97 protein-coding genes and 3 pseudogenes (1 of these 100 running past the window's edge) are annotated in these 115,343 nt (G+C 39.2%); 44 read left to right on the plus strand and 56 right to left on the minus strand.

Features of this window, described 5'->3' with window-relative positions:
- Nucleotides 1-344 precede the first annotated feature (344 nt).
- The gene (locus tag ACFIMC_RS06610; RefSeq protein WP_375680741.1) at nucleotides 345-923 is read right to left on the minus strand and encodes a biopolymer transporter ExbD; all 579 of its coding nucleotides are present in this window, start codon (nucleotides 921-923) and stop codon (nucleotides 345-347) included.
- Complete coding sequence (locus tag ACFIMC_RS06615) at nucleotides 920-1,822, minus strand: MotA/TolQ/ExbB proton channel family protein (protein WP_375631982.1); 903 nt, start codon at nucleotides 1,820-1,822, stop codon at nucleotides 920-922. Before ACFIMC_RS06615 ends, ACFIMC_RS06610 begins: the two co-directional genes overlap by 4 nt.
- Before the next feature lie 1,007 nt (nucleotides 1,823-2,829).
- On the opposite strand from ACFIMC_RS06615, the gene ACFIMC_RS06620 reads away from it, so the two are divergent.
- Complete coding sequence (locus ACFIMC_RS06620) at nucleotides 2,830-3,168, plus strand: YqjD family protein (protein WP_375628058.1); 339 nt, start codon at nucleotides 2,830-2,832, stop codon at nucleotides 3,166-3,168.
- A gap of 3 nt (nucleotides 3,169-3,171) precedes the next feature.
- On the plus strand, nucleotides 3,172-3,615 hold the full coding sequence (locus ACFIMC_RS06625; RefSeq protein ID WP_375617902.1) for a hypothetical protein: 444 nt from the start codon (nucleotides 3,172-3,174) through the stop codon (nucleotides 3,613-3,615).
- Nucleotides 3,616-4,191: 576 nt separating this feature from the next.
- On the opposite strand, the gene ACFIMC_RS06630 is transcribed toward ACFIMC_RS06625, so the two are convergent.
- Nucleotides 4,192-4,935, minus strand: coding sequence for a nuclease (locus ACFIMC_RS06630; protein WP_375680742.1), 744 nt, complete (start codon nucleotides 4,933-4,935; stop codon nucleotides 4,192-4,194).
- Between the two features lie 158 nt (nucleotides 4,936-5,093).
- Here ACFIMC_RS06630 and ACFIMC_RS06635 point away from each other — a divergent pair, with 158 nt between their 5' ends.
- The 17 genes from ACFIMC_RS06635 to virB11 all read left to right on the plus strand — a co-directional run bounded on the left by ACFIMC_RS06635 (nucleotide 5,094) and on the right by virB11 (nucleotide 16,419).
- Nucleotides 5,094-5,441: a TrbC/VirB2 family protein gene (locus ACFIMC_RS06635; protein ID WP_375633398.1), complete on the plus strand. Its 348-nt coding sequence runs from the start codon at nucleotides 5,094-5,096 to the stop codon at nucleotides 5,439-5,441.
- Between the two features lie 22 nt (nucleotides 5,442-5,463).
- Complete coding sequence (locus ACFIMC_RS06640) at nucleotides 5,464-5,787, plus strand: type IV secretion system protein VirB3 (protein ID WP_375628050.1); 324 nt, start codon at nucleotides 5,464-5,466, stop codon at nucleotides 5,785-5,787.
- The gene (locus ACFIMC_RS06645; protein WP_375680743.1) at nucleotides 5,787-8,147 is read left to right on the plus strand and encodes a VirB4 family type IV secretion/conjugal transfer ATPase; all 2,361 of its coding nucleotides are present in this window, start codon (nucleotides 5,787-5,789) and stop codon (nucleotides 8,145-8,147) included. The genes ACFIMC_RS06640 and ACFIMC_RS06645 overlap by 1 nt, the downstream gene beginning before the upstream one ends.
- Nucleotides 8,144-8,914: a type IV secretion system protein gene (locus ACFIMC_RS06650; RefSeq protein WP_375680744.1), complete on the plus strand. Its 771-nt coding sequence runs from the start codon at nucleotides 8,144-8,146 to the stop codon at nucleotides 8,912-8,914. Before ACFIMC_RS06645 ends, ACFIMC_RS06650 begins: the two co-directional genes overlap by 4 nt.
- A gap of 24 nt (nucleotides 8,915-8,938) precedes the next feature.
- Nucleotides 8,939-9,214: an EexN family lipoprotein gene (locus ACFIMC_RS06655; protein ID WP_375680745.1), complete on the plus strand. Its 276-nt coding sequence runs from the start codon at nucleotides 8,939-8,941 to the stop codon at nucleotides 9,212-9,214.
- A complete protein-coding gene (locus ACFIMC_RS06660; protein ID WP_375672737.1) occupies nucleotides 9,214-9,588 on the plus strand; it encodes an EexN family lipoprotein in 375 nt (124 codons plus the stop codon). Before ACFIMC_RS06655 ends, ACFIMC_RS06660 begins: the two co-directional genes overlap by 1 nt.
- Before the next feature lie 26 nt (nucleotides 9,589-9,614).
- Complete coding sequence (locus tag ACFIMC_RS06665) at nucleotides 9,615-9,818, plus strand: hypothetical protein (protein WP_375672739.1); 204 nt, start codon at nucleotides 9,615-9,617, stop codon at nucleotides 9,816-9,818.
- Nucleotides 9,819-9,882: 64 nt separating this feature from the next.
- On the plus strand, nucleotides 9,883-10,158 hold the full coding sequence (locus tag ACFIMC_RS06670; protein WP_375680746.1) for an EexN family lipoprotein: 276 nt from the start codon (nucleotides 9,883-9,885) through the stop codon (nucleotides 10,156-10,158).
- A gap of 137 nt (nucleotides 10,159-10,295) precedes the next feature.
- The gene (locus tag ACFIMC_RS06675; protein ID WP_375680747.1) at nucleotides 10,296-10,715 is read left to right on the plus strand and encodes an EexN family lipoprotein; all 420 of its coding nucleotides are present in this window, start codon (nucleotides 10,296-10,298) and stop codon (nucleotides 10,713-10,715) included.
- 26 nt (nucleotides 10,716-10,741) lie between these two features.
- Entirely contained in the window at nucleotides 10,742-10,945 is a 204-nt protein-coding gene (locus ACFIMC_RS06680; RefSeq protein WP_375680748.1) for a hypothetical protein, read from the plus strand.
- Between the two features lie 64 nt (nucleotides 10,946-11,009).
- A complete protein-coding gene (locus ACFIMC_RS06685; protein ID WP_375645889.1) occupies nucleotides 11,010-11,390 on the plus strand; it encodes an EexN family lipoprotein in 381 nt (126 codons plus the stop codon).
- Between the two features lie 46 nt (nucleotides 11,391-11,436).
- Nucleotides 11,437-12,333: a type IV secretion system protein gene (locus ACFIMC_RS06690; RefSeq protein WP_375680749.1), complete on the plus strand. Its 897-nt coding sequence runs from the start codon at nucleotides 11,437-11,439 to the stop codon at nucleotides 12,331-12,333.
- Between the two features lie 6 nt (nucleotides 12,334-12,339).
- Nucleotides 12,340-12,627, plus strand: a complete 288-nt coding sequence (locus tag ACFIMC_RS06695) for a type IV secretion protein VblB7 (protein ID WP_375632018.1) — start codon at nucleotides 12,340-12,342, stop codon at nucleotides 12,625-12,627.
- On the plus strand, nucleotides 12,624-13,295 hold the full coding sequence (locus ACFIMC_RS06700; RefSeq protein WP_375613221.1) for a virB8 family protein: 672 nt from the start codon (nucleotides 12,624-12,626) through the stop codon (nucleotides 13,293-13,295). The genes ACFIMC_RS06695 and ACFIMC_RS06700 overlap by 4 nt, the downstream gene beginning before the upstream one ends.
- A 2-nt stretch (nucleotides 13,296-13,297) precedes the next feature.
- Complete coding sequence (gene virB9, locus ACFIMC_RS06705; RefSeq protein WP_375633409.1) at nucleotides 13,298-14,149, plus strand: P-type conjugative transfer protein VirB9; 852 nt, start codon at nucleotides 13,298-13,300, stop codon at nucleotides 14,147-14,149.
- 27 nt (nucleotides 14,150-14,176) lie between these two features.
- Complete coding sequence (gene virB10, locus ACFIMC_RS06710) at nucleotides 14,177-15,349, plus strand: type IV secretion system protein VirB10 (RefSeq protein WP_375662494.1); 1,173 nt, start codon at nucleotides 14,177-14,179, stop codon at nucleotides 15,347-15,349.
- 17 nt (nucleotides 15,350-15,366) lie between these two features.
- Nucleotides 15,367-16,419, plus strand: a complete 1,053-nt coding sequence (gene virB11, locus ACFIMC_RS06715; protein ID WP_375633411.1) for a P-type DNA transfer ATPase VirB11 — start codon at nucleotides 15,367-15,369, stop codon at nucleotides 16,417-16,419.
- 340 nt (nucleotides 16,420-16,759) lie between these two features.
- On the opposite strand, the gene vbhT is transcribed toward virB11, so the two are convergent.
- From vbhT to ACFIMC_RS06765, 10 genes are all read right to left on the minus strand, one after another.
- The gene (vbhT, locus tag ACFIMC_RS06720; protein ID WP_375680750.1) at nucleotides 16,760-18,277 is read right to left on the minus strand and encodes a type II toxin-antitoxin system protein adenylyltransferase VbhT; all 1,518 of its coding nucleotides are present in this window, start codon (nucleotides 18,275-18,277) and stop codon (nucleotides 16,760-16,762) included.
- Nucleotides 18,264-18,452: an antitoxin VbhA family protein gene (locus tag ACFIMC_RS06725; RefSeq protein ID WP_375640347.1), complete on the minus strand. Its 189-nt coding sequence runs from the start codon at nucleotides 18,450-18,452 to the stop codon at nucleotides 18,264-18,266. Before ACFIMC_RS06725 ends, vbhT begins: the two co-directional genes overlap by 14 nt.
- Before the next feature lie 169 nt (nucleotides 18,453-18,621).
- A complete protein-coding gene (locus ACFIMC_RS06730; protein WP_375634432.1) occupies nucleotides 18,622-18,894 on the minus strand; it encodes a HigA family addiction module antitoxin in 273 nt (90 codons plus the stop codon).
- Nucleotides 18,866-19,027 (minus strand): type II toxin-antitoxin system RelE/ParE family toxin, encoded by a 162-nt coding sequence (locus tag ACFIMC_RS06735; RefSeq protein WP_375633487.1) that lies wholly within the window; start codon nucleotides 19,025-19,027, stop codon nucleotides 18,866-18,868. Before ACFIMC_RS06735 ends, ACFIMC_RS06730 begins: the two co-directional genes overlap by 29 nt.
- A 782-nt stretch (nucleotides 19,028-19,809) precedes the next feature.
- Entirely contained in the window at nucleotides 19,810-21,183 is a 1,374-nt protein-coding gene (glmM, locus tag ACFIMC_RS06740) for a phosphoglucosamine mutase (RefSeq protein WP_375633414.1), read from the minus strand.
- Between the two features lie 552 nt (nucleotides 21,184-21,735).
- The gene (gene ftsH / locus ACFIMC_RS06745; RefSeq protein ID WP_375637006.1) at nucleotides 21,736-23,898 is read right to left on the minus strand and encodes an ATP-dependent zinc metalloprotease FtsH; all 2,163 of its coding nucleotides are present in this window, start codon (nucleotides 23,896-23,898) and stop codon (nucleotides 21,736-21,738) included.
- A 114-nt stretch (nucleotides 23,899-24,012) separates the two neighbouring features.
- On the minus strand, nucleotides 24,013-25,500 hold the full coding sequence (gene tilS / locus ACFIMC_RS06750; RefSeq protein ID WP_375637005.1) for a tRNA lysidine(34) synthetase TilS: 1,488 nt from the start codon (nucleotides 25,498-25,500) through the stop codon (nucleotides 24,013-24,015).
- Between the two features lie 18 nt (nucleotides 25,501-25,518).
- On the minus strand, nucleotides 25,519-27,249 hold the full coding sequence (locus ACFIMC_RS06755) for a tol-pal system protein (protein ID WP_375685718.1): 1,731 nt from the start codon (nucleotides 27,247-27,249) through the stop codon (nucleotides 25,519-25,521).
- 52 nt (nucleotides 27,250-27,301) lie between these two features.
- The gene (gene pal, locus ACFIMC_RS06760) at nucleotides 27,302-27,823 is read right to left on the minus strand and encodes a peptidoglycan-associated lipoprotein Pal (RefSeq protein ID WP_375611765.1); all 522 of its coding nucleotides are present in this window, start codon (nucleotides 27,821-27,823) and stop codon (nucleotides 27,302-27,304) included.
- A 202-nt stretch (nucleotides 27,824-28,025) separates the two neighbouring features.
- On the minus strand, nucleotides 28,026-28,721 hold the full coding sequence (locus ACFIMC_RS06765) for a DUF1013 domain-containing protein (RefSeq protein ID WP_375611764.1): 696 nt from the start codon (nucleotides 28,719-28,721) through the stop codon (nucleotides 28,026-28,028).
- 368 nt (nucleotides 28,722-29,089) lie between these two features.
- Between ACFIMC_RS06765 and ACFIMC_RS06770 the strand changes: the two genes are divergently transcribed.
- Nucleotides 29,090-29,836, plus strand: a complete 747-nt coding sequence (locus ACFIMC_RS06770; RefSeq protein ID WP_254492472.1) for a YebC/PmpR family DNA-binding transcriptional regulator — start codon at nucleotides 29,090-29,092, stop codon at nucleotides 29,834-29,836.
- Nucleotides 29,837-30,925: 1,089 nt separating this feature from the next.
- Here ACFIMC_RS06770 and tolB read toward each other — a convergent pair.
- The 11 genes and pseudogenes from tolB to ACFIMC_RS06825 form a co-directional block, all read right to left on the minus strand.
- Nucleotides 30,926-32,251, minus strand: coding sequence for a Tol-Pal system beta propeller repeat protein TolB (gene tolB, locus ACFIMC_RS06775; protein ID WP_375680752.1), 1,326 nt, complete (start codon nucleotides 32,249-32,251; stop codon nucleotides 30,926-30,928).
- Between the two features lie 38 nt (nucleotides 32,252-32,289).
- Nucleotides 32,290-33,573, minus strand: coding sequence for a cell envelope integrity protein TolA (locus ACFIMC_RS06780; RefSeq protein ID WP_375671772.1), 1,284 nt, complete (start codon nucleotides 33,571-33,573; stop codon nucleotides 32,290-32,292).
- Between the two features lie 107 nt (nucleotides 33,574-33,680).
- On the minus strand, nucleotides 33,681-34,133 hold the full coding sequence (tolR, locus tag ACFIMC_RS06785) for a protein TolR (RefSeq protein WP_375627998.1): 453 nt from the start codon (nucleotides 34,131-34,133) through the stop codon (nucleotides 33,681-33,683).
- Nucleotides 34,134-34,148: 15 nt separating this feature from the next.
- On the minus strand, nucleotides 34,149-34,862 hold the full coding sequence (tolQ, locus tag ACFIMC_RS06790; RefSeq protein WP_375680753.1) for a protein TolQ: 714 nt from the start codon (nucleotides 34,860-34,862) through the stop codon (nucleotides 34,149-34,151).
- Nucleotides 34,863-36,588: 1,726 nt separating this feature from the next.
- Complete coding sequence (ybgC, locus tag ACFIMC_RS06795) at nucleotides 36,589-37,029, minus strand: tol-pal system-associated acyl-CoA thioesterase (RefSeq protein ID WP_375611759.1); 441 nt, start codon at nucleotides 37,027-37,029, stop codon at nucleotides 36,589-36,591.
- 211 nt (nucleotides 37,030-37,240) lie between these two features.
- Nucleotides 37,241-38,335, minus strand: a complete 1,095-nt coding sequence (gene ruvB / locus ACFIMC_RS06800) for a Holliday junction branch migration DNA helicase RuvB (protein WP_375613207.1) — start codon at nucleotides 38,333-38,335, stop codon at nucleotides 37,241-37,243.
- Nucleotides 38,336-38,348: 13 nt separating this feature from the next.
- Nucleotides 38,349-38,963, minus strand: a complete 615-nt coding sequence (gene ruvA, locus ACFIMC_RS06805; protein WP_375611757.1) for a Holliday junction branch migration protein RuvA — start codon at nucleotides 38,961-38,963, stop codon at nucleotides 38,349-38,351.
- A gap of 13 nt (nucleotides 38,964-38,976) precedes the next feature.
- A complete protein-coding gene (ruvC, locus tag ACFIMC_RS06810; protein ID WP_375613206.1) occupies nucleotides 38,977-39,492 on the minus strand; it encodes a crossover junction endodeoxyribonuclease RuvC in 516 nt (171 codons plus the stop codon).
- 1,317 nt (nucleotides 39,493-40,809) lie between these two features.
- Nucleotides 40,810-41,056: pseudogene (locus ACFIMC_RS06815) on the minus strand (DUF1465 domain-containing protein); the annotation flags it as partial.
- A gap of 19 nt (nucleotides 41,057-41,075) precedes the next feature.
- Nucleotides 41,076-41,594: a DUF1465 family protein gene (locus ACFIMC_RS06820; RefSeq protein ID WP_375671771.1), complete on the minus strand. Its 519-nt coding sequence runs from the start codon at nucleotides 41,592-41,594 to the stop codon at nucleotides 41,076-41,078.
- A gap of 180 nt (nucleotides 41,595-41,774) precedes the next feature.
- Complete coding sequence (locus ACFIMC_RS06825) at nucleotides 41,775-42,917, minus strand: OpgC family protein (protein ID WP_375680754.1); 1,143 nt, start codon at nucleotides 42,915-42,917, stop codon at nucleotides 41,775-41,777.
- A gap of 365 nt (nucleotides 42,918-43,282) precedes the next feature.
- Here ACFIMC_RS06825 and ACFIMC_RS06830 point away from each other — a divergent pair, with 365 nt between their 5' ends.
- The 10 genes from ACFIMC_RS06830 (at nucleotide 43,283) to ACFIMC_RS06875 (ending at nucleotide 51,897) form a co-directional block, all read left to right on the plus strand.
- On the plus strand, nucleotides 43,283-43,945 hold the full coding sequence (locus ACFIMC_RS06830) for a thiamine phosphate synthase (RefSeq protein ID WP_375680755.1): 663 nt from the start codon (nucleotides 43,283-43,285) through the stop codon (nucleotides 43,943-43,945).
- Between the two features lie 311 nt (nucleotides 43,946-44,256).
- Nucleotides 44,257-44,994: a TIR domain-containing protein gene (locus ACFIMC_RS06835; RefSeq protein WP_375634421.1), complete on the plus strand. Its 738-nt coding sequence runs from the start codon at nucleotides 44,257-44,259 to the stop codon at nucleotides 44,992-44,994.
- Between the two features lie 571 nt (nucleotides 44,995-45,565).
- Entirely contained in the window at nucleotides 45,566-45,931 is a 366-nt protein-coding gene (locus tag ACFIMC_RS06840; RefSeq protein ID WP_375643258.1) for a helix-turn-helix domain-containing protein, read from the plus strand.
- Nucleotides 45,932-46,295: 364 nt separating this feature from the next.
- Nucleotides 46,296-47,339, plus strand: coding sequence for a tetratricopeptide repeat protein (locus ACFIMC_RS06845; RefSeq protein WP_375671766.1), 1,044 nt, complete (start codon nucleotides 46,296-46,298; stop codon nucleotides 47,337-47,339).
- Nucleotides 47,340-47,945: 606 nt separating this feature from the next.
- Nucleotides 47,946-48,314 (plus strand): helix-turn-helix domain-containing protein, encoded by a 369-nt coding sequence (locus ACFIMC_RS06850; RefSeq protein WP_273790479.1) that lies wholly within the window; start codon nucleotides 47,946-47,948, stop codon nucleotides 48,312-48,314.
- Between the two features lie 632 nt (nucleotides 48,315-48,946).
- Nucleotides 48,947-49,345, plus strand: coding sequence for a hypothetical protein (locus tag ACFIMC_RS06855; RefSeq protein ID WP_375649877.1), 399 nt, complete (start codon nucleotides 48,947-48,949; stop codon nucleotides 49,343-49,345).
- A 223-nt stretch (nucleotides 49,346-49,568) separates the two neighbouring features.
- Nucleotides 49,569-49,736: a hypothetical protein gene (locus ACFIMC_RS06860; RefSeq protein WP_375685719.1), complete on the plus strand. Its 168-nt coding sequence runs from the start codon at nucleotides 49,569-49,571 to the stop codon at nucleotides 49,734-49,736.
- Nucleotides 49,685-50,047, plus strand: a complete 363-nt coding sequence (locus ACFIMC_RS06865) for a helix-turn-helix domain-containing protein (protein WP_375680766.1) — start codon at nucleotides 49,685-49,687, stop codon at nucleotides 50,045-50,047. The genes ACFIMC_RS06860 and ACFIMC_RS06865 overlap by 52 nt, the downstream gene beginning before the upstream one ends.
- 471 nt (nucleotides 50,048-50,518) lie before the next feature.
- Nucleotides 50,519-51,094, plus strand: a complete 576-nt coding sequence (efp, locus tag ACFIMC_RS06870) for an elongation factor P (protein ID WP_015856958.1) — start codon at nucleotides 50,519-50,521, stop codon at nucleotides 51,092-51,094.
- 11 nt (nucleotides 51,095-51,105) lie between these two features.
- Complete coding sequence (locus ACFIMC_RS06875) at nucleotides 51,106-51,897, plus strand: inositol monophosphatase family protein (protein WP_375636486.1); 792 nt, start codon at nucleotides 51,106-51,108, stop codon at nucleotides 51,895-51,897.
- 762 nt (nucleotides 51,898-52,659) lie between these two features.
- Here the strand turns inward: ACFIMC_RS06875 and ACFIMC_RS06880 are convergent.
- The 5 genes and pseudogenes from ACFIMC_RS06880 to rpmE all read right to left on the minus strand — a co-directional run bounded on the left by ACFIMC_RS06880 (nucleotide 52,660) and on the right by rpmE (nucleotide 55,941).
- A complete protein-coding gene (locus tag ACFIMC_RS06880) occupies nucleotides 52,660-53,100 on the minus strand; it encodes a hypothetical protein (RefSeq protein WP_375676701.1) in 441 nt (146 codons plus the stop codon).
- Complete coding sequence (locus ACFIMC_RS06885; protein WP_375633437.1) at nucleotides 53,061-53,822, minus strand: hypothetical protein; 762 nt, start codon at nucleotides 53,820-53,822, stop codon at nucleotides 53,061-53,063. Before ACFIMC_RS06885 ends, ACFIMC_RS06880 begins: the two co-directional genes overlap by 40 nt.
- A 948-nt stretch (nucleotides 53,823-54,770) precedes the next feature.
- A pseudogene (locus tag ACFIMC_RS06890) lies at nucleotides 54,771-55,017 on the minus strand (ABC transporter); the annotation flags it as partial.
- Between the two features lie 193 nt (nucleotides 55,018-55,210).
- A complete protein-coding gene (locus tag ACFIMC_RS06895; RefSeq protein WP_375636488.1) occupies nucleotides 55,211-55,432 on the minus strand; it encodes a hypothetical protein in 222 nt (73 codons plus the stop codon).
- A gap of 287 nt (nucleotides 55,433-55,719) precedes the next feature.
- Nucleotides 55,720-55,941 carry a 50S ribosomal protein L31 gene (rpmE, locus tag ACFIMC_RS06900; protein ID WP_005774581.1) on the minus strand — a complete coding sequence of 74 codons (222 nt, stop codon included), beginning with the start codon at nucleotides 55,939-55,941 and terminating at the stop codon, nucleotides 55,720-55,722.
- Between the two features lie 187 nt (nucleotides 55,942-56,128).
- Here rpmE and ACFIMC_RS06905 point away from each other — a divergent pair, with 187 nt between their 5' ends.
- Complete coding sequence (locus ACFIMC_RS06905; protein WP_375671765.1) at nucleotides 56,129-57,919, plus strand: ABC transporter transmembrane domain-containing protein; 1,791 nt, start codon at nucleotides 56,129-56,131, stop codon at nucleotides 57,917-57,919.
- Nucleotides 57,920-59,902: 1,983 nt separating this feature from the next.
- Here ACFIMC_RS06905 and ACFIMC_RS06910 read toward each other — a convergent pair.
- From ACFIMC_RS06910 to tkt, 5 genes are all read right to left on the minus strand, one after another.
- Entirely contained in the window at nucleotides 59,903-60,337 is a 435-nt protein-coding gene (locus ACFIMC_RS06910) for a hypothetical protein (RefSeq protein ID WP_375633441.1), read from the minus strand.
- A gap of 659 nt (nucleotides 60,338-60,996) precedes the next feature.
- The gene (locus tag ACFIMC_RS06915) at nucleotides 60,997-62,028 is read right to left on the minus strand and encodes a class I fructose-bisphosphate aldolase (protein ID WP_375633442.1); all 1,032 of its coding nucleotides are present in this window, start codon (nucleotides 62,026-62,028) and stop codon (nucleotides 60,997-60,999) included.
- 108 nt (nucleotides 62,029-62,136) lie between these two features.
- On the minus strand, nucleotides 62,137-63,330 hold the full coding sequence (locus ACFIMC_RS06920; protein WP_375633490.1) for a phosphoglycerate kinase: 1,194 nt from the start codon (nucleotides 63,328-63,330) through the stop codon (nucleotides 62,137-62,139).
- Between the two features lie 512 nt (nucleotides 63,331-63,842).
- The gene (gene gap, locus ACFIMC_RS06925; protein WP_375633443.1) at nucleotides 63,843-64,850 is read right to left on the minus strand and encodes a type I glyceraldehyde-3-phosphate dehydrogenase; all 1,008 of its coding nucleotides are present in this window, start codon (nucleotides 64,848-64,850) and stop codon (nucleotides 63,843-63,845) included.
- 180 nt (nucleotides 64,851-65,030) lie between these two features.
- Nucleotides 65,031-67,037, minus strand: coding sequence for a transketolase (gene tkt / locus ACFIMC_RS06930; RefSeq protein ID WP_375680756.1), 2,007 nt, complete (start codon nucleotides 67,035-67,037; stop codon nucleotides 65,031-65,033).
- A 334-nt stretch (nucleotides 67,038-67,371) separates the two neighbouring features.
- Between tkt and ACFIMC_RS06935 the strand changes: the two genes are divergently transcribed.
- Nucleotides 67,372-67,647: a DUF4164 domain-containing protein gene (locus ACFIMC_RS06935; RefSeq protein ID WP_005774573.1), complete on the plus strand. Its 276-nt coding sequence runs from the start codon at nucleotides 67,372-67,374 to the stop codon at nucleotides 67,645-67,647.
- A 12-nt stretch (nucleotides 67,648-67,659) separates the two neighbouring features.
- On the plus strand, nucleotides 67,660-68,049 hold the full coding sequence (locus ACFIMC_RS06940) for a cell division protein ZapA (RefSeq protein WP_375613188.1): 390 nt from the start codon (nucleotides 67,660-67,662) through the stop codon (nucleotides 68,047-68,049).
- Nucleotides 68,050-69,525: 1,476 nt separating this feature from the next.
- Here ACFIMC_RS06940 and pyk read toward each other — a convergent pair.
- On the minus strand, nucleotides 69,526-70,962 hold the full coding sequence (gene pyk, locus ACFIMC_RS06945) for a pyruvate kinase (RefSeq protein WP_375680757.1): 1,437 nt from the start codon (nucleotides 70,960-70,962) through the stop codon (nucleotides 69,526-69,528).
- Nucleotides 70,959-71,447, minus strand: coding sequence for a DUF1036 domain-containing protein (locus ACFIMC_RS06950; protein ID WP_375633446.1), 489 nt, complete (start codon nucleotides 71,445-71,447; stop codon nucleotides 70,959-70,961). Before ACFIMC_RS06950 ends, pyk begins: the two co-directional genes overlap by 4 nt.
- A gap of 262 nt (nucleotides 71,448-71,709) precedes the next feature.
- Between ACFIMC_RS06950 and ACFIMC_RS06955 the strand changes: the two genes are divergently transcribed.
- A complete protein-coding gene (locus ACFIMC_RS06955; protein ID WP_005774567.1) occupies nucleotides 71,710-71,970 on the plus strand; it encodes a DUF2312 domain-containing protein in 261 nt (86 codons plus the stop codon).
- A 560-nt stretch (nucleotides 71,971-72,530) separates the two neighbouring features.
- Here the strand turns inward: ACFIMC_RS06955 and rimJ are convergent.
- The 4 genes from rimJ to ACFIMC_RS06975 all read right to left on the minus strand — a co-directional run bounded on the left by rimJ (nucleotide 72,531) and on the right by ACFIMC_RS06975 (nucleotide 76,644).
- Nucleotides 72,531-73,097 carry a ribosomal protein S5-alanine N-acetyltransferase gene (rimJ, locus tag ACFIMC_RS06960; protein ID WP_375633447.1) on the minus strand — a complete coding sequence of 189 codons (567 nt, stop codon included), beginning with the start codon at nucleotides 73,095-73,097 and terminating at the stop codon, nucleotides 72,531-72,533.
- A 557-nt stretch (nucleotides 73,098-73,654) separates the two neighbouring features.
- Nucleotides 73,655-75,517: an ABC-F family ATP-binding cassette domain-containing protein gene (locus ACFIMC_RS06965; protein ID WP_375680767.1), complete on the minus strand. Its 1,863-nt coding sequence runs from the start codon at nucleotides 75,515-75,517 to the stop codon at nucleotides 73,655-73,657.
- On the minus strand, nucleotides 75,517-75,903 hold the full coding sequence (locus ACFIMC_RS06970) for a hypothetical protein (RefSeq protein WP_375633448.1): 387 nt from the start codon (nucleotides 75,901-75,903) through the stop codon (nucleotides 75,517-75,519). The genes ACFIMC_RS06965 and ACFIMC_RS06970 overlap by 1 nt, the downstream gene beginning before the upstream one ends.
- 105 nt (nucleotides 75,904-76,008) lie before the next feature.
- Nucleotides 76,009-76,644 (minus strand): thiamine diphosphokinase, encoded by a 636-nt coding sequence (locus tag ACFIMC_RS06975; RefSeq protein WP_375617849.1) that lies wholly within the window; start codon nucleotides 76,642-76,644, stop codon nucleotides 76,009-76,011.
- 147 nt (nucleotides 76,645-76,791) lie between these two features.
- Here ACFIMC_RS06975 and ACFIMC_RS06980 point away from each other — a divergent pair, with 147 nt between their 5' ends.
- Complete coding sequence (locus tag ACFIMC_RS06980; RefSeq protein WP_375634408.1) at nucleotides 76,792-78,369, plus strand: M48 family metalloprotease; 1,578 nt, start codon at nucleotides 76,792-76,794, stop codon at nucleotides 78,367-78,369.
- Between the two features lie 305 nt (nucleotides 78,370-78,674).
- Here the strand turns inward: ACFIMC_RS06980 and ACFIMC_RS06985 are convergent, their stop codons facing one another.
- Nucleotides 78,675-79,586 carry an RNA polymerase factor sigma-32 gene (locus ACFIMC_RS06985; protein ID WP_375668284.1) on the minus strand — a complete coding sequence of 304 codons (912 nt, stop codon included), beginning with the start codon at nucleotides 79,584-79,586 and terminating at the stop codon, nucleotides 78,675-78,677.
- 576 nt (nucleotides 79,587-80,162) lie between these two features.
- Here ACFIMC_RS06985 and ACFIMC_RS06990 point away from each other — a divergent pair.
- The 3 genes from ACFIMC_RS06990 to ACFIMC_RS07000 all read left to right on the plus strand — a co-directional run bounded on the left by ACFIMC_RS06990 (nucleotide 80,163) and on the right by ACFIMC_RS07000 (nucleotide 82,994).
- Nucleotides 80,163-81,743, plus strand: a complete 1,581-nt coding sequence (locus tag ACFIMC_RS06990; protein WP_375671760.1) for a hypothetical protein — start codon at nucleotides 80,163-80,165, stop codon at nucleotides 81,741-81,743.
- A gap of 21 nt (nucleotides 81,744-81,764) precedes the next feature.
- A complete protein-coding gene (fdxA, locus tag ACFIMC_RS06995) occupies nucleotides 81,765-82,106 on the plus strand; it encodes a ferredoxin FdxA (protein WP_015856977.1) in 342 nt (113 codons plus the stop codon).
- Between the two features lie 303 nt (nucleotides 82,107-82,409).
- Nucleotides 82,410-82,994 (plus strand): CarD family transcriptional regulator, encoded by a 585-nt coding sequence (locus ACFIMC_RS07000; protein ID WP_273790499.1) that lies wholly within the window; start codon nucleotides 82,410-82,412, stop codon nucleotides 82,992-82,994.
- A gap of 899 nt (nucleotides 82,995-83,893) precedes the next feature.
- Here the strand turns inward: ACFIMC_RS07000 and ACFIMC_RS07005 are convergent.
- Together ACFIMC_RS07005 and rpmF are read right to left on the minus strand one after the other, a co-directional pair.
- Nucleotides 83,894-84,642: pseudogene (locus ACFIMC_RS07005) on the minus strand (tyrosine-type recombinase/integrase); the annotation flags it as partial.
- Between the two features lie 1,613 nt (nucleotides 84,643-86,255).
- On the minus strand, nucleotides 86,256-86,435 hold the full coding sequence (gene rpmF, locus ACFIMC_RS07010) for a 50S ribosomal protein L32 (protein ID WP_005774555.1): 180 nt from the start codon (nucleotides 86,433-86,435) through the stop codon (nucleotides 86,256-86,258).
- Nucleotides 86,436-86,859: 424 nt separating this feature from the next.
- Here rpmF and ACFIMC_RS07015 point away from each other — a divergent pair, with 424 nt between their 5' ends.
- Nucleotides 86,860-87,762 (plus strand): polyprenyl synthetase family protein, encoded by a 903-nt coding sequence (locus ACFIMC_RS07015; RefSeq protein WP_375671758.1) that lies wholly within the window; start codon nucleotides 86,860-86,862, stop codon nucleotides 87,760-87,762.
- A 1,726-nt stretch (nucleotides 87,763-89,488) separates the two neighbouring features.
- On the opposite strand, the gene ACFIMC_RS07020 is transcribed toward ACFIMC_RS07015, so the two are convergent.
- From ACFIMC_RS07020 to ispG, 3 genes are all read right to left on the minus strand, one after another.
- Nucleotides 89,489-90,088 (minus strand): hypothetical protein, encoded by a 600-nt coding sequence (locus tag ACFIMC_RS07020; protein WP_375680758.1) that lies wholly within the window; start codon nucleotides 90,086-90,088, stop codon nucleotides 89,489-89,491.
- Between the two features lie 799 nt (nucleotides 90,089-90,887).
- Nucleotides 90,888-92,039, minus strand: a complete 1,152-nt coding sequence (locus ACFIMC_RS07025; RefSeq protein WP_375680759.1) for an MFS transporter — start codon at nucleotides 92,037-92,039, stop codon at nucleotides 90,888-90,890.
- 502 nt (nucleotides 92,040-92,541) lie between these two features.
- Nucleotides 92,542-93,783 carry a flavodoxin-dependent (E)-4-hydroxy-3-methylbut-2-enyl-diphosphate synthase gene (ispG, locus tag ACFIMC_RS07030; protein ID WP_375633454.1) on the minus strand — a complete coding sequence of 414 codons (1,242 nt, stop codon included), beginning with the start codon at nucleotides 93,781-93,783 and terminating at the stop codon, nucleotides 92,542-92,544.
- An 851-nt stretch (nucleotides 93,784-94,634) separates the two neighbouring features.
- On the opposite strand from ispG, the gene ACFIMC_RS07035 reads away from it, so the two are divergent.
- On the plus strand, nucleotides 94,635-94,919 hold the full coding sequence (locus tag ACFIMC_RS07035; RefSeq protein WP_375636504.1) for a hypothetical protein: 285 nt from the start codon (nucleotides 94,635-94,637) through the stop codon (nucleotides 94,917-94,919).
- 472 nt (nucleotides 94,920-95,391) lie between these two features.
- Here ACFIMC_RS07035 and ACFIMC_RS07040 read toward each other — a convergent pair whose 3' ends face one another.
- From ACFIMC_RS07040 to ACFIMC_RS07075, 8 genes are all read right to left on the minus strand, one after another.
- A complete protein-coding gene (locus ACFIMC_RS07040; RefSeq protein ID WP_375636506.1) occupies nucleotides 95,392-96,399 on the minus strand; it encodes an HlyD family secretion protein in 1,008 nt (335 codons plus the stop codon).
- 29 nt (nucleotides 96,400-96,428) lie between these two features.
- Complete coding sequence (locus ACFIMC_RS07045; RefSeq protein ID WP_375636507.1) at nucleotides 96,429-98,057, minus strand: MFS transporter; 1,629 nt, start codon at nucleotides 98,055-98,057, stop codon at nucleotides 96,429-96,431.
- Between the two features lie 23 nt (nucleotides 98,058-98,080).
- Nucleotides 98,081-98,497: an ATP synthase F1 subunit epsilon gene (gene atpC / locus ACFIMC_RS07050; protein ID WP_375634404.1), complete on the minus strand. Its 417-nt coding sequence runs from the start codon at nucleotides 98,495-98,497 to the stop codon at nucleotides 98,081-98,083.
- 108 nt (nucleotides 98,498-98,605) lie between these two features.
- Nucleotides 98,606-100,231, minus strand: a complete 1,626-nt coding sequence (atpD, locus tag ACFIMC_RS07055) for a F0F1 ATP synthase subunit beta (RefSeq protein ID WP_375633457.1) — start codon at nucleotides 100,229-100,231, stop codon at nucleotides 98,606-98,608.
- A 19-nt stretch (nucleotides 100,232-100,250) separates the two neighbouring features.
- Nucleotides 100,251-101,162, minus strand: coding sequence for a F0F1 ATP synthase subunit gamma (locus tag ACFIMC_RS07060; protein WP_375628700.1), 912 nt, complete (start codon nucleotides 101,160-101,162; stop codon nucleotides 100,251-100,253).
- A 20-nt stretch (nucleotides 101,163-101,182) separates the two neighbouring features.
- Nucleotides 101,183-102,718 (minus strand): F0F1 ATP synthase subunit alpha, encoded by a 1,536-nt coding sequence (gene atpA, locus ACFIMC_RS07065; protein WP_273790513.1) that lies wholly within the window; start codon nucleotides 102,716-102,718, stop codon nucleotides 101,183-101,185.
- Entirely contained in the window at nucleotides 102,718-103,299 is a 582-nt protein-coding gene (atpH, locus tag ACFIMC_RS07070) for an ATP synthase F1 subunit delta (RefSeq protein ID WP_375671756.1), read from the minus strand. The genes atpA and atpH overlap by 1 nt, the downstream gene beginning before the upstream one ends.
- Before the next feature lie 1,028 nt (nucleotides 103,300-104,327).
- Entirely contained in the window at nucleotides 104,328-106,523 is a 2,196-nt protein-coding gene (locus ACFIMC_RS07075) for a primosomal protein N' (RefSeq protein ID WP_375680760.1), read from the minus strand.
- Between the two features lie 1,150 nt (nucleotides 106,524-107,673).
- Here ACFIMC_RS07075 and fsa point away from each other — a divergent pair.
- Nucleotides 107,674-108,327: a fructose-6-phosphate aldolase gene (fsa, locus tag ACFIMC_RS07080; RefSeq protein ID WP_375613172.1), complete on the plus strand. Its 654-nt coding sequence runs from the start codon at nucleotides 107,674-107,676 to the stop codon at nucleotides 108,325-108,327.
- On the opposite strand, the gene lptE is transcribed toward fsa, so the two are convergent.
- Nucleotides 108,324-108,932 (minus strand): LPS assembly lipoprotein LptE, encoded by a 609-nt coding sequence (gene lptE, locus ACFIMC_RS07085; protein ID WP_375671754.1) that lies wholly within the window; start codon nucleotides 108,930-108,932, stop codon nucleotides 108,324-108,326. The genes fsa and lptE overlap by 4 nt on opposite strands.
- Nucleotides 108,919-111,561, minus strand: coding sequence for a leucine--tRNA ligase (leuS, locus tag ACFIMC_RS07090; RefSeq protein ID WP_375680761.1), 2,643 nt, complete (start codon nucleotides 111,559-111,561; stop codon nucleotides 108,919-108,921). Before leuS ends, lptE begins: the two co-directional genes overlap by 14 nt.
- A 166-nt stretch (nucleotides 111,562-111,727) precedes the next feature.
- Here leuS and ACFIMC_RS07095 point away from each other — a divergent pair, with 166 nt between their 5' ends.
- The 3 genes from ACFIMC_RS07095 to acs form a co-directional block, all read left to right on the plus strand.
- Nucleotides 111,728-112,417: a YggS family pyridoxal phosphate-dependent enzyme gene (locus ACFIMC_RS07095; RefSeq protein WP_375680762.1), complete on the plus strand. Its 690-nt coding sequence runs from the start codon at nucleotides 111,728-111,730 to the stop codon at nucleotides 112,415-112,417.
- 1,119 nt (nucleotides 112,418-113,536) lie between these two features.
- Nucleotides 113,537-113,824: a hypothetical protein gene (locus ACFIMC_RS07100; protein WP_375671751.1), complete on the plus strand. Its 288-nt coding sequence runs from the start codon at nucleotides 113,537-113,539 to the stop codon at nucleotides 113,822-113,824.
- A 605-nt stretch (nucleotides 113,825-114,429) separates the two neighbouring features.
- Nucleotides 114,430-115,343, plus strand: the beginning of a protein-coding gene (gene acs, locus ACFIMC_RS07105; protein ID WP_375680763.1) for an acetate--CoA ligase. It continues 1,030 nt past the right edge of the window; only the first 914 of its 1,944 coding nucleotides appear in the window; it begins with the start codon at nucleotides 114,430-114,432; the stop codon falls past the right edge of the window.

Below are 115,343 nucleotides of genomic sequence, written 5' to 3' on the forward strand. Positions count from 1 at the left end.
AAAAAAACTCAATAGAATCAAGATTCACCTATTCCCCCATATTAGACATAACTATTTTATTTTACTTGCTTTTTATATACCCTTTACGAACAGCGTCGCAAAAAAGGCTTTAAGATGTATTAAGACACACAACAATCGCCCTTGGCTATTTTTCTTGATCGCACCTCTTGCGGCAAGATGAGTAGAGCTTAATCCTAAAAAAAACGATTCAATATATGAACCCCCTGCATAATATCAAACCCATGCGTATTTGGTTTAATAAATCCACGGAACCCTCATCAATTTCACTCTACGACTTTGAGTAATATGCTTTGCTTCCTGCAACAAAGGCTGTTTTTTTATCACTAATCAGAGACATCGGCTGGAATATTAGCGTTTCCCGCAGGGCTCGTTGTTACGGCATCCACACGCCCCACAACGTTACCACCCGCTCCATCGACAGCAGCATCCGCTACCCCTGTTGTTTTATTATTGATCTCACCTCTTGAGACAAGATTGGTAGAGTTTTGCAATCCTACAAGACCGATTTTATTATATCCAGCCATGCGTATTTGATTTAATAAATCGATGACAGTACCATAATCAATTTCGCTATCCGCTTTGATTAAAATTTTTGCCTCTAAATTTTGCGTAGTTTCCCTCAACAAAGCTTCTCTCAAAGCTGCTTGTTCTACAAGATGATCACCAATGTAAAGAGAACGATCTTTTTGCAACGTAACATAAAGAGGTTCATCAGACTGAACCACTGAAGGTGCTTGAGTTATAGAAGGAAGCTGAACGGAAATGGCAGATGTTGCCAAAGGCGCAGCAACCATAAAAACAATAAGCAACACCAATACAACATCAATAAAAGGGGTCACATTGATTTCGCTTTGCAACCCACTCTCGTCTATATCCCAATCATTATTAAGGCTTGCTTTCATTTTTTATGACTTTTCTGTTGTCTTTGTCTATCAAGTTCACGGCTCAAGAGCCTTTCAAGAGCAGCAGCGATATCACCTAAATCACTGCGATAACCACTCAAAGCACGCATAAGGCTATTATACATAACAACGGCGGGAATAGCCACAAAAAGCCCAACAGCCGTTGCGAATAAGGCTTCAGCAATTCCAGGCGCCACCACATCAAGTCGCGTTGTTTGAGACTGAGCAATCCCAATAAAAGAATTCATAATTCCCCAAACAGTTGCAAAAAGACCAACAAAAGGAGCAATTGCGCCAATAGTTGCAAGAACAGCACTTCCACATGCAACACGGCGTGTAGCAGCCAGCAAGCAGCGTGACAAAAGTGAATGAACCCTTTCTTTTAAACCTTCATGAACATCACGAACCCTAGCATCGCGAACATCGCGGGAAACATCTTCATATTGATTGCTCTCCTCATAAAAGAGAATATCTTCAATCGTTTGTGCCCTTTCCCCTTCACTGTTTTTTTCACCAGAGCTTTCGTTTATCCCTTCAGGAGCAGAAAAATGAACCTGTTGTGCAGAAAGATACACTTCTTTAAGGACTTCTTTGAGAAAAAACACACCAGCCCCTTTGCTTTCTTTCAAACTAGCTGCCAAACGCGTAAGAGTCTGAGCATTTAGAACCAATTGAAGTTCATGACGTACTCTTCGTTTTACCAAAGTGATCTCAACAATTTTCACAAAAGCAATTGTCCAAGACACAAGTGAAGCAAGTAACAAAATAATGATAACGGCTTTTACCACCCAATCAGCAGCCATAAACATAGAAAGAGGAGAAAAATCATGCACTGTCAATACAGAAGACATATTATCTAAAGGGACTGTTTTATCTAAAGGGACTGTTTCAGATTCCATTTTTATCTCACATTCTTGTGCTCTTATCTTTATTTATGAGCTGGATCGTCACCCCGCATAGCATCACTGTTCCACAATGCCACGACCCTTTTAACGTCACTTGTGTATTCCTCTTAAGAAAGAAAACTTGATAAATCAAGTATAGTTTTATTTCACAAGCTCTCTCTTAATTCTAAAGAAATTACTCAAGAAATTTTTCTCTAACAATTCAACAAGTTTATCTTACCCAATCAATTTATTGCATAAATTAGGCAAAATGATAAACTTACAAGAAGTATCGCATATAATATTTTAATTTATAAGAATAATTTATCATCGTTCCTGTTAAATAAATCTCTCATATCGCAAAGCTTCTCTCATTTCAGCGGCTCTTTTAAATCCAACAAAATATTTGCTTACATGAAACAAGCAGCAAAAATATCATAAAACTCTTAAAGAAAAGGACATGCACATCTCTAACAACCCCTACACTAAAGTACCTCTCCTATCCTAAAATAAAAATATACCTTACGTTTTTAAAAAAGAACGATCGCAATATCTTAAACTGACCAAAAGTATCATGGGGAGCGCATGTTGCCCCCAAATACATAGAGAGCAAAGAGCCGCAATATTCTTTTCTTTTTCTTTGCTTCAAAAGCATAAAAATGACATTATTTCTGCCGCAAAATCGCAACAACGATGTTTTTTACCTGTCACAAGCCTAAAAAATAAACCTCAACACGCTTTTTAAAAAACTTTTATAAAAAAACTGCGCCACGAGAAACTGAAGAATGGTGCTAAATTACTGCAAAAGCATAAGACAATTCTCAACAGATGCGACCCTTTACAGACAAAGCATATCATATAGGAAATATTTATTTTATCAAAAACAGTTTTAAATTCAACAAAATGAAAGGAACCAAAAAAAGCTTTTGGCGTTACTCAAGCAGTGAAAATTTTCACTCCAATGCAAATGATCACTATGAACACACCAATACAAATATAATGAATCAAGAGGGAAAAATACCATGGCCCATAATAAAACAACACAGCACGATAAATCAGCCGTAGAAAAAGACCAACAAAAAGACCTACAAGGACAATTAGAAAAGTTACGCACTGAAATTTCAGGGATTACCTCAACCCTAACAGATCTTGGTGCAAACAAATTCAACGCCGCCAAAGACAAAGCAGAAAAACTATATCACTCAGCGAAAGAAAGTGGTGAAGACATGATGTCTCAAGCAAAAGATAAAATCAGTGATCTTGAACAAACCATGAATCAATGCGTTCGCAAAAATCCTGGCAAAAGCGTTTTGTTTGCCGCAGGGGTTGGTTTTATTCTTTCTCAATTACTACGTCGTTAAGCAATGCATAAGTTTATCGCTCCTCTTTTAAACCATCTTGTCGGTGGAGGGCTTAAAAGCACAGTCAAGCAAGTACGCCTTCAAGCAATTTTCTATGGGTTTATTGGCATTTCATTCTTCATGTCTTTGCTTTTTTTATGTACCATCGGTTTTATTGCGTTATGTTCTGTTATGAAGCCTCTTGCCGCCGCTAGTATCATGTTTTTAATTTGTCTTTCTCTTGCGGGATTAGGTCTTATTATCAGTCGCATTCTCAAAACTTATCAACGCTATGACCAACAAAAAAAGACAGAAGAACAACGCCATAAACTCATGACAGATGCGACCGTTTCCAGCCTTGCAGCTCTCAGTCAACATCTCCCTTTTGCCAAATTGAGTGTTCCCATACTCGGACTTGCAACTTATTTTCTGTGGAAAAAAGATAAAAAAGACCGCTTTTCAGAGTAAAATATGTAAAACTGTCATTCTAAATCCCCCCCCCTCAATGTGCTTTCTTTTATAACAAAAGAAAGCACATTTTTTCCTCATAGCCTCTTTAGCTTCTTCAAAAGCCTGAAAAAATCCCCTTCATTTTGGATAAAAATTCCATAGAACCGCTTCCCTTTCAGATGTCCCCATGTTTCATGAACATAGCAACATGAGGCAAAGCTTGCATTAAAAGTTCTGGTTTGATTTGAAGCAATTGGTTGTTTTTTGAAGGCAAGGTATTTTCAGTTTTACCTTTTCTCTATTTTTTCATAAGCCTTTTTTCATGACCAAAGGTCACATCAGTAGTTTGCATGTGTTCATATTTTCTGAACACTCATGTTTGTTACAATGACTATTTTGTTTAGGGGAAAAAACGCGCTCTCCCATAGCGCTGTAGTGAGCAACCTATATGCGTAAGCGAGCTTTAAACACAACAAATTTCCATAACGAACATTGTCCACCAAGGAGTGCGTGGATTATAATTAACTTTTTTCTGATAAGATTTGCAGTAAAATATTGTCTTGATTTTTAAATAGCGCTTAAGAGGACGCTTTATCAATAATGGTCAATGGGATTATAGCTCCCATGATCTCTTCGCCAATCTTCTGGTTGTTGAAATTGGCTCGACCATAAACCGTTTTGTGCTTTTTGAGCAGCAGATTGTAGAGTTTTATAGTCTGCTGGGGATGGAAAATGATGCTGATCTTTTGTCAACACCATCAACCCTTCTGCCAGCCCCAAACGTGCCAGATCAACCCCATCTACAAAACATTGTGCATAATGAACCTGTTGAATGACACGTGCTTGCCGACAAGTAACATTTTTATCGATTGTTTTTGAGACAAGCCAAGCAGTAACAAAAGCACCACATGGCCACTTAACTCCGTTGCGTGAGGCAAATTGTCGTGTTTCACAGCTTTCCACACCATATAAGCGGATATCACGGATAATCTTTTTTCTCCATCCATCATCCACGAGCGTGATCATTTTAAAGGTCACACCACTTGTGACCTGTATAGCACCGGAATAGACCGGCACATTTTCTTCATAAAATTGTGATGCGATTGGTTCTGGATGCAATACCACATTTTGTTGGCTTGCGTCTTGTTGGTTTGCATAATCTATCAATTGTGACTTCGGATTTTGAACGGGGTTTTCTATTGTCTTTTCTGATCCTTTTAAAAAAGAATTTTGAGTAAGTTGTTCATTATTTTTAATTAAATAAAAGTATCCTAAAATAATAATAAAAATTAAGACAATATATTTAGGCGCTGCTCGAAGATATTTTAAAAGTATCATTTTGAATATTACTATATTTTTTGTTTATTAAATAATAAAAGATTAAATATTATTAATTTATCGATAGAAAAATTTATTTTTTTCATTTATATGATTCCTAAATAATATTTTGAATATTAATTTTTCTATCAACTTAAACATAAAGCGGGGAATTTTTCATGAAAAACATGAATAATTTGTTCAGTTGTGAACATACCTTACAAAAAACTATTCTATCCAACACCCAAAAGAAATGGTTAACAACAGCATTGATGCTGTTTATTGCCTTCATCGCACTGAGTGAGCCAGCATTTGCCGCAGGTGACTTTGGTAAAGTTGACGATGCGCTTAAAAAAATAATTGAAGCTTTAACAGGAAACATTGCAAAATCGATTGCGACGATTGCGGTTGCTGGTATTGGGCTTGCATGGATTGCTGGTTATGTTGAAATGCGTAAAGCTTTTTTTGTTTGTGTTGGCATCGGCATTGTTATGGGTGCATCGCAAATCGTATCAATGCTTTCCTAATTAAACTTTGCCTTTCAAAGCCATGAAAGAGCACGACAAGCTAACAGAAGATACGTTATTTCTTGCTTGCACGCGCCCTGCAATGATTGCGGGCGTGACGGTGGAAGCTATGGGATTAAATGGGATAGGAACGATGATATTGTTCATTATGGCAGGCAATATTTTTTTTCTAACCTTTGGTGTGATGCTGCATTTCATATTCAAGGAAATCCTAAAGCATGACCATAACAAATTTCGTATTCTTCTGACATGGCAAAAAACAAGTATTTTTGCCAGAAATTCGAGTCTATGGGGTGGGGGAAGTATTTCTCCATTACGATTAATTCGTAATTATGAGGAATTATAATGAATAGAACAGAGCGCAAACGTGAAAAGCAGCCAGAGGCGATTATCCCTTACGTGCGCCATGTCAACAAACACATCATTGCGCTGGATTCACGCGCTCTCATGAGCGTTATTAAACTTGAAGGCATTAACTTTGAGACAGCGGATATTATTGATCTGAATGTGCTTCACGAACAACTCAATAATCTTTTTAAAAACATAGCGGATGAACGGATAGCGCTTTATAGCCATATTATCAGAAAGCGTGAAACGATTTATCCGGATGGGACTTTCAGATCGGCATTTGCCAAGCAATTAGATGATAAATATCGCGAGCGGATGGTTTCACAGGAGCTTTATCGCAATGATCTTTATCTTTCGATTTTGTGGAATCCACACGTTGATCAAACGGATAAATTAGTGGAATTTTTCAAACGTTTAGGCAAAGCCAAGCAAGAAAAGACAGAAGTTGATGCAGAGTCCATTCGCAAGCTTGAAGATATTACCACAGATCTTATTCAAAATTTAGAGCGTTATGGTGCAAAAAGACTGAGCCTTTATGAACATGAAGGTAATATTTATTCGCAGCAAAGTGAGTTTATCCACCAATTGGTGGGAGGTCGTCGTGAACGGATCCCTCTCACATGGGGGACGATAGCTTCGACTGTTTACTCAGACCGTCTCATTTTTGGGAAAGAGATCATAGAAATACGCACCGAGGCGGCACAGCGGTTTGCGGGCATGTTTGGTTGGAAAGAATATCCAGCAAAAACCAGGGTAGGCATGGCGGATGGTTTGCTCACCCTTCCCTTTGAATTTATTTTCACCCAATCTTTTATTTTCAAGAGCAAAAATGCTGCCAAACAGATTATGGGGCGCAAACAGAATCAAATGGTCAATGCAGGAGATCGAGCAGGTTCACAAATTATGGAACTGGATGATGCGCTTGATGATCTTGAATCCAATCGTTTTGTTTTAGGGGAGCATCATTTATCATTGGCAGTTTTTGCTGATACGCCGCAAGAGTTAGCGGATAATCTTGCCAAAGCGCGTTCTCGTCTTACAGATGGTGGGGCTGTGATTGCGCGGGAAGATTTAGGGTTAGCAGCAGCTTGGTGGGCACAATTGCCTGGCAATTATGCTTATCGCACCCGCTCTGGTGCAATAACAAGCCGCAATTATGCAGCGCTTTCTCCATTTCATTCTTTTCCGGTTGGAAAAATAGATGGCAATGTGTGGGGACCAGCGGTAGCCTTGATGAAAACCTCTGCTGGTTCACCGTTTTATTTTAACTTTCACTTTGGAGATTTAGGCAATACGTTTGTTTGTGGTCCCTCTGGTTCTGGGAAAACGGTTATTGTCAATTTTCTTTTAGCGCAACTTCAAAAGCATGATCCCAATATGGTCTTTTTTGACAAAGATCGGGGTGCAGAACTTTTTGTCAGAGCGGGTGGCGGCACTTATATGCCCTTGAAGAATGGTAGACCGACAGGCATAGCACCGCTAAAAGGCTTAGACTATAACAATCCAGCAGATAGAGTTTTTTTACGCCAATGGATTATAAAGCTTGTTTCGTCTGAAGATCAAAAGATCAGTGAATCAGAAAGACAAGACATTACGGCGGCTGTTGACCAGCTTGCCTTGTTGCCAAAAGAACAACGGACGATCTCTGCCTTACAAATGTTTTTTGACACCACGCACAGGGAGGGGATAGCGGGTCGTTTAGAAAGATGGTGTAAAGGCAATGCCTTAGGGTGGGTTTTTGACAATCCTGATGACGACATTGGCATTGATGCAAAATTTATTGGTTATGACATGACGGATTTTTTAGACAATAATGAAATTCGTCCCCCATTAATGATGTATCTTTTTCATAGGATTTTGTCTCTGATTGATGGGCGTCGTATTATCATTGTCATTGATGAGTTTTGGAAAGCCTTAGAGGATGATTCCTTTAAAGCCTTTGCGCAAGACAGGCTGAAAACTATCCGTAAACAAAATGGTTTGATGTTGTTTGCAACGCAATCTCCCAAAGATGCGATCAATTCGACCATTGCCCACACCATTATAGAGCAATGCCCCACACAGATTTATTTTCCCAATCAAAAGGGCAATCATGGGGATTATGTAGAAGGTTTTAAATTATCGGACAGAGAATTTAACCTGATACAATCAGAATTAAGCCGTGAGTCACGGCGTTTTCTCATCAAACAAGGACAAAGTTCAGTTGTAGCAGAACTGAATTTACGCGGCTTTGATGATGAAATAGCCATTTTAAGTGGCACCACCAAGAATATTGAACTCCTAGAGACCATTATGGATGAAGTTGGACAATCTCCAGAAAAATGGCTTCCTATTTTTCAAGAAAGGTCAAAACAATGAAAAAACTTTTATTGGCAACAGCCGTCTATGCAGCTTCATTTGGCTTTCAAACAAATGCATTCGCTATCATGGTATATGATCCCGCGGCTGTAGGACAAATAATGAAACAAGTCCAGCAAGGCACACAACAACTTAACAAATTGCAAGAACAAATTCAACAAGGTGCACAACAGCTTGACCAATTAAAGAGCCAACTCGATCAAGCGAAACAATTATATAACTCCCTAAATGTCAAGCCTGACATTTCGGGATTGAAAGACATGTTTAACAAGCAAGGGAGCAGTGGCGCCCTTCCTTCAGATTTTAACCACTTTCAACAATCGATGGGCAGTGGTGGCGGTGGCGGCGGCGGTGGCGGCAGCAAAAACACGCAAAAATGGCAAGAAGAACTTAAATACAAAGAGCCCTCAGGGGGTGCTGGATCAAAAGAGGCAGCAGATGCTTTTTACGCACAAGAAGTGAAAAAAGCCGAACAGGACACGGTAGGACAGGCAGCCAAAGGCCAAGACGTCTACGAAGAAGCCAGTGAAACACAAAAAACTATTAACAAGCTCCTTGACGAACTTGGAAGTACTAAAGATGCGGGTAAAATTCAAGGCATTCAAGCACAATTATCAGCAATACAAGCAAAACTCCAAACACAAGTTCTCCAAATGCAAGCCGCTGCGATGATTCAACAAGCAGAATACAAAGCTGCCGAACAACGAGCTTACGAAGAATTTGCAGCGCGATATGCAGATTATGCCAAAAAACTCGGTGGTCAATAAACGGGAGAAAAGAGGGGCTTGAATATGAACAAGATCATCATAACAACATTGCTACTTTGCACAGCGCTTCTCGCTGCTGGTTGCGAAAAAACCCATAGCGTCGCAGAATTTAAAAAAGATAAAAAATTGATGGAAGAGTGGAATGCTAAATGTGGATTCGCAGGAACTGCAAAAAATTGTGAAAACCTAAGATTAGCACAACTTGAACTTCAAAAGGAATATTACCATAACCTTGCAAATGAACTTCTTGAAGATAATCAAGAACAAAAAGAGTCCGAAAAACAACAGGACAATAAATAATGAATAAAGTTCTCATAACAACATTACTACTTGGCACTGGAATTATCGCTGCTGGATGTGAAAAAACCTATAGCGTCGCTGAATTTAAAAAAGATAAAAATTTACGCTTAGAGTGGGATGCTAAATGTGGATTTGCAGGAACTTCAAAGAATTGTGAAAACATGCGGTTAGCATTCTTAGAACTTGATAAGGAACGTCAGGCACAAGCAGCAGAAAGAGAGCGTCAAGCGGAAGAGAACAATCGCAAAAGAGATGAAAAAGATATGGCTGAAATGAGAGCCAGAATTAAAAAAATGAGAGAAGAGAATCAAAAATTCCTTGCTGAACAAAAAGCAAAAGAGAGCGCGGAAGAAGAACAACAGAATAACCATTAATACACGATGAAGAGCGGAGCATCTAAATGGCAATAGTAACCAAAGGCATATTTACTAAAATAGACAATATGTTAACGGAATCCCTTACAAAAACAATGGATAGCACCATTACACATCGCTATTGCGCTTTAGCTGCTCAACTTAAAGAGCTTTATGCACTTTATAATATATTTATAGCAAGATTATGTCGCTGCTCTAGATTTATCATCACTGGTTATAAAAACCGATAACACAAGCAGAATTTAAAGATTGTGCTCAAACATCAAAAACTGAAAGAAAGAAGGGGAAATATCTATGAATAAAGTTCTCATAACAACATTGCTACTTTGCACAGGGCTCATCACCGCTGGATGTGAAAAAACCTACAGCGTCGCAGAATTTAAAAAAGATGAAAAATTACGCCAAGAATGGGCAGCTAGATGTGACGGAGCAGGAGATTCGATAAACTGCCAAAACGTACGAATAGTACTACATGAAAATATGCGAAAAGACTTTCGTGAGTTTTATAATAGTCTTTACGGAAATAAAAATAAGCAAAAAACAAAAGAACAAGACAAAGGCAATAACTAAATCAGTAAAAACATTTATGGCAACATTATGTCTGTGTCCTAGATTTATCATCACTGGTTATAAAAAACCAGAACATAGCATAATTTAAAAATTGTGCTCAAACCTTGTAAAACTGAAAGGAAAAAGGGGAAATATTGATGAATAAAGTTCTCATAACAACATTGCTACTTGGCACTGGAATTATCGCTGCTGGCTGTGAAAAAACCTATAGCGTAGCAGAATTTAAAAAAGATAAAAAATTGATGGAAGAGTGGAATGCTAAATGTGGATTCGCAGGAACTGCAAAAAATTGTGAAAACTTAAGATTAGCACAACTTGAACTTGAAAAGGAATATGAAGCAAAAGCTGAAGAAAGAGCGCGTGAACGCGAAGAAGAAAACCGTAAAGCGATGGAAAGATTTGACGCCGCAATGGAAGCTGAGCATCAAGCAAGGCAAGCAGAAATAAAAAAACTAAAAGCTGAAATGGAAAAAAGAAAAGCTGAAGAAAAAGCAAAAGAACAAGCCGAAAGAGAAGCAAAAGAGCGCGCGGCAGAAGAACAACAAAATAACCATTAAAACATAATGAAGAGCGGAGCATCTAAATGGCAGTAGAAAGCAAAGGCATATTTTCTTATATCGACAATATGTCGATGGATCCCCTTACAAAGACAATGGATAGCACCACTACACATCACTATTGCGCTTTAGCTGCTCAACTTAAAGAGCTTCGTACACTCTATAATATATTTATGGCAACATTATGTCTGTGCCCTAAATTTATCATCACTGGTTATAAAAACCGATAACACAAGCATAATTTAAAGATTATGCTCAAACCTCAAAAACTGAAAGAAAGAAGGGGAAATATCTATGAATAAAGTTCTCATAACAACATTGCTACTTTGCACAGGGCTCATCACCGCTGGATGTGAAAAAACCTATAGCGTTGCAGAATTTAAAAAAAATCCAAAATTATTTGATGAATGGGTCACGAGATGTGGAGGGATAGGAACTTCAAAAAATTGTGAAAACCTAAGAGTAGCAGGCGCTGAACTTGAGAAAGAACGTCGGGCAGAGATTGATGAACATAATCGCAAAATAGATGAAGAATTTAAAGCTAAAATGAAGGCTAAACTTGAAAAAATTGAAGCTGACACTAATAGATTGCGAGCCGAACGAGAAGCAAAAGAGCGCGCTAAAGCTGAACAAAAAGCGAAAGAACAGGCTGAACAGAACCAACATAATAATTGAATCAGAAATGATCATATTTGCAAAAATTAGATAGAATGGACGTGCAATGGCATTCGAAAAAATAGCTTTCTTTATCACAGCAGAAGATATGTTAATTAAACCTATTGTAAAGATAATGCATAACTCCGTTGAACATCTCTCATCGGCTTTAGGTACTCCACTTAAGCTGTCTTGTACAATTTACATTATATTTATTGGGTACAATATCATCTCAGGGCGTTCTTCCATGCCACTGTGGGAATTTATAACGACAGCTTTCAAACTTGGCATCATTGTTTCACTCACTACAAAGGCTGCTCTTTATAATGAGTGGATCGGGGATTTATTTTTCAATAGTCTGCCTAATGCCATTGCACATGCCACACAAGGTACAATACACTCAGATAAAAATATATGGGATGATCTGTTAAACAAAGCTGTTTCACATATTTTTGATGCAACAAAATCTTCATCATGGCTTGCATTGGGTGCGTATCTTATTTCATGGTTTTATGCTTCGCTCTGTTACACAATTGCTGCTGTTTTTTGCCTAATTGGTTTTATCGTCACAATGTTTGCTAAGCTGGGTTTATTTCTCGTCTTATCAGTGGGACCGCTCTTCATAAGCCTCTATATGTTTTCATCAACAAGAAGGTTTACAGAAGCATGGTTAGGACAAGTTGCAAACTTCATCATACTTCAGATATTAGTCATCTTGCTTGGTAGTATGTATATCGATCTTGCAATGAGCGTCTTTACAAAAGACATTAAAGATCTCATGTTTGCCTATGGAGAATTCTTCGTGGTTGGCATTGGTGGTATTTTTCTTTTCTTCAACTTACCTAGCATGGCTTCCGCTTTAGCCTCTGGGGGTGCATCCCTTACAGGCTCAGGCGGAGCTAAAACGATAACGAACGGTGCAAAAAAAATAGGATCACTAATAGCATCATTAGCAAAGGTCTAAGTTCAAATGCGGGAATTTAAAAAAATTGGGATTATCTTACCATTTCTCTTTCTCAGTGGCTGTGTGTCTTCACCAAACACACTGAAGTCACTCCCAAAATGTGATGGATATTCTAAACGTCCACTCAACAGATCAATGTGGAATTGGGAAGGGAAAAAACCCACGCCCACGCCCATTATCATCAGTAACAACACCCCTTCACCCCTAAAAGAAGGCAAGCTGGAAATGCTTCTGGCACAAAAATTAACGGATGAAGAAATCAAATCTTACAAAAATTGCGGGCAAAAAGCATGAAAGAAAAAGATATAGAACAATATATTGCTGAAGCACGCTCGTTTGATCAAGATCGCATGCTCGCCTCACGCCGCACCACCCGCGTCTCGCTTGCCATTGCCGGCATCGCGGTTGCTGTTGCAATACTGTCTTCTCTCGCGGTCATCACCCTCACACCCCTTAAAACCGTGGAACCTTTTGTCATCCGCGTCGACAATTCAACCGGCATCACTGAAGTTGTGGAAGCCTTAAAAGAAGGTCCCACCAATGTCGACGAAGCAATCACACGCTACTTTGCTGCAAAATATGTCCGCTCCCGTGAAGGCTTCACCACAGAAGAAACACAACACAACTTCCAAACCGTCTCCCTCCTCTCTTCTTCTGAAGAACAGGAAAGATTTGCCAGCTGGTATGGAGCAAGAAATCCCCAAAGTCCTCAAATTCTCTATAAACACGCCGCTGTTACAATAACAATAAAATCAATCTCCTTTATCAATGACGATGTTGCCCAAGTGCGTTACTACAGAACCATTCATGACAACGACAACAACAAAGAATTCATCACCCACTGGGTTGCAACACTTACCTTTGAATACATCAATGCCCCTATCTCTGTCCAAAACCGTTTGATAAATCCTCTAGGGTTTATTGTTAGTGAATATAGAACCGATCCGGAAGTGGTCAACTGATCATGACAAAAAAAATTCTTTTTCTCATTCTTAACATCGCTATTACCCTTTCTTTAACGCCTAGCCATGCCAGTATTTTTCCCACTCGTGCGCCAAGCGATAGCCGCATTCGCTTTATCAACTATGATGCCTATAATGTCACAAAAATTATTGGCTCCATACGCTCATCGGTACAAATAGAATTTTCTCCCAATGAAGAAATTGCCCATGTAGCGATTGGCAACAGCGTTGCATGGGAAGTCGCCCCTGCTGGCAATATTCTTTTCCTAAAAGCGCGGGAAGTCCAACCCATTACCAATCTCCAAGTCGTCACCACAAAGCTTGATGGCTCAAAGCGCTCCTATCAATTTGAACTCATGGTCAAAGATGGAGAAATTTCATCTGGACAAGAAACATATTTCCTTGTGAAATTTCGCTACCCACAAGAAGAAGCAGAACAAAGAAGACTCGCAGCCCTTATGCGACAAGAAAAACAACAAGCCCAGCGCATTGATAATGTCTTCAACGCTTCTGAAACCTACGGACCACGCAATTGGGCTTACACCGCTCAAGGCTCTATCACTCTTGAACCCTCATCTGTTTATGACAATGGCAAAACAACAACATTTACATTTCCCGACAACCAAGAAATCCCTGCCATTTACATTGTCAGCAATGACGGTACAGAAGCGCTGGTTCCCAAAACCACAAGAGGCAACATGGTGATTGTCCATGCCATTAGCGCACGCTTCACCCTAAGACAGGGAAAAAACGTCCTATGCGTCTTTAACGAAGCCTATCAACCAAAAGGCACAAATCCAAATACCGGAACAACCTCACCATCTGTTGAACGTAAAATTGCATCAGATCTTTAAATAAGCGGGAATTGAAGGGGACAACACATGAGTGATAAACCAATCATCGAAGATCGAGGATCTATTGGGGATGGCAAAAACAATAGCGCCAAAACCGCTGGCAAAAAAATAGTTGTCGCAATCGCCTGTATAGGAATCTGCGGCTATGTGCTCTGGAATATCTTATCCACCCCCACAGAACAAAAAGACACCGCAAAAGCTCATAAAAAACAAGCACAAAACTTTCACAATTCCCTCGCCCCTTTAGAGATCGCGCCCTCTGACCCGCGTGCAAACATAGCACCAATAACCTTACCACCCCCACAACCACTCGCACAAGAACCCAAAAAAGATGACCCACTACTTGATGCCGCAAGACGCGCCCCTGTTTTAGCTTTTGCCAAAGGTTCTAAATCTCAATTAAAAGACATCGTCAACACGACTCTCAACCCCCTTGAAAAATTCCATGCCCTCGAAAATCTCGCGAATGCGCAAAATTCTCCTGCCCTTCAAGACACACAAAATTTTGCAACCCTATTAAAGCCTACCAAAACAGAAGAAACAAAAGCAAAACTCATCGGCAATAGAAACTTTATCATCGCCATGGGAACCTCTATTCCCTGTATCTTAGAAACCGCATTAAACAGTGAGCAACCAGGCTTTGCAAGCTGCATCATCAACCGTGATATCCTCTCTGACAATGGGCGCGTTGTTTTGCTTGATAAAGGAACCCAAGTGATTGGCGAATACCGCGGAGGGATAAAACAAGGTCAATCTCGCCTCTTTGTGCTCTGGACAAGAGCAAAAACCCCAACCGGTGTCATCATCGACCTTGCCTCACCCGCAACCGACAGTTTAGGCAGAGCCGGTTTTGATGGCAACATCAACACCCATTGGTGGGAACGCTTTGGCTCTTCCCTTTTACTCACCGTTATTGATGGTGCCACAACAGTTTTAACAAATAAAATAGTAGGCAATTCCAATAAAGAAGGTTCAAACAACTCTGGAGGTGGCGGTTTTGAAGGCGCAAACAACACTGGAAAAGAGTCCGCCAGTATTGCTCTTGAAAATCAAATCAACATCCCTCCTACCTTAGAAAAATTTCAAGGCGAACTCGTCAACATTTTCGTAGCAAAAGATCTCGATTTTTCCTCTGTCTATAAACTAGTCGTAAAGAGCAAAAGAAACCGCTCTACTCCCAGCTATTCCTTTTTTCATTAAGCCAATAAAGTCACATTATGCCATCAGCAAAAAATGCAGAACGCGCCTCCATCGTTTTAACAAAATTAAAGATCTTAGATGACTTCCTCAATAATGACAATTTATTTGAAATTGTTATCAATCGCCCTGGCGAAGTAATCGTTGAGGGTCCCAATGGTTGGCAAACCCACATCTTAAAAGAACTAACCTACAGCGAACTAGAAGGGATTGCAAAAGTTGTTGCTGCCTACACAACACAAAAAATCAGTGTAGAAAACCCCGTTCTCTCCGCAACACTGCCAAACAACGAACGCATACAAATTGTTATGCCTCCAGCAGTTGCTGCCAATACCATTAGCATGACCATTCGTAAACCTTCATCACGCACTTTTTCTCTTGAAAGTTTACATGAAAACAATCTGTTTTCTGTCGCCCAAAACACCAGTTTCACACCTACGCAACAAATGACAGAACGGTTATCCGAACTCTCTGATACAGACAAAGAGCTAACAGATCTCTTTATCGCCAAAGATTTTTGCACCTTTTTAGAAAGAGCCGTTATTACACAACAAAATATCTTAATATCGGGCAAAACCGGTTCCGGGAAAACAACCCTCTCCAAAGCTTTGATTGCAAAAATCCCTGACTATGAACGAATTCTCACCATTGAAGACACGCCAGAACTTGTCGTTCCGCACGCCAACAAAGTGCAGCTCTTTTATTCAAAAGATAACCAAGGCTTAGCAAAAGCAGGCGCAAAAGAACTGCTTGAATCTGGCTTACGCATGCGCCCCGACAGAATCCTTCTACAAGAGCTGCGTGATGGTACAGCCTTTTACTACATCCGTAATGTCAATTCTGGTCACCCCGGCTCCATTACCACCGTCCACGCCTCAACAGCACTTGCAGCCTTTGAGCAAATGACCCTTTTAGTCAAAGAAAGTGACGGTGGTGGTAATTTAGCACGCGATGATATCCGCGGCTTATTAATCTCGATGATAGATGTCATCATCCAATGCAAACGCCTCGAAGGAAAATTTCGTGTAACAGAAATCTATTACGACCCTTTCAAACGCCGTGATGCTTTTTAAAAACTGTCGAAATCACTTAAATAAATCATTCATATCTTTCGCGAAATATACATCTTATCCTTTTGCACTCTTTTCAAAAGTTTTAAGCGTTTCCGCATTAGAAATAGACATATCAAACGGCAATCCTCTTTCATCAACAACTTTTGTCAAAGCAATCCGGATAAATCAGACACCGTAAGTCCTAAACTTGCTAATATTTCACCAGCTTCTTTTTTAATGTCCTATCTATGCGGGCTCGTACAACGTCTTTTGTCACACTCATATTAAACCTCTTTTGATTACCTCTCTTTTACCATATGGCTTAATAGGGCTTATACAGCATAAGGTTTTATTCTTGCCCTTACCGTATCATATCTATTGATCTTGCACGCGCTATTGCGTTGATTTTCTCCTGTTGTCTCTGTTGCAAAAACTTAACTGCCATTTGAAACTCTTTTATGTGTTCTTTATTATAAGACTGTTCTTTGGGGATTGCTTTTGATAAATCAAAACCATATTTATGAATGCCATCCTGTCCAAAACGTTTATCTAAAGCACTTTGTAGCTTTAAAAACTCTTGATTAACCTGCTCTGGTATCTTTGAATAACTATCACGACCAGCTTCAACATTTTTCATAAAAGTCACTGCTTCTTGTGAAAGCGAAGGTACTTCAACTTTCAATCGCTCACGCTCCCGTACAACCCTATTTACATGTGTCTCATAAGAATTCTTATAAAAGGCTTGAAGCTTTTTAATAGAAGAAAGTGCACGAGGAACATGAGAAAGCGCTTCTTTTCGTTCTTTTCCTGTAGATTTGAGTTTATCGATTAAACGATCTGACCCACGCAGTTCACCCGCTCTATCAGGTTCCCTTTCCAAAATATCAGGCAATTTATCGCCTTTACCTGCTAAAATCGTCTGCTCAATCTTGAGTGCGGCAGCTTGCGGATCTTTATAAATAGATGCTAAATGACTGTTTAACTCCTTAAACATATTAACATAAGATTTTTCATTCCTAAGAGCGCTAAGCGCTTTCTGTTCTAAATTAGAATTATCTATATAAGCCGCAAGGTATGGCTCTCGTTCTGTTGCTTTTGCAACAACATTCAAATCATTTTGTAATTGTTCAAGTTCTTCTTTTTGACGTTTAGCAAAACTTGTCTTTTCTCTATCCCAAGGAGTTTCAATCTTCTCTTTTTGTTGTTCCAAGCACTCTTTATTAAGATCAACGCCAAAAGCAATATTTTTGCCAATACCTTGAGAAACATCATCCCTTTTATTTTCTGTAAACTTGGTAAGGTTCTTATAGATGAGTGCAGACAGATATTCTGAATTACCAAAATGTGCTTCAATTGACGCACGTGTCATTTCTTGTCGCTCAATACCCTTCCAGTTGATATGATAACCAGCTTCACGAGCCAGTTGCACCATAAATTCACGCTGAGTACGCCCATTCCCCTCTCGAAACGGATGCAACGCATTCAACTCGCCCATGTAATATCCAGCCCTTTGGCTAAAGTCATAAGCGCCAAGACCACGCAGATACTGTTCTTTTGCAAGCTTTTGTGTAATCTTCGGTGCATAACTTTCAATCTGATTATAACTAGCAAATATACTATTACCTTTGGCAATATCCACTAAACGAATTTGTCCCGCCCATTCATATATGTCGCCAAACAGTCTTCTATGGATCTCTTTCATGTAATCCAGATCAAACTTACCACCAATAGGAGTATGTACAAATTCGAAAGATTTTACATAAGTAATAGTAGATTCTACACGCTGCAGTGTGGCTTTGTCTTTAATACCAAGCCGATTATACATCACACCAGTTTCAGGATCAGTATAAGAATCGCCGCTCCCCTTATACTTCTCCACGTCTTACACGCTCCATATAATCTTTGATGATATCACTTGTTTCGAGCTCTCCAATAATAACACGTTCCATTTGCTCAACGACTTTTGGATCTGGCTCTAATCCCTCTAAACGTTGGCTTGCCAATGCATTTTCAGCATAAATGCGACGCAGCTTAATTTCCTCTTCACTCAACATATAAAACCCTCATTTGCTTACATTTATTATAGCCAAACAGACTATAGAAACAAGATTTTATTCCTTGTCTTACCCGCAATTACATCTTTTGACCTTGTACGCTCATACGCATGATTTAGCTCTTGTATACGTCTCTGTTGCAAAAACTTAACTGCCATTTGAAGCTCTTTTATGCAATCTTGATCATGAGACTGTTGTTAAGGAATTTTTTTGATAGATCATAATTTGTTTGCATAACAAGCCAAGCACGTGCTGTGCTTACACCAAACATTTCAAGCCTAATAGCAAGATTAGCACTCATAGCGGCTTTTTCATTTAAAACTCTAGAAAGTGCTACACGAGATATACCAAGCCACTCTGCTGCTTCATTAAAGGATAAACCAAGCTCTTTGATCACATCTTCACGCAATAATTCACCGGGATGTGAAGGATTCTTCATCATTGTTTAGATCTCCTTTTTGATGATAATCTAGATAATCAACCATTTCGACATCTATGCTATCAAAGCGAAATATTACGCGACAATTTCCATTTACAGTAATTGACCAATAATCCTTGAAATCACCCTTTAGCAGATGTAATCAAAAGGATGGATAACTCAAAATCTTTTGGCGATACATCTACTTCAAGAGCACTTAGAATACGCTTTAATTTTTGAGCATGGGCGGTTCTAATCCCTTCAGTCGTACCAGTATTATAGAAGGCTTCAATCCTTTTATGTTTAAATCTTAAAATGATAAATGAATATAGAGTGTACCTCTCCAAGATACAAAAAATGTTCATTATTTTTACATCACATAGCTTTTTTTACTTTATAAACATTAGAACTATCGTGAAAAAAATTGATCATTCCCATCTCTTTCTCATTATTCTACTAATTATTGGAAAAGTATAAGTTCATAATTAGGAGGAGCTAAACGTAATAGGAGCGTATCATATCTCCAATTGGCAGCGGCACTTAGAAACATCAAGATGATATAACCACAATGACCATTGCTGTTTGATGTTCATAGGGCGCTGCACCCGCTGGATATCCAGTAAAAAGAATGAATAATACTAATAAACTCTCCCCCCTACAAACTCTGTTAAACTAATAACCGGTTTACGAATAAGTAAAAGAAAAAGGAAAATCAAAAAAAGGCATATTTTTCATATCTTACGAAATATAGAGAAATCTATACGCATTGTATTTATTAGAATTGGACTTTTCCCTTTTTTATTTAATTTGTTCGTAGATAGAGTATCCATTACCGTTATTACATCACTGAGTTAATAATCATACCTTTTGTAATTGCCAAAATCCCACATTATAATAATATCTTTATCAAAAGATGATCTGATAATTTTCTCAAAAAATTCAAGATTCCTCAAGTGCAGTACCCATGCGTACATCATGATGAATAATAACATCCATCAACTCTGTCACAACAGTGTCCAATACTTCTCGTGCATCGCCTTCAGCCATAAGGCGGATAACCGGTTCCGTTCCAGAAGCGCGGATCACCAGCCGTGCCTCTTTTCCCAACCGCTTCTCTGCTTGATTAATAGCCGTTTTGACGGGATTTTTTTTCAGGACATTTTTATTTTTAATCGTTACATTTTTTAAAATTTGCGGTACAGGTTCAAACCGTTTACACAATTGGCTCATAGGACTTTGGCTTTCCTTCATACAGGCTAAAACCTGCAATGCAGCCACCAAGCCATCACCCGTTGTACCAAAATCACTAAGCACAATATGCCCAGAAGACTCACCACCAACATTATATCCCTTTTGGCGCATGGCATCGACAACATAACGATCTCCAACTTTTGTCCTTACAAGGTGCAATCCTTTGCTATTCAAGAAACGCTCTAGTCCAAGATTTGACATAATCGTTGTGACAACACCATTGCACCGTAATCGTCCCATTTTATGCCAATTTTCAGCAATTACAGCAATCAACTGATCTCCATCAACCGTTTGTGCTTTTTCATCAACAATGAGAACACGATCTCCATCTCCATCAAGAGCAATCCCCACATCAGCACGCACTTCATGCACTTTTCGTTTTAAAGAGCTTAAATCGGTTGATCCACATTTTTGATTAATATTGGTCCCATTGGGCTCATCATGAATAGCAAAAACCTCAGCCCCCAATTCCCATAAAGCACGGGGAGCCGCTTTATAAGCAGCCCCATTGGCACAATCCACAACAATACGCACAGTATCTAAGCGAACATCACGCGGCAAAGTTCGTTTGGCATATTCAATATAACGATAAATATCTCCCTCAACCCGTTTTGCATAACCAATTTCGGCAGAACTTGCTAAAGACTTTGAAAGATCTGTATCGATCAATTGTTCAATTTTCGCTTCCATATCATCTGAAAGTTTAAAACCATCAGGACCAAAAAGTTTAATTCCATTATCATAGAACGGATTATGAGAAGCAGAAATCATCACCCCAAGATCTGCGCGCAAAGAGCGGCAAAGCATTGCAACAGCAGGTGTTGGCACTGGACCCAATAAAAAAGCTTCCATCCCCGCAGCAGTCAACCCTGAAACCAAAGCATTTTCCAACATATAGCCAGATAATCGTGTATCCTTGCCAATCACCACACGATGAGATTGATGTTGTGAGCGAAATAAAACCCCTACCGCCATCCCCACCTTCATGGCAAAATCGGGTGTCATAGGAAATGAATTGGCTTTCCCCCGAATTCCATCTGTACCAAAATATTTTTGCACCATGCCTCTTTCCTTTAATATATAATTCTTCCCTTGGCTTTTCCTTAAAACCCTAACAAGCCCCCTTGGTACAATAGTCCTCCTCTCCCCGTATAAAATCAGATCATTGATCTTAAACCTTCATGCATTTAGAACAATCAAGCCCCCTATTCACCATCTACACATCTAAACCACTCTCAAGCAATTATGTTTACACCCTTACACATAAAAGCAATATTATCTCCTCAAAATGCTCTATACATCCCTTTAACACAACCAACGGATAATCTCACACACTTGCTAAATCCGTAAAGAAACCCAGCACCAAACCTCATACCCTACCAAATCAGCAAGGAAATCTATCGCCTAACCTTACAACCCCTACCACATTAGAAAAGCAACAGTCCACCTCGCCTTGTAGCCTGCTAAAACTGTTATCATACAACAGCTTTGCTTAATTTTTTGCTTCCATATTTTGCAAATATTACAAGAAAGGCGCAAACAAAACTTGCGCCTTTCTCAAAGAATTTAGAAGTTTTCCTAAAACATCGTCACTCAAGCGATATTAAACAGTTCTTATTTTTCTTTATCATGTCCCGCAGTATTGGACTTCTTTTCAGCATTACTTTTAGAGCGGTTGACTGATTTTGTGGTACCTTTTGTGCTTTGCGCTTTTTTCTCAGTCTCATCCGATTGCACTTCTTTAGACTGAGCCTCCTTAGGCTCAACATTACCGGATTTTGCTGTTTTTTTCCCAACAGCTACCTCTGCTTTACCTGCCTTGCCTTTATCGGTCTCTTCTTTATGAGGCACTGTTTTAGGGGCTGCTTCAGCATCTTTTTCATCTACCACTGTTATCTCTGCTCTGACCGTTCCAGTTTTTGGAACAGAAGACCCCCGTGGCGCAGCACCCTCATCTTTCTGTGTGCGTGAAGGAAGCTTTCCTGCAATAACTTCGTTAATTTCAGCTCCCGTTAAAGTCTCATATTCCAACAAACCTTGTGCCAAAGCAAACCATTCTTTTCTTTTTGTTTTCAAAATGTTTGTCGCATTTTTATAGGCATCATCAATAAGCTTACGCACTTCCATATCAATCATGCGCGCTGTTTCTTCAGAAACATTTTGTGTTCGCGCAACAGAATGACCCAAAAAGACTTCATCTTGGTTATCGCCATAAGCTACATTTCCAAGCAGATCAGAAAATCCCCACCGTGTGATCATCGCGCGTGCTAATTTCGTCGCTTGCTCAATATCAGAAGAAGCACCGGAGGTGATATTTTCCTTTCCAAACTTTAATTCTTCAGCCACACGTCCACCCATCATAATGGCCAGACGAGAAATCATCCAGCGATAACTCATAGAATAGCGATCGCCTTCAGGCAATTGCATCACCATTCCCAATGCTCTTCCCCTTGGAACGATTGTTGCTTTGTGGACAGGATCAGCAACCGGCACATTAAGAGCCACAATAGCATGTCCTGCTTCATGATAAGCAGTAAGTTCTTTTTCCTCTTGTGTCATAGCGGTTGAACGACGTTCAGCCCCCATCATCACCTTATCTTTGGCATCTTCGAATTCTTGCATCGTGACAACTCTTTTATTACGGCTTGCAGCCATAAGAGCAGCTTCATTGACCAGATTCATCAGGTCCGCACCAGAAAATCCTGGTGTTCCCCTTGCCAAAATTTTCAAATCAACGTTGGGGGCTAAAGGCACATTGCGCACATGCACTTTCAAGATTTGTTCACGCCCAGAAACATCAGGATTTGGCACAACAACTTGTCGGTCAAAACGCCCTGGTCTTAACAAAGCGGGATCAAGCACATCGGGACGGTTTGTTGCGGCAATAAGAATAATACTTTCATTGGGCTCAAACCCATCCATTTCGACAAGCAACTGGTTTAAGGTCTGTTCACGTTCATCGTTTCCACCGCCAAGACCAGCCCCCCGATGGCGCCCAACAGCATCGATTTCATCAATAAAGATAATACAAGGTGCATTTTTTTTAGCCTGTTCGAACATATCGCGCACACGGCTTGCCCCAACACCAACAAACATTTCAACAAAATCAGACCCTGAAATGGTAAAGAATGGCACATTGGCTTCACCGGCCACAGAGCGTGCTAGCAAAGTTTTACCGGTTCCTGGAGGACCAACAAGCAAAACACCGCGTGGGATACGCCCCCCTAAGCGTTGAAATTTTTGTGGTTCGCGTAAAAATTCAACAATTTCTTGAAGATCTTGCTTTGCTTCTTCAACGCCAGCAACATCTTTAAAGGTAATACGCCCTTGCGCTTCATTAAGCAATCTTGCTTTCGATTTCCCAAATCCCATTGCACCACGTGACCCATTTTGCATTTGCCGCATAAAAAAGACCCACGCCCCCACGATAATAATAACAGGCAATAAGGAAAAGAGGAGATTGAGGAAAATGCTATTTCCAGAGCTTTCAGGAATAGCTTTAACATTAACGTTTTTGCTTTCCAATTTTTGTATCAAACCTGGATCGCGAGGAGCATAGGTTGAAATAGCTCTATGTTCAATGGTTTTTCCTGTTAATTTTTGACCTTGAATGGTCACAGATTTCAACTCATTATTCTCAACTTTTTGCAAAAATTCAGAATAGGAGACTTCTCCACCACCAGAACGTTGGCTATCTCCATTAAAGAGAGAAAACGACACAATCAAAATCAAGGCAATAACTCCCCAAATAAGGAGAGAGCGGTAATTGGAATTCATATTCAGCCCACTTAATCAAATATAGATTTCAAACAGTTCCCCTTAACATATAACCTTGTCAGCCCCTTGCCAAGGGATGAGAAGCTGTTTATTTTCTTTTAAAGTAATTTTCCTTTATCTTTTCACCTCAATATTAAAAAAAGGTTCCACAACATTCACCAAGGCAGCATCTTCTCGTGAGGAAAGCCAATCGAAAGGTGCCATAATCCGCTTGACGATAACATGTTTATGAACAACTGCTTGAGAAATCAACTCTGGAATATCATACCCTTTATGATTTGAAATCATCAGCAGCGATTGTAAAGAGGGAAAATGAGGCTTTTCAAGCTCAAAATCGCTATTTTTTAATAAAAATTTCAGCTGTTCTAAATTTGCGGCTCCAACCTTTATAGCCTCATATCCATGATTTGTGATATGATAGCGCCTATCCCATATAAAAGTTTTATCTGGCTCAACGATAGCCTCTTTCATATTTCGCCCTTCACGCCACAAAGAAATTCCCTGCTTGTTATATTCAATAACAGAGCCCGCATAAGTAAAACGCTTCTTTTCTGGAGAATCGAGACAGAGTTTTTGAACAAGCATGCTTAATTTCTGATTGGGGAGTAAATAAAATCCCCCTCCCATCAGCACAGCAAAGAGCCCCACCACGAAAGGAAAACTGGAATGTTTCTGTAAAAATAGCGCAGGCTTTGCTATGAAACAACGCCCATGTTGGACAGTAATATCCAGCGCTAAGATCAAATCAGCAATATTTTTTGCTTGTTGACGACGCTGCAATGCGGCTTCATTTATTTTTTGAGCAATATAAGCCAATTTTTGTGGAGAAAGAGATTGACGCACGCGCACACGTTCAAAATTGCGATCTTCATTGGTTGGATCATCAATCCATGTTTGTCCTTGTAAGCGTAAATAATTCCGTAATGTTTGGCGTTTTACACCAAGGAGTGGCCGAATCAAACGCACTTTTCTATGCAACAACGCCTCACGCGGAATACAAGATAAACCACGTTCATAGAGGGGACCATAGTTTTTTTCGGAAATATTTTTTCTTGTTTTTCTGGTATGATCCTCATCACGCATAGCAACAGCTTCACCGCGCAAAATACCAGCAAAACCGCCCGCAGAAACTCCATCACGCATGGCAACAGCTTCACTATATAAAGCACCTCTATTCTTTTGGAGACGTTGATACCGCATTTGATAAGTTTCAACCTGATCATTGAGTGTATGCCCCGTCATAATAAGTGATGCGCCTTGTTTTTGTGCTTCTTTAACCAAGAGATCATAGCGTGCAACACGCGCGCTGGAAGCAATATGCGTCTTTGGCTTTTCGCCTTCCCATCGCACAGTGATATGTTGAATATCATGGACACGACAAATTTTCGCAACAGTTTCTGCCTCACGCATCGATTCTTTACGCAATTGATGATCAACCGTGACAACAATCATTTCTGGAGGAAATGCGAGAGTTTCCAAATGCTCTTTGACCAAAAACATCAAAGCCAAAGAATCACTTCCCCCTGAGACGGCAAGAATCAACTTCTGACATTGAATAAAATCCGATGTTTTAAAGAGATTTCTTGCCAGTCTAACGCACACCAAAAACGACCTCGCTGTTTATTTTGCAGGTTTACAAAAAACAGATGCTAATGTTTGTTGACGTTTTGATTTTTTCACAAAATGAGCACAATCGTCTTTATTTGGCTCAAGAGCGATCATACTTCTTGCTAATTTCAGCAAAATCTCGGAGGTATAGAGCTTCTTTTTATCTGCATACCATGCGGTAAGATAAACTTGTGCTGCTTCATGATAGCGTTTTTGCCCCAACAAAGATTCGGCCAACCAAAATAAAGCATCATCACTCAAAGAATCTTTTTTGTAACGATTTTGAAAAGCGCAAAAGCTTTTTTCAGCATCAACATAGTTGGCAGAACGAATAAAATCATACCCTTCCTTATACAAAGCTTTAGAAGAAGAAAGATTGTCACTCTGATGTGCTTCAATTGGAGCACCTACTTCATACGCTTTGTTAAAAGGTTGACTGTTTTCATGGTCATGGCTCTCCACCTTAGCTTCCACAGCAGCAACCTTTGTCTGATCACCTGTACTATGGTCCTGCTCCATCTCTTCTTTTACAGTCTGAGATTTTTCATCTACAGCAGACTTTTCAAAAGAACAAGAATAAACAGAAGAGGCTTCTGTATCAAAAAGCTCGTGAAACTGCTTGTTAACATTTTTTAGACTGTTATGCTCAAGCACCATTCGTATCTTATGCAAAAGCTTATCTAAATCATAATCTTTAAATAAAGCCTGTTGATTCTCTAAAATAATCCCTTGGTGCTCCGCAACACTAGTAGCTTTTTCCACCGCGCTAGATGCTGCTTTATCAGCTGCTTCAGGTGCTTTCTTCACAGCATCGACAGCCTTATTAACAGCGTCAGTGGCTTTTTCCGCTGCATCAGATGCTGCTTTATCGGCTGCTTCAGGTGCTTCCTTCACAGCATCGACAGCCTTATTAACAGCGTCAGTGGCTTTTTCCGCTGCATCAGATGCTGCTTTATCAGCTGCTTCAGGTGCTTCTTTCACAGCATCAACAGCCTTATTAACAGCGTCAGTGGCTTTTTCCACCGCGCTAGATGCTGCTTTATCAGCTGCTTCAGGTGCTTTCTTCACAGCATCGACAGCCTTATTAACAGCGTCTGTGGCTTTTTCCACCGCGCTAGATGCTGCTTTATCGGCTGCTTCAGGTGCTTTCTTCACGTCATCAGCTGCCTTATTAACAGCGTCAGTGGCTTTTTCCGCTACATCAGATGCTGCTTTATCGGCTGCTTCAGGTGCTTTCTTCACAGCATCGACAGCCTTATTAACAGCGTCAGTGGCTTTTTCCGCTGCATCAGATGCTGCTTTATCGGCTGCATCAGGTACTTTCTTCACGTCATCAGTTGCCTTATTAACAGCGTCAGTGGCTTTTTCCGCTGCATCAGATGCTGCTTTATCGGCTGCTTCAGGTGCTTTCTTCACAGCATCGACAGCCTTATTAACCGCGTCAGTGGCTTTTTCCGCTGCATCAGATGCTGCTTTATCGGCTGCTTCAGGTGCTTTCTTCACAGCATCGACAGCCTTATTAACAGCGTCAGTGGCTTTTTCCACCGCGCTAGATGCTGCTTTATCGGCTGCTTCAGGTGCTTTCTTCACGTCATCAGTTGCCTTATCAACTGCATCAACTTTATCCGTATCATGTGCAGGATATTCGGAAGCCTTTCGTGCCGCACTTTGAACAAGTGAAGTAGAACAAGCTATGAAAACCCCCATATAAAAGAGTGTTTTCCAATTGATTTTACGATACATTCTTTTTTCCCCTTAAGAGCTTATTGAATAGTTGAAACAAACAATCTTCTTTTTAATGATTATTCATGTCACTCAACGTTGTCACAGCACGTCGATTTTGATTCCAACAGGAAATATCATCACATACTGCTACAGGTCTTTCTTTTCCGTAAGAAATTGTTTGAATCCGTTGTGCGGACACACCAAGAGACACCAAATAGTTTCGCACAGCAACAGCACGGCGCTGTCCAAGTGCCAAGTTATATTCACGTGTTCCCCTCTCATCAGCATGACCTTCGATCATAATAGAATAATAAGGATAATGAAGCAACCATTCTGCTTGGCGCGTTAAAATACGTTCAGCATCAGCATCAAGTGAAGAAGAATCGAGACCAAAAAACACGCGATCACCCACATTAACCGTAAATTCTTGTCCTGAGCCTGGTGACACCTGATTCAAACCAGCATCATTCATATAAGCGCCATTCATACCGTTAAGTGCACCAACATTTTTTTTGCCACACCCACCCAGGCATAGTGAGAAAAGAAAGAGGATAGCTAAGGAATGAGAGATGGTTTTTTTGGTAGAGCGCATAGTCCGTTTCTCCTTGAATTTCGTAAAGAAGGGTCAATTCTTAAAAATATTTTTAAGAATAACCGTTAATTCCTAATGAAGAAGAAATTTTTTCTGTTTTTTCGTCCTCATTTTTACTTTTAAGTCTCTGCCAATTTTTCTTCTCTTCAGCCATTCCTCTAACATTTCCATAAGAAATGTTTCCCTTATGCGTCATGGCTTTTTATGCATCATCTTGATCTTGACGATTTTTTTGCAGCGCGTTCAGCTTTGCAAAAACTTTATCAGCGTCAAAAGTCTTATGCAGATTTTCTTCACTCTCATTTTCCTCTAGAGCAGCGTTTTCCGTCACAGAAGCGGGAAGCAACGACCTATCTTCTTCTGCTGCAACAGGACGATTTTTCGCCGCACGCTGGAGCTCAAAATCTAAATCGATTTGCGAACACAAACCAAGTCCTACAGGATCAAGAGGAACCAAATTTGCACTATTCCAATGGGTTCTAAGGCGGATTTGTTCAATTGTCGCTTTTGTTGTCCCAATCAACCGTGCAATTTGCGCATCTTTCAACTCGGGATGGTTCGTAACCAACCATAGGATACCATTGGGACGATCTTGGCGTCGAGAAAGAGGGATATAGCGTGCCCCTTTACGTTTTTTTTCAGGAATATGCACCCTAGATTGAGAAATTTTCAATCGTGCGTTTTGATCAGCCTCCACCCGTGCAATTTCACTGCGCGTCAATTGCCCAGAACTAATCGGATCTAAACCTTTAATACCATAAGCCGCATCACCATCGGCAATAGCTTTTACTTCCAAGACATGCAATTTACAAAATTCTGCAATCTGATCAAAAGAAAGAGCTGTATTATCAACCAACCAAACAGCTGTTGCTTTGGGCATCAAAAGTTGCGTTGCCATTTTTATAAATCCTCTTCTGCGCCTCTTCTATGAGGCAGGTTACCGCCCACTCAAGAGCACTGGAACTTTTTTATATGTTTAGGTCTCTCCAACCACTCCTAAAACAAAGCGCGGCATGGAATAAACCATTTTGCTATGAGATTACATTCTGTTATAGCGTTATTTTTGCTCAACGACAAGAGATCTCTCTTGTAATGATCCTCAACTAAGGTGTCTTTACCTTTAAGATGAATTTTCTTATAAAGGGTTTATTCGATTATTTCACCTCATGCTGTGGCACATTTATTCTGGTGGGATGCATGCTTTATCGCCTTAAATTCTAAGGAGTATCCAACTGGCAAAAAAGCCCTCAAATAGGAAGGAAAACTATGGCAGGCCATTCACAATTTAAAAATATTATGCACCGTAAAGGGCGTCAAGATGCAATGCGCTCGAAAATATTTTCTAAGCTTGCGCGCGAAATTACCGTAGCAGCAAAACAAGGTGCTCCTGATCCAGCCATGAATCCACGTTTAAGGCTGGCTGTTCAAAATGCCAAAGCACAATCGATGCCGAAAGATAATATTGAACGCGCGATTAAAAAAGCGTCAGGCGCCGATGTCGAAAATTATGATGAAGTACGCTATGAGGGCTATGGACCAGGTGGCGTTGCCGTCATTGTTGAAGCTTTAACTGATAACCGCAACCGCACCGCTTCAAATGTGCGCGCCGCCTTCACAAAATCAGGAGGAGCCTTAGGGGAAACAGGATCGGTCAGTTTCATGTTTAATCGGATTGGTGAAATAATCTATAAGCCAGAAGCAGGAACAGCCGATAACATCATGGATGCAGCAATTGAAGCCGGTGCCGAAGATGTGCAATCAGAAGAAACCGGACATCATATTACCTGCGCATTTGAAGATATTGGTGAAGTTTCCAAAACACTTGAAGCAAAACTTGGTGAAGCAGAATCGATTAAAACGATTTGGAAAGCCACCACCCTTGCACCAATAGATGAAGAAAAAGCTTTGTCCGTTTTACGACTAATTTCAACATTAGAAGAAGATGATGATGTGCAAAATGTTTATGCAAATTTTGATGTCAGTGATGAGATTTTGGCAAAATTGTCTGTATAATTCCCATCATTTGCATAAGCCTTCTCTTCATGCATGAGGGCTTCAAAAGCATCTGTCACCTCTCCTCTTTATCCGCATATATAAAAGCCCCGCGTCAATAGCGGGGAAAAGCTGTCAGTGCAACAAGAAAACCGCAATTAATTTCAGAAAACATAATCCCAAAAAGAAAGCATACAAAACTCTGTAGCCTCACGCCTTTCTTACATGCCCCAAAGATTATCCCTATATCCCCTCTCTCATTTGATCTTTTTGTTCTTTAAGATGAACCTCCTCTCTCCGCTCTCAAGTGATGAAAATGATCTAGCCTCTAAACAATTAGGGGTTTCCTAACGTATTCCTATGACGAATCACCCATGGAATTCGCTTGAAACTTAAGGCTCAACACACATGCACTCCCCTAAATATTCGCCATGCACTTAAAAAACACTTAAATATAGCAAGAGGTTTGTCCTATTTATACGCCCTATATCACCACACTTCAAAGGACAGTGTTTTTACAACATCACAGAATAAAAATAAGCAAATGGAAAGCCAGAGCTGATTGTTTAGCAAAGTATTGTACAAAAAGCCGGTACATCTCTCTAATCCGTTGCGGATAAATTTTTGACTTTATGGCATTAACTTTATGGCATCGTATATTTCTAAAATAACGTCATTTATCTTAAAAATCTGTCCTTTTGCTCTTACCAATCAATCAAGATTCAGATCTAAAACAACCGCGTACTTGAATAAAACACATCAAAGAGCAACAGCCCCCCCTGACAAGACCAAACTCTTCACAAACAAAATTGAAGAAGAAGTTTAAAAAAATATATATAGCGACACTTTGAATAAAAAGTTGAAATCTAAAGACCTCAGAATTTTCGACTCTATTTTTTCAAGGTCTTGTTTTGAATTTTTTTAAGCATTTTCCCCCAAGGAAATTCCATTATCGATCAACAACCGTAGATGATAGATGAAATCTACATAACTCCCCATACCCACTATAATCAATTCCTTCTTTTAAATAATTAAAGACAATTGAGATTGTTTAAACTTGAGACTGTGTAGACTATATTCCTTCTATATTCTGTTTTTAAGCATTTTGTTTTACTGTACATTGAGCAAAGGCGACCATGCTGGATCTGAAGCATCATTGGGGGTAGGGAGTTGTCGTTCATTGCGACCCGTAATATCAATCGTATAAATTTTTGGTCCCATACCGGGATTTTTGCGAAAGAACATCAGTACACGACCATTGGGGGCCCACGTTGGTCCTTCATTGTGAAACCCCGTGGTTAAAATTCGTTCTCCTTGTCCATCAGGGCGCATAACACCGATAGAAAATTGTCCGCTTAATTGTTTTGTAAAGGCGATATAGTCACCCCGTGGAGACCAAATAGGTGTTAAATAACTCCCATCGTTTGAAGAAATACGCTGAATATCACTCCCATCCGCATTCATTTTATAGATTTGCGGCTTTCCACTACGATCTGAAGAAAAGACAATTTGTTTTCCATCCGGTGAATAAGAAGCAGAAGTATCAATAGCAGAAGTTGTTGTAAGTCGCGTCATCGTACGGGTTCGTAAATCCATAGTGTAAAGATTGGCACTCCCATCATTTTGTAACAAACTCATAATAACTTTTTGTCCATCAGAAGAAAAACGCGGAGCAATTGTCATGTTATTAAACGTTCCGATCAACTCTCTTTGCCCCATTTCAATTTGTTGGAGATAAACATGAGGTACTTGATTGTCCTCGTAAGCCATATAGGTCAATTCTTGTCTTTTTGGGGAAAACCGCGGTGTAAGCACCAATTCACTTCCATCAGACATATAAATCAAATTTGCTCCATCTTGATCCATCATTGCTAAACGTTTAATGCGTGCATTTTGAGGCCCTGTTTCATCGATAAAAACAATTCGTGTATCAAAATAACCACTTTCTCCTGTCATCTCACTATAGATCTCATCTGCGATCATATGTGCCACACGCCGCCAACGTTCTGTCGCGGTATAAAAACGCCGTCCTTTCAATTGTCTTTGTCCAAACACATCCCATAAACGAAAATCGACCCTCAAACGTCCATCGATTTCTCTCATGACTTGCCCAGTAACTAAACCTTGCGCTTTTATTTTCTGCCAAGAAGCAAAATGTGGTTGTTTATTAGGATTAGAAATGTTTTCCAAAAAATTTGCTTTATCAAGCGGTAAAAAAAGCCCCGACCGTTCAAGGTCAGCTGTCACCACAGCAGATATTTTCAACCCAATCGAATCATTGGAAATAAAGTCTGTAATTGCAATGGGAATGGGATTAAAATCAGCGCTCGAAATAGTTCCTTTCAATTGCGCATAACCCGATGAAATACTTGAAAGCCACACCCCACAAGTGACAATAAACCAAGCAAAAACTTTATGTCTCGTTATAGTCATCATGGAATGTGTCCTTTCGTTAAGCGCTTTTTTCTCGTTTATCATCTTATTTCTTGGAGGGGATCAACATTAAAGTCAAAACCTTGCCCCCATAGATCATATTGATCACGTGGGAGATCTGCATAAGGTTGGCATGAAAAGACAGCAGCATACACCTGCCTTATCATAATAGCTTGTTGACTCTCAAGGCCGCTTATGGGATCAATGATAGGATCGCCCACAACCATCCCTTCACGGTCTAAATAAAATCGCAACCGCACGACCGGACGATTTTTTAAATCGCCGCCAAGCGCCACAAGTTTAAGCTTCTGTTGAATACATCCCCCCGCAATATTGACCAATGTTTGTGCCATTTTTGTGGTATCATTAATATTTTTTCTTGCACCCAAAGCTTCTGGTGTATGAGAACGTTTTGCTCCCCCTCCTTGTGACCGCGCACGATTGAGCAAATTATTTTCCTCCAGAGCTAAAATATCTTCAATGGTCTGTTTCTCTTGGTTTTTCTTGTTAAGCTTTGGCGTCTTTTGATTCAATGCAGCCTCATTCTTCTTTGGAAATTCTCCGTCAAACTTTGGTTTAAACTGTGGAAGAAGAGATTTTTCTGGAAGTACAATTTTGGGCGCTTGATGAACAATCTGCTCTGCTGATACTTTTGGGACCGTTGGAGCCAATTCTTTTGGCGATATCATTTCTTCATTTTTGTGCGCAGGCTTGAGCGCAACCTTAGAGGCATCCTCCGGTGCCTCCAAAGGCGTCTCAGGTGCAGCCTTGGGCGCATCCTCCGGTGCCTCCAAAGGCATCTCAGGTGCAACCTTGGGCGCATCCTCTGGTGCCTCCAAAGGCATCTCAGGTGCAACCTTAGGTGCATCCTCCAGTGCCTCCAAAGGCATCTCAGGCGCAACCTTGGGTGCATCCTCTGTTTTTGCTTCTAATAATTCTGGTTTTGTAAGTTCTGGTGCAGATGTTTCTGATGTGTTCTCGCTTGATGGTGGCGATGCTGTTTCAACGGGACGCGGCTTTTCCTTTGGTTGAAATGGTGCAAGACTATCTATTTGTCCCTCTCCAATATGGCGTGCATCTTCTTTCTCTTGTGGCTGCATAGTTGGTTTGACGGCAGGGATTGCACGGATAGGAGCCTTCACGGCTCCTTGTTGAGAGGAAAACTCGTCCACCAAAGGAGCAAGAGTGATGGGAATTGCTTCCAACGGTTGTGGTAAAGAGACAGAGTTTGTAAACTGAACGGCTCCCCAACTGAGAAAAATGACATGGACCACAAGGGATAAAGCCAAGCCTCGTTTCATACTATGATAAGAGTCTTTGTTCATTCTTTATGCCTTACTTATGCCTTACATTTTTTCATTTTTAATCACTCTATGCTCTTTTAAAAACATCTTAAAAACAACCGGTTATGCACAATTTTATTACTTATTATTTATTGTGCTAAACTTGCTAACGCAACTTGAGAAAACCCCGCTTTTTGAATATCCGCCAGCAGTTTTAATACTTGCTGATATTCAACAGTTTTAGCAACCCGCACAAAAACTCGTTGATCTTTTTGTGTAGCATCTGCTTCCAGAAGAGTTTTAAGGTGTGCAATCAGGGCCTGTGACGTTTCATAATAATCTTGATTAATGGCAAAGCGCCCTTGCGCGTCAAGTGAAACCGTAAGAGGTGTTTTTTGAGCTCGTACGGGACCCGCTTGACTACGAGGCAAATCTAGAGGAACACCGTTCACTAAAAGGGGGGCAGAGACCATAAAAATAATCAACAAGACCAGCATGACATCCACAAAAGGAGTAACATTGATTTCACTCATCAGTTGGCTTCGTGAATGATGCCGCCTACGTGTATTTTTGCGAGAAGAAGAAGCAACAGAAACGCCCATGGGATAAGATCCTTTTTATAAAGAGGAAGGTGCTGTGCGTGTTTCATCAATACGCCGCGATACAATTGTTGAAAATTCATCGGCAAAATTTTCTATTTGTGCAATGATGCGCGCACTTTCATGGGTCAACTTGTTATAAGCAATAACAGCTGGAATTGCTGCAAACAAACCAATCGCGGTTGCCAAAAGCGCTTCTGCAATCCCTGGCGCGACAATGGCAAGTGATGTATTTTGAGAAACTGAAATAGAAAGAAAAGACTCCATAATACCAATAACTGTTCCAAAAAGTCCGATAAAAGGTCCCGCAGATCCCAGTGTCGCAAGAAAACTTAATTTTGATTCTATTTTTTCACTTTCACGTCCCAGCGTCAAATCCATAGCCTTATCAATTCTGCTCTGCAAACTTTTCGATGTATGGGTCCCTTTTTCAAGAGATTTTTTCCATTCAACCATTGCTGCTATAAAAACTGCGGATATACTATTGGTACGTTGACTTTTGCATGATGCATAAAGATCTTCTAGCGCTTTGCCAGACCAAAATGTGCGTTCAAACTGCTTTATTTCACGCCGTATTCTCCGATACGTAAAAATTTTATCAAAAATAATTGCCCAACTCCAGATAGAAGCGAGCAGCAACCCAATCATAACACCTTTCACGATCCAACTCGCTTGCATAAACAAATGCAACATTCCAATTGTTTCTGGATTCGTTAGTTCTACATGCGGCATAATTTTTGTCCCTCTAAATGAAAGATGCATTTTTTTTAATTTTATAAAACAGATTATTTTATAGTTTCTAAATTTAAGTAAAGACTCTAGTTTCACATAAATCCATGCGCTAAAACAAGACTTGTTTCTTAAATTTCCTTAAAAAGTGATGACGAGAGACATCCCTCAATGCACGCCCCCCTCATTTCACAACAGCATTTATGAAAAATATAACGATAAGGACTTATCCATAAATACTATAAAAATAAAAGATATAAAAATGCATAATATTAAATCTATTATGCACCACCATCTTTACGTTTATAAAAAGAACGCTAAATCATCATACGCGTTTCTAGCTTAAAATGCTGCAATAAGTCTTAGCACTTGAAAAGATTCGTAAGAGGTATTTTATTCCTTTCTTAAGTGTTTTTGTATCCACTCACCAACTCCGCTTGTGACATGTAAGAAAATGTTTTTGATTAATTCGCGGCAATAGAGCTTGAAAAGAAAAAGTTTTACAAGTTTCAGAATTATCTGAAAGTGACAACGCAATGAATTATCATTGTAAATAAATATGTTATCATCATAAAAGATGACGCTTTGCCTCAGGCTATTATTTCTCTCATTTTCCATCGAATTGAATACGGGGTACACCATCGGGCACAAAAAACGACAATAAACCACCATAAAATGCCTCACAACAATGTGCCTCACCCATACACCCCTATTATAAGTCCTATATAATCTAGTGTAAGTCTCATGTAATCTCATTGTGTTGTGAATTTACCCCTTTCAATCCCTATCATCTCTCTGGCATCATGGTGTAACGTACAAGCTTCTGTGATATGAAAAAAGCCTTTTCACATCTTTACTTTATGAAAACCGGCTTCTTCGCTCTCTTTGCTCACTTGCGATATTTGATCATTATTGCATTGAGAATGATCCATAAGGAACATTTTTACAATTTTTTCAATAATTTATATTGCTCTCTTATGATGTGTAAGCAAATGATTTTAATTGTTTCAACATGAACAGATTTGAAATGAAAGTATTTTATTCTATTCCTCTATTAGGGTTTGTGCCCGTAAGAAGTGATAATATATCTTTTTAAGTCAATATATTATATAGAATAATATGCTTTTGAAACTTTAAATGCAAGAATGCATTTCTGCTTTGTATACATTGATCTCTCACTCATTCACTACGTTTAGAAGCGCACATAAATCGCGCATTATAGCACATAAAGTCATGTATGATGGATAGAAATGGATGAGAGACGCGCTCTTGTGAGACCAAATGATAATCCAGTAAAAAAACAAATCAAATTGCTTAAAAACACCCTTTAGGTGTTTTGAGACAATTTTCGACCTAATAGCTTATTATCACTTTATTGCAATATGTTGCTGGGTATATACATTTTTATTTCTTTTTATATTTTGTACTTTTCGCTGCTTTCTGATGCCAACAAACCTTTCTTCAAAAGAAAGAAAAATATCTTGAGCTTATAGCAGAAAATGGATGATATGACATTGATTTCGAATCATAACATGGATAGGGCGTGTTTAATTTTGTGGGATATCATCTTCAATTTATTGTAGTTATTGTAGCAGAGGTGCTTTCTTTTGCTGTATCGTGTAACCTTGTTAGAAAACATCTAGGCTATGATAAATGTATAGTCTTAGATTATAGATTACTTTATATCTGCTGATCTCTCCTGAAGCGGCTGTTTCAATGAATAACACTTTTAACCAAGCATTTTTGCAAAAAGTTCTTTGGGTAAACGTCGCGGTTTTGCCTCCTCATTAATCAGAGCAATTTCAACTTTGGCTGTTACCAACGTGGTCATCTCATGCAAAATAGATTGCTCCATAAAAAAGCGGGCCCCTTGGATATGAGTAACACGTGTTTTAACGACTAAAAGATGATCAATTTTAGCGGGTCTTGAAAAATTAATTTCCATATGACGAACAACAAAAAACAGTTTTTCCCCCTCACCCCCTGCTGCTAACATCTTATTATTAAAACCGGTATCGCGTAAAAACTCTGAACGTCCTCGTTCAAAAAACTCAAGATAACGCGCATGATAAACTACACCGGAAAAATCTGTATCCGCAACATAAACGCGGACCTGAAAATTATGAAAAGCGTTTGTATGATTGCTCTTAAAAGGTGTTATTTCTGTCATCGACTTCATATCCCATAAAATCATCTAATATAGCAAATTATCTATCAATCAAAAGATTGAACACATTTTTGTGTTGAAGTTGTGAAAAGCAAAAAATCTTTAATAATGCCAAACCTTTTTAGCCAGAATATGCTAAAAGAAGGCACGTCTCTTGTATTTTATGACCTTGCTATAAAATATTCACATAGTTTCTTTTAATAAAGAGAATGTCTTAATCATCTTCCCCATCCCATAAGGATGTCTGAAGTGATGAATTGTCTTGAGCATCAGAAAGTTGAGAACGCCTTTGTATAGACGTTGTAGAGGCTGGAGCAGAAAGCCCTAAATGGCTCCAAGCCTTTTCAGTTAGAATGCGTCCACGAGCGGTTCTTTGAATAAAACCTTGTTGGAGCAAATACGGTTCAACAATATCTTCAATGGCATCGCGTGGTTCTGATAAAGCAGCAGCAATCGTTTCAATCCCCACCGGTCCCCCTAAAAAAGTTTCCGCAATCAGGAGCAAGTAGCGGCGGTCAAGCGGATCAAGCCCAAGATGATCAACCTCAAGGCGTGAAAGGGCTTCATCGGCGATTTTTTGGTCAATTTGTTTTGCCTGTTTAACCAGAGCAAAATCACAAACGCGCCGTAAAAGCCGTCCGGCAATACGAGGCGTCCCGCGTGCTCGGCGTGCAATTTCATGAGCACCATCATCACTGATCTTAACGGCAAAAAGCCGTGCATTACGCTGCACAATATATTCCAATTCTTCTATCGTATAAAAATTGAGACGAATTGGGATGCCAAAACGGTCTCGTAGAGGTGTGGTTAAAAGCCCCAAACGTGTGGTTGCTGCCACCAAAGTAAATTTAGCCAGATCAATTTTCACCGAGCGTGCGGCCGGCCCCTCCCCAATGATCAAATCAAGTTGATAATCTTCCATGGCTGGATAAAGAATTTCCTCAATCGCCGGATTTAAGCGATGAATTTCATCAATAAACAAGACATCACGTTCTTCAAGATTGGTCAAGAGAGCGGCTAAATCTCCTGCTTTAGCGATGACCGGCCCTGAAGTAGAGCGAAAATTAACGCCTAATTCTTTTGCCATAATCTGTGAAAGCGTTGTTTTTCCCAACCCCGGTGGCCCTACAAACAAAACGTGATCCAGCGCTTCTTGCCGCGTTTTTGCTGCTTCAATAAATATTTTTAAATTAGCCCGCGCCGCTTCTTGACCAATAAAGTCATCGAGAACTTGTGGCCTCAAGGAACGATCTGGATCGTTAGGAAGGGGGGCGGAACCCAGAAGGCGTTTATCTTCATCTTTATGCATTGTTACCTTGATTTTAAGTAGGAGAAGAAAGCAATTTGAGACTATGGCGGATCAGCAGGGCAGAAGAAACAGTTTCCCCCTCAAGAGCATTCATCGCAAGAGCAAGAGCACGAGATGCATGCTCCCGTTCAAACCCTAGCTTCATCAACGCGGAAAGCGCATCATGCGCAGGTTGATTGGTCATCTCACGCTGAGAAACCGAAACAGTCTTGACAGCTTGTTCAAAGGGGAGTGTTTTACTTTTCAGTTCACCCACAATTCTTTCACTGACTTTTTTACCAACGCCTGGCGCTCGACTAATCATCGCAACATCGTTTAAAGCAATAGCCTGTGCAAGTTCATCTGGCGATAAAGTACCCAAGATTGCCAAAGCAACCTTTGCCCCTACTCCAGGAACATTTTGTAGAAGACAAAACCACTCCTGTTCAGCTCTTGTAGCAAAACCAAAAAGGCGGATTGCGTCTTCCCGAACATGCGTTTCAATAAAAAGGCTTAACGCCTCCCCAACAGAGGGTAAAGAAGGACGCAGCCGATTTGACACAAAAACAACATACCCCACACCGTGAACATCAAGAAGGATATGATCATCAAAGATATGTTCAAGAGTGCCCTTTAATTTGCCAATCATGCTTCCACCCCACTCATATCGCCATCCTTGCCTGATAAGATCGGTCAATACTGTTACGGTGCATACTATGACAAAGAGCAAGAGCAAGAGCATCAGCCGCATCACTGCTATCAAATTCAGCCCGTGGGAGGAGAACTTTGACCATCATATGGATTTGTTCTTTAGCCCCATGTCCAACCCCAATAACTGATTTTTTCACTTTGTTGGGCGCATATTCAAAAACAGGAAGATTTGCTTGCGCAGGAACCAGCAGTGCAATTGCACGCGCTTGCCCAAGTTTTAAAGTTGCTGTAGCATCTTTGTTGACAAACACATGTTCTACAGCAGCTTCATGGGGCATAAATTGATGCACAACCTCTGAAAGACCTTTGTGGATCTGACATAGTCTGGAAGCCAGCTCACACTGTACATCAGAAGAAACCGTCCCTGCTGCAATAAACTGAAGACGATTACCCGCAACATCGATAACGCCCCACCCTGTACGCCGTAATCCGGGATCAATGCCTATAATACGAATCGTCTCTGCCATAAACTACAGTCTATACACTTTTCCCCCCTGTGAATAAAGACAAGACCACAAAGAAACCAGCAACCCAAGACAAAACCAGTAAAAAGATAATCATATCCCCCAAATTTATACAATTATAACACACAACGAACAGCATCTTTATGGAACACACTTCATGAAGCATAACTGAAATCAATCAAAACCATTCACACATCACAAGCAAGCACCCTCTAAAGCATAAAAATTCCCTTTCTGTATCATTTCCAATGCCATAATGGTTAAACATCGCAAACGAGCAAATAGATCAGTGCTGGATTGCACATTCATAAGTATAAAGAGGCTATGCAATGGATAGTATACACTTTACGGAAACTTTTTACATTATAGCATGACGCTATCATTATAAATCAACGCATTGATTTATAATGATAATTAATTATTTTGTATGTTGCATAAGAATCCCGAATATCCTAAGATTTTCTCATTACAAATCTGTTTATCTTGAAGCAATCAAAACCATTCTCTTACATATGAAACGTGGGATTGCCGTATAGAGTGAAACTGTACAAGAAAGGACTAAAAATGCCTCTAATGAATTGACTCAAGTGCCAAAGGCTGTTGCAACATTGGGGACTGGCAAAGATGATGATAGTGCCGGCTTTCTCCTTTGCAAACGTAAAGATGAGGAGAGCTCAACGGATATGAATAAGAACTGAGAAGTGTTTTTGAATATACCCATCACACCACAATGACATTACGTAAAGAGGAACATTGCATAGAGAGGGACATTGCATGGGGGCACAAGGAACCCATGGGACATTCATTATATGGCACTTTGATTTTGGATATTTTATTTTACGCGAGGGAAATAACTTCCATTCAAAACAAAAGAAGCCCCAAAACTGCAACAATGTGTATTATCCTCATTAACACACACTTTACAGCAACTTTATAGGCATAAATTATAGAGCATAAATAAATTAATGTACAAGCCCCTGCTCTATCTAGCGTCTAATCATTATCAGAGCCAAAACAAAATCACACGATAGATCAACAGAAAGTGTTCTAGCTGCAATCAACCAAAGTCGATTTCCCACAAAGACCAACCATACCCTATTCCATGCCATAATTCAAAATCAATACCTATCCCTCTCTCAGCTATAAACTCAAGATATTTCCTACGCTCAAATAGAAATTAGGCAGAAAAAAGCACTCTAGATTGGTTTTAGTTGTGAAATTTTGGTTGTAAAAAATGGATATACTGCTCTAAATATCGCAAGAAAGAAGCAAGGCGCTATTCTTCTCAGAACGCCCAAAAGCTGTTTTCAGTAATTCGATTTATTTTCCCACTGGATTATCATCGTTCAAAATATAGCCGCCGCTTATTGACCAAAGCGCTTAAACTACAGCAGCATCTCTAAATGAAACAAAATGCACGCTTCTAAACGTAATGAATGAGAACAAATTGACGGAAAATTTCTGGCAATTCATGCCAATGAGGGGGTTCAAGTTCCAATGTCGGTGTATGAAGTGACACTTTTACAATTGCTTTTTTTATTTGTTCTGATGATATTTCCCCTTCGCGCAAAACAAGGGGAGTACCTCTAAGAACGCCCAAAGGCTGTTTTGAGCAATTCGATTTGTTTTCCTACAGGGTTATCATCTTCTAAGGCACAAGAGGCTGCAGTTTCCCACCCAGCACGCATATACTGTATCCGCGCTTCTAAACGCAATGAATGAGAAACAAATTGGCGAAAAATTTCTGGCAATTCATGCCAATGAGGGGTTTCAAGTTCCAATGTCGGTGTATGAAGTGACACTTTTACAATTTCTTTTTTTATTTGTTCTGATGACATTTCCCCTTCACGCTCTGCGCGAAGAAGAAGGAGTTGAGAAGCAATTTGCATAAGTCGTGTACTTAAATACATAGCCTCTTTCGCATAGACTGCAGAAACCTCTGCCGAAAGAGAGCGTGCCACTAATTTCCCTTCTGAGTCAATATACGCTGCGGTTTCTTCAATCAGCGCCATTGTTTCTTCATAGAGACGATTAAAAGCATTTTCAAAAGCATTATGCTCAATCATGATAATAGGTTCATCATATGGACGTTTATGTACACTCACGCTTTTATACTCCAAGTATCAGCACAAAATCATACCCCTTAACGAATAGAGTATTAAAAAGTTTCTTTTGTTGCTGTATAGAACGCTTTTTTTTAAAACTGCTACCTCTTTTAATTTTTTTGCGCAACGCACTTTTTATACTAAGGTTAACGTGCCCAACAAACACTACAGGAATATTTTTTATAAACGGATCATTTTCCTTGAAAACGACCACTGCCAAGATTGCCGTTTTTCACAATAATAAGCGACTCCAAATTGCAAAGCAATACCCGTTATTATTAAGAGGGTATCGGAAAAAAACGTTTCTGTCATCACTGTTTTTATAATTTGTCCAAACATCGCAAAAATGGTTCCCGTTACAAAGACCGGTAAACTATGTTTTCCTAAAATTGCTAAAGGATGTTTCTGAGAGACATAAAACCATTTATTGATGCGCGGCAAAGAAAGAATGAGAAAGGCTAATGCAAGAACATGGAGTAAACGTGGCAAGCTTAAAAAGGTTTTATTAAAGTTCAACAATGGGGAAGACCAGCCAAGCCACCCCAAAATGCCCCACCAATTTAAGCGAACCCATAACAGCGCCAACAAGAGATACGCTGCCGCACAAACAATCCAAAAAGACTGAAAAGCGATTGTTTTTCCTTGTTTAAGCGCTAAAGTACTGGTCAATCCTATGACAAATAAGAATTGCCAAGACAAAGGATTTAAAAACCACTTTCCCTTTAAAGGATAAGAAGGAGGAGCAATTTTATAAAATCCGCAGATAAGATACAGTGTAAAGGAGCCCAAAAGCAGCCATTTTGTCTGCTTACAACTCAAATAAAGGATAAAAGGCGCAAAAAACATCAAAACGATATAAAGAGGAAGAATATTATTATATCCCAATTGATGCCCAAAGCTTAAGGTACTCAAAAATGCGATACCAGGCTCTTTAAAAAAGAGTCCCACATTGTTCATCGATAAAAGTTTTTCTGTTCGCCATAATAAAAAGCCAGCAAAAAAAAGACTTAACGTGACAAAAGTCGTAAAAAGATATGCCCCATAGAGCTGCAGAGCTCTGTACCAAAGTTTTCGGATAATAAAAGCAAAGGATTTTTGCTGTAACCGTCCATGAAAGCTTAACCCAAGAGCAATCCCTGAAAGCAAAACAAACACTTCTGCACAATCAGAAAAACCGAAATTTCTATGAGTAAAAGACTCATAGATCGTTCTGGGAATATGGTTGATGAAAATCGTCAATAAGGCCAAAGAACGAAAAACGTCAATGCGTGTATCACGATGAGAAGGTTGAGTATTATGCTCAAGAATACCTTGGTACTTCATCAGTGGACTCCCACACGTTGCACCCCCCTTGAAGTCCCATAAAAATGGTGCTTACCCTTATTGCCAACAAGCATGAACAGGATGAAATTTTAATTTTTAAGAGTCAAGTTTCATTTTAAGCGTTTATTTTTTTAAAAGCAAAAGTTTTTTAAAGGCAAAAGAACGAAAAGCGTCCATACGTGTATCACAACAAAAAGGCGACATATTATGCTTAAAAACACTCTCATTTCTCATAAACAGGCTTCCACACACCCACAAATCCTTTAAATTACGTGAAAATGGTGGTCACTTTCATCGCAAATAAGCATAATAGAATGAAACTTTAATTTTTAAGCGTTATTTTTTCTAAGAAACAGGGATTTGACATGACACAACAAAAAAATAAACCAATTGATCCACCTCTTTTCCCTCAGTTGATTTTAACACTTGATGTTCGGCGCAACACCCCACACACATTTTTGCAGCAAATTTTGCAAACAAAGTCTTTTGCATGCGTCATCCTCTATGATTCTGAAAGGTTGAAAGATGATGGCTCTTTTTTACAACAACAAGCGCAAACTTACGCAGAAGATATTCAACATCATGACGCAGCCCTTCTCATCGCTGATGACAGCCGCATTGCTGGGCGCATAAAGGCTGATGGATTACACATAGAAGATGATCTTAACGCTCTTGAAAGCTTCAAAAATCAGCAAAAGGAACAAAAAATCATAGGCTTTGGCAATCTACGCAATCGCCATAGTGCTATGCTTGCAGCGGAAACAGGTGTTGATTACCTGTTCTTTGGAAAACTCGGTGCTGATAAAAAACCCCAAGCGCACCCCCGCAATCTCCAGTTAGCAACATGGTGGGCAGAAATTATGCAAACCCCCGCCATTATCCAAGCAGGAAGCGATTTTTCAACCTTTGATGAAGTCTTAAAGACTGGATGTGAATTCATTGCTGTAGAAGAAGTGATTTTTGGGAACAACAACCCCTTAATACTGCTTAAAACAATGCAAGAAAAATGTGAAAACACCCCCTTGTAATATAGGAGGAGAATTTATAAATAAAGCGTTAACTTTCGTGTTTCTTATATAGAGAACATAATGGAATATATAAATAGGAGAAAAATTCGTTTCGTTCATTCACAATTCAATCAGATCGCTTCATCACGCAGTAAAATTTCCCATCATTTAGTCAAGTTTTCCCACGTTTCAATCAATTGAATGGAAGGTGACCGTCTCTTTTTGTGCATTGTATAAGAAAATGAAATCATAAAGCTATTTAAATTCAAATAGTTATAAAAATAAATCAACATTTTATATTAATAACCAGCGATATTGAAAGAATATAAACAGTGAAATATAGCGGCACCTTCGAAGACCTTAAAGATATAGTTAAAACAGCTGGATATAAAATCATAGAAACTAAGTTTCTATCACTTAATTCTTCTAAAGGATATCAGATCAAAACCTCCGAAGGAGGCGTTATTAATTGGTATGAAAGCACAGGAACAATCAACGTTCAAGGCAAAGAAAACATAAAACAAAAGTTAATAGAAGATTTAGCAAAGCATATAGAAGAAACATCAACGATTCCTTCCTCAAAAACTGCCTCCAATCCTTCAAATAAAAAAATTTTTATCGTTCATGGTCATGATTGTTATGCCTTAACGGAGCTTGAAAATGTTCTTCTCAAGCTTGGTCTCAAACCATACATCTTACAAAATACGAGTGGCAATGGTTTACCCATCATTCAAACTTTGAAAAAAGAAATTTGTGACAGTTCTATAAGTTTTGGTATTGTACTCCTCACGCATGATGACATGGGTTATGCTATATCTCAAGGTGCAGAAAAAATTCAACCCCGTGCACGACAAAACGTTATTTTCGAAATGGGCATGTTAGCTGCCGCACTTCCTCTTGAGAGGATTGCTATTCTACAAAAAGAAGGCATTGAAATGCTTTCAGATGTTGGTGGAGTTTACTACCTTTCTTTTAAAGAACACGTAAAAGAAACATTTCCCAAACTTATAGAGCGCTTACAAGAAGCTGATTTCTCTTTTAATACAGATACAATTCATGCATTAAAGTAAATTTGAATAATGCTTATGTTTATTTTTTAAAGCGCACACCCAAAACCACATGCCACCCCACCACATTCCACAGACACACTCATCCTATAGCACAGAGAAATGATCCACCCCCTACCCTTCTTCAAACAGCAAGCGATTGTGCAAATTTTAATGTTTAACTTTTAAGCGTCCAAAGTTCTTTTGATCTTAAAACTTAAGGCTTTTTAACCCTCTCAAAAAACACGAAGGCTAATGTCATGATTTTGACAATCATTCCAGAGAGATTTAAGAAGCGGATAGCCTCTCATAAAAAACAAATTTTGTAAGTAAAAAACTATTTTTATTGTAAATTTCCTGAAATTACTTTATGAATTAAAAGATGTTTTGGTCGCATACGCAACGACCAAGAGGGTCTTGAAAGCCCGAAAATCTAAACATGAATTTACCCCACTTTGTGGGTATCTCGGAATTCCGGGAGTTTTTGCTATGTCCAGGTGCTTTAAGCACTAAAAGCAAAAAAAGCTGATTAGATTTCAGTACTTTCAAGCTCCCGGAATACTCATGCGAGGGCGCTCGCAACCGGCGGGGAAAAATGCAATCTCAAAATCTTAATATTGATCTTTTTATTGGCAAAAAAATTCGTTTGAGACGAAAAATGCTAAAAATGTCTCAAACAACTTTAGGACACGCTTTAGGTGTCACTTTCCAACAAATTCAAAAATATGAAAAAGGCTTAAATCGTGTCAGCGCAGGGCGATTAATGGAAATTTCTGATATTTTGAATGTTCCCATTGCCTTTTTTTACGCGGATATCATTACAAAACAACAGCCCCCATACCACCATGATGAAATCGCATCAAACACAGAGGAATACCTGCTGCTCAAAAGATTTAGAGTTCTAACAACGGTAAAAAAGAAAGCCTTTTTACAGCTGATCTCTGATGAGAATGCAAGCTAACATCACACGGATAGCGTGCGCTATTCATAAGCATTCATACGTATTTTAAAAAGCAACCTCCATTGTAAGCATTTTTTCATTTTATGGGGATAAGCCATTGATATAATAGAAGATAAGCATCTTTACATACGATAACCCCTCATCATTATTATTTTTAACAGGACTGTATTATTTTTAACAGAACTGTTTTAAACAGTCTGTCTCTCGTCGACATTTATGCTACTTTTTTAACTTACCCAACCCTACCTTGAACCAAGACGAAAAACTGAGAGATAAAAAGTAATATAGAAATGAGATTCTTATACGGCTTGTAATGATGAAAAAAAAATGTGAAAATTCTGATCGGTAATGAGGAGAAAACACCATGATCAAGAGAAGCGTGAAGCTGCTCATCTTAGGCGTGATTGGGCTTGCAAGTTCTGCTGTAAGTTCAGCGGGAAACACTGAAGAAATCTCAAATTCTGAAAGCTCTTTCAATACGATTCAAGAAGCTTCAAACACTCAAGAACCCTTTCAGCCCTTAAAAGCTGGAGACTATGATCAAGCCTATGACTATTACATCCAAGGTTATTATTTAAAAGCTTTTCGTGAAGCACTCCGACGTGCTGAAAAAAATGATCCTTTTGCACAAACTCTTCTTGCCCGAATTTATATGGAAGGATGTGCTGTTCCTATTGACGGTGCGCGTGCTGCTTTATGGTTTGAACGCGCTGCAAAACAGGGGGAACCCCAAGCACAACTACGCTATGGACTTATGTTGTTCGATGGTCACTTTATAAAACAAAATCAAGAACTTGGTGCGCAATTCATTCAAAAAGCTGTCAAAGCAGGCGTCAAGGAAGCCTATTTTTATTATGGACAACTGCTTCTTTATAAAGCCTCACAGGAAAAACAAGCTCTCCCTGGTGTTTCTTCCCAAAGTCGTGAAAATGAAGCAATAGAGCAAGCCTTAAAATGGTACTTAAAAGGTGCTGCTCTTGGGGATGCTGATGCTGCTTTTTCTGCTGCAAAAATTCTTTCCTTAGGCACGTTAAAGCGACCAAAAGATGATCGCAATGCCCGCAAGCTCATGGAAGTAGCAGCTCAAAACAACCACTTAAAAGCTCAACTTCATTTAGCACAATGGCTTGTACAGGGGCGTGGAGGAGAAACAGATTTTCAGCGTGCTTTTCATTTACTTCACAGAAATGCCGTCAACATGATTGCACCAGCACAGATTTCCCTTGCAAGGCTTTATCGAGATGGCACAGGAACAAAAGGCGATATAATAATGGCAGCGGCATGGTATATGCTCGCAAAGGAGGCAAAAATGCAAGCTCCTGATCTTGAAATAATGCTCCAAGGCATGGATAAGGCACAACTAGAAAAAGCGCACAAAGAAGCAATAAAGCTCCTTCCTGTTTTTTAAAATACTCCTCTCTGCATCAAAAAGATAAAATTTATAGAAATTCCGAGAGATTTTGCTCTGTCCAGGGGCGATAAGCACTAAAAGCAAAAAGGCTGATTTGAGTTCAGTATTTTCAAGCTCCCGGAATACCAATGCGAGGACGCTCGCAACCGGAGGGGGCTTTAAAATGCGAGCCAAAAATCTTGATAACGACATTTTCATTGGTAAAGAAAACGCACTGGTATCATTTGCTTAAGCAAACAATATCCAATAAGCAAAAGAGCTAGGCTATCCCGAAAATTCCGCAAGCTCTATTTTTTCATTCTTTTTGCTTGGATGAAAAACACGCCGACTCTCAGTAAAAAGCTATTTTTTATTGCCAAGCCTCCGAAATTACTTTACATATTGAAAAGTGTCTTGGTCGCATACGCAACGACCAATAGGGATCTAAAAACCCGAAAACTCAAACATGAATTGACCCCGCTTTGCGGGTATCCCGGGATTCCGGGAGATTTTGCTATGTCCAAGTGCTTTCAGCACTAAAAGCAAAATGCTGATTTGAGTTCAGTGTTTTTAGACTCCCGGAATACCAACGCGAGGGCGCTCGCAACCGGCGGGGGCTTTAAAATGCGAGCCAAAAATCTTGATAACGACATTTTCATTGGTAAAAAAATTCGTTTGAGACGAAAAATGCTAAAAATGTCTCAAAAAACATTAGGTCAACATTTAGGTGTTACTTTCCAACAAATCCAGAAATATGAAAACGGCTTAAATCGTGTCAGCGCAGGGCGTTTAAAAGAAATTGCCGATATCTTAAATGTTCCACTTGTCTTTTTCTATGCGGACACCTCAGCAAAACAACAGCCCCCATACCCTCATGATGAAATCGCATCAAGTACAGAAGAATACCTACTGCTCAAAAGATTTAGAGTTCTAACCTCGATAAAACAAAGAGCCATTTTACAATTACTCTCTGATCAAAATGAAAGCTTTTAACATCATAATATAAGGCGCTACACTCTCTGTTCTTGACTTGCCTCCCATCCCTCAAAGGATAGAAGCCCCTTCCCTATCCGGTTGGGAAACAATCCGTCTTCTCAGAACAGAACTCTTTTAGCTTCCCATTTTATGTGTTTCATTTCACAAGATTATCCGGACAAGCTCCCCCTCAAATATTCACCACACACTCTCATAAAAACATCACATGTGCAAAGTTTTATGCCTTACAAACACCACACCTCAAACGATAGTATTAAAAAAAACAGAATAAACATTCATACGTATTTAAAAAAAGATAGCCCTTAAAAAGCAATGCTTGAAAATTTTTTTGGTCGATCTGGAATAACACTTAACACATCATTTTATAATGGTGATGGAGGACATGATCTTAACATGCAAACGCAAAAAATTGCTTTTTTATCATAATCACTAAAAGCAGCTGTTTATTAAAATATACGCCACCAGAAGCACTTCAAGCAGCCTTTACAGCTGAAACCATTATTCATTGATTAATTAACCGATTGATTAGATACCGATATGTTGTTAATGTGCTATAAGTAAAGTTGCTCTTAATTTCTGGAAGAGGAGCTTCGCAAATAAAGAGCAACAATAAGTAAGGGGAATTAAAGATGTTAAAATATTTATTGCTGTCACCGGTTGTGTTGGTGGCTGGTTGCGCATCTGTAGGCAATTATTCATCAAATTATGTTGATCAAAGTCTTACAAAGCGTCAGGCACAATTAGTTGCTAACAAATTTATTAGCGATATCAAGAGATCTCTACCACCAGCTACAACCACACTTCTTATAAAGAAAAATAATACAGCAGACAACTTTACTCCTTTATTTATCAATCTGTTGCGACGGAATGGATATAATGTGATCTATACAGATCAACCTCAAAAGCAACAAAATATGGGTGTAACTTTGAGTTATAGAATAAGATTAAATAGTAGAGTTATAGTGTCTCTTCTTCAGTATAATGTGAACGGAGAACCACGTGCTCATATAAGTACTCAGCCCAAATGAACCCGCTATTTAATGTAAACATTCTCTATATTTTACACGTAAAGACTTAAAAGTTCTTGCGAAAGGCAAAGAGATTTGCATCTCAATAAAAACCCTCATTTTTAGCCAGAGTGGATAAATTTTATTATAGATTGTGACAATACAAAATAGTGTAAATTATAGCTTTGAGATTTAAGAAAAGAAGAATACTAAAAATAATGAAAATGCCCCACACCCTAGTGAATTGTTACGCGAAGATGTAAATGCAAAACTTGGACTATCTGTGATTGAAGCAGCTGAAGAGTTTTCTATATCCCGTGTAGCATTTTCTAGGGTTTTGGTAAAAATCCTTATAACGACATTTTCAGCGGCAAATTCAGCGGCAAATTCATTGGCAAAAAAATTCGTTTGAGACGAAAAATGTTGAAGATGTCTCAAAAAACATTAGGTCAACATTTAGGTGTTACTTTCCAACAAATCCAGAAATATGAAAACGGCTTAAATCGTGTCAGCGCAGAGCGTTTAAAAGAAATAGCCGATATCCTAAATGCTCCACTTGTCTTTTTCTATGCTGATATCTTAACAAAACAACAGCCCCCATACCACCATGATGAAATCGCATCAAGTACAGAAAAATACCTGCTTTTAAAAAAATTTAGAGTCCTAATCTCGATAAAACAAAGAGCCTTTTTACAATTACTCTCTGATCAAAATGAAAGCTAACACCACGCTCTATCCCATGAGACACTATAATAAACTCCGTATTCACATATTCATCACATATTCTTAATTAAAAACACCTCATGGTTTTAGGGAACTTATATCATTGCCATCAATTATATTATTGCCATCAATGATGATATTTTACGACACAACGGGATAAATTTCCCCAAAAATTCTAAAAAATTTTTGTGCAAATTTTTAAAAAGCTTGCGTCTGAGCGCTTTTTATGGTCTTGCAAAGAACTGAAAAGCAAAAATACATAAAGGTCCTTTTTTACTTAAGCTTTTCTCTTTGCAAAAAGCAGGAGAAAGCCCATAAAGAGCACACAGGACCATGAGAGAGCCGCAAGGTTAATCAAAGGGATTTTAGCCCGAAAATAACAAAAGAGCTTGACTGTTAAAGGCAGCAAAGAAAAGCGCCATAAAAACAACAAGAGAGTTCTTTTTGCAAGAATAGAATTGGATAGAAACGATGAAAATTAATGGCAATGAAATTCGCCCTGGTAATGTGATCGAACATCAAGGAAGCTTATGGGTTGCTGTTAAATGTAACGCTGTAAAACCAGGAAAAGGTGGTGCATTTAACCAAGTTGAAATGAAAAATTTGATTGATGGTACAAAACTTAATGAACGCTTTCGTGCTGCTGAGACAGTTGAACGCGTGCGCCTTGAACAAAAGGATTTCACATTTCTTTATCAACAAGGGGATGCTTTGGTCTTTATGGATTCAGAATCTTATGAACAACTTGAACTTCAAAAGGATTTTGTTGGTGAACGTGCTGCGTTTCTCCAAGATGGGATGACTGTCACAGTTGAACTTTATCAAGAAAAGCCTATTGGCATCTCACTTCCTGATCAAGTTGCTGTCACAATTGCGGAAGCCGATCCTGCCATCAAAGGACAAACGGTTACCTCCTCTTATAAACCCGCCATTCTTGAAAACGGGATTCGTATTCTTGTTCCCCCCTTTATGAATGCTGGTGAACGTATCATTGTAGACACCAATGAGTTGATTTATTTGCGTCGCGCAAATGAAAAAGATAAATAAAGGAATAAAAAATGGCCCATTCTGCAGTCATGAATGTCATGGTGCAAGCTGCAATGAAAGCAGGACGCTCGTTGGTACGTGATTACGGTGAAGTGCAAAATTTGCAAGTGTCTTTGAAAGGACCAGCAGATTATGTCAGCCAAGCAGATCGCAAAGCGGAAAAAATTATTTTCAATGAATTAAGCAAAGCGCGCCCCAAATTTGGTTTTCTGATGGAAGAGTCAGAAGAAATCATTGGAGAAGATTCACAACACCGTTTTATTGTTGACCCTTTAGATGGCACCACAAATTTTCTCCATGGCATTCCTTTTTTTGCTGTTTCCATTGCCTTAGAAAGCCAAGGAAAAATCGTTGGTGGTGTCATTTACAATCCCGTGAATGATGAACTCTTCACCGCAGAACGCGGGTGTGGTGCTTTTTTCAATGACCGCCGCTGTCGCGTTTCTGCTCGACGCAGACTAGAAGATTGTGTCATTGCCACAGGAATGCCTCATTTTGGTCGCCCAAATCATGGAACCTACCTTATTGAATTACGTAATGTGATGGCAGAGGTTGCCGGACTTCGCCGTTTTGGTGCTGCTGCTCTTGATTTAGCTTATGTGGCTGCTGGAAGAACCGATGGCTTTTGGGAAGATAACCTGCAAATTTGGGATATGGCTGCTGGAATACTGATGGTTCGTGAAGCCGGTGGTTTTGTCACCGATAAAGAAGGCGGCAACAATATATTTCGCAAAAAAAATATCATTGCCGGCAATGAACACATTCGCCTAAAATTAGAAAGAGTTCTCAAAAAAGGCATTTAGACCTCATAGTAAGCTCTCAAAAGGACATCTTTTTAAAAGACAATACGAGTTCCTCTGAATACTCCTCATCACGCAACCTATCTCATCAAATTACACAATATGATGAAAAAATTCAGAAAATTGTGATGAGAGAGCTTATAAAACTTCGCTTATCTTAGCGCTGCCACTCTTGATTTAGCTTATCCGTTAGTCGAGCCGAGAGCTTTTGGAAAAACAATCTAAAAATTTGCAACAGAACACCCCGTATACAAAGGTTCACAAAACCATCACCAACGATCAAGCCCCCAAAAAAACCTAAAAATACAATTACAGTCTAGCCAATATTATTGACACTGTTGTTTCCTCAATTCCTCTGCAAACAAACCAGAAAACAAAAAGAACCATAAAAACAAAACGCTCTCAAAAACAACAAATACACCTGCTGCAAAAACCTCCCCTACTCTTCTTAAGAAATCACCCTTACACAACGCAAAAAGATTGGCTCTCAAAGCCTGCCCTCTCCTCTCCCATAAGAACTGTCACTATGCCTCTCAAGAGTTTTTACCACTGCATAGCAACAGAAATTTCAGCAAATCCACTGCACTCCACCCTCCCCCTTCATTTAATCGTTATCCAAAATGCCGATGAAATTCGCACGAAATTTGTAGTAACAAAAATCCTTTTTCTCAAAAATCGCCGCCTGCATTTCCCTCTTTAACTGTTCTTGATTATCTTTAACTACCTCTTCTAGGGCATTTACCTTCTCCTCATCAAAGATAATCTTTAATTTTTTTGTGAATCTCCTATTCCAACGAGCTGCTCCCCAAAAATCAACCGGTTATCACATTTCTCATTTGATGATTTCAACCATCTTCTAGCACCTGATGCGTAAGCCTTTTTAAACGTTAGAGTCCCTTCAACAATGGAAGAATCTGGTCCCATACTTGCATCATTATCTTTACACGTATTGATTGTATCTTTAACTATGGTATAAGAGCACCCCTTATCAAAAGCCATATAGCCCTTTTTTACTGTTTTAATGAGCTTCTTATAGTAAATAAAAGTCTCTCTCACCTTTTTATAACCATCGGAAATATCACACAATAACAACAGCACATCCTTTTTACAACATAGTAACGGTGCACATTGATCAGACAAAAAATTCCTGTGCTCTAACATTTTCTCTATCTCTTTATGTCTGGAATTATAGATATGTTGTCCCACAAAGTATCTGCAAATTTTTGCTTTTCATTCTTCTTTTTAGATAGTTTTTCTTTTTGCTGTTTGCATTCAGCTATAATCACATCATCAAGAACGTACAACAACCAATGAAGCAATAACATTGTAGGTTTATAATATTCTTTATTTGTATGAGTATTAACAAATCCTTTCAGAGAAATTCCATTCTCTTCCATGAATTTTCCTGCTTTTACATAATATTGCTCAAAAAGTGTTGTATTCAAAAGATTATATATTTTTTCAATCTGCTCATCAGTCAGTTCTGTTTCGAGTGCCTCCTTATACAATAAAGACAATTCTCTCTCCCCTTGCGCACAAATATTCTTTACCAATGAAGGTCTGTTCCCATGAGCTTTCATGCCTGCTCTAGGATTTTTTATCTCTAGTATATCCCTTTCCCATTGCCTTACTCCCTCATCCCATTGCTCAACCCACTCCTTTGATATTTTTTGCGTTTTTTCAAAAAGCCTTTGTTCCCCTTCTGCAATAATCTTTTCATATATCTCGCACCCTCGAACTTTCTGTTCAAATTGTTCAGTTAATTGCTTGTTACGATAATTTACAAATGCCAGCATTACAGCCACCCCACAAAGCACTATTACCATTGCTACAATTAAAAAAGCCTCCTTTGAAAATCCCCAAAAAACCACAGCTGCTTCAAGGTGTATACAAGCATAAAGATGAATCCTACAATCTTCACCGCCCATTTAAAAATGAACTTGATGGTGACTATCATTCGGGAGTTATTAGTTTCTTCCTTTATCGGATTATCAATTACCTCTTTTATTTCTTCATCCATTATTTCCCTCTTTTTGTTTGTGTAACCTTCCCATCGACTTCTCGGTATTGTGTCATTATGTGTATATGCGATTCACGGGATACCACATATTATGTTTTAACAAAATTAGTATACAAAATATAGATAGTTGTATTGATAAATGCAAACGATTTGTATTTTATTATACTGCTATTGTGTTTTATACGCTTTAAAGAAAAGCCTTTTAAAACCTCACAATGCATGATCTATGAAATATGGGAAAAAATACTAAAAATCTTAACACAGCAAAACATAGCTGCGTGCCCTCTTAGCTCTGTTTTGTAAAATCGATAAAAAACATCTCTCAGCCCATTTATCGGCTCTTTTTCCATAAGCCGGCACCATCACACATTTTGCCACCCTCTAATATTGCTACAGCCCTTAAAACTTGAGAGGATTCATAAGAAGCATTGTTCTTTCTCAAGTGTTTTACACCATACAGACTTCCCCGCTTGATATATGTAAGAGACATGATTTTATTGGTTCATCATACATAGGTTTGAAATAAGAAAATTTATAATTTTAGAAGCTCTCATCCAACGTGCAAAACAATGAATTATCCTTATAAATCAACGTGACAGTGCTGTTATGAAGAGAACTCCTTGCTCATCTTAATAGTCCATAGCGATTTAACTGGATATCGTTTTATATTTTGTACACAGATGAAGTATTTTTATAAAAATGCTTCATCTTGCGCAGAAAAAAGAACAGCCCGTTAAAAAAGAAAAGCATCTCAATGCTTGCCTTTCTTTTTTCCATGAGAGTTTCAAATTAATAAGCCTGTCTGAAAAGAGTGCTGTTTACGCCCTTAAAGATACTGCTCTTGTATCAAGATTACTTACTCAGATGAGAATTGCAGTTTAGCCAAATGCGCATAAACATTATTTTTTATAATGAATTGTGTGTTCCTTCTTCCACAAAAGCGCCTTTATCCATCACGAGAATACGATCAGCTTTTAAAATTGTTGCCAAACGATGTGCAATGACCAGGATTTAGGATTTTGTATCAATCCTTCTAAGGTATCTTGCACCAACTTTTCACTGTTTGCATCTAAAGCAAATGTTACTTCATCAAGTAGCAACATTTTGATTTATAATAATAATTCATTGTTTTATATGTTGAATGAGAATCCCGAATACCGTAGGATTCTCTCATTTCAAACCATGTTCCATGGTGAACCAATCAAAACCATGCCTTTTGCACTTTACAAGTGGGGAGAGCTCGCGTGAATAAAAAAACTATTAAGAAAGGACTTAAAATGCCTATAATAAATTATCTCAAGTGCCAAGGGCTGTAGCAACATCCACGAGTTGGCAAATATAATGATGGTGCCGGCTTGCAACAAGAGGGCTGCATTTCTTAAAATCGCCAGTGCAATACCAATGCGTTGTTTTTGCCCCCCCAGAAAGCATGGTACCACGTTCTTCTACTTGCGTATTCAAGCCATCTGGTAAAGCTTGAATAAATTCAAATGCATTGGCAGCTTTAGAAGCGGCCAAAATTTCCTCTCCATGGGTATGTTCAGTTCCAAAAAAAGAAGAAAAGTTTACAATTATTTTATTTCAAGTCTTTATACTCTAGGGAAGAAAGGATTTATGCATATATTCAAAATGATTTTTGAATTTAAAAACGCAACCACAATGATTTATAAGTGTTTAAGACCCATCTGTTTATGTCGGATGCGTTTTTGAATTAATATTTAAAGTGCACTCTTTGATAGGATAAAAAATCCATCCATTTGCAATCGATTTGTTTAAAACCTTTGTACCCCATAAAAAGGAGGCTTTTACATGCCAATATTACCAAAACGATTTTTGAATTTAGAAAGACGACCACCACGATCTACGAGTGTTTGGGAGCCACCTGTCCATGCCGGATGCGTTCTTGGATCAATATCTAGATTAAGAGTATCGCCTTCTTTTCCCCAAGTAGAGCGCGTCGTATATTGGGTTCCATCCGTCATAACAACGGTAATTTTATGATAATTGGGGTGAATATTCGCTTTCATGCGTCAAACCTTTTGCGTTTATAGAATGAAATAGCACTTATTTGTTTTTTTAAGTGCACTTCCTTTGTCTTTTTGATACATTGATTTAAAGTATTTATTTCTATAACTGAGCACGCATCAAAAAACAAGTGTTCAAGATACATCATTGTATCAAGTGTTACAAATCCAATACAGTGAGCAAAATTTTATGACATTACGTTATCGTTCAGAAAAATCGACAAAGTCTTCCCCTAAGAAATCTTCATTCTCTTCGCTTGCAATTTTTTTTCCCTATATTTTGCGCTATCGTTGGTTGTTTATCTTTGCTTTTCTAGCGTTATCTGTTGCTGCTCTTGTCACATTAGCTTTGCCTGTGGCTATCCGCCAAATGTTTGATCATGGGTTTTCTACTTCAAGCCATGGACATATCAATTTTTACTTTGGAATTTTGTTTATCTTAGCCTTGTTTCTCGCATTTGCTTCAGCAGCCCGTTATTACTGTGTTATCACCTTAGGAGAACGGATTGTTGCCGATTTACGGCGTGATGTGTTTGTCCATATTATGAAACTTTCTCCTGCTTTTTTTGATCGATCACATTCAGGAGAGATTGTTTCAAGGCTTCTAACAGATACCACACAAATAAAATTAGCTGTGGGCTCTACCGCCTCTACCGCTTTGCGTCAGCTGATTATCGTGATCGGAGCCGTCGTAATGATGGTGATCACCAATGCTAAATTGTCTTTGTTGGTTTTAGCTGCTATTCCTGTTGTGGCCATTCCCTTGGTAGTCTTTGGACGTAAAGTTCGCTCTCGTACCCGCGCGGCGCAAGATCGTCTCGCAGATGCCAATGCTGTTGCTACAGAGCAGGTAAGTGCTATTCGCACTGTGCAAGCTTTTACCGCTGAAAAACTCGTTACAATACGTTTTTCACAATTGATAGAACGTGCTTTTCAAACAGCACGTGCTTCTGTAATCTTGCGCTCCTTTTTTACGGGGTTTGCAATTTTTTTGGTTTTTAGCAGTGTGGTTGCTGTTTTATGGATTGGATCGCGTGATGTTTTGAATGGAACGATGACAGGGGGAACCTTAGGGCAATTTGTCCTTTATGCGGTTTTTGGAGCTTCTACTTTTGCGCAATTATCGGAACTGGGAGCAGAATTAATCCAAGCAGCAGGCGCTGCTGAACGGCTTGCCGAATTGTTACAAGAACAACCTACTATTGTAGCTCCTAAAAATGCTTTATCATTGGCGCAACCTGTTCGAGGTGAACTTGTTTTTGATCAGGTTGATTTTACCTATCCTTCTAGACCACAAGAGAAAGTTTTACGCTCGCTTTCATTTTCTGTAAAAGCAGGCGAAACGGTTGCTTTTGTTGGGGCTTCCGGAGCAGGAAAAAGCAGTATTTTTTCTTTGATCCTTCGTTTTTATGATCCAATAAGTGGAACAATTCGGTTGGATGGCATGGAAATTAATCGCCTTTCTTTACAAGATTTACGCAGTGCAATTTCCTATGTTCCACAAGATGTCGCCATTTTTGATGGAACATTGCGTGATAATATTATTTTTGGAACTGAAAATACCCATGAAGAGGAAATCCTTGTTGCCGCTAAAGCGGCTAATGCACTTGAATTTATTCAAGCTTTACCAGATGGCTTGAATACGCAAGTAGGAGAACGCGGTACCATGCTTTCTGGGGGACAAAAACAACGCATTGGTATTGCGCGGGCAATTTTAAGAAATGCACCCCTCTTGCTGCTTGATGAAGCAACATCGGCTTTGGATGCAAACAGTGAAAAGTTGGTGCAAGACGCTTTAGAAGGATTGATGCAAAATCGTACAACCTTGGTCATTGCACATCGTTTAGCAACAATTTTAAAAGCAGATCGTATTCTTGTGATGGATAAAGGCGCCCTTGTTGAAGAAGGAACGCATGCTGAACTTGTGGCAAAAAATGGCGTTTACGCTTACCTCGCAAAACTCCAATTTTCACCTGAGTAAGTGATCATGATACAAGAGCCGTATCTTTAAGGGCATAAACAGTGCTCTTTTCAGACAGGCTTATCAATTTAAATCTCTCATGGAAAAAAGAAAGGCAAGCATTGAGATGTTTTTCTTTTTTCTGCGCAAGATAGAGCATTTTTATAAAGACACTTCTGTGTACAGAATGTAAAATGATACCAAGTTAATCTCTATGGACTATTAAGATGAGCAAGGAGTTCTCTTCATAACAGCGCCATAACGGTGATTTATAAGGATAATTCATTGTTTTTCATGAAAGATCATAAATACCATAGGATTTTCTCATGTCAAACCCTCATAGTAAGTCAAACAAAATCTCTTGCTTGCTCATCACAAGCAGAGTTGGCGTGTGAAGTGAAACGGTACAAGAAAGGAATAAAATACCTCTCTTGCCCCTTTACATTCTAAGGGCTGTCAAAACATTGGGGCGCTGACAAAAGAGTATACGCTGGCAAAAAGTATAATAGGTGCTCGCTTGCTTGAGACCCTTATGCGGCTCACACTTGATAGGGTTCTAGGGACACAAGCTCTATCCTAAAGACTGACCACACTCTTTAAAAAAACTGAATATTAAAAATTTGCCCTCTCTCACCGCTCTAAACAATAGTGTTTACCGAAAATCATGACAAATTGTAATTCACAAATACACTTCTCTATTGCAAGAGTATCCTTTTATTCTCTTTCAAAAACACGAACACTTTTTGAATATTGTTTACAGATCCGTCTTATTGAAAAAGAGCAAAGATTTTTTTAGCACTTTTGGGCTTCTTATAACTTTTGTGTGAGAGCACATGAGAAACAGCGTTTATAATAAACTGGCTTTTGGCAAAATCGTAAAATTTTATCAAATTTATTGTTTGTAAATATCACCACGACCACTGTTCTGCTCTTGCAGACACGCAACCTCAAAACGACGTTCTCTTTACTCACAAATCGTCTCTCCAGCTCTCTCTTTCAGTCATAGCCCATAAAAATAAGGATAGAGTACTTCGATTAAACACCATCTTCTCACCCCCTCCAAGAGCCCCATATATTTTACAGCTCTCAATTTTATAGCACCCCCTGTCGTGCTTTAAGAAGGCATTTTAACGATGATAAGAACATGTACAAAGAGGATATATCTTTAGGGTCTTTATGTTTTAAAGCTTGCACTAAATCATAATTTTTTTGTATAGCGAGCTAAGCGTATGCAGAACTGACACCCTAACCATTTCAAACCATTCAGCTGTTTCAGGAACAGATAAGCCAAGTTTTACGATTATATCTTCAACCACGAATTCACCGAAGTACGGAGGATTTTCATCATTTTTTAGCGCTCCCTCTTCAGTGATCCTCTAGATAATTAACTCATTCAGCATCTATACCAGAAAAGCGAAATATTACATGCTAATTTTCCTTTACATTCATTAGCCAAGCCCCCTCAAAATAACCTTTTAGTGAATAGAGCTAAAAGGATAAGTCTTCAAAACCATTTGGTGATATAGCTATATCAAGAGCACCTAAAATACGACTTAGTTGCTCAATATAGGCGATTTTCCCCTTTTTATCGTATCAGTCTTGTAGAAGACTTTAAGTCTTTTATGCTTAAATCAAAAAATTATAATTGGATTATATTGCATAAAGATGCTTTTTCTCATTTTTCCATTTAACACACGATAAGTTACCATTTAGGCACGATGAGAAGCTTTCCCCTTATATCATGATTTCAGAACCGCATGAGAAGAATAAAAGATGATGTGGCTTAATAAGAGAGTTTGTTCATAAGCCGTTTGGGTGTCTCAAGGTCAAGGATGCCGTTAGGCGCAACTTGTAAAGGGTTGCCTTGAGGCTTAAGGACCCAAAGCTTGTTAGTCCCTTCATTAAAAGCGGATCTGATGTCATTATTTTGGAGAGCAATTATTAAGAATTTGAGAGGCAGACAGCCTCTCATTTTGATTTGTACGCAAACAAAGTGCACTCTATTTATTCAGGAAGAATAAGAATATACCCAGGAGGTGCTAAACGGAATAAGAGAGCGTCGTAACCCCACGCAGCAGACAGGAAGCAAATAGAAGAAACGCCTTCAAGAATTGTTAAGAATAATGCGTACGATATAGCGGCTTCATCTGCTGCTTCGCGGCGTTCTATAAGATATCCGAAAAAAAATAAAAAGCACCCTATTCCACTCACCGACCCAAAGACTTTTAATGCGGTATGAACCGGCCCACGTATGTTGAGCAAGATAATAAAAATTATGAAAGTAAATACTGTAAAGATCCCTTCGAATACCCCACGCACCATATTGCACAATTTTCGCATCATAATTGCAGAAAAGCTCTGTTCTGCGTATCGATTTTTTCTTTTGATGCTTGTATTCTTAGAAGATATACTGTTATTCTTAGAAGATATACCGTCCACAACTCCCCCCGTTTTAAGCCAAGATGCTATGAAGTTAGTTACTTTCAATTATATCATCAAAAAATACAAGAAAAATTTATCCATTTTAACGAAAAAATAGGTGTTTTATTGAGGTGCAAATCTATTTTCTTTCGCAAGAGTTATTCAATTCGTTCGCCAATAGAAAACTACCCCCATTGAAGAGGAAGCTATCCTGACGCAGAAAAGCTTCATAATCTGTATTCCAATCCGCTCAGAAATCGCAACTTTCTAATCTACCCGCTTAATCCACCTTTGAAACTGCAATAAAATAAATTCTGCTGATGACAAGTAATGATAACATGAAAAAGAGAAAATATCACAATATCAAACTCTTCAATACAGTATGAGCTTTATGATTTTCACTCAAGAAGTAAGTGCCCACCCATGAACGACACCATACTAAAGTGCTGTGCATTCACAAATTTCCTAGCATTATCTCCCCTTCTCGAAATTGCACCTCTCCCGCAATCTTATCTCTCGATAGCACCCATTAAAGACTTTTAAAAGGTCCAAGGAAAAAACTCTCTGAGAAAGCTTTCAAGCCTAAAATGTCCCCGCCATTCTTATCATGATGAGGGCGCAAAAAATCACGCAGAAACATGAAAAATCTCTCCGCATTTAAAAACAGAGCTTGTCCTTCAAGCGCACGCTTTTTCTTGTTCTTTTGTCCATTGTCCCAAAGCCGCAAGATGGTTCATCCGAGCGCGATGACGAAATGCCTTCTGTGCAACAGCAATATTTTCATCTTTTCCTGCCCATGCTTTTAAGGCAGCTGCTTGCAATGCTCGTCCATAGGAAAAGGTCAATTTCCAAGGCAATACGCCCAAAGAATTCATGGCAGATAAATGCGCCGTTGCTTCCTGATCAGACTGCCCTCCAGAAAGAAAAGCAATTCCGGGAACAGCGGCAGGAACAGTCTGTTTAAGCACTTGGATGGTCTTTTCAGCAACTTCTTCAACAGAAGCCTTGCGAGCATCCTTTCCATCAATCACCATATTGGGCTTTAAAATCATCCCCTCCAAAAGAACACGAGCTTCAAACAATTCTTTAAAGACAGCCTGCAAAACAGTGCGTGTCACCTCAAAGCAGCGTGTAATTGAATGCCCACACGATGGTCCATCCATCAACACTTCCGGCTCAACAATGGGCACAATATTGAACTCCTGACATAAGGCAGCATAGCGTGCAAGAGCTTGTGCATTTTGTCTTATGGCGCCTCTTGTTGGCAAAGTGTGTTCATCAATAGCAATTACCGCACGCCATTTAGCAAAACGTGCTCCCAAAGCATAATAGTCTTTTAGCCGCTCACGAAGACTATCCAACCCTTCGGTAATTGTCTCTTGGGGAAAAGCAGCCAAGGGTTTCGCACCGGTATCAACTTTAATCCCTGGCAAAGCGCCTGAATCCCGAATAAGATCCGTCAACATTTTCCCAGTAGATGCTTTTTGCCGAATGGTTTCATCAAATAAAATAACCCCAGAGATGGCGTTTTCCATCGCTTCTTTTGTACTAAAAAGCATTTCACGATAAGCACGGCGCTTATCTTCATTGGATTCAACACCAATGCTTTCAAAACGCTTTCCAATGGTCGCCGTACTTTCATCTGCCGCCAAAATACCTTTACCCGCATGCACCAAAGCAAGTGCAATATCTTCAAGCCGTTCATTCATAAAAAATTCCTCTTTATTTTGTCTTAATTTCTAAAAATGCGCAACACTATCAAAACACTCTACACGACCGTATAGTTTTTCTTTAACCTTCCCCTTCAAAGAAGCCCTTTAAGCCTGCATAAGGGCAAGAATACCAGGAAGGGTCTTTCCTTCCATCCATTCCAAAAAAGCTCCTCCAGCAGTCGAAAGATAAGTAAAATCATTGGCAACACCGGCATGATTAAGGGCAAAAACCGTATCGCCCCCTCCCGCAATTGAAACCAACTTTCCCGTCAAACTACGTTCTGCTGCATGGCGTGCAACGGCAATGGTTCCCTTATCAAAGGGAGACATCTCAAAAACACCAAGGGGTCCATTCCACACAAGAGTAGCAGCTTCATCTATCGCAGCATTGATATGCGCAATAGAGCGCGTCCCAATATCCAATATCATGCCATCTTGTGGAATATCTTCAATGTCATAAAGACGATGCGGTGCATCTTTTTCAAAGCGAAATCCAACGACAGCATCCTGAGGAAGCAGAAGGGTACAGTGACACTCTTGCGCTTTTTTAATGATTTTTTTTATCGTTTCCATCAATGCATGTTCACACAGTGACTTACCAACAGACACACCTTGCGCTGCTAAAAAACTGTTAGCCATGCCCCCACCAATCACGAGATGATCAACCTTTTCCACCAAATGATTGAGCACAAAAAGCTTGCTGGAAACTTTCGCTCCTCCCACAATGGCAACCACAGGGTGTGTTGGATTGCCAAGTCCTTTTTCTAACGCCTGCATCTCACCTTGCAAAGAGCGCCCTGCATAAGAAGGCAACAAATGCGTTATTCCCTCCACCGAAGCATGGGCACGATGAGAAACTGAAAAAGCATCATTAACATAGAGATCTCCATTATGAGCCAAAGCTTCTGCAAAAGAACAATCATTCTTTTCTTCACCAGCATAAAAACGAACATTTTCAAGCAGTAAAACACCACCATTTTGTAATGACTCAACTGCAACCTGCACCGTCGAACCGATACAGTCAGGAGCAAAAGCAACCGGCTGATTAATGATCTTTTCCAGCACTTGCACAACAGGACGGAGTGAAAACTCTGGCTCTACCTTTCCTTTGGGGCGACCACAATGAGAAAGCAGAATAAGTTTAGCACCACACTTTTGCAGCTCAACGAGTGTCTCTTTATGCCGCTCTAAGCGTGTCGTATCACAGACCTTACCCTGCGCCATTGGCACATTAAAATCCACCCGCACAAGAACACGTTTTCCAGTGACATCAACATCATCAAGTGTACGAAACCCCATCACTGCTTCCTCTTCACTTTCCATTGTTTCAAATAAAAACGCATCCAACAACCCTGCCCACTTTTCTTTCCACTTATCCCCTCTTTGCTTTTACAAGAGACCCACGACAGCCCATCTCTCACCCTCTGTTTGAAAAGCCAAAGCTTTCATCATCAAATGTACAAAAGCCACTCATTGCTCTTAATCTTCATATCCCATTGTGGCAAACAAATGCATTGGCTCAACTTGATCTCTATTAAAGCTTCCTTTTACTTCTAAGCAAAAGAATTTACATCTCCTGTTTCCTAACGTTTTCTCAAAAGGTGTCTCGTTCATATCTTACTTTTTCAAAGTTTACTCTTTCATGCAGGTTTTAAAAGCACGTATTGACCCAGTATTAAAACAAAACACATCATCAATATTTCAATAGCCTCTTCTCTCTAGCGCATGAGAACAACAGCCTCTATCTGTTTTTCTCAAAATTGCACAAAAATGAGACTTTTCCCTATAAAAAGGAGGACCCTGAGGTCCTCTTATATTGTCTTAGCAAAAGCCACTGCCGTATCACTCATACGGTTGGAAAAGCCCCATTCATTATCATACCAAACCAAAACGCGACAGAGCTTACCATCAATCACTTTTGTTTGATCATTGTGGAAAATAGCTGAATGAGGATTATGATTAAAATCACAACTCACAAGTTTCTCTTCTGTATAATCCAAAATGCCCTTCAAAGGACCTTGTGCAGCAATAGCAATAGCTGTATTAATTTCTTCGATTGTTGTGGAACGCTTAGCGATAAATGTCAAATCAACCACAGAAACATTAGGGGTCGGAACACGAATCGATACACCATCAAGCAATCCCTTTAATTCTGGCAAGACCAATCCCACAGCTTTTGCCGCTCCTGTTGAGGTAGGAATCATAGAAAGAGCTGCCGCACGTGCACGATAAAGGTCCCGATGCATTGTATCCAACACAGGTTGATCACCCGTATAAGAATGGATTGTTGTCATGAAGCCCTTTTCAATGCCCACCGTGTTATGTAAAACTTGTGCAACAGGCGCCAAACAATTGGTTGTACAAGAAGCATTTGAAACAACGCGATGCTCGCTGCTTAAAGATTGATGATTAACCCCATAGACGACCGTAAGATCTGCTCCTTCAGAAGGCGCAGAAATAAGAACACGCTTTGCCCCCGCATCTAAATGAGCACTTGCTTTATCACGCGCAGTAAAAATACCCGTACATTCCAAAGCAATATCGATATCCAAATCTTTCCAAGGCAATTGAGCAGGATCACGCTCTGCGCATACCTTTATTAAACCACCTCCCACATCAATAGCATCCCCTATCACCTTAACGATATCAGGAAAACGCCCATGAACTGAATCATAGCGTAATAAATGGGCATTTGTTTCCACCGATCCCAAATCATTAATTGCAACCACTTCAATATCTTGTCGTCCACTTTCCACAAGTGCACGTAAAATATTGCGACCAATACGACCAAACCCATTAATTGCAACACGAACTGTCATTTCACATGTTTCCTCATAAATTTTTTAAGCACAACATTTAAAACACAATAAATGGGTATTTCACCAATCCCAAATCATTAATTCCCACATTGTCAATATCTTGATCACTCACTCACTTATCCACAATAATGCACAAAATATGATGCCCTAAAACCACCCCATTCATGACAACACAAGCTGTCACTTTGTCTTTTCTTCTTTGATCTTTTCCAGCTCTTTTTCAACGGTGGCAACGACATTTTCCCAAGTAATACCAAAATGCGCATAAAGGGCATCAATTGTTCCACTTGCCCCAAAGCCCTCCATACCAATAAACACACCATCACAGCCAATAAAACGGTCCCATCCTTGGGCGACGGCAGCTTCAATGGCAACTTTAATCGGTGCATCTCCAATGAGAGCACGCTGATAGGAGAGAGATTGTTGAGAAAAAAGTTCAAAACAAGGCACAGAAACCACACGCGTTGGGATGCCTTTTTCTTCTAACACCGCATGTGCCTCCACTGCAATTTGCAATTCTGAACCAGAAGAAAACAGCGTCACTTGTGCATCATCGCTAGCTGTTAGGAATTCATAAGCACCAAGCATACAGAGATTTTCTTCTTCATACTCCTGACGCAAAAGCGGTAGATTTTGTCGACTCAAAGCCAAGGTAGAAGGTGTCCCGCGTGCTTTCAAAGCCAATTGCCAACACTCGACTGTCTCCATAGCATCGGCAGGACGGAACACAAAATGATTAGGCATTGCACGCAGGCAAGCCAAATGCTCCACGGGTTGATGGGTCGGACCATCCTCACCAAGACCAATAGAATCATGAGTCATGACATAAATCACCCGCAACCCCATGAGAGAAGACAAACGCATAGCAGGACGCATATAGTCAGAAAAGCATAAAAAGGTTCCCCCATAAGGAATAAAGCCGCCATAAAGGGCAAGACCATTCATCACAGCTCCCATTACATGTTCGCGAATTCCATAATGCAGATAGCGCCCTGAAAAATCTTCAGCAGAGATACTTTTCATCTGGCTGCTTTTTGTATTATTAGATCCGGTTAAATCAGCCGAACCACCAATAGTTTCAGTAACGACTTCATTAATCACTTCAAGAGCCATTTCCGAAGCTTTACGCGTAGCAACAACAGGGCGCTCTTCAACGAGTTTTTGTTTATAAGTATCAATAGCACCATCAAATCCGCCCACGAGATCGCCCCGCATCAATCTTTCGAACTCCACACGCTCTGAAACAGGAAGATCAGCAAATTTTTCTTCCCATTTTTGGCGTTTTTTAGCAGCATTGAGACTAGCCAAGCGCCAATTATCAAGAATATCGGCTGGAATAACGAAAGGCTCAGCATCCCACCCTAACGCGATACGGGTTTCAGTGATTTCTCGTGCGCCCAAAGGAGCTCCATGAACTTTATTGGTACCCGCTTTATTGGGTGCTCCAAAACCAATTGTTGTTTTACAAGCAATCAAAGTTGGTTTATCGGAATTTTGTGCCGCCTCAATAGCCCGCGCAATTGCTGCTTGATCATGCCCATTGACTTTATGTGTCTCCCAACCAGATGCCTTAAAACGCGCAATCTGATCTGTACTGTCAGCAAGGGAAATCTCTCCATCGATAGAAATATTATTATCGTCCCACAATACAATAAGCTTATTGAGTTTCAAATGACCAGCAAGGGAAAGTGCTTCTTGAGATATCCCTTCCATAAGGCATCCATCGCCCACCAACGCATAAGTGTAATGGTTGATAAGATCACCAAAACGGGCATTTTGCAAACGCTCTCCAAGAGCCATCCCCACGGCATTAGCCAACCCTTGTCCAAGAGGACCAGTCGTTGTTTCGATTCCTGCCACATGCCCATATTCTGGATGCCCGGCAAGCTTTGCTCCTAATTGGCGAAAATTTTTGAGATCTTCAATGCCAATATCTTCATAACCAGAAAGATACAAGAGAGCATAAAGCAACATAGACCCATGTCCTGCTGATAACACAAAACGATCACGGTTAGGCCAGCGAGGTTTTTTGGGGTCATGAGCAAGGAATCTTGTATAAAGAACCGTAGCAATATCGGCTGCTCCCATTGGCAAGCCCGGATGACCAGAATTTGCTTTTTCAATCGCATCAATAGCAAGAAAACGGATAGCATTGGCCATCTGATTCTGTTGGTGGGTGTTTGTCATGAATACTCGACCATTTCGTTAAATACGTTATTCTGTTGCTTTTTCCGTATTCTCTTAAAATTCTCAAGAAATACTATTTTCTAACCATTAGCGTGAGACTTTTTGCCACCACTTCAATAATATTAATAACATTCCCCTCACGCGTTCTGTATATCCATGTCATTTATGCCAATACGCGCAAAAAATCCAGCTTTTAATTTATATCTATCCCCTGCTTTGCTTGCTAAAATATCCTACATACTTAAAAATAAAATGCACACAACACAAGAGTGAAAGTGATTCGTTTTTGCATAACACATTGATAAAGGATACAATTACCCAAAGGATAAAAGCAATGAACCAAGAGACTACAGTTCTACAAGATGCTTTAGAGCACCTAGAAAAGGCACTTAGAACTTTAGAGATCACCATAATAAACCGCAATGCCGTTATTGATAAAAATAACGAATGGGAAGAAGAAATCCAACGAATGAATGCTGACCGCAGCCATCTTGCCCAAGCGCTTGACAAAGCTGAAGCCCAAATTGAACGCTTAGAGTCCGTAAACAAAGAAGTTTCCAAACGTCTTATTAAAGCAATGGAAACAATTCGTGTTGTCATTGATAGATAAAGGTTTGAATGTATGGAAACTGTTTCCGTTACCATTGATGGTAAAGTTTATCGCATGGCTTGTGACAAAGGACAAGAACGTCGTCTTATTGCGCTTGCTGCTCAATTGGATCAATATATCACACATTTAAAGAACAATTTTGGTGAAATTGGCGACCATCGTTTATCGGTTATGGCTGGCATAATGATTATTGATGAAATGGAAGAAATAAAACGAGAAAATAAAAAATTACAAGAAGACTACAATACTCTTTTACGACTCCACAACGAAAGAGACCGCACCATGGGGAAAATTATGCGTGACACCACACAACGCATTGAAAATCTCACCAACCAATTGCTCAAAGATGATCAAAACCGCACAAACCTTCAAGAACAAGAACAGGAACAGGAAGATTTCTAAAAGGTACATCAGCGCGTAATAAACCAGAGATTTGACTTGTCCGCCACATCTCACAGGATAAAAATTCTTAAACCCACACCAGTGTGTAAACAGTCTGGTTTTTTATAGGAAGGATTCCAGCTACTCACGACTTATGGGATTAACTTAAACCTCAACAAGAAAGCCCTACCCTGAATATTTCACCTCCGCACAAACGCTTCCTATATCAAGGAGACTGCCTTATATCACCACATTTCAAATGAGATGTCTTTTAACCGCGCAATAAGATAACAAAATCAACATCATTGTAAAAAAATCATATAAATGACAACAGCAACAAACAAATAAAGCACCCTTCGAAAAAAAGAGCTATATTCATGTTCCCTATGAATGCATGCCCAAAAATCCTTGCCCCTTAGATAATATCAAGCAGATTCAATATATATTAAAAAATAACCTTATCTATTATACCGTAAAACACCGCTATTTGATACTATAAGCACCATGGAGTCTTTGCACCTGAGATGTCCATCCGATGAAACCCACCGAAAAGAACCGTATCATTTATAAACCAGCGTGAATTAAGTATTTTCATCCTTTAGAGCAAGAAAAAAGTCAAAACCGAAGAGTATGTTAATCTCATACAACCTCAAACATCATAAACAACAATAATAGCTCTTGAAAACATCCTCTACCGCTATTTTTATCCTTATAACAAATAATCCATATTCCTCTCCCCACCACCCAAAATCTCCAAGCTTAATAAAAGAGCAAGTCGGCACCATCATTATAACCAGCCCTCAATATTGCGACAGCCCCCTTGGCTCTTAAAACGGTTCATAAGAATTATGCCTTTCTTGTACAATTTTTACCCACATGTCCCACCCGCTTGTGACGTACAAGCAAAGAGTTATAATTAACAAAACATAAATAAATTTAAGAGAATCTTACGGAATTCGGGGTTCTAATTCAAGTTTAATAACGATAAATTATCATTATAAATCAATATGTTGCAAATGCTTCGACAAAGCATATTTTAAAAACACATTCACCCATCACTTTTTCTCATAACATACCAGTACGATTTTTTAGGCACATAATTTTAATTTTATTCAATTCTGTTTGCAAAAGTTTAAAATGGGAAAAATTTCAAGGCTCTTATCCAAAAAGCGAAAGAATGAACTCTCATTATCAATAAACATCTCGCTCGTATAAACATCAATAAAGCAATCCCCAATCTGTCTCAATGAAATAAAAGGGGGGCTCCCATTAAATGCCTACCGTAAAAGCAGTTTCCTCAGAACTAAAAAAAAATCAACAGACAACATCACCGCATCTGCTTCCATCCCCAAACTGGACGACCTAATGCAACACCTTGCTATCTTACGATAGGAGATAAAAGAATAATGGGTCTATGGAGGCATTCACAAGAAGCGCACACCCGTTGTTTTTAAAGCCTGTTCAAAGGCGCATGAAAAAACACCATGCGTAAACGGCTCAAATCCCTTTCGTTCCATCTTGAGAGACAGAAGCAATACGCAAGAGATTTGTCGCACCGGGCGTTCCAAGAGGAACACCGGCTGTTACAAGGAAACGATCCCCTCCTTGGCAAAAGCCTTCCTGAAATGCAATGGCTGCTGCTCGATCAACCATATCTTCTAAATTGCGAGCATCTTGCGTGACCACACAATGAAGCCCCCAAACTAAAGCCAAACGCCTTGCTGTTTCCACAATGGGCGATAAAGCAATAATCGGTCTATTAGGGCGTTCACGAGAGGCGCGCACCCCCGTTGTTCCTGAAGCCGTATAGGCAACGATAGCGGATAGAGCAAGTGTTTCAGCAATCTGACGCGCAGCAAGAGAAATCGCATCCGTTCCTGTTGATTCTGGTGCTGGATGTTGTGCTCCAACCTGAGCGGCATAAGTGTGATCCTGTTCGATTTGTCGCGCGATTCGGTCCATCATAAGCACAGCTTCTTCAGGATAGCGACCAGAAGCAGATTCAGCAGACAACATCACCGCATCTGTTCCTGCATAAACTGCTGTAGCAACATCCGACACTTCTGCGCGTGTCGGAACAGGAGATGTAATCATTGATTCAAGCATCTGTGTTGCCACCACAACAGGCTTTCCTGCTAAACGACAAGCTTTTATGAGCTCCATCTGAAGTGCAGGGACCTTTTCCAAAGGCATTTCCACTCCAAGATCACCCCGTGCAATCATAATACCATCGGATACCTCAATAATTTTCTCTATATGCTCCAAGGCTTGAGGCTTTTCGATTTTAGCCATCAAAGACACCTTGCTTTTCGTCAACTGACGCACCGCCATAATATCTTCTGGACGTTGAATAAAAGAAAGAGCAACCCAATCAACAGGCTGCTGTAAAAGAGCCTGAAGATCCTCCTTATCTTTTGACGTCATTGAATCAAAAGGCAAAATTGTATCGGGAAAACTGACACCCTTTCGATCAGAAATACGGGTTCCAGCAACCACGCGACACTGTACAGAATGACCATCACAAACTTGCGCACGCAGTTCCACCCTTCCATCATCAATCAACAACCGGTCCCCTGGTTTAATCGCCGAAAATACATCCTCATGAGGGAAAAAAACACGCTGTGCATCACCAAGAACATCGCGATTATCTAATGTAAAGTTTTGTCCAACACGCAAATCTTCTTGACCCTTAGCAAAACGCCCCACACGCAGTTTTGGCCCCTGAAGATCCACCAAAATACCAATGGGGCGTCGAACTGTTTTTTCAACTTCTCGTATAGACTTGACCAAATCACCCATCATATCACGATCAGTATGGCTCATATTAAGACGAAAAACGTCTGCTCCTGCCCTAAAAAGCTTCTCAATCATCAAACGAGAAAAAGAAGAAGGACCAAGAGTCGCAATAATTTTCACTTTACGTGCACGTTTCACGGTGGAGAATTTCCTGAAAGAGAAGGTATAACTGAATTGTTTAACAAAGACTCATCCGTCAACTGGATCATCCAACTGGTTTGATTTCCGGTATCGATTTCTTTAAATTCAGCCTTTTGATATCCTCGAGGGAAACAATCATGAACGCCTTGAATGGTAAATTGGCTATCTTGCACACACATGGTTACAGAGCCTGCCCAGTTCCCCTTTTTTTGTGCCCCTTCCGCATAAAAATAATAAAACCGTGAAGCAAGAGGCCCCTCAATTAAGGTTTTACACTCCGTCACGGGTACCGTCCACCAACCTTCGCTCACCCATCCTGAAAATGTACGATATCCAAGAGCAACCCCTACAGACTGTTGGGTTGTATTACAAACCCTAAAGTCAGCTTTTGCAAAAACAACAAGGGGAAACAAGAGCAAAATGCTCAAGAAAAAAACCTTAAATCCTTTCTGAAGCACCCAATATCGTTTTTTTAAAATCACAAAACTTCCTCTATAATGTCAAATTCTCAAAACAAATTACACACTTCTTTTTCAAAAGCTTTTCAAGTCTAAAACGTATATTTTTATATTTTTCTTTTTATAGCCCTTTTATCAATGCATATTCTTAAAAATTTTACAAAATATTTAAAGTCAATTTGTAAAAAAGCTGTGTAGCTTGATTTACTTTATTGTTTTCAAGCTTTTTTAACATAAATTCGTCGTCGAAAAACAACTTAAAATATATAACTTGGAGAAAAATACAATGAACGATACAGTAACCGATCAAACACACGCTATATCCGTAAACCAATTACGCTCTTTTATCGAACGTATTGAACGACTAGAAGAAGAGAAAAAAACCATTTCTGATGATATTAAAGACGTTTACACTGAACTTAAAGGCTCTGGTTTTGATAGTAAAGCTGTTCGAAGCATTATACGGCTGCGTAAAAAAGAAGAGCATGAAAGAATGGAAGAAGAAGCAATCATTGAACTTTATAAAAATGCGCTTGGTATGAATTAAAACCATTGATAACATTGGAAATTTTTTTAAGAAAAGAAAATACAAAAAAAATGGCAAAAAACAAATGAATGTATAAAAATTTCACCCAAACAATAAGCCGTTTGTGTAACTTGTAACGAGACTATCGATCACAGAATACACAATATTGCAACAGCCCTCACATTTAAAAGGATTTATACAGAGAATTTTTATTCTTGTTCTTCAATCATTTTTATCCACATAAACCCTCACTTGTATGCCAACCTATGCCAACCCAGTTTGTGATGTGCAAGAGAGGTGTTTTTATGATTAAACATCAATAAATTTGAAATGAGAAAGTCTTCCGATATTGAGGACTCTCTTCCTTCAAATTGAACAAAATGAATTATGATGATAAATCAATTCATTATCTACAAAAAGAAACATATGAAAGCGGTCAGCAGTTGAAATCCGCTAAATGAGAGTCTGAGCTGTTTACAAAAGAAGAGCTGGTTAAGGATCTTTATCTTTTAGGATAGGCAGAAATTCGGCATATTTACACATTTGATAAAAAGCCCCTTGATAGAACTTTTAATAAAACTTTATTCGAATCTATTAACCGACTCATACAGATCATTGATTCGAGAGGTTAGAATGTGATCTCTCCATTTTCCAGAAATCATCAAATAGTCTTTGGCATAGCCTTCTTTTTCAAAATGAAGGCGTTTTAATAAACGTTCGCTTTTTATGTTCTCAGGTCTATAATTTGCCATCACTCTATGCAGATGATAAACATGAAAGATATGCCGTATTAGAGCCGATAAACTCTCAAACATAAGACCTTTACCTTGTTGTTTTTCATCAAGAGAAAAACCAAGATGACAAGCTTGAAAAACACCCCGAACCACATTTGTAAAATTCACAACACCAATGACTGTGTTTTCATTTTTTAATCGTACGGCATATCGGTATGCTTGTCCTTGTGCACTTTCATAAGCAAATGCATTAGCTCGTGTTTCCCAAGCTGTTAGGCTGTGGTAACCATCAGATCTAACAGGTTCAAAAGGACGCAGATGATTCGCATTACGGAGGGAATAAGAAGACAGTTCAGCTGCATCTTCTAAACCGATCAATGTAGAAATTGTTCGCTTTGTTTTAATTGCTATCATTTTCTCCTCCTAGAAATGTTACAATAACACGTTGATTTATCCTAACAAATCATCATTTTTAAACTTAAATCATAACGTCGAATACAGTAAGCTTTCCTCATCACAACACTTCTCACGTTAGAATCAATGAAGATCATTTGCTTTTCCGTCATAAGCAAGGTTGGTGTATTTAGGATATAAGGTAAAGATAAGGGAATGTTTCTTATGAATGCTCTCAAGTTCCAAGGGGGCTGTAGCAACATTGGGGACTGGCAAAGTATGCAATGGAACTGGCGTACTTCCATATACGAAATTTTGAAAAAACTCACGGCAAAGGTAGTTTTGTTTCTTTGCCTTGTAAACGAAGAGCATGCTTGTTTTGCGCTATCATATCACTGCTCCCCCGTATAGAAATCCCAATGACCATCACCTTGAAATGCTATATGTTACAGTGCAATCTAAAAAGTCTCTGCCATAACTCGTCAACAGCACTGTTCCCGCTAAATCAGCCACAAACTCTTGTAACAAATCAAAGAAAAGCGATGATGCAATACAAATCTTTTAAAGTTTTTTAGATATTATCGTGAACACGCTTCCATTTCTTCGCGTAAAATTTCAAGTTCTAGCCATTCTTCTTGCTTTTGTGTGCAAGTATTTCTCTTTTTTTCCAACGCTGTTGATAAACGCTCAAAACGTTCTTTATCGCGGCAATAAAGGGTTGGATCAGAGAGCTCTTGCTCAATTTTTTTGATTTCGTCCTGTAAAACAGCAATTTCTTCAGGCAATTTTTCCAATGCATAAACCTGCTTATAAGACAATTTACTTCGTGTTTTTTTCTCTCGCCCTATCAAGCTATGATCTATTGATGTATCCTGTTTTGAAAGCTCTCCCGCATGAGATTTTGAAGGTGCTTTACGCTGCGATAATTCTGTTCTTTTGCGTTGTAAGCGAAGAGCATGCTGGTTTTGCGCCATCATATCACTATAGCCGCCCGCATACAAAACCCAATGACCATCACCTTGAGGTGCCAACATATGCGTTACAGTACGATCTAAAAAGTCTCTGTCATGGCTGACCAACAATACTGTCCCCGCAAAATCAGCAATAAATTCTTGCAACAAATCCAAAGTTTCCATATCCAAATCATTGGTCGGTTCATCAAGAATCAAAAAGTTTGCAGGACGAGAAAGAAGTCGTGCAAGCATGAGGCGTGCTCTTTCTCCCCCTGAAAATTCTTTAAGGGGAGTGCGAGCTTGTTCCGGTAAAAATAAAAAGTCTTTCATATAAGAAACGACATGCCGCTCCAGCCCATTGATCACAAGAGTATCACCTCTTCCTCCCGTTAAATAATGCGCTAAAGTTTCTTCTTCATTTAAAATACGTTGCTGATCAAGCAATGCCATAGAGAGGTTATAGCCATGCCTCACCGTTCCACCATCCACGGCTTCTTGCCCAATTAATACAGAAAGGAGCGTTGTCTTTCCGATACCATTGGGTCCTACCAACCCGATTCGATCACCACGCTGAATGCGCAAAGAGAAATCTTTCACGATAATGCGATCACCATAGGATTTTGAAATTTTCTTTGCTTCAAGCACCAATTGCCCAGACTCATGACTTTTCGCTGCTGTCAAAAGTGCATTTCCAGGCTGCCCTTTATAGGTTTGATGACGCTGTCTTAAGTTGTTTAATTCGCCTAAACGCCGTACGTTACGCTTACGCCGTGCACTTACGCCATAACGTAACCATTGCTCTTCACGAGCAATTTGGCGCCCCAATTTATGCTGCTCAATGGCTTCTTCTTGCAACGCCTTATCACGCCAACTTTCAAATTCTGAAAAACGCTTTTCCAGTCTTTTGGTTGTGCCACGATCAAGCCATACCGTTGACCGCGTAACATTTTCTAAAAATCGCCGATCATGGGAAATCACCACAATCGCTGAACGCAAAGAAGATAAAACAGCTTCCAGCCATTCAATGGTTGGTAAATCAAGATGATTGGTTGGTTCATCTAAGAACAAAATATCGGGTTTTGCAGCAATGGCCTGTAACAATGAAACACGCCGCTTTTCGCCTCCCGAAAGCGTTTCCAATTTTTCCGCCCCCGAAAACCCTAAATTTGTGCGAAGCGTATTGATCCACTGGACATCAGATATATCGTCCAGCCCCGCTTCCATATAAGCGTTAATATCTTCAAATCCTGAACAATCCGGATTTTGTGAAACATAACGGAGCGTCACTCGCGGGTGGCGAAAAATTTCGCCACCATGAGGCTCTAATATTCCCGCGGCAATTTTTAACAGAGTTGATTTTCCACAACCATTACGGCCGACCAGCGCAATACGCGCCCCTTGCTCAACCGATAAAGAAGCTTGATTGAGCAAAGGCGTTTTTCCAAAATTTAAGAAAATGCGGTCAAGCCGCAGAAGCGGCACCGCCATTAACGAACGCGGTGCGGACAAGGTGCTTTATACATCACCCCTCTTGCATCACGGTAAGCACACAATTGCCGTACAGGAACTCTCTGTCCACAAGGTGCTTGGTAAACATGCCCTCTACGACCGCGATACGTGCACAATTGTGATGCCTGTCTTTGTTGTTTTCTTTGATTTGCAGCTGCACCTGTTACTGTTCCAGCCAAAGCACCAAATGCTGCACCGGTAAGTGCTGCTCCAGGCGTACTTCCAGCAATAGCAGTTCCAGCCAAAGCACCGATTGCTGCTCCTCCTACGCCGTAACGTGCAACGCGTTCATCGTTTGTGGTACAAGCAACTGAACTGAAACCAATGGCTGAAACAACTGCCACTTTAAAAATTGATTTTAACATATCAAAACCTTTCCTTCTCAAGATCAATACATAATATATTGTTTATGTCGGCACTTATAATCACTAGTCCTCCCCCTGCCTTATTCAAAATATATTGGAAGAGCTTTATGGAATAGGCACAGACGCTAACAATATAGCTTTTCCAGAACCTAAATGGCAAGAAAAGGTTCCACAAATACGGTTAGAAAGTGTTAAAGAAGAGCCAAATGACACATTTTTGTCACAAACTGGCCATTTTACCCCTTTAAGAGTTAAACCTTTTAAATCAGAAAAACCGATAATACTAAACAAACATCCCTTAGGCAAATCATACGAACAAGGTTTTGACAAAACCGGCCAACCTTCTTCCAAACCGCTTGTCAACAACACTGAAATACCCCTTTCAGCCATCATCAACGCTTGCGTCATATGAGAAAGGCTATGATCACTTCGCTCCCCTCCCAAAGCACCGCACAAAATAAGCTTTTTAGCGCCATTTTGCAACGCTCTTTCACATGCCAGAGCACTATCTGTCATATCTTTATCAGAGGGAAAAACTTCACGCGGAACATGACTATATTGACGTATTAAGTTCTCATCTGATGAATCAAAGTCCCCTAACCACAACTCAGGCGTCACATTAAGCGCTGCCGCATGACGCATACCACCATCAGCAGCAATTACCCGACTGTTTTGAATTTGATTAAGCAAACGATCAGTGATATGAACATCCCCATTTAATAATATCGTAAATGTTGTCATGCCATACTTTGCCTTTCACAAAATTTTCTTTACAGTGCATCTTTTTATAAGTGAGAGTCATTTTTTATAAACAAAAAGCGTGATATAGCCAAACGAATCCTTATCCCTAATGCCTTTCTTAAAGAAACATACGATATAAAGATACAAATGCAATTTGCCAAATTACTCCGCAGAAATAATGTGCACCATGGTCCAACGCACCCCATTTTTCACCGCAATTTTCTTTTTCGCTCTTGCCTGTATAAAGCAACTTTCATAAGTTTAACGTTTCTCCTTTCAGCTTGTCATACACCCTTTTCTCAAAATGATAGGTTTTCTTCCACTTCTTCTAAAACGATCAAACGTACCAACAACCACAATATCTATGTCACATTAAGCGCTCTGCAACACCCACGTATTTTGCAAATGTATGGTGGCGCTTATCATGATGCAAAACTTGAACACCTTTTAGCAAAGATTGTCCGTAAACTGGCAGTTGCATCACATAGTTCTCATCAAAGCTATTCTGTAACAATTTTAAACTCAGAAACTATCAACGCTTTTGCGCTCCCCAACGGCTCGATCTACATCACTCGTGGTATGCTGGCATTAGCCAATGATTCTTCAGAAGTTGCAGCCATTTTAGCCCATGAGATAGCACATATCAGAGCCAATCATGGCATTTTACGCCTGCAAAAAGAAGCCCAATTAAAGATGACAAATCACATGTCTTCACGTCTTCTTTCTTCTATTGGCAAAAAACTTCATAACCCTATGCAAAACAAGCAACAACTCGCGCAATTTTCCCGCAATCAAGAGCTGGAAGCTGATTCCATTGCGCTCGAAATGCTCCAACAATCAGGATATGATCCTTTTGCTTCACCACGCTTTCTTCAAACAATGGAAGCCTATAGTGCTTTTCGTAATATCTCTGGCTCCCAAAATGCCTCTCTAGATTTTCTAGCCTCTCACCCAACTACCCCTCAACGCATTCGGCTTGCGATAAAAAAAGCGGGTAAAATCAGTAAAGGGAATAGTAAAATATCTGATCACGATTCTTTTCTCAAAAGCATTGATGGCATAATTTTTGGAGGAGGCTTTTATACAGGTTTTGTACGAGGCAACCAATTTATTCACCCACAATTGCGCATAGCTTTTTCTGTTCCAAACAATTTTACAATAGAACATTCAGCACATACTGTTTGGGCCAGTGGACCAGATAAAATTGCGATTCGTTTTGACGCTATTCCACATCCTGCTGAAATATCTGCGAGTGATTATTTGAAAAGTGGCTGGATTATCGGTCTAGACCAATCATCTATCCGCCCCATCACAATTCAAGGGCTCCCCAATCAAGAATTTATGCGTCAAGAATCCCAAAGCCAAAATTTACTTGGAGCAAGGGCCCATGCTACCAATGATCAATGGCAATTTGATGTGGTTGTCATTCCATTCAACAACCACATCTTTCGTTTTTTGACGGCCGCTCCACATAATTCTCGAAATTTTGCAGAGGTTGCCCAAAAAACGCTACAAAGCTTTCATTCTCTTTCATCTTCACAGTTAAAAAAATTGCAGCCCTTAAAAATCCGTGTTGTCCGTGTTAAACAAGGAGAAACCGTTGCCAATCTTGCAGATAAAATGCAATACACACCATATAAAGAAAAACTCTTTCGCATCCTCAACGCCCTCTCACCAACGCAAACTTTACCCGCAGGTACAAAAGTGAAAATTATTACAGAATAAGCCTTTCTTCTCATCCGTTACAGTTTTGATTCTTTTCTGCCTGTATCACGCCCTCCCCCTTAAAGCATATTCGAAAATAAAGAGGAACACTTTAAAATCCAACTTCATCATGCCTTTATAGTCCTCCGTTTGATATATATATATTTCCTCCAACTAACAGCCCCCTATCTTCCTCTGTTTATCAGTAGCGCTCCCAAGGAGGCATATTCCTAAACAAATATGAACATCCCCTAAAACTGACTTTATCATATTCTCATATGCCCCCACTTAATATATTCTCTTCCCCCCAAAAAGCCTTTCACTGCTTATATATCGTAAGCATCTTCTGAATGAATCGTAAGGAGAGCAGAACGCAATTTTTGCAAAGCCCTAGCTTCAATTTGACGCACGCGCTCTTTCGAGATTCCTAACTTTTCACCTAAAACTTCGAGAGTCGCCCCCTCTTCATTTAAGCGACGAAAGCGAATAATTTCCAACTCCCGTTCGTTGAGAATTTGCAACGCATCGTAAAGCCATTGTGTACGCCGTTGACCATCAATGACTTGCTCAATTAAAGCATCAGGAAGAGGACTCTCATCCACCAAAACATCCATCTTAGCAATGGGATTATCACTGTTCTCAGAAACAGAAACACTCAAGGAATTATCAGAACTGGAAAAACGAAAATCCATCGTTTCAACATCGCGCACGGAAACACCGAGTTTTTCAGCGATTGTGCGAAAAATATCCTGTTTTGACAAAGCACTATCATCTTGTATCAGTTTTGCACGCAAACGCCGAAGATTAAAGAAAAGTGCTTTTTGCGAAGAACTCGTTCCCCCTCGAACGATTGACCAATTTCGCAAAATATAATCTTGAATAGAAGCGCGTATCCACCACGTTGCATATGTTGAAAAACGCACTTCCCGATCAGGTTCAAAACGTGCAGCTGCTTCCAATAGTCCCACATACCCTTCTTGTACCAAATCCCCCAATGGCATTTTGAAACGTTTAAAGCGATTAGCAATAGCAATCACTAAACGCATATGAGCCGCTGCAATTTGATGCATGGCATCATCATCACGTTTGTCTTTCCACCGCAGAGCCAAATCATGCTCTTTTTGTCGTTCAAGATAAGGTGCTTGCATAGCAGAACGCATCATATTACGTCCTAAGCTTTTGTCTGCATCGCTATAATTTTTGCTGCTTTTATAAACAGCATTTGAAAGATTACCCATAATAACCCCTTGCGATTAAAATTATCAAAATTGATTTGGCAACGACATCATTGTTCTTCGCTTAAAAAGAACGCAAAAGTTGTTAACTTCTGTGACCACTACTTTAACGTGTAATTTTATAATCGCAATTGTTTTTTTTACTGTCATGGTAAAACTTCTTGACATAAGACACAATTTCACCTGCAAAATGCCTTTACAATATGCCTTTTAGCCTATGAAATATTTGAAAAAACTTTCTCTTCACTTTTCATGACAAAACAGCAAAAAAATAAAGTGATCATGCAAAAGAAATGCCGTTTTTTGATAACCGGTTCCGTTTCCTTTTAAATTGAAGAATTTATTTATGCTTTTAGCTTTACAATACAACTAATAAGTGTAATTTGCAAATATAAAGCATCCAAACTGAATGAAAACTGAATGAAAAAAGAATCATTCAAGTTTTAAAGGCGCAAAGAAACAGCAAAAAATGACAAGAGTGATTGAAGCAAACGCAACAAACGTGTTAAAGAAAGAGCACCATTATGAAATTGTCGCAAAAAGCTTTTGACCAGTGTCACACTGAGAAAGAAAATGATCATGGATAGCAAGATTGTTCAACAGAATGAGATTCTTCAAGATGATATTCTCATTGAAAAACACGGAAGGGGTAAATTTGAAGGTTTTCGTTTTTATGCCAACAAAAACAGTACCGATCAAATAGCTGAGAAGCAAATTTCAACAGAGAATGAGAATTTGATTCTTGCTTTTTCCAAACGCGCGACACGTTTTTGTGCTTCTGCAAATGGAGATTTTACCCTCAGTTCTGATGGAATTGTGCGCTGGATTGGTCAACCCGTAGGACAACTTGTAGCAACAGAAGATTTTTTTAAACCAAAACTGATTGTTTTAGCAGATGAACAACTCACGGGAGAATCCCGCAATAACGTTGTGAAACGATTAGAACGCTTTGTCACCTTTCATTTTGAAACGACTTTAAAACCCCTGTTTGATTTGCGCAATGCTGATAATTTAACGGATTCAACAAACAGTCTTGCTTTACAACTTTTTAACTCTTTAGGGATTTTACCACGCCGCGAAGTCTTAGACATTGTCAAAAACCTTGCGCAAGAATCACGTGCCGTTCTTCGGCGTCTAGGCGTGCGTTTTGGCGCTTTTCATATCTATGTTGCCGGAATGCTTAAACCTGCTCCGGTTCAAGCCATTACTCTCCTGTGGAATCTTCAAAATGCGGGACAAGATCAAACTGGTTTGGGTGAAGTTTTTTCAGCATTATCTGCTGGTCGAACCTCTTTAATTGTTGACCCTACCTATAACCGCCAATTTTATCAATTAGCCGGCTACCGAATCTTAGGACAACGTGCTGTACGGATTGATATTTTAGAACGTCTTGCCAATCTCATCCGTCCCGCACTTCATTGGAAACAAGGAAGTGATCCTAAACCCGATGGAGCCTATGATGGCAAAAGTTTTTTTGTTACACCAGCCATGATGTCCATTCTTGGGGCCAATGGAAACGATATGGAAGAAATCCTCAAAGGACTTGGTTATCAATCGTACAGCATAAGCAATACTGTTTTTGAACAAAATCTCTTTGCACACCAAGCCTCTTCCCCTGTCAATAGGGCAATGCAAGATGTTCCTGCAGCAGAATGCGTTGGAAGTCAATGGCAAACAGTAAGCGATTTAGAAACAACACGAGAAGAAAAAAATACCTCATTCCCAAACACTTCATCCTCTGGTATTGAAAAACATCTCCATAAAACCAATCGTTTACCAACAGCTGAACCTGTTGGGAATTTTGCCAAATCCCCTCGCTCTACAGAAGAAGATAAAGTTATTTTGTTATGGCATTATAAGCATCAATTTCCCCACCATGCACAAAAAAAACGTGATAAATTAGGAAATAAGTGGCAAAATAAATCGAAGAACGCTGTAAAAAAAGCGGAATACAAAAATGAAAATTCCCCTCAAGAAGCACCATCACAAGCAAAACGCTCTCATAAGTTCCACAAATCCCAAGGGAAACATGCAAATCATAAGCCCTTTCAAAAAGAAAAGCGCCTTAATCCTGATTCACCTTTTGCGAAACTAGCTGTACTACGCGATCAACTCACCAATCATAAAAACACGCACACACTTTCCTCTAAAGAGAATTAAAGTAACAAATGGAGTTTGATCTTGACCCACGTAGTAACCGACAACTGCATTCACTGCAAATATACGGATTGCGTTGAAGTCTGCCCAGTTGATTGTTTTTATGAAGGGGAAAATATGCTTGTTATTCACCCCGATGAATGCATCGATTGTGGTGTTTGCGTGCCAGAATGCCCAGCAGAAGCGATTTTACCTGATACAGAACCAGGATTAGAAAAGTGGTTAGAACTCAATCTTCATTATGCAAACAAATGGCCTAATCTAACCACCAAAAAAGATCCTCTTCCTCAAGCAAAAGAAATGGATGGTGTTCCAAATAAATTAGAAAAGTATTTTTCAGAAAATCCAGGAAGTGGCGAAGAGTAATGATAAAGTGTACACTCTCCTCCTTCAACGATTGAAAGACTTCTCTTGTAAAAATAAAAAATCCTTAAGCGAAATGATTGATTCTTTTAAATTTTGATGTTAGTGTTATTTTAACATGATCATCTTTCTAAGTATTTTTCTTTGCTTGTTATAGTAAAGCGGTGTATTTTTTTTTGATTTAAAAGTACTCGGCTTTTATGCTCACTTAATTGGTACAATATACTTGGTTAAAGAAAACTCAACCCTCAGGTTTATAACCTGTTTTCCGATACATTTGTTGATCATAAGGGAGTAAACTAAAATATGGCATCCCAACATGGAACGTCTTCCAAGACCAAAGAATTTGCAACCTCTGAATATATCGTCTACCCTACGCATGGAGTAGGACAAATTATAGCGATTGAAGATCAAGAAGTTGCAGGACATAAATTAAAACTTTTTGTCATTCATTTCGCGAAAGATAAGATGGATGTCAAAGTCCCCATTGCAAAAGCCCTTTCCGTTGGAATGCGTAAATTATCTGCTAGTGATTCTGTCGAACGTGCCTTAAAAGTTTTACGCGGAAAAGCACGCGTTAAACGGACCATGTGGTCACGTCGTGCACAAGAATATGATGCTAAAATCAACTCAGGAGATCTTATTTGTATCGCCGAAGTAGTCCGTGATCTTTTCCGCTCTAATCTACAGCCTGAACAATCTTACTCTGAGCGCCAACTTTATACAGCTGCTCTTGAAAGAATGGCCCGCGAAATTGCGGTTATTAATAGTCTTTCTGAAACAGAAGCTATCAATCTCATAGAGATGCATCTCTCCAACAAGCCGGAACGCGAGTTTAAAACTGAGAGAGAAGAAACAGATGAAAACAGTAAAGCTGTCTACGCTGCATAATACACTCTTTCATCATAATGATGATATTTCGATAAAACCAGCGAAAAGCTGGTTTTATTTTTTAACATCCTCTCTACCCTTAAGGACAAAGTTTCTTAACCAGCGCCAATCTATAAACAATCTAACTTTTCGACAAATTCCTCCTCCTTATTTTCTTTCTTCATAGATAACAAACTGATTAATCATCATAATCTAGCATTATTCATATTAAATTAGAATCTTGAATATGGTAAGATTTCTCATTTCAAATTTCTCTCATGTTGAATTAATCAAATCACTTGCTTGTCAATCACAAGCGGAGCTGATCTGTGGGTAAAAACTGTACAAAAAGAGCGAGACACTGTCTCAAGCACCAAAGGATATACCAACATTGGAATCTGGCAAGATGTGTAAGGGCGGGGCTTGCTTTTTTATTTAATCGTAAAGATCATAGTGCCGTTTATACACTACACCGAAACTTTACCATTTATCCCCTTCTACAAAACCATTGTAACATTCAAAAACACCGTCATAAAATGGATGCCACAAATATTGAAAAATATTGCTTTAAAAAAAATGCGTGACGGTACAACATAAGATATTTTGTCTTGGGCGCTCTATTTTGCATGAGAAGCATTCCCCATTAAAGAACGCGATAAAAAAAGCATGAACTAAAACCATCATCTCCATTCTGTAAAAGGCATTCCAAATACTTTTGAAAGCTGTAAAACTAACTTAAAAAATCACAATAAAAATGAACGTTGGCATTGCCCTTCCAATTTCATATTTTTCCCAAATGAGGTTTCTTATTTCAGAGGAGATATACGCAATATTCTTACTCCAATCGAACACAAAAAATCTAGAATGATTCATAGAACTCTTAAAAGTCTTAATCTCTGTTTCAAACAGACTGCTAAAGATTGGATATTCTCAGCAGGAATTGTCCAGTTATCATCTTCAATCTGATCTTCACGAATATGACGCAAAGGATTAGTACGAACGCCTATCAGGACAAGCAAACGCAAAGCCAGTTATGTTATGTTTTACAGAGTAACTGATAAAAGGCAAAAACATCTCTCCAATCCATTGCTGGTCTATGAGTGGTTTTATGACGTTGTTTGCCTAAGAGCGCGCGTACTTTTGCACTGCTTGTAAATCAACATCCACACCCAATGCAACCGCATGTTTAAGACAAAGATTAAGACGCTTCAGTGCTGTCTGAGCTGTTCCAGCTTTTGCATGCCAAATAGAGGCAAGGGTATTGCGTATCTCTGTTTGCGTAATCTCTGAAACAGGCAGACAGCCTAATTTGGGGAGAATATAAAGGTGTAAGGGTGAAAACCAATCACAAGCCTCACCATCATTTTTTAATTCAGCTTTACGGCTTTCAAAAGCATCCAACACGATATCTTTTAAATAATGGAGATTGCGCATTGCCTCACGCTTTTGTTTCTCACGTTCTTTAATGGGATCACGCCCCTCACGTAAAACAGCCCACCACCCAGTTGCCAATTCACGGGCTTGTTTAAAAAAAAACATCTCGCAAGGCACCCAAGCCCATTTCACGGCGCCGACCATGAATGGTATAACGATAAAGCCATTGAGCACCACCATCTTTACGTTTGTGAAGAAGCAAGCCGGCACCATCATTATATTTGCTAGCCCCCAATGTTGTGACAACCCTTGGCTCTTAAGACTCTTCATAAGAACCATTTTTAGTTCTTTCTTATACAAATTTTATCCACACACTCATCCCACTTGTGACGTGCAAACGAGTGGTTTGGATTGATTCTAGATAGAGAGATTTGAAATGAGTGAATCTTACGTTATTCGGGGTTCTAATTCAATATGAAAAACAATGAATTATATATATAAATCAATATGTTGTCTAGTGATGAACAGATAACAAAAAAAATCATAAACTTAGGTAAGCAACACTATAAAATCATTCATAAACCAGCTATGAACTGGAGAATCGTACCGGCTTTGATAAAATACTTTGCTCACCCCCACACATAACATATCTGGTTTTAAGTTTACTTATTTTTACAAGCTGTTCGCAACAAATCCCTTATATTCACAAAAATAAGAAAAATATATAGACAATTCTTAGTTCAAAAACATGAAAATACAGCGTGATATTCATAGAAAAGTCTCATGCACTTTTATCATAAAAAGTACTAAAGATTATTGAATGTGTACACCTTCTGTCTTGTAACGGTTTTCTCTTTTCTGCTCATAAGAAAGCGCGCTGGCATCAGCATACACTTAACCCCAATGTTACAACAATTCTTACATTTGAAAATATTCATTATAAACATTTTTCCTTTTTTATAGAGTTTTCACCCACATGCCAGCCCCACTTGTGACCGAAAAGCAAGTGATTATCATTGATTCAACATAGGGAAAAATTTGAAATGAGAAAATCCTACGATAGACCTTCCATTCAAGGCGCAAAACAACAAATGATCTTTATAAATCAATGTGATGTCGATCTCTATTTTTTTTAAGGAGAATCACATGTCACAATATAAGCCTATAGACAAACCATTGCCTTAAATATTCTCATAAAAAACACCGGAAAACACCGATATGCTTAAATCCTTACATAGATCAACCGCCTTAAACGATGATATTTTACGGTCTAATAGGATTCTCTCTATAGTCAATAAAGATTAAGTGCGATACAAAATGATTCTATTACTGAGCTAACTTATATCAATACCCAAGCTCTTAACGAAGTCATCATAAAAGACACTGATACAAGTAGCCCTTTATAGCCTCTCAAGAAAACAAGAAAATCATCTCCCACAATAGAATCATTTCTCTACAGCACAACTTTATCCCACACATGTTCTCAAGAAAAAGTGAAAAACGCATCTTACCCAATGCATTCATTAATGAAACAAAAGAAGTTCACCACTAGAAAAGAAAGAAAACGCTAAAGTTTTAACCACTAAAACAGAACGTCCACGATACATTCCCTGTTCCACATCGATAGAAGACGATGCAAGAGAACCTCAACATTCATCTTAAAGCGAAAATGCACGCCCCAAGCGTGCATTGATCGATGCAATAAAAGAAGTTCACCTCTGGAAAAGAAAGAAAACGCTAAAGTTTTAACCACTAAAACGGAACGCCCACGATACATTCCCTTTTCTATATCAATAGAGGGCGACGCAAGGGAACCCCAACATTGATCTTAAAGCGAAAATGCACGCCCCAAGCGTGCATTGATCGACGAAATAAAAGAAGTTCACCACTGGAAAAGAAAGAAAACGCTCAGTCTTTAACCACTAAAACGGAACGCCCACGATACATTCCCGTTTTCAAATCAATGTGATGAGGACGACGTAATTCACCAGAATTTTTATCTTCGATATAAGTCGGCGCCTTCAGAGCATCAGCCGAACGGCGCATGCCCCTCTTCGCTGGAGAGGTTTTTCGTTTAGGTACAGCCATAAAAAGACACTCCAAATCCATTAAAACAGAAAAAGCAATGTCAAAAATGACAATGCTTCATTTAAAACACCATAAAATTTGAGGATATTATACACTGATAAAAAAGAAGAGGCAATGTCAAAATGATCCTCCTCTTACCAAAAATGACCTTCCTGTTATCAAAAATGGTGTCACAATAATCAAATGAATATCAAAAACACTGCAAAATTTAAGAATTTTATACACCAATGAAAGCTTTTTTATAAGCCCTTCATTCAATTTTTATTTGGTTTAAAAAGGGATTTGCGCATACAGTAGAGATACGGATAAAAAGAGAAGTTGATTTTTAATAAAAAACGACGCCAATTTATGAAAACAAGAAAAAGCGACAACCTTTCTCTTTAAACTTCATAATTTCATTTTTGTAAAAACAAAGGAAGCAAGAATGCACGAATTTACCACCCTTCTTGCAAAACATAGAGACACCGTTGAAAAACGGCTTGATACCCTGTTAAGTGATCAAATCCAAAATGGTGAAATTTCACGCCCTAAAAACTTAATCAAAGCCATGCGCTATGGTGTGCTGAACGGTGGAAAACGCTTGCGTCCTTTTCTTGTAATTCAAAGTGCTGCACTTTTTGACGTCCCTGTAGAACATTCTCTTGATGTTGCATGTGCCTTAGAATGTATCCATTGTTATTCGCTCATTCATGATGATCTTCCCGCTATGGATAACGATATACTCCGGCGTGGAAAACCCACTGTCCATGTAGCATTTGATGAAGCAACAGCAATTCTAGCAGGCAATGCCCTCTTAACATTTGCCTTTGAAATCATTGCCGATAAAGCTAGTAATCTATCTACAGATATTAGAATCAAGCTGATCACGTCTCTTGCACAATCGGCAGGACTTGGCGGTATGTTAGGTGGACAAATGCTGGACCTTGAAGCTGAAAAAAGACCGCAAGAAAGTACTGACATCATCACTCTACAACACATGAAAACAGCAGCCCTGATAAGCTTTGCTTGCCAAGCAGGTGCCATCATTGGCAATGCATCTAAAGAATTAACCGAAAAGCTTACTGATTTTGGTACCTATCTTGGTTTAGCCTTTCAATTAACCGATGACCTTCTTGATGTCACCGCCAACACGCAAACCCTAGGAAAAACGGCTGGGAAAGATGAAACGGCACAAAAAGCCACTTTTGTTCATCTTTACGGCATTAAAGAAACCCAAAAAAAGCGAGATATACTCATCAGTAAAGCAGAAGCATTCTTACATCCTTTTGGCGCTAAAGCACTCCCCCTCCAACAAGCAGCACACTTTAGTGCAATACGCCAAAATTAAACTTCATCCACCCTATTGTACATAGTGTACACCGTCATATTTATTGAATGCATAATAGACTTTTCCAAGAAAAGTTACTATTAATCTCCATTATAGTCCTTATCATGAAATGGGTACGACAAATCTTGAGAGGAATTTCATTAAAACAAGCCGCGTGAATTTATAACACAAATGCATTCTGGGTATCCTATTTTGCATGAAAAATGCCTTCCATTAAAGACTAAAAGAAACAAAATGTGAAAATGCGTAATCACCATGTTTTAAAAGATATTACAGTGGATGCTTTAAAGCCGAATAAAAAACAACCGGAAAGAGGAAAACTCGTTTTCTCCTTTATGTCTTTAATCTTCTAACGATAAGGCAAAAATAAACAGAATAAGTATACAACAAGGCATTTTATAAACCCGCAAAAAACAATAAAAATGCCGATTGGCTTTGTAGCCTTATCAAAGTCATCTGTTGTTTATTGCCAACCCTAGGAGTACACTGCCCTCAGTAAAGAGTCGTAATTTTTATGCCTTTCCACGCTATCTTGTTGTAAAAGATCAAATATGGTTACATTCTGTAAATTCAGTCGTGTATTGCTTGCTCTCTAAAAACACTTTTACAAAAATGCTCGTTGTTTAGTTTAAGCATTATTTTTTTGAAGCTCGTATTTAAAATATCAGAAAAAAATGAACATAATGGCTATTTTGATTTTTATGCCACCCTCAAAGAACAAAGTCTTTTAATACAATCTGCTCTGTAAACAGTCTAGTGTCCTACCGAGTAGGTTTCTCTCGCTTTCCACACATGCGATTCACTTAAACTAAAGACGCGATAAGCAAGACTTAAGAATATTCACCATGTACTTCTTAAAATACTTAATGTATCAAACAGGATACCTTCACCACCCCTCAAATGACAGTATATTATAGCATAACAGGATAAATAAAACCACTAATTTCAATAGAACGAAAGACCAAAGCAGTATTATTACCGATCTCTCTTCTCTTAAACTGGAAAGATATAATACATTGATTTATAATGATAATTTGCGGTTGTTCAACTTGAATAAGAACCCTGAATACCGTAAGATTCTCTCATTTCAAATCTGTGTATATTGAATCAATCAAAATCACTTGCTTGCACCTCAAAAACAGAGAGAGCCGCGTAGGGCAAAACATCAAAGAAAAGACTAAAAAAATGCCTCTTATGAACCGTCTTAAAAGCCAAGGGCTGTCGCAACATTAGGGGCTAGCAAAGTGAATGATTGTGTCGGCATGCTCCTTCAAAAGCAGAAACATTTTTATTTACAAAAGTGTGTAATAACTTCAATTTAATAATAATCATGATCACTGTACAACTTTAATTCATCACGCTCTTTATCTCGTTTATTCAATTCATCACACAAAAAGAGAATTGATAAGATTAAACAGAGAATGATCTTTGCAACAGAAAGATAAAAAAGTCCTTATTATTATATATAATAGCGCAATCTAATTTGTGATAAGTCGTTTTTTCAATCCAAGTGCAAATTTCCTCCTTTAAGTGCAATTTTCTTATTAAGATGAAAAGCATCATTGTAAGTGAACCTATGCCTGTTGCCAACGCTGGAAAATATGGCCACCTTTTGAAGCCATAATAAAAAAAACAAGCAACATGGCCAAGAAAATGCCGCAATTATCAAGAGTATTATAGCCATTTAATACCCTTCGAGAGAATTTTTCTCATTATCCATTCAATGTCATTTGTAAATTCTTCTTGGTTTCATCATGTCATATATCGTGTTTAGCTCTATGCAAAAACGCGCTATTTGTTTAGTATTGTCATCATGACCAGCTCTCATACTAGACACAAGGTCAATAATTTGTGTTGTTGGGCTAATACCATTTCCACTTGAAGAATTAAGAAATTTTTTCGCATAATCAATCATGGGGTCGGTAGAATTCATAGACATATTATAAGCCCAGATAAAATCGCTTTCTCTCCAATTATAGTCATAACGCAAACTGCTTATGACATTGGGTAGCATTGCCCATGACATCTCCTCATTATAATCACTGCGTAATAAATTAACAAAGCGTCCACATAAAACAATAAGTATGTGTCGATGCCATATAATATCAAATTTGGGCGCTATATTTTGATAACCACGGCTATAGACGAAATTTCTTGCTTGTTCCTGCTTTTGAAAATGTTCAAAAGCCTCGTATTTTTCACTTATATATTCTTCGTAAAGTTTATTGTACTGCTCTAAACTATCTACACGCGTACATCCCAACAATACCAATACAGAAAAAAGAGTTATAAATGTTACAACACACGTTATGGATAACGATTTCATCGCTTTACCTTTATAATAACCATAATTTGTACGGCTTAACAGATTCCTATCAAATATATCAATATGTGATGGTTTCTTGTGGCTTATTTGTAGCAAATTGTACTCAACAATATTTCTGTACTTGGTTTTATTCCCTCTCAAAGAGGGGGGATGTCATTCAAAGTTTCCATAGATAAGTTTATTATCTGGATCAGAAATTTTCTAACATCAGAAAATACAGAGCTAACGCCACAATCAAAGAGAAAATACTCAAAAATGAGAATGTACAACGTAAAAAATTATCTCAACAAGATAATTGATATTTTAAAGAAAACAGCAATAAAACGCGTTAAATATATCAACAATAAAATCAGTCATGAGGAAAGCCTATTTGAACAGGCTATAAATTGTCCGACTGCTTAAATTAGCTCTAATGAGATAAAGTGTTACCAGTAAGGAACCAATGAAAATGAGAAAACTGCTCCATCACCATTCCTTAATAAGTATATAATCCGGCACAATCATGTTCTTTATCAGCGTCCAATCTTGTCAGCAACCCTTTGTGTAATATTCATGAGCAGCATTTTTATTTCTTTTGTAATGATTGTTATGCCATTTTAATGATTATTATGCCAAGCCCACTTATAACGTACAAGCAGATGACTTTGATTGCTTCAACATACATAGATTCTAAATAAGAATAACTGACACTATTCAGCTTTCTCATTCAACATGCAAAAACAACGATGCGCCTTAATAAATCAAAGCTTTGCCCCACTATGAAACCATATAAAACACGTATCGTAATAAGTTAATATTTTCACTGAACTTTTTTGAGAGTTCCTTCTAAAAAAAGTACTGCCAACAAGTAAATCAATAAATAAATAGCAAAAATATAAACGAGTGAGAAAAAGCCAAATATATTGACCATATACGCACTCATGTAAAAAAATACCAATAAGCTAAATCTCCCAACGGTTGACAAGAAAGATTCATATGTAGCCCTGAAATGATCACTAATACTATCATGCAAAACAACTTCTACACGAAGATATGTATACTTAATGAGATAAAAAATCATACAAACTAAAATGACAGCCATTTCTTTTCTTGGTTCAAAGAAAGCAACGGTAAAAATCAGTGAAGCCGAAAGAAACAGTAGTAAAATAAAATTCACTCTTTCACTTAGTTTTGTAAAGAGAAAACTAGCCAAGAGCTGAGAGAACAATATCAGTGAAAATGTCACACCAAGATCAAAATAAGTGACATTAATATCATAATCTTTAAATATCCACTGCCAATACTGCGAGAATATATTGAAAAAGATCAATGAAAAATAAAAGCATAAAGAGATATAAGGAACTTTAATAAAAATAGACAATATCTCCTTAGCTTCACAAATGAGAGAATTCGCTTTATTTGGTTTTTTCTCCCCCTTCAAGTCATCAAGAAAAAACAAACCAAATAGTGTCGTCATAAACATTAAAAACGCCGCGATATACCATATATATTGGCTAGAATAATCAGCAAAATAAGCACCGATCAAACTGAATATAAACATGCCGATGTAATTATATTGAGAGCTGGAACCAAGCACTTTTTTAGTGGATGTCAATTTTTCTTTTGCATATTGAACAAGTAAAGCATTATAGGCTCCAGCAATTAATGTCAGCGATAAGGCATTAAAAGTTTCTGCCAAAAGAAAACCATAAAAGCTTGTAGAAAATCCCATGAGAAAGAGCCATGTGGCAGCAAAAGCCGCTGGCAAAACGATCGATATTTTATAACTTTTTCGATCAGCAAAATATCCCAGAGGAATATCGGTAACCATCATAATAAAAGCCTGAAACGACTTAATGACACCTATATCAATAAGCGTTAAGCCTTTTTCAAGCATATAAAAGACAATAAAGGCGCCAGTTAAAATCCTTATACCGTTAAATAAAAAGCCAAACGCTAATATACTTGTCATGCACTCCCCCAATAACGCCAAAAAAGGCACCCGTATACATCATTTTATATCAATATAAAAGCTTACATTTTACGACAAATAGGACTATAATCGCTATAAGGATTTCCAATCCTATCAATTTGATACCCCAAAAAATGCTGGGAAAATGCCTGAAAAATCAATAAACAATGTTCTTTCTATAATTTGATATTTGAAGAATCCGTTAAATATTTTACTGTCTCAAGAGCAGCAAAAAAACCAGCAACAACATTTACGGATCTATTAAAGTATTCATATCGTTTTGCTTAATAGTCTTAACACACTCAAACTCATTAATATCTTTCATAAGCTTCTGATTCTAAAACAGGCATATCATCTGGTTTTACCTAAAATAATAAGCAACCAACAACAGTATTGACCATAGCTAAAGCAGCAGCATACAACAGCGCCATCTTCACATTGAAGACAGCTTGTTAAAAAAAACGACACACCATTTTTACTTCAACCTTATGCGATTTTTACCTCAACCTTGCCCAAAGCGTGTATGAATATAATCACTCAAAAGTGCTTCAAATTCTTCAGCAATGTGATCACCCCGCAAAGTTTTTACCTTTTGTCCCTCAATAAAAACAGGTGCCGCAGGACTTTCCCCCACTCCAGGCAAAGATATTCCAATATCCGCATGCTTTGATTCCCCCGGTCCATTGACGATACATCCCATCACAGCAACCTTCAAACTTTCAACGCCAGGGTATTTTTTACGCCAAACAGGCATATTTTTGTATAAATCTGCTTCAATTTTTTGCGCCAATTGTTGAAAGACCGTTGAGGTTGTGCGCCCACAACCAGGACAAGCCGCAACAACAGGCAAAAATTGCCGAAAACCCATCACTTGCAAAAGTTCTTGCCCCACCTTTACTTCTCGTGTCCGATCACCACCAGGTTTTGGTGTTAAGGAAATTCGTATCGTATCGCCAATCCCTTGCTGTAATAAAATACCCAAAGCCACCGAAGAAGCAACAATGCCCTTTGTTCCCATCCCAGCTTCCGTTAACCCCAAATGAAGAGCATAATCACAACGCGCCGCCAAGGTGGTATAAACAGCAATAAGATCTTGGACATCACTCACTTTAGCAGAAAGAATAATTTTATCACGCCCCAACCCTAACTCTTCTGCTAAAGTAGCCGAAAGCAAAGCCGACTGCACAACAGTTTCCCGCATCACTTCAGCAACCGATAAAGGATTTTCTTGCTGTGCATTTTCATTCATAAGCCGTGTTAACAACGCATTATCAAGAGAGCCCCAATTCACGCCAATGCGAATAGGTTTATGATACCGACAAGCAATCTCAATAATTTCTGCAAATTGACGATCTTTTTTTGCGCCAAAACCAACATTTCCAGGATTGATGCGATATTTTGCAAGCGCTTCAGCACACGCAGGATGCTCAGATAAAAGCTTATGACCAATATAATGAAAATCCCCAACCAATGGTACAAAAAATCCTAACCTCTCCAATCGCTCCCGTATTTTTGGTACAGCCGCCGCCGCTTCATCGCGATCAACAGTAATTCGAACCAATTGTGAGCCAGCTTGCCAAAGAGCAGCTACTTGAGAAACAGTTGCATCAACATCAGCGGTATCTGTATTGGTCATCGACTGTACAACTATCGGGCTCTGCCCCCCAATGATCACATCACCAACAGCAACACCAACAGATCGACGACGCTCAAGTGGTTTAGATAAAAAATAGGTCGTACTCATCAAGTCCTCAAATTTTTAAAACCTGCGCTATCAATCATTATTTACATTGATTTCCTCCGCGCTTCAAAGGACGAAAATTACACCGCCCACCAATCTTAACAGATTGCTCTCAAAAGGTTCGACCTACTAACACTGATGCAATACAACTCATAGGTGTATTCATTCTATAGACGTACCGGATAAGTTCTACTACTTCTGTTCAAGTTTATACTTCTACACTTGGTTGCTTCAAAAAGAAACTGAAACAAAACAGAGACAATACTGTATTTTTAAGTTGCATGCCGATACCTGACATCAATGTCATCACAAAACAGTGTTTTACAACACAACAAATAACACCCATCAAAGCGCCATTTTTAAAAATGCATGAAAGACATCGCCAAATTAATCCAATATATTGATTTATAATAATCTATTTTTTACAAATTTGAATGGAAAACCCAAATATCATAAGATTTCCTCATTTTAAATCTTCTTAATTGAATCAATCAATACCACTCCCTACAGCCACAAGAGAATAGGTAGATAAAAACTCCTTATAAACTATTTCAAGTGCCAAAAGCTATCCCAACACTTTAAACAAACAAAAAAATGAAGACATCGCCCACCATTTTTATGAATGAATCTTACACCATTTTGTAAAAATTTTTACCTTACATCCTTAACAAACACCATCACGAAATGAACTCGAGTACATTAAGAAATGCCTCATTAAACCCAAACTCTTAACTCTCATCTCACCCACGCACGGCATTATCAATGCAACCTTTCAATTTTCAAGCCGTTATAGCAAAACCCCAAACACAATTCCAACTGTCACACAACAATTTAACACATGAAGGAGTCAATAAATGTGTCTATTTTCACCCCATAGAAAAAATGCTAAAATTAAAAAACGTATAGCACAATTAAAAAGAGAGCTGGTCCCCGTAAATCATTGGAGTTTTCAAAATGATAGCTTTGAAAACATTTCTGAGCTGTTTAATACATGGAAACAAAAAGGCCGTCACGCACTTTATCACCTCAACGAACATGCTACAGAATTAAAGAAAAAAGCGAAAGAAAATCCTAAAAAAACCCTCGCATTAGCAGCAGGAGCCGTTTTAGTAAGCTTCTTGCTGATCCGTAAAAATTAATAACACAACCAATAACCTTCCCTTTTAATGCCCGACTCAAAGCGGGCATTTTTTATGGTTTACAAAATATAAACTTTACATCTTCCTCCTAACTTTATGCCCTCTCCCAACAGGATAAGTTTCCCACCCATCCGAGCAGTCTATAATCCAGTTTTTTATCTGGCATCCCCCTACCCCCATCTTCCAAACATGCGATGATACCACACCTCAAAGGACAGTGTTGTGCAAAACCACAGGCAAAGCTTCCAATACTCCATCCCCCTACTGAGTTAGTTCAAAAGAAATGGAAGTGAGTAAAGATGCATGCGCTTTAATATTCTAAGGAACATTATTTTACATCATGACATAAAAGTATAAGAAGCCTAAGAGCTTTAAAACATGTAGTATAGCAAACCAAACGAAATCTTCCAACGTAAACAACCACTTGCTATAAGTAAATGACGCAAAAATTAAACTGAAAAAACCCAAAATTTCATCCTCCAGAATCGACTCGCTGCGAAGTATCTACATAGGTAACCACGGACATGCCAGGAATGAGTTTTTCAATCCCTTCCTGCCCAGGATCTAAAGCAATCCGTACTGAAATACGTTGCGCAATTTTGATAAAATTACCAATTGTCGTATCCGTTTTTAACAATGAAAATTCTGAGCCTGTAGCAGGTGCAAAACGAACCACACGCCCTGTTAACTTTTTGTTGTTCAATGCATCAACAGAAAAAACAACCGGTTGTCCCACACGCATCTGAGAAAGTTGCGTTTCCTTATAATTAGCAATAATCCAAATATCATCAGAAATAACAGAGACCAATTGTGTCCCCGGCATAACATATTGCCCTACCCTAGCGCCAACCAATCCAACATAGCCTGTTCTAGGAGATAAAATCTTTGTATGATCGAGATTAAGTTTTGCCAACTCAACACTCACCTTCGCTCCCGAAACTTCTGACTGTAAACTTTGCCGTTCAAGATTTAATTGTTTTTGCAATTGTCGTTTTGTTTCTAGGGCTGCCAAGAGTTGTGAAAGAGGGCGAGAAACAGAAACTGCCGCATCACCAAAGCCTAACTTTTTACTATCAGAAACAACATTAGAGAATGCTCGTGAACGCGCTAATTCCGCTTCTGCAGCATTAACTTCTCCCTGTAAAATCTGAGCTTGCAATTCAATACTTGCCAGTTTTGCATTTTTTGAATCGAGAACAGCCTGTGCCCGTGCAAACTGCTGACGAAAAAGAGAATCATCAAGCTCAAAGAGCAGCATTCCTTTTTCAACACGTTGATAATCTTGCACATAAATCCGTGCAATCACCCCAGAGATCTGTGAACTCACCAGAGTAACATTACCCTTAATGGAAGCATTATCCGTTATTTGAATGTTATTTACAAAAGGAGGAAGTCTCCAAGCCCACAAAATTAGCAAAACACCCGTAATGCCCGATAGGAATGCAACAATCGTAGCTTTTGACCGTAATGCTTTTATCATTTTTTGCACCCCTCTTCTATAACATCACTCTACTTTTCTAACGCACGCAAAGAGCATGACTTAACAACCATTGTAACAAGAAAAACAACGAATACAGCCATTGAAATATAAAAATAAAGCCGAAAAACGTCATCATAAGCAAAAATATTTGCTGTTAACTTAAATTTCTCTATCAACAGAGAAGTCGCCTGCTCACTTCCAAAGCCATGGGGAACAGAAGCACCATAAGAAGGCGAAAATAAAGTATTTATCTCACCAGAAATAAGCGGATCCGTCACAACAATATTTTGTGTTAAAGACTCAAAGTTCTTATGAGCAAAATAAAACTGTAGAGTGCCAAAAAAAGCCGATCCCATCAATCCCCCTGTCACTTGCGTTAGCAAAAAAACAGCAATAAAACTCAAAACATAACGCGGCCCTCGCTCACCAGCAATCACAAACCCTTTGAAAAGAGCAGGAGGCAAAAAAAGTGCATAACTAAAACTCACCAATCCTTGGCTCAACATCATATCTTGCGGACGCGTTAAATGATTGACACGACTATCTAAATAAGCGCCAAGTGCCAAACAACCCAAAGATAACAAATAAAAATAATCTTCACGCCCCGCCCGTAAAAAAAAGACACAAACAGCCCCCCCTAACAGAATCCCTAATGTCACCGCAAGATACATGGGCGCCATTTCACGATTGAGCAAACCAAAAAGATTAAAAAAACCGACGGGCAAATTGGATCGCTCCAACAAAAAAACATGAAAAATCAATAAAATAAAAACAGATTGTATCATTTCTTTACTGAAAATCCAACGGAGATCAATCAACGGTTTTTCTCTATTAAGCTCAATAATAATAGCAACAGCCAAAGAGAAAATAGCAAGTGCGAGCCCCCAACCAATCCATGGCGCTTCATACCACCAATACAATATACCAACAGACATGATCACAGCATTTAATCCAAGACCAAGAGCAATCAAACCATAGCTTATCCAATCTAATTTTTGAATAACCTTACTACGCACAACAGGAGTAAGAGGTAAAGTATAGATACAGACCAAGCTGATAAGAACCAACCCCATTTCCAGAGCGGAAAGGCTGGAAAAACCACCATTTTCCAGCAAATCAGGAGAAATCAAACGTGATAAAGGTGCTGCTAAAGCTGCATTCATATAATTCAAACTCAGAGCAACAGTAAACTTCTTTGCTGGAGCAAAAGCCTCCATCATATAAAGCAGCGCAAGCGAAGCCAAAGGCGCAGCAGCAATCCCAGCAAAAAAGCGAATAATTAGCGCAGAACGCAAATCCGTAACAAAGAGCTGCAACACACAAACCAAAACAAAGCCAAGGATTGACAGTTCAGCAAAAGCGCGCAGCCCAAATTGATAGCGGATTTTGATCAACATAATCGCTACACTCACATTTGGCGCCATATAAGCCGCTACCAGCCATGTCGTCTCGGCCAAAGTTGCATGAAAATCACCCGTAAGATGGACAATGTTAGACTGAACAATATTAGCCCCTAAACCATAAGCCCATTGCAAAATAAGAGAAGCAAAAATATAAACAAAGCACTTTGGCAAAGGTCCCGCAAAGACACGACCAGGATGAGGAAAAGGTTTTGCACTCCTTTTAGCAGACACAACCGTACTCTTTTTTCCGCTCATGTCATCTTTTCCTGTATACTCTGCTACGCTTCTATCAACACAACACCATCAGCTGACAACTGCTGAAAAAAAGCCTCTATTTTATGATTGTCCTCATCACTTGTCCCTCCTTCTAACGTCGCTTGAATCTGCAAAATCTGCTGTTCTAATACATCAAAAGAAAGATTCTCTACAGCCACAACGTGCTCTACCAATAAAGAGCAACCTGAAAAGGTAATATTTGCAACGCCCCCGCATACAACAAATAATTTTTCACCCAAAGAGGTGCGAACACGAACACTGCCCAACACAATACTTGCTAACAATGGCGCATGATGCGCCATAACTGTCAAATAACCTGAGGCTGAAGGAAGAACAACAGACACTACCTGCTCTGAAAACACAATTTTTTCAGGCGATACAAGCTCAAATAAAAAATGCTCTTCTCTATTGTTTTCCACAAAAGTCTCCACAATACCCGATATAAGGACTCTCCGTTTTCTCCAACGACTCGTCCTTTTTAACGAAAAATACCCATGACAGTTTTCTCTTGAATAAGAAGCTTCTTACTAAGAAGCCTCTGCCATGAGACGCTTTCCTTTTTCAAGTGCTTCATCAATCGAACCAACCATATAAAAAGCAGCTTCTGGCAAATCATCGTAATCGCCAGCACAAAGCCCCTTAAAGCCTTTGATTGTATCTTCCAAAGGAACGAGTTTCCCCGGCGAACCAGTAAAGGCTTCCGCAACATGGAAAGGTTGCGAAAGGAAACGTTCAATTTTACGCGCCCGCCCCACCAGCAATTTGTCATCTTCAGAAAGTTCATCCATTCCAAGAATAGCAATAATATCCTGAAGCGCTCTATAACGTTGTAAAATGGTTTGCACTTGACAAGCAACAGTGTAATGCTCTTCCCCCACAATCAATGGATCCAACATACGCGAGAAAGAGTCAAGCGGATCAACCGCTGGATAAATCCCCTTTTCCGCAATAGAGCGCGAAAGAACAGTTGTTGCATCCAAATGAGCAAAAGATGCTGCCGGCGCCGGATCCGTCAAGTCATCTGCCGGAACATAAATTGCCTGAACGGAAGTAATAGAGCCTGTTTTTGTACTGGTAATACGTTCTTGCAACGCCCCCATATCCGTTGCCAAGGTAGGCTGATACCCAACAGCAGAAGGAATACGCCCTAAAAGAGCAGATACCTCAGCTCCTGCTTGCGTGAAACGGAAAATATTATCCACAAAGAAGAGAACATCTTGTCCTTCATCACGGAAACTTTCCGCAATTGTCAATCCTGAAAGAGCCACACGCGCACGCGCTCCTGGTGGTTCATTCATTTGCCCGTAAACAAGGGCACACTTTGACCCTTCCGTTGAACCATTATTCTCTTTTGGATTCACATTCACGCGGCTTTCGATCATTTCATAATAAAGATCATTTCCTTCACGTGTACGTTCTCCCACACCAGCAAATACAGAATAGCCACCATGTGCCTTTGCAATATTGTTTATAAGCTCCATAATGAGAACGGTTTTTCCAACACCAGCACCACCAAACAAGCCAATTTTACCCCCTTTAGAATAAGGGGCTAACAAATCCACGACTTTAATACCGGTTACGAGAATTTCCGAAACAGTCGATTGCTCAACATATTCAGGTGCCTCTTGGTGAATAGAACGTGTTTTGGTTGAAGCGATTGGTCCCACATTATCCACCGGTTCCCCAATCACATTCATAATACGTCCCAACGTTGCTTCTCCTACAGGAACGCTAATTTGTGTGCCTGTATCCACAACCTTTTGGCCCCGCATCAAACCATCAGTCGTATCCATAGCAATCGTACGCACGGTATTTTCACCCAAATGCTGCGCAACTTCTAATACCAAGCGATTGCCTAAATTCTCTGTTTCCAAAGCGTTGAGAATATTTGGCAATTCACCTTCAAATTGCACATCAACGACAGCACCAATAATCTGCTTGATTTCACCAACAGCGCCTTTTGCATGCTCTTCTTTTTTTGCGGATGTATCTTTTTTTACAGGTGTATCTTTAGCTGCATCACGCGCAGGTACAGAGGAAGCCTTTACATCCACTTGAGATTTCGAAGCGGCTTTTTTCACGCCGGAACGAGCAGCTGGTTTCTTTTTTTCACCTTTTTCTGTTCCTTTGCTTGAGGTTACTGCTTTTACCATCAATCCTTACCTTCTCCATTTAAAGCGCTTCAGCGCCCGCAATAATTTCGATCAATTCTGTCGTAATCTGTGCTTGACGTTGACGATTATAAGCCACCGTCAATTTACTAATCATTTCACCCGCATTGCGCGATGCATTATCCATAGCTGTCATCTTGGCGCCCATTTCACCAGCAACATTTTCTAGCAAAGCCCGAAAGATTTGCACCGAAAGATTACGTGGTACAAGAGCCTCTAAAAGAGACGCAGCATCAGGTTCATATTCATAAACAATCGATTGTGAACCTTTGTTATGATCGGTTTGCTCCACAATATCTATTGCCCCAACAGCTGCTTTTGGAGCAACCATTGGAATCAAATCCAAAGCTGTTGGACGCTGATTAATTACGGAAACAAATTCAGAATAAAACAGCGTACAAACATCAAAAGCACCTTCATTGAATAAATCAACAATCCGTTGACTAATCATCACTGCCTCTGCAAAACCAATTCGCTTTACAGCATGCAAATCGATATGATCAATTATCAAGCCTTTGTAATCACGCGATAAAATATCCGCGCCTTTTTTACCCACAGTGATAATTTTTACTATTTTATCAGCCGCCAACAATGCCTTAATCTGTTCACGTGCACGACGAGCAATTTGCACGTTAAAAGCACCACACAAACCGCGCTCAGCAGTACACACCACCAAAAGATGTACATCATCGCGCCCCGTACCACGCATAAGAGTAGGCGCATCAACACCATCTACATCAGCAGCAACACTGGTCAAAATATCAGCCATTCTCTTCGCATAAGGACGTGCAGACTGCGCTGCCTCTTGAGCACGATGCAACCTTGCCGCTGCAACCATTTGCATAGCTTTGGTAATCTTTTGTGTTGCTTTAACCGAAGCGATACGGTCTCTAAGATCTTTTAGTGAAGCCATTCAAGCATTCCATCAATTCATCACGAGAAATTTTTCGCATAAGTATCAAGAACAGTTATCAACTTATCTTTCAGCTCATCTGTTATTTGCTTTTGCTCAGCAATTGCCTTTAAGAGATCTTGATAATCACTACGCAAAAGCACCAAAAGTCCCTGCTCAAACCGCGCAACATCAGAAACCGCCAAAGCATCAAGATAGCCATTCACACCCGCGAAAATAACCACCACCTGTTCTTCTGTTTTGAGTGGAGAAAATTGCGGCTGCTTCAACAGCTCTGTCAAGCGCGCACCCCGATTTAACAGACGCTGGGTTGACGCATCCAAATCAGAGCCAAACTGCGCAAAAGCTGCCATTTCACGATATTGCGCCAATTCACCTTTAATCGAGCCAGCAACTTGCTTCATTGCCTTAATTTGTGCAGCAGAACCAACACGCGATACAGAAAGACCAACATTTACAGCAGGACGAATTCCTTGATAAAACAAATTAGTCTCTAGAAAAATTTGCCCATCAGTAATCGAAATCACATTTGTAGGAATATAGGCAGAAACATCATTTGCTTGCGTTTCAATAACCGGCAAAGCTGTCAACGACCCAGATCCATTTTCCGCATTCAACTTCGCAGCCCGCTCTAAAAGACGCGAATGCAGATAGAAAACATCTCCCGGATAAGCTTCACGACCTGGAGGACGACGCAATAAAAGAGACATTTGACGATACGCCACCGCCTGTTTTGATAAGTCATCATAACCAATCAAAGCATGTTGCCCATTATCACGGAAATACTCACCCATAGCACACCCAGCAAGAGGTGCAATAAATTGCAGTGGTGCTGGATCAGAAGCAGTCGCTGCAACAATAATAGAATATTCCAGCGCTCCACGTTCTTCTAAAACTTTAACGAACTGTGCCACCGTCGAACGCTTTTGACCGATAGCCACATAAATACAATAAACTTTATCTTGCTCTCGTCCAGCCCCTTTTTCATGAAAAGGTTTTTGGTTTAAAAATGTATCGAGCAAAATTGCTGTTTTTCCTGTTTGGCGATCACCAATCACCAATTCACGCTGCCCCCGTCCAATAGGGATGAGTGCGTCAATCGCTTTCAATCCGGTCGACATCGGTTCATGGACAGACTGACGCGGAATAATTCCAGGAGCCTTAACATCGACACGACGACGCTCTGTTGCTTTAATGGGCCCCTTACCATCGATAGGGTTTCCCAACGCATCAACCACACGCCCAAGCAAAGCCGGCCCCACAGGAACATCGACGATAGCACCTAACCGCTTTACACAATCACCTTCACGAATATCACGATCTGAGCCAAAAATGACCACACCAACATTATCAACTTCCAAATTGAGTGCCATACCACGCACACCGTTTGGAAAGGCGACCATTTCCCCTGCTTGGACATTATCCAAACCATAAACGCGAGCAATACCATCCCCTACAGAGAGAACCCAACCAATTTCTGAAACCTCAGCCTTTTGGTCAAAGTTTTTGATTTGCTCTTTTAGAATTTTTGAAATTTCAGATGGTCTAATATCCATCAGCTGACCTCTTTTTTCAATGCAAGCTTAAGTGAAGACAATTTTGTGAGAAGAGACGTATCAATTTGAGACGATCCCACACGAACGATTAATCCACCAAGAATTGTTGGATCCACAATGATGTGCAGCAAGACTTTTCCTCCAACAACACCTTCCAAAGCCTCACACAACTCTTGTCTTTGTTGAGAACTTAAAGGGCACGCAGAAACAATTTGCGCAGTAACCTGCCTACGAGCGCGTGCAACACAATGCTGAAAAGCACGTAAAATACCAAATACGGCACTAAGCCTACGGTTTATTGCAATAACGCGTAAAAAATTACCAATGACCTGCCCTGCGTTTTTATCAGCAAATTTGATGTTTGCACAAACAGATTGCATCACCTTAATTTGCTCTTTAACTGAAAAGAATGGACTAAGCACAAAGCGTTTTAAATCCTTATGCTCCAAAACAAGCAAAAGATCCTCTACTGCCTTTTCAACCTTTTCAACGTTTCCGGCTTCTTGAACGCAATCAAAAAGCGCTTGCGCATAGCGTTGATCTACCAACGGCAGCGGTATGAGAGAAAATGAATCCGACACGAAATACCGCCTCTTTCCCTTGAGCGACTCTCTGATAGTTATCAGATGAAATGAAACAGACATTCTCAATCTTAAGAATCTTTTTCTTAAAACCTAGAACAAAAATCACTTGGTTTCTAGCATAGACATAGCCGACTCGCAACACCACAAATCGCTGCTTTTTAAAAATTTTAATAAAATATTCAAAATATTTTTGAAAAGCATTTTTTTAGATATACAGGATGGCATCACAGTTTTTTTATGCCTCTTTTTGACATTCTCTGAGCGATTTTTTCACTCTCTTTGATTTTTCTTCAAATGCCCTTGCCACCATAATAAAACACTTCTTCTCCAAAAAACACTCCCTTTATCACCACAAGACCTTTAATGAGATGCAGCTGCGATTGAAAAAGTCTATTATTTCAAACTGATAAGAAAGAAAAAACAATGAATATCCTCCTAAAAATTAAAGAAAACATTGATCTTTTTTCTTCAAATACCCACTCCTTTTAAAAAATTTCACCAAGTAATATTTTCTTGTAAGCACACTCTTTAAATATACAAAACATTGATTTATAATGACAATATATCATTTTTCATACCGGATAAGCTTCAAATATCGACAAATTCTCTCTTTTCAAATTTTTTTATCAAAAACATGACCTTCATTAAGCCCACATAGCTTCACTTTATATATCACTATATTGCACTGATTTTAAAAAAAGCATAGATCGCTATCAATTTGAACTCGAATAGAATTGGATACTTTTGGTGTACAGCTAAGCATTTTCAGCCCTTATAAAAAGAATCCGCCTATCAAAAGAATACTGTCCCTAACACAAAAAAGGAGTAAAAGCCGAAATGATAGCGCCCTCAAAGAAGAGAGGCGCTTCTGCTGGTTCTATCACAAAGATATTTTTTCCCGTGGCTCTACTTAATGCAATGTACATATATCATATTTTGCTGCCTGGATGCTTATTCTGAATAATACTAAGAGTTCAAGTAAAGCACCTTAAGCAAAGAGATCTTTACTTTATGCGATACTGGTTTTAGAAAAAACTTTGCGGATCAATATCAATTTGAACCCGAACGGAACTGGGCATTTTGGGTGTACCGCTAAGCATTGCATGTATAAACCCTTGTATATCAAAAGAACGCTGTCCCTGCAACAAAAGCCGAAAACGATAACGCCCCCGAACCAAAGCCAAAGGCGCTTCTGCTGGTCCCATAACCGAGATATTTTTTTCCCGTGGCGCTGCCTGACGCAATGCGCGCGCATAATGTTCTGCTGCTTGGCGCTGTTGTGCAGAAACAATCAAAGAGGCAAGCCGCCCATAGGGGGGCAAATGATAATGCTGACGTGCTGCAATCTCACGTGTGTAAAAATCTTCTGGCTGGCATGCAAGTAAGGCTTTGATGACCGGATGATCTGGTTGATAAGTTTGCAATAATCCTAAACTTTTCAATCCCACACGCCCTGCTCTTCCGGTAACTTGAGAAAGCAGCTGATAGGTACGTTCACTTGCGCGTAAATCGCCATTGGCAAGACCAAGATCAGCATCAATAACACCAACCAGAGAGAGCTTGGGAAAATGATGTCCTTTAGCGACCAACTGTGTTCCAATAATAATGTCCACATCGCCATTTGCAATGGCTTGTAATTCGCTTCGCAACTTCCCAATCCCTCCTTTGAGATCTGTTGAAAGGATCAATGATCGCGCTTGAGGAAAAAGCATTTGTGTTTCTTCGGCAATTCTTTCCACACCCGGTCCACAAGCCACGAGATGATCTAATGTCCCGCATTCAGGACAGGCTTGAGGAAGTGGTTCATGATATCCACAATGATGACATTTCAGTTGCCCTTGCGCACGATGTTCGACCAACCAACTTGAACAATCGGTACAATGAAAACGATGTCCGCAAATTCGGCATAAAGTTAAAGGTGCATAACCACGACGATTAAGAAAAAGAAGAGCTTGTTCGCCCTTATCAAGCGTTTGTTTTAAAGCCCTTTCAAGAGCAAAGGAAATAAAGCGCCCCTTTTGCACTCCTCCTTGGCGCATATCAATCACCCGCAACTGTGGAAGTGCAACTTCTTTAAAACGGGAAGGTAAATGCACCTTTTGATAACGCCCTTTTAAAACATTGGCTTGGCTTTCAATCGACGGTGTTGCTGAAGATAAAATAACAGGAAAATGCTCAAAAGAGCCCCGTGCAACAGCCATATCACGCGCATGATAAAAAATGCGCTCTTCTTGTTTATAAGCGCTATCATGCTCTTCATCGACAACAATCAAGCCAAGCTCATGAAAGGGAAGAAAAAGTGCCGAACGAGCCCCCGCAACGACACGCACCCGCCCTTCTGCAACTTGCCGCCAGACGCGTTCTCTACGACGTGGCGTCAGATCAGAATGCCATTCTGCTGCCGCAGCGCCAAAACGTGCATAAAAACGATCTAAAAACTGCTGCGTTAAAGCAATTTCCGGCAATAAAATTAAAACCTGCTTACCCCCTTTGAAGGCTTGAGCAACCGCTTCAAAATAAACCTCTGTCTTTCCTGATCCGGTAACACCATCAAGCAAAAAAACTTGAAACTGAGAAGATAAAACACCTTCTCGCAACATTGTTGCTGCTTCATTTTGTGCTCCCTGCAACTGAGGGGGACAAAAATCAGGATCAGGCATTGCCACAAGATCAGGAGCAGGAACCTTAACATCTTCAAAAATTCCTAGCGCTTTTAAACCTTCAACAACAGAAACCGAAGTTCCAGCCGCATGTGCCAGACCAGAACGTGTCCATATCTTCTCATTACGCACCAATTCCAAAATCCGTGATCGCGCTGGTGTGAGACGTTCTACATTTCCACCACAATATCGCAAACCCAGCATCTGCGCTTCCGGCTCTAAAGCAGCCGGTACCGACAAAACCAATCGTGCTACAAGACCAAAAGGCGCCATTGTATAGCGACTAACAAAACGCAAAAATGTGATCATTTCTGCTTTTAATGGGGGACAATCAAAAACATGAAGAAGAAAGCGTAATTTTTCACGCGCCACCGAAGCAGACTTTTGCCCATCGGCTATCTTCTCTCCAACATCTACAACAAAACCGCAAAGCTCACGCCCCATCAACGGAACCCGAACAAAGGAACCAACGTTCACCTCCATAGAAGATGGAACTTTATAACTATAAGCGTGAGCAACAGGAAGAGGAACCAATACGGATACAATCTTTTCCTCTATCATGTTTGAATTCATCTTTTAAACCAATCTACGACCTATTGAGCACCAACAGGCCTAAACCTTAATCTTTAAACACTCTTATAAAATTCATTGCAGGATTCAATCCCCCCGATTACAACACTTTTCTAACAAAAATTCTTTTTAATACTCATTTCATCACCAAAGTGCCAGTAAAAGAACCAATCTCATCGTCTATAACAAAAAACTCTATAGCAAAAAAACCAGCGCCATTCTTCTGTGTAAATAAAGCGCATCACTATTAAGCATTCAACATGCTATCGGTTAAGTGCATCCTTCAACAAAGCGATCCCATAGTGTGACCTCTTCCCAACACACACGTTTATTTTTTTACCGCCTCATATCTCAATTTATCTTCAACAAACTGATTTATAAAGATATAATCATCATTTCACCTATTGTAATAAAACCCTCAATACGATGAATTTTTCTCATTTCAACCCCATCGAGGAACATTTGTAAATCCTTATTGATGAAAGAGTATCCCATGATTTTAATTATAGGGAGAATAATATTGCAAATGGAGCCGTTACAATATTCACCTTGGCTTTGTGCCAAAACGTGAAAACACGTGTATACATCTTTCAGCTTGATTGAGAATCAAGCAACAATACAAGCAGCACAAAAGCGTATTGTTGAAGAATGGAGAACACAGAATAAATCAATGTAATTGACCATAAAAAAACCCTTCATGCGTAAAATTTTACAAGCGTTCTTCAACAGTGTTTTACGACAAAATAAATCCATCCGCTTTCATCAAAAACAAAGTTAAACATACCCCCTAAAAAAGGAAGGTATCTTATGATGCACTCTCAAATATCAAGAGCAATCGCAAATAGGAAATGAGCAAAGTGTTTGATAATGCTAGCTTATTTCCATAAATATAAAAACACCGCTACGCAAAGATGCCAATACGCAAAAATGTTGGTACGCAATGAATTCTATACCTTATCACGAGTAACACTATGAAATGGGTGTGGAAACGATAAATCATATTTCTTTACCGAAAACGGGTACATGATTAACACCATAGCATTCTTGTTCTTTACACAGATATTAATTCTTTCTCTTGCTTTTGCAGTCAACAATAGCGCATAACAAAAAATAGGATAAAGCTAAAAAGAAGAGGTTAGAGATGAAATTTTTTGTGGATAGCGCCAATATTGAAGAAATTCAAGAGTTACAGAATTTAAGCCTTGTTGATGGTGTTACCACCAATCCCTCTCTTATCCTAAAATCAGGACGCAATATTCTTGATGTTACAAAAGAAATTTGTGCTCTCGTTAGCGGACCTGTTTCTGCTGAAGTTGCAGCAACGGAATTTGAAAGCATCATGAAAGAAGCAGCTGTTTTAGCAAAGATTGCCGACAATATTTGTATCAAGCTTCCTTTAACACTCGATGGATTAAAAGCCTGTAAAGCCCTCACAGCAGCAGGACTAAAAACAAATCTCACACTTTGTTTTTCTGCCAATCAAGCCTTATTAGCCGCCAAAGCAGGTGCAACATTCGTTTCACCTTTTATTGGTAGACTTGATGATTGTGGAAATGATGGAAGTGAACTGCTTCATGAAATTCGCACAATTTATGATAACTATAACTTTGAAACACAAATCCTAGCCGCTTCAATCCGCACCGTTAATCATGTCAAAGAAGCAGCACTAAGCGGTGCTGACATTGCAACAGTTCCACCAGCAATCTTAAAAGCACTGGTCAAACACCCTCTCACCGACAAAGGGTTGCAAATATTCCTCGACGACTGGAAAAAAACAGGACAAAATATTGCTTAATATCTAGAATTTTTATTGGAAAGATCTTTTGAAAGTAACAAAAAGATCTGTTCAGCCAACTCTTCCGCAACACGTTTTTTTGCATCTTCTTCTGCTTGCAGCGTTGCATATTCTTGACGAAGTCGCTCAAAAGATGCATTCATCATTGCTGTTCCTTTTGCAACAAGAGTATTTTTCATATCCTGCAAAGTGTAAGAAGCTCTGCTCATAACAGTTCCAACAGAAGGTCGTCCCTTTCTCTTTTTCTCGAAATCAACCTCTATCTGCATAGATTCTCTTGTAAAGACGGATATCTGTAATGCCAATTGATAAGCAGGTAGAGAAGGTTTAGCACCATTTCCATACAAAAGAAAAAGCAGATGGTTGCGCACCATTTGTCCAAAACGATCCGAAGGTTCTTCCACAACAATAGAAGCAAGCTTTTGCGCTAATCCCAAAGAAGCTTGTCCAGAAGGGTATCCAGAAGCAGAATTCCCATAAGAAGCAGAATCCATTGTCATTGCACTCTGCAACTCTTGACGGTAAAGCGGTTTAACTTTGCATCCACACAACAGTGTGAATACACCAGCTAAAATGACAAGAATAGAACTTCTAAAAAACGACATTCACAATCCTTTTTGGAACAACAATGATTTTTTTCACAGGCTTTTCAACCAGCTGCGCCTTTACAAAATCTAACGCCAAAACCGCTTCTTTAATCATCACCTCATCAGCAGTTGCTGCAACGCTCACCTCACCGCGTTTTTTACCATTAATTTGTACTGGCAAAGTATAGCATTCCGCAACGGTTAACGTAGGATCATAAATAGGCCAAGCAAGCGCAGATATTAAATTTTTTCCCCCTAAAGCAGCATGACATTCTTCTGCTAAATGGGGCATCATGGGTGCAATCATAGCAAGAAAAAAATCCATGGCTTGACGTAAAGAAGCTTTCATTTCATCGTCAACACTTTCTATCCTATTTAACAACGGTGCCATAATATTCAAGAATTCATAAAGGCGTGCAATAGCCCGATTAAAAGCGAATTTTTCCAAATCATCTTCTACAGCGCAAAGCGTGCGATGTGCGACCTTTGAGAGTTCCAAAGCCGCTCCCTGATGCCCTGCACAAGGCGCCACATCCTTTAAAATAGAAGCACTCACAGCCACATGGCGCCAAACACGCTGTACAAAGCGATGTGCACCTTCAACACCAGATTCTGTCCAAATGACATCCCGCTCGGGAGGAGAATCTGACAACACAAACCAACGCACAGTATCAGCGCCATAAGATGCAATAATATCATCAGGATCAACGACATTCTTTTTTGATTTTGACATTTTCTCAATCAAACCAATCGTCACTTCACTTTGATCGGTTAATTTATAAGCACACCGCTTTCCATCTTTTTCAACAATCGAAATTTCTGCTGGAGAAACCCACCCTTGATCATCTCGATAGGTTTCATGCACCACCATCCCTTGGGTAAAAAGCCCCTTAAAAGGCTCATCTACCGTCACATGACCGACCAATTTCATAGCACGCATAAAAAAGCGCGCATAAAGAAGATGCAAAATGGCATGCTCAATTCCACCAATATATTGTTGCACAGGCAACCATTCAGCTGTTGCTTGTTTGTCAACAGGTTCCTGCGCAAAAGGAGCCGTAAAGCGTGCATAATACCAAGAAGAGTCAACAAATGTGTCCATAGTATCGGTTTCGCGTTTGGCAGGTTGACCACAGGAAGGACAAGTAACATTCTGCCACCTTTCATGTCGTGCAAGAGGATTTCCTGGTTGATCAAAAGTAACATCATCAGGCAACACAACCGGTAAATTGGCACGTGGAACAGGAACAACCCCACAAGTTGTACAATGGATCATCGGAATGGGACACCCCCAATAACGTTGACGTGAAATCCCCCAATCACGCAAACGAAATTGCACTGTTTTTTTTCCTTGCGGTTGCCCATTGAGCATTTGTTTTTCAAGCTTTTTAGCAGCTTCTTCAAAAGCTTGTTGGGGTGTCAAACCATCCAAAAAACTGGAATTGATCATCACCCCATCACCCGTATAAGGTGTTTCAGGTGTGACAAAATCTTCTGCTTGCTCTCCTTTTGGTAAAACCACCGGTTTTATTGGAAGATCATATTTACGCGCAAAATCGAAATCTCTCTGATCATGAGCTGGACAACCAAAAACAACCCCTGTTCCATAGTCCATAAGCACAAAATTCGCGATATAAACGGGAATATGTACTGTTGAATCGAAAGGATGAACAGCCAAAAGGGGCGTGAGAAACCCTTGTTTTTCAGCTGTTTCAAGTGCTGCCGTTGTCGTTCCACCACACCGACAATTTTCAATAAAAGCACTCAACGCTTTGTCTTTTTTTACCAAAGCTTGTGCAATAGGATGATCAACAGACAGAGCCAAAAAGGAGGCACCAAACAGTGTATCAGGACGCGTTGAATAACAAACAACCTCATCAAATTTCTCACAAACATCACCAGCATCACCCGCCGACTTTAAAGCCCAACGAATCAGCAAACCTTGTGATTTTCCAATCCAGTTTTTTTGCATGGTGCGAACTTTTTCCGGCCATTGGTTCAGCTCTTCAAGCCCTGCCAAGAGATCTTCACTAAAGTCGCTAATTTTGAAAAACCACTGCGTCAACTCACGTTGTTCAACCAACGCACCAGAACGCCATCCCCGCCCATCAACAACCTGTTCATTGGCCAAAACAGTATGATCAACAGGATCCCAATTCACCTTAGCCACTTTACGTGCTACCAACCCCTTTTGATAGAAATCAAGGAACAACATTTGTTGTCGGTGGTAATATTCCTCATCACAAGTCGCAAATTCCCGAGTCCAATCTATCGAGAGCCCTAATTGTTTTAATTGCCCACGCATCACCGCAATATTTTGATAGGTCCAAGTTTTAGGGTGCACTTTATTTTGCATAGCGGCATTTTCAGCCGGCATCCCAAAAGCATCCCACCCCATGGGATGAAGCACATTAAACCCCTTGGCGCGTTTATAGCGTGCAACCACATCCCCCATGGCATAATTGCGCACATGCCCCATGTGAATACGGCCAGAAGGATAAGGAAACATTTCTAAAACATAATATTTTTCACGAGCATCTTCTTGAAGAGTCTGAAAAATTTTCTTTTCATCCCAAATTTCTTGCCATTTTTTTTCTCTCGCACGTGGATTATAGCGTTCGCCTATATTATAATGTCCAATTGTCATTCCCATTATACTCTTTTAATAAAACAGAACCAAAAACTTGTTTTATTATGCTTGACCATGGATTAACCTCATCGTCAACATTTTCGTGAAATATTTCCCTAAGTATTTTATAAAACTTTAAAAAAAAACGACCAACTCTTGAACAAAAAAGGTAAAGCACAAAAACATGAATACACAAACGCCCCTCAATGCCCCTTCCGTTGAAGCATGGCAAAACCTTCAACAAGACATTGCTGAAACATGTCAAGAGCTACAACGCCCTATAGAAGAAATTGAACTTATCGCTGTTTCAAAAACTGTTTCTGCTGTTGATATACGCCCCATTTTACAAGCAGGACAACGTCTTTTTGCAGAAAACCGCGTACAAGAAGCGGCACAAAAATGGCTCGGGTTACGTCAACAATTTGAAAATATTAAACTCCATCTCATCGGTCCCCTACAATCAAATAAAGCCGCTGAAGCTGTAAAGATTTTTGATGTCATCCAAACGGTTGACCGTGAAAAAATAGCCAAAAGCTTAGCTGAAGAAATGGAAAAACAAAAAAGGCATCTTCCTTGCTATGTTCAGGTTAACATTGGCTTAGAACCGCAAAAAAGTGGTATCGCACCACAAGAAGCTACATCTTTTGTTTCTCAATGCAAAAACAACTATGGACTTGATATCATCGGTCTTATGGGCATCCCTCCTGTCGACGAAAACCCCGGACCCTATTTCGCGCTCTTAGCAAAATTAGCAAAACAAGCAGGTCTTCCAAAGCTTTCCATGGGTATGTCCAGTGACTTCAAAACCGCTCTACAGTTTGGCTCTAACGTCCTTCGCATTGGCTCCGCTTTATTTGGAAAACGCCCTGTGTAAAGCAATTTCCTCTCATATAAATTCATTCCCCCCTTCATATAAATTCCCATTGAAAATTCTACGAACAAACCAAAAACAAAAGAAATGAGAAAAAATACTTCCTTCAATATCAATAAAAGAGCAATTCTAGCAAAAAAGATTCCAGTCCCTCTTTCATCCTGTTAGCAAAATTAGCAAAAAAGCTGGTTTCTCAAATTTCTCACCGGCACATCCACAACACGTACAATAGCTTCAAAATAGCATTGCAATTTGGCTCTCATATTCTCGCACATTGGCTTTACTTTACCCCCCCTCTGACCGCCTCTCCAGCAAAAGCAACATAAAAAATAAATCCTTATATAAAGGCAAAATGATAAGAGGAGCGTTGCACATAAATGAAAAAACTGTCGCGAAATAAATAATTGCAAAAGAATATTTAATACGATTATCACAATGATTTCCATTAAAAACCACGAATTCTCTTAACTTCCCCAACAGGCGTAAACGATTTTCCCACATGCCAATGGCGTAAAGCAGGCAAAAAGAGGCTTATGGCTGCATAATACAGTAACAAAACTCTTTCATGTAAGTCACTTGAGCAAAATAAACATCTCAAATGCCCAATAGAGTACCAAGAGCCGCGCTAAACAACATGAATAGCAATCTATAAGGTCCAACAATAGCATAAAGACTTTCTATGCTCTACAAAGCGTAAAATACGGTCAATATTCGCCTGAAAAATAAAAGAACGAATCCCGTTCATATGCACATAATACATGCAGGCAAAACAATGGCAATGAGATCGATCCCAATAACGATATTCCTCTATCATTATTCCTTTATCATTCTCATAAACAAAGAGAAAAACTTCAACTTTTCATATGCGCAATTTTTCTAAACTTAAACTTCAATTAAGAAAAAATATGGTGTCATTTCTTATATCTTAAAAAATCATAAGTAATATTATTATCTTTTTAAGCATAAAAATTTCATATATACATAATTTATATATTATTTATACAGTATTTTTATTGCTATTTTTAAAGTTTATCTTTGACATTTATCTAAAAATACGCGATAGGCATTTGAAATGTATCATTATGATACTACTTTTGATGTAGATAATTAAGGAGAATTAATATGTTTGGTTCATTCAACACATTCGGTCATATGGTGACAAAGCCTTCTTTTGGTCATTCGCACAATTCAAGACCTACTCATGGAAATGCATGCAGTCCTAATGCTTTTCTTTCTCACATGAATGCACAAGGTTTTGACTATGCAGTTGCAGGAGGGATAACCGGAGCAGCATTGGGAGCTGCAACTGGTCCAGGTGCACTTATGGGTGGACTTACTGGTGCCACGACTGGTTTCTTCGGAGGTTTTGGTTTAGGGTTCGTACAGAAAGTTCATGAGTGTTGGTTCTAATTTTTAGAGAGCAACTATAAAGATATCTCTGAAGTTAATAATTTGTAATTTTTTTCGAAAAATATCTAAATTATATTATCTACAATTATTATTGAGACGGACTTCAGAGATATTTATAATTTGTAATTATATTATAATTTGGATTGCGTGATGACAGATCTTATCTCTAAAATTATTGAAACGCTTATAGCAACATTTTTTTTTGGTTTAATATATCTTTTTTATTATAATTTTATTTCTTATAGTTGGAAAGATTCTCTAAAAAAATCATTATTAATAAGCTCAATATTCTTTCTTGTTAGTCTTTTATTTAACTATATTGGTTTATATCAAATTCTGAGAAATATTTTATAATAGACATTTTTAAAATGTCTTAGTGTGTTTATAAAAAGCTCTATACCGCAATAGGTTTTGCTATATTTGAGTATCCTAAAAACATAGAATACCTTCTTTAATATCATCACATCAGATTTAAAAATTGACTATTCTAATCTTTGTCATTTAGTCTAACCTCATAATGAAAAGCTTTTGGGAAAACTCTGCCACAAATATAACCATACAAAAATACAGAGGCAGATTTTTCCAAACAATAAAAAGAGGGAAACATGACTGAAAAAATCTATCCAGTATCAGAAGAGATCAAAAAAAATACTTTACTCGATGAGGAAACTTATCAACAGTGGTATCGAGAAAGCATCGATGATCCAGAAAGCTTCTGGGCAAAACATGGTCAACGCATTGAATGGTTTAAACCTTTTACAAAAGTAAAAAACACTTCTTTTAACGGAGATGTCTCCATTCAATGGTACGAAGATGGGATAACAAATGTTACCTATAATTGCATTGATCGCCACCTGAAAACCCATGGAGACAAAATCGCGCTCATTTGGGAAGGAGATAATCCTTATCATGATAAAAAAATAACCTATAACGAGCTTTATGAACATGTTTGTCGTTTTGCTAATCTTTTGAAAAGTCGTGGCATTAAGAAAGGCGATAAAGTAACCATTTATCTTCCTATGATTCCCGAAGCAGCCTATGCCATGCTTGCTTGTGCTCGCATTGGTGCTATTCATTCGGTTATTTTTGCTGGCTTTTCTGCTGAAGCAATAGCAGGACGCCTTGTCGATTGTGAATCAACCTTTATGATTACCGCTGATCACGGCTTGCGTGGCGGCAAACGGATCAACTTAAAAGACAACGTTGACCATGCCATTGAGATAGCCGCGCGCCAAAACGTGCAGGTGGACCAAGTCATGGTTATACGGCGGACTTGTGGACCCATTCAATGGATAGAGGGACGTGATTTTTGGTACCACGAAGAGATAGCTCATGCCAAAACAGCTTGTCCACCAGAACCAATGAACGCTGAAGATCCACTTTTTATTCTTTATACTTCAGGCTCCACCGGCAAACCCAAAGGTGTTTTGCATACCACAGCAGGCTATCTTGTTTTCGCCTCGATGACTCACCAATATGTTTTTGATTACCACCCCAATGAAGTTTACTGGTGTACGGC

This window comes from Bartonella sp. AP21QHHD (assembly GCF_042196205.1).
Classification (GTDB): domain Bacteria; phylum Pseudomonadota; class Alphaproteobacteria; order Rhizobiales; family Rhizobiaceae; genus Bartonella.

Excerpts from the sequence above, each read along its gene's own strand:
- leuS (WP_375680761.1), bottom strand. The coding sequence starts at position 111,561 with ATGACAATTGGACATTATAATATAGGCGAACGCTATAATCCACGTGCG.
- ACFIMC_RS07025 (WP_375680759.1), bottom strand. The coding sequence starts at position 92,039 with ATGACAAGTATATTAGCGTTTGGCTTTTTATTTAACGGTATAAGGATT.
- fsa (WP_375613172.1), top strand. The coding sequence starts at position 107,674 with ATGAAATTTTTTGTGGATAGCGCCAATATTGAAGAAATTCAAGAGTTA.
- ACFIMC_RS06765 (WP_375611764.1), bottom strand. The coding sequence starts at position 28,721 with ATGGCAACGCAACTTTTGATGCCCAAAGCAACAGCTGTTTGGTTGGTT.
- pal (WP_375611765.1), bottom strand. The coding sequence starts at position 27,823 with ATGCGCTCTACCAAAAAAACCATCTCTCATTCCTTAGCTATCCTCTTT.
- ACFIMC_RS06980 (WP_375634408.1), top strand. The coding sequence starts at position 76,792 with ATGCAATTTGCCAAATTACTCCGCAGAAATAATGTGCACCATGGTCCA.
- ACFIMC_RS06640 (WP_375628050.1), top strand. The coding sequence starts at position 5,464 with ATGAAAGAGCACGACAAGCTAACAGAAGATACGTTATTTCTTGCTTGC.
- ACFIMC_RS07095 (WP_375680762.1), top strand. The coding sequence starts at position 111,728 with ATGAATACACAAACGCCCCTCAATGCCCCTTCCGTTGAAGCATGGCAA.
- ACFIMC_RS06690 (WP_375680749.1), top strand. The coding sequence starts at position 11,437 with ATGGCATTCGAAAAAATAGCTTTCTTTATCACAGCAGAAGATATGTTA.
- ACFIMC_RS06645 (WP_375680743.1), top strand. The coding sequence starts at position 5,787 with ATGAATAGAACAGAGCGCAAACGTGAAAAGCAGCCAGAGGCGATTATC.
- ACFIMC_RS07075 (WP_375680760.1), bottom strand. The coding sequence starts at position 106,523 with ATGATAGAGGAAAAGATTGTATCCGTATTGGTTCCTCTTCCTGTTGCT.
- atpA (WP_273790513.1), bottom strand. The coding sequence starts at position 102,718 with ATGGATATTAGACCATCTGAAATTTCAAAAATTCTAAAAGAGCAAATC.
- ACFIMC_RS06650 (WP_375680744.1), top strand. The coding sequence starts at position 8,144 with ATGAAAAAACTTTTATTGGCAACAGCCGTCTATGCAGCTTCATTTGGC.
- ACFIMC_RS07035 (WP_375636504.1), top strand. The coding sequence starts at position 94,635 with ATGTGTCTATTTTCACCCCATAGAAAAAATGCTAAAATTAAAAAACGT.
- ACFIMC_RS06700 (WP_375613221.1), top strand. The coding sequence starts at position 12,624 with ATGAAAGAAAAAGATATAGAACAATATATTGCTGAAGCACGCTCGTTT.
- virB10 (WP_375662494.1), top strand. The coding sequence starts at position 14,177 with ATGAGTGATAAACCAATCATCGAAGATCGAGGATCTATTGGGGATGGC.
- atpD (WP_375633457.1), bottom strand. The coding sequence starts at position 100,231 with ATGGTAAAAGCAGTAACCTCAAGCAAAGGAACAGAAAAAGGTGAAAAA.
- glmM (WP_375633414.1), bottom strand. The coding sequence starts at position 21,183 with ATGGTGCAAAAATATTTTGGTACAGATGGAATTCGGGGGAAAGCCAAT.
- ACFIMC_RS06620 (WP_375628058.1), top strand. The coding sequence starts at position 2,830 with ATGGCCCATAATAAAACAACACAGCACGATAAATCAGCCGTAGAAAAA.
- ACFIMC_RS06755 (WP_375685718.1), bottom strand. The coding sequence starts at position 27,249 with ATGTATCGTAAAATCAATTGGAAAACACTCTTTTATATGGGGGTTTTC.
- virB9 (WP_375633409.1), top strand. The coding sequence starts at position 13,298 with ATGACAAAAAAAATTCTTTTTCTCATTCTTAACATCGCTATTACCCTT.
- ACFIMC_RS06970 (WP_375633448.1), bottom strand. The coding sequence starts at position 75,903 with ATGTTAAAATCAATTTTTAAAGTGGCAGTTGTTTCAGCCATTGGTTTC.
- rpmE (WP_005774581.1), bottom strand. The coding sequence starts at position 55,941 with ATGAAAGCGAATATTCACCCCAATTATCATAAAATTACCGTTGTTATG.
- ACFIMC_RS06830 (WP_375680755.1), top strand. The coding sequence starts at position 43,283 with ATGACACAACAAAAAAATAAACCAATTGATCCACCTCTTTTCCCTCAG.
- ACFIMC_RS06665 (WP_375672739.1), top strand. The coding sequence starts at position 9,615 with ATGGCAATAGTAACCAAAGGCATATTTACTAAAATAGACAATATGTTA.
- ACFIMC_RS06725 (WP_375640347.1), bottom strand. The coding sequence starts at position 18,452 with ATGTTGAGTGAAGAGGAAATTAAGCTGCGTCGCATTTATGCTGAAAAT.
- ACFIMC_RS06840 (WP_375643258.1), top strand. The coding sequence starts at position 45,566 with ATGCAATCTCAAAATCTTAATATTGATCTTTTTATTGGCAAAAAAATT.
- ACFIMC_RS06915 (WP_375633442.1), bottom strand. The coding sequence starts at position 62,028 with ATGAATGAACGGCTTGAAGATATTGCACTTGCTTTGGTGCATGCGGGT.
- ACFIMC_RS06770 (WP_254492472.1), top strand. The coding sequence starts at position 29,090 with ATGGCAGGCCATTCACAATTTAAAAATATTATGCACCGTAAAGGGCGT.
- ACFIMC_RS06965 (WP_375680767.1), bottom strand. The coding sequence starts at position 75,517 with ATGGCGGTGCCGCTTCTGCGGCTTGACCGCATTTTCTTAAATTTTGGA.
- ACFIMC_RS06905 (WP_375671765.1), top strand. The coding sequence starts at position 56,129 with ATGACATTACGTTATCGTTCAGAAAAATCGACAAAGTCTTCCCCTAAG.
- ACFIMC_RS06940 (WP_375613188.1), top strand. The coding sequence starts at position 67,660 with ATGGAAACTGTTTCCGTTACCATTGATGGTAAAGTTTATCGCATGGCT.
- lptE (WP_375671754.1), bottom strand. The coding sequence starts at position 108,932 with ATGTCGTTTTTTAGAAGTTCTATTCTTGTCATTTTAGCTGGTGTATTC.
- ftsH (WP_375637006.1), bottom strand. The coding sequence starts at position 23,898 with ATGAATTCCAATTACCGCTCTCTCCTTATTTGGGGAGTTATTGCCTTG.
- ACFIMC_RS06920 (WP_375633490.1), bottom strand. The coding sequence starts at position 63,330 with ATGGGGTTTCGTACACTTGATGATGTTGATGTCACTGGAAAACGTGTT.
- ACFIMC_RS06670 (WP_375680746.1), top strand. The coding sequence starts at position 9,883 with ATGAATAAAGTTCTCATAACAACATTGCTACTTTGCACAGGGCTCATC.
- gap (WP_375633443.1), bottom strand. The coding sequence starts at position 64,850 with ATGACAGTTCGTGTTGCAATTAATGGGTTTGGTCGTATTGGTCGCAAT.
- ACFIMC_RS06625 (WP_375617902.1), top strand. The coding sequence starts at position 3,172 with ATGCATAAGTTTATCGCTCCTCTTTTAAACCATCTTGTCGGTGGAGGG.
- ACFIMC_RS06730 (WP_375634432.1), bottom strand. The coding sequence starts at position 18,894 with ATGATGAAGAATCCTTCACATCCCGGTGAATTATTGCGTGAAGATGTG.
- ruvC (WP_375613206.1), bottom strand. The coding sequence starts at position 39,492 with ATGGCAGAGACGATTCGTATTATAGGCATTGATCCCGGATTACGGCGT.
- ruvB (WP_375613207.1), bottom strand. The coding sequence starts at position 38,335 with ATGCATAAAGATGAAGATAAACGCCTTCTGGGTTCCGCCCCCCTTCCT.
- ACFIMC_RS07100 (WP_375671751.1), top strand. The coding sequence starts at position 113,537 with ATGTTTGGTTCATTCAACACATTCGGTCATATGGTGACAAAGCCTTCT.
- tolQ (WP_375680753.1), bottom strand. The coding sequence starts at position 34,862 with ATGCCGCATGTAGAACTAACGAATCCAGAAACAATTGGAATGTTGCAT.
- ACFIMC_RS06655 (WP_375680745.1), top strand. The coding sequence starts at position 8,939 with ATGAACAAGATCATCATAACAACATTGCTACTTTGCACAGCGCTTCTC.
- efp (WP_015856958.1), top strand. The coding sequence starts at position 50,519 with ATGAAAATTAATGGCAATGAAATTCGCCCTGGTAATGTGATCGAACAT.
- rpmF (WP_005774555.1), bottom strand. The coding sequence starts at position 86,435 with ATGGCTGTACCTAAACGAAAAACCTCTCCAGCGAAGAGGGGCATGCGC.
- ACFIMC_RS06955 (WP_005774567.1), top strand. The coding sequence starts at position 71,710 with ATGAACGATACAGTAACCGATCAAACACACGCTATATCCGTAAACCAA.
- ACFIMC_RS06685 (WP_375645889.1), top strand. The coding sequence starts at position 11,010 with ATGAATAAAGTTCTCATAACAACATTGCTACTTTGCACAGGGCTCATC.
- ACFIMC_RS06845 (WP_375671766.1), top strand. The coding sequence starts at position 46,296 with ATGATCAAGAGAAGCGTGAAGCTGCTCATCTTAGGCGTGATTGGGCTT.
- ACFIMC_RS06615 (WP_375631982.1), bottom strand. The coding sequence starts at position 1,822 with ATGGAATCTGAAACAGTCCCTTTAGATAAAACAGTCCCTTTAGATAAT.
- ACFIMC_RS06660 (WP_375672737.1), top strand. The coding sequence starts at position 9,214 with ATGAATAAAGTTCTCATAACAACATTACTACTTGGCACTGGAATTATC.
- ACFIMC_RS06825 (WP_375680754.1), bottom strand. The coding sequence starts at position 42,917 with ATGAAGTACCAAGGTATTCTTGAGCATAATACTCAACCTTCTCATCGT.
- ACFIMC_RS06680 (WP_375680748.1), top strand. The coding sequence starts at position 10,742 with ATGGCAGTAGAAAGCAAAGGCATATTTTCTTATATCGACAATATGTCG.
- rimJ (WP_375633447.1), bottom strand. The coding sequence starts at position 73,097 with ATGATAGCAATTAAAACAAAGCGAACAATTTCTACATTGATCGGTTTA.
- ACFIMC_RS06875 (WP_375636486.1), top strand. The coding sequence starts at position 51,106 with ATGGCCCATTCTGCAGTCATGAATGTCATGGTGCAAGCTGCAATGAAA.
- tkt (WP_375680756.1), bottom strand. The coding sequence starts at position 67,037 with ATGACAAACACCCACCAACAGAATCAGATGGCCAATGCTATCCGTTTT.
- ACFIMC_RS07000 (WP_273790499.1), top strand. The coding sequence starts at position 82,410 with ATGGCATCCCAACATGGAACGTCTTCCAAGACCAAAGAATTTGCAACC.
- ACFIMC_RS06695 (WP_375632018.1), top strand. The coding sequence starts at position 12,340 with ATGCGGGAATTTAAAAAAATTGGGATTATCTTACCATTTCTCTTTCTC.
- ispG (WP_375633454.1), bottom strand. The coding sequence starts at position 93,783 with ATGAGTACGACCTATTTTTTATCTAAACCACTTGAGCGTCGTCGATCT.
- ACFIMC_RS07040 (WP_375636506.1), bottom strand. The coding sequence starts at position 96,399 with ATGATAAAAGCATTACGGTCAAAAGCTACGATTGTTGCATTCCTATCG.
- ACFIMC_RS06610 (WP_375680741.1), bottom strand. The coding sequence starts at position 923 with ATGAAAGCAAGCCTTAATAATGATTGGGATATAGACGAGAGTGGGTTG.
- tolB (WP_375680752.1), bottom strand. The coding sequence starts at position 32,251 with ATGATGACTATAACGAGACATAAAGTTTTTGCTTGGTTTATTGTCACT.
- ACFIMC_RS06935 (WP_005774573.1), top strand. The coding sequence starts at position 67,372 with ATGAACCAAGAGACTACAGTTCTACAAGATGCTTTAGAGCACCTAGAA.
- ACFIMC_RS06985 (WP_375668284.1), bottom strand. The coding sequence starts at position 79,586 with ATGGGTAATCTTTCAAATGCTGTTTATAAAAGCAGCAAAAATTATAGC.
- ACFIMC_RS06780 (WP_375671772.1), bottom strand. The coding sequence starts at position 33,573 with ATGAACAAAGACTCTTATCATAGTATGAAACGAGGCTTGGCTTTATCC.
- ruvA (WP_375611757.1), bottom strand. The coding sequence starts at position 38,963 with ATGATTGGCAAATTAAAGGGCACTCTTGAACATATCTTTGATGATCAT.
- ACFIMC_RS07045 (WP_375636507.1), bottom strand. The coding sequence starts at position 98,057 with ATGAGCGGAAAAAAGAGTACGGTTGTGTCTGCTAAAAGGAGTGCAAAA.
- ACFIMC_RS06975 (WP_375617849.1), bottom strand. The coding sequence starts at position 76,644 with ATGACAACATTTACGATATTATTAAATGGGGATGTTCATATCACTGAT.
- ACFIMC_RS07060 (WP_375628700.1), bottom strand. The coding sequence starts at position 101,162 with ATGGCTTCACTAAAAGATCTTAGAGACCGTATCGCTTCGGTTAAAGCA.
- ACFIMC_RS06850 (WP_273790479.1), top strand. The coding sequence starts at position 47,946 with ATGCGAGCCAAAAATCTTGATAACGACATTTTCATTGGTAAAAAAATT.
- ybgC (WP_375611759.1), bottom strand. The coding sequence starts at position 37,029 with ATGACAGAAATAACACCTTTTAAGAGCAATCATACAAACGCTTTTCAT.
- ACFIMC_RS06990 (WP_375671760.1), top strand. The coding sequence starts at position 80,163 with ATGGATAGCAAGATTGTTCAACAGAATGAGATTCTTCAAGATGATATT.
- ACFIMC_RS06885 (WP_375633437.1), bottom strand. The coding sequence starts at position 53,822 with ATGGGCGGTGAAGATTGTAGGATTCATCTTTATGCTTGTATACACCTT.
- tolR (WP_375627998.1), bottom strand. The coding sequence starts at position 34,133 with ATGGGCGTTTCTGTTGCTTCTTCTTCTCGCAAAAATACACGTAGGCGG.
- ACFIMC_RS06630 (WP_375680742.1), bottom strand. The coding sequence starts at position 4,935 with ATGATACTTTTAAAATATCTTCGAGCAGCGCCTAAATATATTGTCTTA.
- ACFIMC_RS06675 (WP_375680747.1), top strand. The coding sequence starts at position 10,296 with ATGAATAAAGTTCTCATAACAACATTGCTACTTGGCACTGGAATTATC.
- ACFIMC_RS07015 (WP_375671758.1), top strand. The coding sequence starts at position 86,860 with ATGCACGAATTTACCACCCTTCTTGCAAAACATAGAGACACCGTTGAA.
- ACFIMC_RS06635 (WP_375633398.1), top strand. The coding sequence starts at position 5,094 with ATGAAAAACATGAATAATTTGTTCAGTTGTGAACATACCTTACAAAAA.
- virB11 (WP_375633411.1), top strand. The coding sequence starts at position 15,367 with ATGCCATCAGCAAAAAATGCAGAACGCGCCTCCATCGTTTTAACAAAA.
- ACFIMC_RS07020 (WP_375680758.1), bottom strand. The coding sequence starts at position 90,088 with ATGAAATCGTTATCCATAACGTGTGTTGTAACATTTATAACTCTTTTT.
- ACFIMC_RS06855 (WP_375649877.1), top strand. The coding sequence starts at position 48,947 with ATGTTAAAATATTTATTGCTGTCACCGGTTGTGTTGGTGGCTGGTTGC.